A 113529-nucleotide genomic window follows, 5' to 3' on the forward strand; every position below is an offset into this window, starting at 1 on the left:
TGGCGGTGGCGGTGGCGGCGGTGGATATGGCGGTGGCGGCGGCGGTGGCGGTGGAGATCGTGGTTCCGGAGCTCGTGGTTGGGAAGATCGCAGCTATGGCGGAGCTTCTCCTGAAACAAGTTCCTATGACGAGGGTCGCACTCGTCGTCGTAGGGGAGGCGCTGCACCTGAGGGTGAAGGTGGTGACAGCTACAGCGGATATGGCGGAGCGGAGGGCTGAGTTAAGTCCCTATAGCCCGGCATCTTCAAGTTGCTGGGCTGCTTTTTGCAGCACTCTTAGATCGGCATCGGCTTTTTGAGCCTTGATTCCAAGGTCTCGCCTCCAGGATTTGGCACCCGGTACCCCTTCAACGAGTTGTAAAAGATGTCGGCAAAGATCCCATAGTCGGCCACCTCGGCTTAGGTGGGTTTCGGCATGAGGGAGTAATCCTCCTATGACTTGAGATGCATTGATTGAGCGTGGTTGTTCTCCATAGACCAGCTCATCCATGCTCTGCCAGCGGAGCGGATGGGCATAAGCTGCTCGCCCCACCATTGCCCCATCACAGGTTTGCAGCGCTGTTAGGCAGTCGGCTGGGTGTTCTAGTCCTCCATTGATTTCAATGGTCAGCTGCGGGCGTTGTTGCTTGAGATGGGTGACCCGTTGATGTTGAAGTGGTGGAATCGTGCGGTTTTGCTTGGGGTCAAGCCCTTCTAGCCAGGCTTTTCGTGCATGCACCGTAAAGCGTGTGGCTCCTGCGATGGACACTCGGTCGACAAAGGTCATGAGTAGAGCGTCGCTATCGAAATCATCAATTCCTAGACGGTGTTTCACGGTGACTGGAAGAGGGCTCGCCATCGCCATCGCTTCAACACAACGTGCGACTTGATCAGGTTTAGCCATGAGGCACGCACCGAAGTTGCCTGCTTTTGCTCTTGAGCTGGGACATCCCACGTTGAGGTTGATTTCGTCGTAACCCCAGGCATCGGCCAGGCGCGCAGCTTCTGCAAGCATTTTTGGATCATCGCCCCCTACTTGTAGAGACAGGGGATGCTCGATGATGTCGAAATCGAGCAGATGATCAAGACGGTTGCTGTGATGCAGAGCTTGGGCCACCAACATTTCCGTGTAAAGCAAAGCCCTGCGACTGATTTGCCGCATTAGTACCCTGAAGTGTCGATCGGTGCAGTCGAGCATTGGAGCCACGCTGAACCGATAAGCACCATCAACCAGTGGTGTGAAAGGAGCAATCATTGATTCATGCTGCCTTCATAGCTGTGTTGCGCTTTCCTAGAAACAAGGTCATTGATTTTGGCTGCGCTTATGCCCATTACTGCTTTGCTATTGAGTCGTCGTTCTCTGCTGATAGCCACTATTGCAGGAGCCTTTGGTGTTTATAGGAGACCTGCAGCAGCCGTTGCTGCTACGAGGGCTGAGGATCATGCTTGGTCGCTTAGCAATGAGCAGTGGGCACAACGTCTTTCTCCTGAGGCTTATCGGGTGCTTCGAGAGGAGGGAACCGAGCGCGCTTTTACGAGTTCTCTCGACAAGGAGAAGCGTGTGGGCATCTATCACTGTGCAGGTTGCGATCTGCAGTTGTTTTCTTCTGCGGCGAAATACGATAGTGGTACTGGCTGGCCAAGTTTCTGGGAGCCCCTTGCTGGGGCTATTCAAACGAAAGTAGATTTCAAATTGATTATTCCTCGCAGCGAATATCACTGCCGGCGCTGTGGCGGTCATCAGGGACATGTCTTCAATGATGGTCCCAGGCCAACCGGCAAGCGCTATTGCAATAACGGAGTTGCCCTTACTTTCCGACCCGCCAGTTGATTTGATCGTTGTTGGTGGTGGTGCCTCAGGTTTTTTTGGGGCAATCACCGCGGCTGAGGAGGGTTTGGCTTTTGTTCATGTGTTGGAGGCCACCTCTGAGCCATTGACGAAGGTGAAGATCAGTGGTGGCGGCCGTTGCAACGTGACCCATGCCTGCTGGGAGCCAGGTGATTTGGTGACCCATTACCCCCGAGGTGGCCGCCCATTGCGGGGCCTCTTTAGCCGTTTTGCTACCGGTGATGCGGTGGCTTGGTTTGCCGATCGGGGCCTGGAGCTTGTGGCAGAGCCGGATGGGCGAATGTTCCCTGTGGCTAATTGCTCCTCTGCAGTGGTGGCGTGTCTGAAGCAGGCAGCAGTGGTGGCTGGAGTCAGCTTGCGCAGTCAGAAGCTTGTAAAAAGTTTGGAGCGTCGGGGTGCTGCAGGGTTTTTAGTTCAATGTCGGGATGGGTCTTGTTTTCAGGCTCAAAGGGTTTTATTGGCTACGGGTGGGCATCCCAGTGGTCGTCGCTTGGCGGCAGCGATGGGCCATCAGCTTGTGCCGTCTGTTCCTTCTCTGTTCAGTCTTGCTCTGGAGGCACCTGCGTTAATCGCCTGTTCTGGTTTGGCTCTCGATGGCGTTCATCTCAGCCTTAAGGCTGGAGGTCAAAACTTTCAGCAGACCGGCAGGGTGTTGATTACTCATTGGGGATTAAGTGGGCCCGCCATTCTGCGGCTTACTGCTTTTGCTGCAAGGGTTTTGCAAGGCGATCACTATCGGGGAAAACTTTTTGTCAATTGGCTTGGCATGAGTAGTCACGATCTGGTGAAGCAGTCACTGCGTGACCTGCGTCATCACCAAGGTCGACGCACTATGGGATCAGCTCGTCCTGTGCCCAACTTGCCCCGTCGTCTTTGGTTGTCCTTGTTGACTCAAGTGGGTGCTAATCCGGATTTGCGGTGGGCGGATTGTCCTGCCCGTTTGGAACGTCTTTTGTTTGAAGCTTTGGTTGCCAGCTGTTATTCAATCGGTGGCAAGGGGCCATTTGGAGAAGAGTTCGTTACGGCTGGGGGAGTGAAGTTGGGCGAGGTGAATCTCGCGACGATGGAGAGTCGGGTTTGTCCAGGTCTTTATTTTGCTGGGGAACTTCTCGATGTGGATGGGCTGACGGGGGGGTTCAACTTTCAGCATTGTTGGACCAGTGGTTGGCTTGCTGGTCAGGCCATTGCAAAGGGTTTGCAGCTCTCTACTGGATCTGATCAAACACGGTGAACATTGGGAGATACATCGCCAGCAGGATGGAGCCCACGATGCCACCCACTACAACGATCATCGCGGGTTCAAGCATTGAGGTAAGAGCCTTCACCGAGGTAGAGACCTCATCCTCGTAAAAATCAGCCACCTTGCTGAGCATTTGATCCATCTCTCCGGTTTCCTCGCCAATGGCCAGCATGCTTAAGGCCATGTCTGGAAGTACTTTTTGGCGAATCAAGGCAGCACTAAGGAGCACCCCTTCCTGCACAAGGGTGCGTGATTCAAGAATGGCGTCGGAAATGATTGCATTGCCAGCGGTTTCGCTGGCAATTTCTAGTGACATCAGGATTGGTACGCCTGCTCTGATTAATGAGCTGAAGATTCTGCAGAATTGAGCGGTGGCAGTTTTGATGATCAGATTGCCGAATAGGGGGATTCTCAGCTTCAGTCGATCGATCTGACGGCGTCCTTGGTGAGTGGAGTAGTAGCGGTTGAAAATCCAAGCGCACACCAGTAGGACACCTGTTAATAGCAGGGAAAAGGAGGAACGCAATAATTTGCTTAGGTCGACCATGAACTGGGTGAACATGGGCAGCTCGGCGCCTAAATCTTCAAAGATTTCTGCAAAGGTCGGGATCAAGAAGATTGTCATGCCTAGGAATACGAGGATGGCTATCACCAGCACGGTGACTGGGTAACCCAGGGCCCCTTTGATTTGGTTCTTGAGTCGGGCATTGTCTTCTAATAGCTTGGCGAGTCGCTTGAGTGATTCATCCAAAACACCACCAGCCTCTCCGGCTTCCACCATCGCGACACTGAGTTGGTCGAATACCTTTGGCCACTTGCTCATAGCAATGCCCATGGCACTGCCTTCATTTACATCAAGACTCACCTTCATCAGTGCACGTTTGAACATAGGCAAGCGCTGCTGACTAGCCATTAGGTCGAGACTGCGCACGATTGGAACGCCTGCATCCACCAGAGTTGCCAATTTGCTTGCGAAAACTGCTTTGTCTTTTACACCTGGGGACTTTTCAAAAGCGGCACTTAGATTGATGAAAAATAGTCCAAGGTTTGATGAGCTTGTGTTCTTTTGGCGGTCAATTTTTTTGCTACTTTCTTGTCCTTTATTGTTGAGAGCTGCTTTCAGGTCAGTTGCTCGTATTCCACGACGACGTAGTAACTTTTTTGCTGTTGTTAGGTCGGCCGCTTTGATGGTCATTGTGCGTGTTTGACCACTTGCGGATTCGTAGGTGGCGACGAAGGACGTCATCGCTTAGGCCTTTCTCTTAGCCATCGTTGAGGAGTTGCTCCAGTTCGCTGGGTTTACTGGCTTTGGCGATGGCTTCAGAGCGGCTAATTTCACCCTGTTTAGTCAGATTCGCAAGGGCTTTTTCTAGTGTTTGCATCCCTAGTTCTCCTCCGGTTTGAATTTGGGAGTAGAGCTGTGCGGTTTTGCCTTCTCTGATCAGGTTTGCTGTGGCTGGGGTGTTGATCAAGATTTCTTGAGCCATGACCCGCCCAAAGTGTTCTGGTTGTGGATTTTGGCGCCGGCAGAGGGTTTGCGAAAAAATGGCTAGCAGGCTTCCTGAGAGTTGAACTCTGATTTGGGTTTGCTGGTTTGGGGGGAAAACATCGACCATGCGATCGACCGTTTGTGCCGCCGAGTTGGTGTGCAGGGTGCCGAATACGAGGTGACCTGTTTCGGCGGCGCTGATGGCCAGTTGAATGGTTTCCAGGTCGCGCATTTCGCCCACGAGGATCACATCTGGATCCTCGCGTAGTGCCGCACGCAGGGCATTGCCAAAACTGCGTGTGTCTTCATTGAGCTGTCGCTGGTGCACAAGACTGAGATCGCTTTTGTATACGAATTCGATTGGATCTTCGATCGTGAGGATGTGTTCGCTTCTGGTGTGATTGATGTGGTCCAGTAGGGACGCAAGCGTTGTTGTTTTGCCTGATCCGGTTGGTCCTGTTACTAGCACTAATCCCCTTGGTCGTTTGCTGGTTTCTATGACTACAGGTGGCAGGTTGAGAATTTCAATACTCGGGATAGTGCTGCCCAGAGCACGTAGACAGGCGGCGTAACTTCCCTTCTGTCGATAGACATTCACACGAAAGCGCGCCACACCCTTTAGCCCATAGGCACAGTCAAGCTCCCAGATTTGTTCAAGAGTCTTTCTCTGACTGTTGTTGAGCATTGAGAAAATCAGCTTGTTGCATGTTTCTTCGGATAGGGGGGTATTGGTCATTGGCCTTAATTCGCCGCTGAATCGTCCATACGGGGGCTGGCCGGTAGCAATGTGCAGATCACTGCCGCCACCTTGAACCAGCTGTTCCATCAGGTCCTCGATCATTAGATCCATGACGGGTCCTTCATTGGCGAGCGGTTAGACAGTAGGGACATTCCAGCCAGCCGTCTTGGAGGCCTGCCCCGCAGACGTTGCAGGTGAGAGTGCTAAGGGCTCTGGCGCGGCGCTCTGACTCCAATCCGGAATCGGTGAGGATCATTCGGCCCACTTCCTCAAGGGTGGTGTGGCCTTCTCGCACAAGGTCAAGGCTGTAGCCCAACAGAGTTTTCATGCCAGCCTCGAGCGCCAGACGTCTTACCAAATCAGTAGTGGCACCTTTGGCGACGGCTGTAGCGAGCTCTTCGTTCATGCGCAGTACTTCATAGACACCCACTCGGCCCTTGTAGCCGCTGCCTTGACAGTTGGGGCATGGCTGTTTTTCTTGACCGTGATGGTGGGCCTTGAAAAAGGTCACGCCAGTTTCTGTATGGGCCATCAATCCGAATCGCCCCAGTTCTTTTTCAGTTGGGTGATAGGACTTACGACAAGAACGGCACACTCTTCGTAGAAGTCGTTGAGAGACGATGCCAATCAATGAGGCGCTCACCATGAATGGTTCCACGCCCATCTCGTTGAGGCGGGCGATCGCACTTGATGCGTCATTGCAATGCAGCGTGGTTAGCACCAGATGACCAGTCAGTGCAGCTTCGATGGCGGTTTTTGCGGTTTCTAGGTCACGGGTTTCACCGACCAGCAAAACGTCTGGGTCTTGACGCATGAAGGCTCTCAGTGCAGTACTGAAATCGAAGCCTTTTTCCCTGTTCACTTGACATTGGGTAATCCCAGGCAGGGTGTATTCGATGGGATCTTCTACGGTGGAAATGTTGATACCAGGCTCGTTGCGTTCTGCCAGTAGGGAGTAAAGGGTTGTTGACTTGCCTGATCCTGTTGGACCTGTCACAAGGATCATGCCGAAGGGCTTAGAGCCCAGGTTGCGTACGAGAGAGAGAGCACTGGGGTTGCTGATCAGTTTGTCTAGCCCTAGTTGTGGAGCACTGCTGTCGAGGAGTCGCAGACAGATTTTTTCTCCGTAACGGCTTGGCAGGCTATTAACCCTGAAATCGACCATACGATTGCGATATGTGCGACGAATGCGACCGTCCTGAGCCATGCGCCGTTCTGCGATGTCTAGGTCGGCCATGATCTTGAAGCGTGAGGTAACAGCAGGGATCAACCGGCTCGGGAGGGGTTCGATATAGCGCTGCAGTACACCGTCTTGACGGAAACGGATCTGTAGTCCGTCTTGTTGCGGCTCAACGTGTACGTCGCTGGCTTCTGTTTGCAGTGCCTCTAGCAGTATGCGGTCCACCAGGTTGATGACTGGTGAGCTGTCAGAGTCCATTAAGCTGGACTCCAAATCCTCTATGGAACTAGCAAGTCTGGCTTGTTCTTCAGGATCTTCTTCGAGCACTCCTTCTGCACTAAATCCTGCCAGCAGGGAGGTTGGTGTTTGTGCAATGGGCTTTGTTGCTTTTGACTTGGATGCAGATTCAACGTGTTGCTCAGATCTCCTTGGTTTAAGCAGCTGGCTGATGTCGGATGCCAGCGCGAGACGGAATTCTGTGCTGAAGCCTTGGGACTGCAGCACTGAGATCAGTTGATTTTTGGTTTGCTCATTGCATTGGTCCGAGATGGCTACAACCAAATGTTGGTTGTGCATGTTGATTGGCAGGGCCTGGAATTGTTGCCACGTTGATATGTCAAGAGTGGTTTGGTTGGCCATTAGCTCCACTGCGTCGACAAGCTCTTCGTGGCTAAGCACGCTGACTTGTAGGAGCAGTTCCAGTTCCAGTCGTTGCTGGATGCTGTTGGTGGCTTTGGGGATTGGTCGGCCCTGGGTCACGAAGAAGAAATGAAATTGGAGGTGCGGGCTTCCGCCGCTTGTGGGAGGTGTGCTACTCCCATCAACATGTCTAGACGTGAATTTGCAAACGGTCAGCATGAGTGGCGACGCCCCTACCCCAGCTCACGATCCTGCTGCTGAGGATTTAGAGGCTTCCGTGCCTCTGGAATCAGTGGCATCGATGAATTCCGACGAGGGTCAGTCTTCAGGTCAATCTGCTCCATTAGCGGATAATGAGGCTCGTTTACAGCAGTTGGAGCAGGAGCACAGCAGCCTGCGGGAAGAGCACGAAACTCTTCGTAGTCAGTACATGCGGATTGCTGCAGATTTCGATAATTTCCGCAAACGTCAGAGTCGCGATCAGGACGATCTCCGATTACAGCTCATTTGTACTACTTTGAGTGAAATTCTGCCGGTGGTGGACAATTTTGAGCGAGCTCGTCAGCAATTAGAGCCTCAGGGAGAGGAGGCCCAAGCTCTTCATCGCAGTTATCAGGGCCTTTATAAACAGCTTGTTGAGGTGCTCAAGCAATTGGGCGTTGCTTCAATGCGGGTTGTTGGACAGGCGTTTGATCCCACGCTTCATGAGGCGGTTTCCAGAGAGCCCAGTGAGGAGCATCCAGAAGATGTAGTCACAGAGGAACTTCAGCGTGGATATCACCTCAATGGCAGGGTGCTTCGTCATGCTCTTGTGAAGGTGTCTATGGGACCAGGCCCGCAGAGTGGCGCTTCTGCTTCTTCAGCTCAATTAAATGCTGACTCCACTGCAACTTTTCAAGGTGAGGCAGACCCTGCTCAACCAGGGGTCTGATTGCATGCTGTTGCCCTTTAGGGTGAAGGAGTGTTGACGAGCTGATGGCTGATTATTACGACCTGCTAGGGGTCAGCAAAGATGCTGATGGCGATACCCTCAAGCGTGCTTATCGCCGGCTGGCACGTCAATATCACCCAGATATTAATAAGGATCCTGGTGCAGAGGATCGTTTCAAGGAGATCGGTCGTGCCTATGAGGTGCTTAGCGATCCTCAGACTCGTGGCCGTTATGACCAATTTGGCGAGGCCGGGCTTGGGGGTGCAGGGGGCATGCCCGATGTGGGAGATATGGGTGGCTTTGCCGATCTCTTTGAGACCTTTTTTAGTGGTTTTGGTGGGGCTGGTGGATCTGGTGCTGGTCGTTCACGACGACGGGGACCGCAGCAAGGAGATGATCTTCGCTACGACTTGAAGATTGACTTTGAGCAAGCTGTTTTCGGCCAGGAACGAGAAATCAAAATTCCCCATCTTGAAACTTGCGACACCTGTAGTGGTAGTGGGGCCAAGGTTGGAAGTGGACCGACTACCTGTACAACTTGTGGAGGTGTTGGTCAGGTTCGGCGAGCTACCAGAACACCTTTCGGTAGCTTCACTCAGGTGGCGGAATGTCCCAGTTGTGAAGGCAATGGACAGGTAATTTCAGATCCTTGTGGTGCATGTGCTGGACAGGGTGTACGTCAGATTCGCAAGAAATTGCGCATCAATATCCCCGCTGGGGTTGATACCGGAACTCGTCTGAGAGTTGCCGGTGAGGGAAATGCTGGTTTGCGGGGTGGACCTTCTGGAGACCTTTACGTATTTTTGACGGTGAAATCCCATCCCCAATTGCGACGTGATGGGATTACGGTGCTTTCAGAAGTCAACGTGAGTTATCTCCAAGCAATCCTTGGAGACATCATTGAGGTTGATACGGTTGATGGCAACACCAGTCTTGAGATTCCTGCTGGAACTCAGCCCAATGCCGTACTCACCCTTGAGAATAAGGGTATTCCTAAGCTAGGCAACCCAGTAGCAAGAGGTAATCAGCGCATTTCGATCAATGTGAAGTTGCCCATTCGTCTCTCTGATGAGGAGCGGGGCTTGCTTGAAGATCTGGCTGGTCATCATTCCGCTAAAGGTAGGCAGCACCACCACCACAACAGTGGTTTGTTTGCTCGTTTATTTGGTCAGAAAGGATGACCGCCCAGCTTGTTCCTGATCAGCAGATTGATTTGCGCGGTACTCCCTGCCCGATCAATTTTATTCGTTGTCGCTTGGCTCTTGAGGGTCTTAAGGCCAACGAACGTCTTCAGGTGGATCTTGATCGTGGGGAACCTGAGGCGATGGTGGTTCCAGGGTTAGTAGAGGCAGGGCATTGCGTCGAGATTATTGCTCAGGAAATCACTTGGTTGAGGTTGATGGTGACCTGTGGTGGCGGCTGACGCGCCGCGGCTTGCAGGGATGGTCGTGGCCTTACAAGCCAATTTTCTCGAGGTAGAACTCGAAACTTTTCATCCGTCTTCATTGGTGAGATGGACACGATCAACTGATGCTGAACCCTTGCGCTTGCTTTGTACTCGTCGAACGCGTCTTGACCATCGCGGGGCTGCAGTGCATGTGGGGGATCGAGTTTGGGTGGAAGCAATCGATTGGCAGGAGCTTCGAGCTGTGGTTGGTGATGTGGAACCTAGGCAGAGTTGGATCAACCGCCCGCCAGTCGCCAACGTTACGGCTGTTTTTGTTGCCTTGGCAGTCAAGCAGCCTTGCTTTGACGCTGACCAAGCGAGTCGTTTTCTACTGTCCGCTGAGCAGACTGATGTTGATGTTCATCTCATCCTCACCAAACGCGACCTGATCACTTCGGATCAGCTAGAGCAGCAGCTAGTGCGGCTGAGGAGCTGGGGGTATCGGCCTATGGCGGTCTCTGTGCAGACCGGAGAGGGGTTGGGTGCCCTAAAAAACAAACTCAGCAGTACACGACTTGCTGTCTTTTGTGGTCCTTCAGGTGTGGGGAAGACCAGTTTGCTCAATCAGCTCTTACCCGAGCTATCCCTGCGCGTAGGTGCTGTTTCTGGACGGTTGCAACGTGGCAGGCATACCACTCGTCATGTTGAACTCTTTCGACTGTGCGAAGGATCTCTTGTTGCAGATACACCAGGGTTTAATCGACCTGAACTTCCTGCTGATCCGCGCAAGCTTGCGGTGTTGTTTCCTGAATTTGATGGACAGATGGAAGATTATCCCTGCAGATTTAGGGATTGTTTCCATCGCGATGAGCCCGGTTGTGGGGTCGACAAAAGCTGGGAACGATATCCAATCTATAAGCGTTTTTTGGAGGAGATGGAGTGCCTCAGTCGCTCATCCCGGGGAGGTTCAGGTTCAGGCCTCCTGTGAGTTCTTCCATTTGCTCTTTCATGGTTGTGGTGGAGTGCTCGTAGGCGGATTGAAGAGCGGCCAAGATCGCGGTTTCGCTTGCATCTTGTCCTTCGGCAAGCAGTGAGGGTTCAAGACGCACACGCAGTGGTTGCTGGTTGCCAGATAGCCAGATACTTGCTCTGCCGTCTGGGCTGCTGCCCTCAATTTCCATGGCATCTAGCTCTTCCTGCAGTTTTTGGGCGTTTTGTTGGATTTGTTGGGCCTTGCGGAAGGCTTCGGTGAGTTGGCCGAAATTGGGAAGTCCGAACCCTGCCATTGCGTTGCTGGAGGAATGGGCAGATTAAGCGGTCGCTTCGAAACCAAGTCGTTTCACTTCAGGATGAAGCATCACTCCATGGGCCGTCTGCACCCGTTGCTGGATGAGGGTGATCATTTGATTGATGTCGGCAGCAGTGGCTCCACCAATATTGACGATGAAGTTGGCGTGAATGGGGGAGACTTCAGCTCCACCAATGCGGTGACCTTTTAGACCCAGCGCTTCGATTAGACGACCAGCTTTGAGTGGTTCTGGGTTGCGAAAGACACTTCCGCAACTAGGCAATTGATAAGGCTGGGTCGTCGTGCGATGAGTGAGGTTTTTATGTGTGATTTGATTGAGCTCCTTGTGATCATGGCCGGGGTCTAGGCGGAATCTGGCTGAGAGCACGACGAGTGTTTTTTCCTGCAAGAGACTTTGTCGGTAGGCGTAGTCAAGCTCTTGGCGGCTCAGTTCAAAAGGGCCCTCGCCATTGAGGTCGATGACTTGCACAGATTCCAGCCAGTCGGCTGTGCAGCCGCCCTGGGCTCCAGCATTCATGACTGCTGCACCACCAACTGTTCCAGGAATCCCAACGGCCCATTCCAGGCCATGCAGGCCAGCCTTTGCGGCGCGTTTGGAAAGGTTGGGGATTGGTTCACCGGCCAAGGCTTCGACAATGCCAGTCTTTGGATCTAGGTCGCTTCCTTGGAGCTTGCGCATGCAAAGGCTCAGGCCTGGCAAGCCAGCGTCGTTGATCAGTAGGTTTGATCCTGCTCCGATGACTCGACAGGGCATCTTCTGTTCATAGGCCCAAGCAATCAGTGTCTGTAGTTCCTCCACGCTGCTGGGTGATGCAAACCATTCCGCAGGTCCTCCGACGCGCCAGCTCGTGAAGTTGGCAAGAGAAACCAGTGGTTGGGGCTTGATCCCCTTCACTAGGGTCAGGCTGCCAGGGAGGGTGGGCATCTCTTTGCGTTGTCAAGACGTGTCAGTTGTCTCCATAGATTGTTGATATTGCCTGCACCCATGGCGAGGACCAGGTCACCTTTGAGGCTGTGTTTTTGCACCAATAGGGTTAGTTGATCAAGGTTTTCAGCTACGGCGACTGGCAGGCTGGGGTGTTGGCTTCTGATCGCTTTAGCCAGGTTCTCACTAGTGGCTCCCTGAATAGGGTTCTCTCCGGCGCTGTAAACGGGTGCTAGCAGCACAGCATCAGCTTCACCGAGTGCCCTTGCGAAGTCGTAGAGAAATTCGCTTGTACGGCTGAATCGATGAGGCTGGAATACGGCAAAAATGCGTTTGGGTGGGTTTGGTAGTTGGCTGCGACCGCTATTTACAATCAGTCGGGCCATTGCGAGTGTGGCGCTGACTTCGCTTGGATGGTGGGCGTAATCATCAACGATTTGGCGACCCTCCCAGGTGCCTCGGAAGTCGAAACGGCGTCCAGGAGGCTGCAGGTCAGCAAGACCTTGTTGAACGTCCTCAAAAGACAGGCCTTCGAGTCTGCAGGCCGCTATGGCCGCCATAGCGTTGCTGAGGTTGTGAAGTCCGGGCATCGGCAGTGTGATTTGCCCCATCCGTTGGCCCTGCTCGTAGATGTCCGCAATCGTTTGATCGCCATTGAGGCAAATTGGTAAAGCTGCAAAATCAACACCAGCTGAGGTTTTGACCGACCACCAAGCTGTGGCATCGAAATGCTCCTTGAGAATTGGGCAGTCGAAGTTGGCGAGTAGTCGTCGGCAACCTCGGCCGAATCGCTTCATGGTGTTGATCAGTTCATCAAGATTGGCGTAGTGGTCGGTGTGATCTAACTCCAAGTTGGTGATCACGCCGAGCGTTGCCTGAAACTTGACGAGAGAGCCATCAGATTCATCAGCTTCTGCTACTAGCAGTCGTCCTTTGCCCGCATGGCCGTTGCTGTCGTAGTAAGGCACGACACCACCAATCACAGCTGTTGGGTCTTGATCGGTTGTGGCCAGCAGTGTGGTGAGCAGGGTGCTGGTTGTGGTTTTGCCATGGCTCCCGGCTACTGCGATGGAGGGTTGTGCCTGAATCAAGGCAGCAAGGAGGTCTGAGCGATGCAAGATTTTCAATTGAGACAGCTTGGCTGCCTTGAGCTCAGGATTGCTCTTGGGAATGGCTGTGCTGATCACCACCAAAGGAAGGAGATCGACGTTGCAACAAATGGCATCGATGTTTGCTGCGCTCTGATCGCGGAAGACCCTTACTCCTTGAGCTCGCAGGCGCTCAACGGTAGTGTTTTCCCGTGTATCTGAGCCGGACACGATATGACCTCGATTCACCAGGATTAGAGCTAGGGCAGACATGCCGATGCCGCCAACACCTATGAAGTGGATGGGTTGCTGGCGGTTGAGCGTGCTGGTCAATGGCCAAAACCATAGGCTCAAAAGATAAGTCAGTCTTGGGCTGAAAGCCCGTGATTCTTATGTTTTGGAGAGGTCCAGCCGGGGTTGACCTTGTGCCAGGTATGGGCCGCCTCCTCATCCGGAACAGCGGAAAGGGCAACCTATTTCTGTATGATCGGCGGCCACTTCCCTTGCGGTTTCCCCGTTTTTGTTATGACTCTGCGCGTTGCGATCAATGGATTCGGCCGAATCGGTCGCAACTTCATGCGTTGTTGGCTAAGCCGTGGTGAGAATACTGGGATTGAAGTGGTTGGCGTCAATGTCACTTCCGACCCTAAGACCAATGCTCATTTGCTTAAGTACGATTCAATTCTTGGACAGATCAAGGATGCTGAGATCGGTTATACCGATGACACTTTTGTTATCAATGGCAAAACAATTAAGTGTTTTTCAGATCGCAACCCCTTGAATCTTCCTTGGAAGGAGTGGGGTATCGATCTTGTGATCGAGTCCACCGGGGTTTTCAATACTGATGTCGGGGCTAGTAAACACATCGAGGCTGGTGCGAAGAAAGTGATCCTCACAGCTCCAGGTAAAGGAGATGGTGTTGGCACATATGTCGTGGGCGTGAATGCTGATCAGTACCGTCACGGTGATTTCAATGTTCTCAGTAATGCCAGCTGCACAACCAATTGCCTGGCACCAATTGTGAAGGTGCTTGATCAGACCTTTGGGATCAATAAGGGCCTGATGACCACTATTCACAGCTACACCGGTGATCAGCGGATCCTCGATAACAGCCATCGTGATCTTCGTCGTGCTCGTGCGGCAGCCATGAATATTGTTCCGACCTCAACTGGCGCTGCCAAGGCAGTGGCTTTGGTTTATCCACAGATGAAGGGCAAGCTCACGGGTATTGCCATGCGTGTTCCAACCCCAAACGTTTCAGCGGTAGATCTGGTGTTTGAGTCCGGTCGTTCCACGACTGCTGAAGAAGTGAATGCTGCACTTAAGTCGGCTTCTCAGGGTGGCATGAAGGGAATCATTAAATATGGTGATCTTCCTTTGGTTTCTAGTGACTACGCCGGTACGAATGAATCCACCATCGTTGATAAGGATCTCACGATGACTATTGGCGACAATTTGGTAAAAGTGGTTGCTTGGTATGACAACGAGTGGGGTTATAGCCAGAGGGTTGTCGATCTCGCTGAGATTGTGGCCAAGAATTGGAAGTGATCTTTCAGGGGATTACTTTTTTCTGAGCTTCTAGCTTCTTTTTGAGTTACAAACCCCTCCTATTAGCGAGGGGTTTGTTGTCTTTCTTTATTGGAAATGTTTGAAGCTTGAGAAGTTGCTCACTTCTCCTTTGCCATGCGCCCATTCCACTCGAGGTGGGCCTTTTTCCATGACCCCAATGACTTGGCTTGATGGAAGAACCTGCAGCCAAGCGGTGGCCCATTTGGGTGGCAGGCTGAGAATAAGTTCAAAGTCTTCTCCGCCGTTTAGGCACCAGCTATCCCAGTGTTGGCCTAGTGGCCAGTCAGGGTCTTTGGGTAGGTCTGTTGGATCAAGAATCGCCCGGCAACCGCTGCTTCTGCAAAGGCCTTGAACCGCTGCCAGAAGTCCGTCACTACTGTCGGTGCCCCCAGCTCGCCATGGAAGCTCCTCAGGCTTACAGGTTTGAAGAGCGTGGAGCGCCTTCAGACATGGTTGAGGGTGTTGATGAGCTTCTATCGCTTTTTGTTTGAGTTTGTCTGGCAGCAGGGTTGCTTCTATTAGTGGATCTGAGCGTAGTAGGGCCAGGCCAAGGCGGCTGAGGCCATGGGGACCACTGACGACAAGAGAATCTCCAGGTTGGGCTTGGGAGCGGTGCAACCGCACTGGCCCGAGAGTGCCCAGGGCGGTGATTGCGAGTAGTCGTTGATCCCCTCGGGAACAGTCGCCGCCTAGCAAGGTCCCCCCAAACTGTTTTAATGCGGCTTCTATGCCTAAATAAACCCCCTCTACCCAGTTCCAGGGGGTATCTGGAGGGACTACAAGTCCCACCGTGATACCCAGAATTTGATCAACGCCACTGGCTGCTAGGTCAGAAAGGTTGGCGGTTACGCAACGCCAACCCACATCTTTTGGAGTCGTGGTGTCTTCGCTGAAGTGAATGCCTTCCACCATGACGTCGGTGTTAATGAGGAGTTCTCCTTCATTGGTGTGGACTTGCGCTGTGTCGTCGTCAAGTTGGCCAGCAGGAGCAAAGCGGGCTAGGCGATGCAGTAGTTCGTTTTCACCAAGTTGGCCCAGGGTTTCGCCCATACACAAGTCCTCAGGCGTGGGGCTTCAGCCGATCGGCTCCATCGACAACTTTGATGGATAAGATTTGATCACCAACTTCGAGTTTTTTAAGTAAATCGCTACCTTCAACGACATAGCCAAAGGCTGCATTGCGGCCATCCACCAAGTTGAGACCCGCTGGAGTTAATTCTGCATCATAGAGAAATAGAAAGAACTGGGAGGAACCGTCGTCTATAGCCTGGTCGGAATGAGCCCATCCGAGTGTGCCAAGGGCGGCGAATGGGAGGACTGGTGTGGCTTTGTAAAGACCGATATCTTCAAAGGTTTGGTTGTAAAAAGGAGTTGCTTCTTCTGGAATACGGATTTCCAGAGGCACTTGCCGTTCTTTCTTGGTTGTTGGGTCGATGTATCCGCTTTCAGGTCCTGTGGGGTCACCGCTTTGTAGTACGTAATTGTCTTCAGCGCGTGTGAATGGCAATCCGTCATAAAAGCCTTTGAGAGCTAGGTCTACGAAGGCGCCTGCTGTTAGTGGGGCGTTGTAGCCATCAATGACAGCATTGATGTTCCCTTTTGTGGTTTTGATTGACACAGTTGCTCGTCCAAGAAGCCGCGGTAGTGAGTTGAATTCCTCAGGGATGGTGTAAGGAAAATCATTCACCAATAGCGCTTCTAGATCACCGATCTGCTTGAGACTCTTGCGACGTAGGTCTATGAAGCCATCTATGTTTTGGTTACTTGCTTCATCCCCTAGGGCCTGGACCGTTTCTCCTAAGGATTCCAAAAGGGCCTCACCCTCTTCTCGAGATGCTTCTGGGATGGCTTCGAGGATGCTCTTTTTGCGGGTGATTACTAGGTACTGGCTAGAAGCAGCAGCTTCGTTTAGGGCGACCCAGCGATTGCCCTTTGAAGATCCAACGACTTTGCTAGTGGCCTCAAGGGTGTCTTGCATTTTGCGGAGATCTTTTTGTTCGATTGGTAGGGCATTTCGCAGGATTGCGGCACCATCCGTCACTGCACTTCCAGTTGGCAGAGCAGCCAGAACAGGATCACCCCAATTCAGTAAAAGCACTGCGAGCACTGTGATTAGGCTGGTCAGTAGAGGTGTATTTGGCATGTGGAACTCTTCTTGTGCTTGGACTTTGGCACAGCCGTATGATCCCTCTGATCCGTTCAGCGGGAATGATTTCAAGTAACGACTTCCGCACTGGCACCTCGATTGAATTAGACGGTTCTGTTTGGCGTGTAGTCGAGTTTTTGCATGTGAAGCCGGGTAAGGGCTCAGCATTTGTGCGTACCAAGTTGAAGGCGGTGCAGAGCGGCAGCGTGGTGGAAAAAACCTTTAGGGCTGGGGAGATGCTTCCCCAGGCCTTGCTTGAGAAGTCGACCCTTCAACACACTTATATGGAGTCCGGAGACTATGTCTTTATGGACATGTCTAGTTATGAGGAAACCAGGCTTACAGCGCAGCAGATCGGTGACAGTCGTAAATACCTCAAGGAAGGGATGGAGGTGAATGTGGTCTCATGGAACGGAAATCCTCTTGAGGTGGAGCTCCCCAATTCTGTGGTGCTTGAAATCACTGAAACTGATCCTGGTGTCAAGGGTGATACCGCTACCGGTGGTACTAAGCCTGCCATCCTTGAGACTGGTGCTCAGGTAATGGTTCCTTTGTTTCTTTCTGTGGGCGAGAAAATTAAAGTCGACACACGTAACGACAGCTACCTAGGTCGCGAGAACTAATGGCCATGCAGCTCGATCATGATCAACTGCACCAGTTGCTGGCAGCCTTGGCGGAAAGCGACATTCAGGAATTTCGCCTTGAGGGCGATGATTTTCGTCTTGAGGTCAGGCGGAACATCCCTGCAGCAGCAGTGGTTGCCCCGGTGATGCCGTTGTCTTCTACTGTTGAGATGCCTTCACCGGCTCCAGAACCTAGAGTTGAGATGGTCGGACCTGGTACTCCGCCTCCAGCGGTACCAGGTTCCAGAACTGATTTCCTGGAGGTAACTGCACCGATGGTCGGCACGTTTTATCGGGCTCCTGGCCCTGGGGAATCTTCGTTTGTAGAAGTCGGCAGTCGCATAGGTGTCGGTCAGATCGTGTGTATTTTGGAGGCCATGAAGTTGATGAATGAGTTGGAATCTGAAGTCAGTGGCGAGGTGGTTGAAATCCTTGTAGATAACGGCACACCAGTGGAGTTCGGTCAGGTTTTGATGCGTGTTAAGCCTGGCTGATCAGCGTGATTCCGTCAGTTCCCAGGCTGCTTTGAGGGCGGCCAACATGCTGTCGGGTCTGGCACATCCCTTTCCGGCAATGTCAAAGGCGGTGCCGTGATCAGGTGAGGTGCGTAGAAATGGAAGCCCAAGGGTGGTGTTTACGGCAGAGTCGAAAGCCAGCAGCTTCATTGGAATTAGACCCTGATCGTGGTACAAGGCCAGGATGCCGTCTGGGGTGTTGGCGCATGGGATGCCATGCCAAGCCTTTGCAGCTGAAAGCCAACATGTGTCGGGAGGTAAAGGACCGTCCAGTTGAATCTCAGGATGCTCGGTTTTCCATTTGTTCAGCATTGGGATCAACCATTTCAGCTCTTCATGGCCCAGTTGGCCTTGCTCACCGGCGTGGGGATTGAGGCCAGCGACTGCAATGGATGGATCGGTTTTGAATCTTTGGCAGAAGGTCTTGAGTACGTTGAGCTTCGCTCTAACCAACTCAGGGGTCAGCACTTTTGGGACTGCTGCTAGCGGGATATGGGTTGTTGCTAGCAGAGTGTTGAGTCGCCATCCGTTTTGAGGTGAGATCGCGGTGAAGAGCATGGAGGCTTGATCAGCTCCCACCAGTTCTTTAAGTCGTTCGGTTTGACCGGGATAGTGATGGCCTGCTGCATGCCAGGCATGCTTGGCAATGGGAGCGGTAACAAGGGCGCGGGCTTGACCCTTCAAGAGGAGTTCTGTTGCCTTTGTCAACCATCGAAAGCTTGCGGCTCCACTCTGTGCTGTGGGGTATCCAGGCTGAAGTGTGCTCTTCAGGGGTAGATCTTGGATATCGAGGTTCTTTGGATTGGCTAGGGGAGCGATTCCTTGAGCTTGTAATTGGGCATAGGTGAGTTCCAGGCTTTTTCGACAGCCAACAAGCTGTGGATGCAGCTTTGATGGCAAGCTTGATGAAGCGAGGGCCTTTAGGGTTACCTCCATCCCGATGCCAGCGGGATCGCCCATGGCGATAACGATAAGTTGATTAGCGTCAAAGCCTTCAGAAGGCATAGCCATGATGCGCTGGTTGCTGCTTGGTTTGCTGTTGTTTGGTCTTGGCACCGGTTTGCGAAATGGCTGGTTGGTGGTGCATTGGAGTCAGTTTTTGCGCGATACCGGGTTGACATTTATCGATCCAGAGAAGCCCTTGAATTGGAACGAGTTCATTCTTGGTGGTCCTGATCGGGAACGTTCAACAACTAAGGAAAATTCGTCTGTGAGACCTGGAAACCTTCTGCCAGATAACAGTCTCTAAGGCCGGAGTGATAGTTGGGATGCATCAGGGAATAGCCAAGGTCGCGGCATAGGAGCTGATTGCTTACCCTGCGATTCTCTTGCCAGAAGGAGAGTGCCATAGGATTCATTTGTGCAGCGGCAACTGCAAATGGCTCAATTTCGGGCAGGGACTGTCCCAGTAGTTGGGCTGCGAATCCGAGGACGTCTGTATACGCTGTTGGCATGTCATCGGTGACGTTGATCACGATGGGTCGCTGTCCATCAGCAGCGCATTGGATGAGGTGCAGGATGGCTCCTGCGATGTCATCGACATGAATTCTTGAAAACACCTGGTTGGGCTTGTGGATCATTCTGCTTTGACCTGTGTTGACGCTTTGAAGCACTGAGCGGCCTGGTCCGTAGATGCCTGGCAGCCGCAGAATCTGTAGGGGTAATCCCGAAGCTTGCCAGGCATCTTCACAGGCCAATCTTCTTTTGCTGCGTGCTTGCTGAGGCTGAGGATGATCGATTTCTGTGACCCATCGTCCTTGGCGATCTCCGTAAACCCCTGTGGTGGAGAGATAGCCAACCCATTGCAATGGCAATGTTTTGAGCTGGTCGCCCAAGCATGTCAGTACTGGATCTTTCCCATCGGCTGCTGGCGGTATGCAGCTGAGTAAATGGGTGACTCCTTCTAGAACTTTCCTGGCTGGCAACAGCTTGGTGGCACTATCAAATGCTATGTCTGCGCCTGGGCTGTTGATGTCTCGGCGGCTGCAGATGGCAGTGCTGCCAAGTGCTCTCGCCAGAGCCACTACATGCTGGCCACTGAATCCTCCACCGAGAACCAGCAGTTTTGAGCCGGCAGGGAGGGGCGGACTCTGCTTGACAAGTTCTGTAAGCATGAGTACAAATGTATTATATTTCAGGTTTGGTCATGGCTGGCTCCTATTTACGCGCTTCCGCGACTTCAGTGTCCATGCTGCCGCGTCGGGCATGTCCAGGGATCGTTCAAGGTCAGCAGAGAGGTTGGGCTTTTCATTTTGTCTTGCCTGCGGCTTTGTTGACAGGTGCGATGCTTCTCGCTGCGGAGCAACCTGAGCAGCAGGCTTCGATTTGTCAAAGACATCACCCTGTGGTGGCCTGTCAGGTCTGGTGAGATTGGTTTAGGCCACCTGGAACATCCAGTCTTCATCTTGGCTGATAACAGGAGCTTCTCTATGGTTGGGTTCGGCCCATTGCAGCAACCTTAAAGCCAGTCGGAGATCGCCATCCATCCAGGCGCGGATGGCCATTGCGCGTCGCGGATCATAGAAACGTTGGCGCCTATACCAATCGAAGGCATGGGCATCCGATTTGTGACCATTACAGGAGAGACATGCCGGAACGCAGTTTTTAGTAATACTTAAGCCACCGCGACTGCGAGGCAAAATATGGTCAATTGATTCAGAAGTTTTGCCGCAATAGATACAACTTTGAGCAGTATAGTTGTGAAGGGATTTTCTCCATCTTCGGACACGTAATTTGGGGCAGAGATCTTCGAGGAAAACCGCGTCCCTATTGTGCATCCGAGTTCCTCGGTTTTGTGCAGTCTGCCGCGAATGCTCTTTGAGTCAATGTGTCTAAATATCTACTTTGGCTTGCTTTGCGCTGCTTTTTACAGTGGTTGCTTTCGCTCTTGCTAGTGAGGCAATGGGGCGTAAATTAGGTGTTCATTGATCAGTGAAGCTCACGCCTAAATCGTCTTCCAGCTGTTATTTGGGTCTGACTGCGGCTGGTTTGGTCAAGGTGGTGTTCCCTTTCGATGCCGTGACTCAGGCTCAGCTTCGCAAAGTGAAGCCGCGTGGAATTTGGCGTGGTACTCGCCAGGGCTGGGAATTTCCTTTGGTGGCGGCTCAACATTTGCAGAGGCAGTTTGGCTCACGTTTTTTGGTGCATGACGACTTGGCTCAGTGGCTGAGTTGGTTCGAACAGCCTTTGCCACCGATGCCGCCTCATCGGGATCTAGTGGGCTATGCAGATCTTGAGGTTGTTTTGTCAGATGGTCGTAAACCTCTTCCTCATCAGCGCTCTGCAGTCCGTTGGTTATTGGCGCGGCGCGGTGCAGTCTTGGCTGATGAAATGGGTCTTGGTAAGACTCTTACCTCTCTTTTGGCGGCTCGCGCCATGGTGAGATGTGCTGATGTACGGGTCATGGTGGTGGCGCCGGTGGGTCTTCATGACCACTGGCGCATGGAAGCTGCAAGTCTTGATTTGCCTGTGTGCATTCATAGCTGGGCTCGTCTGCCTAGGGAATTGCCGGCGGCGGGAACGCTTCTGTTGGTGGACGAAGCGCATTTCGGCCAGTCCATCAAGTCAAGACGAACTCAGGCTCTTTTAAGGCTTGCGCGGCATCCGCGTTTAAGGGCTATCTGGTTGCTCACCGGGACGCCGATGAAAAATGGTCGTCCTGACCAGCTTTATCCACTGCTGGCTGCCATTGATCATCCTTTGGCTCGTGATCAACGTAAGTTTGAAGAGCGTTTTTGTCAGGGTCATTGGCGAGATCAAGGCGGTCAGCGACGCTGGCATTCACGTGGTGCGAGTGATCTTGATGCTCTAGGGAAGCTCACAGGGCCATTGGTGCTGCATCGACGCAAGCAGACGTTGCTTGGCTTGCCCCCAAAACGTCGTCAAGAGCATCGGGTTGTCCTTGCAGAGCCAGAGTCGCGTGGTTTTGACCATCGTCTAGCTCTTGTTACAGACGACTATCGCCATCGTGTTCAGCAGGGTTTGGTGCGTTCAGATGCGGAATCGCTAGCGGTGCTTACGGCTTTGCGCCAGATCGCAGCGGAGTTCAAGTTGCCAGCAGTGGAGACTGTTGTGGCAGCACTTCTTGCCGAGGGGCAAGCCGTTGTCCTTTTCAGCAGTTTTGTTGGCCCTTTGTTGCTTTTGCAGCAACGCTTAGGGGGTGAGTTGTTAACTGGTCGTCAGCGTCCAGGGCAGCGGCAGGAAGCTGTGAATCGTTTTCAATCAGGGATGAGTTCCCTTTTGTTGGCAACCTATGCAGTAGGCGGGCTTGGTTACACCTTGCATCGCGCCAGGCATGTGGTTTTGCTTGAACGTCACTGGACACCTGGTGATGTGGATCAGGCTGAGGATCGTTGCCATCGATTGGGGATGGATGGTGGACTAACGAGTCACTGGTTCCAACTGGGTTTTGCAGATCAGTTGGTGGATGCTCTGATAGCAAGTAAGGCCGAGCGGATTGAGGTATTGCTTGGTTCTCGTCGTGTTGGACTCAAGCGTCAGCCTTTGCCAGTCATGTTGAGATGTTGCATGCAGGAGTCTTTACGCACGGTTAGTTCGTGACGCACCATCGGATCAGCTGATGCTCCTTGTTGATTCAGAAGCTGTAAGCCTTTGGAGACATCTTGACAAGCCAAATTGGTTTGGCCAAGCAAGGTGTAGATCAGGGAACGGTCGTTGAGTGGTTCAGGGTCGTTTTGATGTTGGCTCACTACGCTATTGCAGCGCAGTAGGGCTTGGTCGAGTCCTTTGAGGTCAAGATTTTCCAAGCAAGCTTGGGACGAGATATTCGAGTCAGCAGATGGATTGGTTGGCGCTGAGCGACTGTTGCAGCTAAGACCGGAAAGCAGCAACCCGCTCAAAAATAGTTTGGCAAGGAAGCGAGAGAATTTAATAGCTGTATTGCTGCTCATGATCTGTGCTTGAAGGAGTGGTGTTGTTGGTATTGCCAGAGCTATAGGAGTCGATGACAGTCTCATCACCACTTTCTTGATCAGCTACTGACAAAGAGTTTTTGCTATTTCCGAAGAGATCGCCAAGGTATTGACCGCAGTTTGGGTAACTGCTGGGTTCGTTGACCACTGCTTCAGTAATTAATACGGCAGCATGATTTGGTGAGGTCTTGAAAAGGCTATTGCCCTGGCGTTTGATCAGGGCATAAGAGGCAGTCCAGCTCACCTCATGGTTATTGCCATTGCTACGCATGAAGCAGTAGATCTGTGCTCCTTTGCTTGCGGCATCAGTTGTTGCTGACTGGGCAGCTGTGGCAGAAAGACTGATTCCCACAAGGCCTAGCAGTGTGAGTGAAAGGGCAACTCGATTTCGATTTCGATTCATCGCTTGCAAGTCAACACAGTATTGATCAACTTATCGATTCAAACAGTCCTGTCCAGGTTTAATCAGGAATCAATGAGTCCTAATGGGGCCAATAGCTTCACCAGAAGGGGTAGTACTAAAAGTACGGTGATTAATCTCACAGCATGCAGGGTGGCGACTGCAGCACCGACGCCGAATTCCGCACCCACAAGACTCATGCCACTGATGCCTCCTGGGGCAGCGCCGAGGAGTGAAACCACAGGGTCAATGCCTAGTAATCGACTGCTCCAAAGACCTATCACGATCCCAGTAAGTACAAGGGTCAGAGTGATCAGTAGGGCTGGCCGCCAGAGGCTTTGCAGCTCCACTAGGGAGCTTTTGGTTAGGCCAGTACCGATCACCGTGCCGATGCCGATTTCAATGGCGGTGCGTGTTCCTGTGGGCCATTCAGCAACATCAAGGCGACCGCTCATGCTCACGAGCCCTGCACCTAAAAGAGCACCTGCAAGGGGTGCAGCTGGAATGCCAGTGCGCAATGTCAGCAGACCCAATGCTGTTCCTGCCATTAGATAAATCAGTAACGTTGGCAGAGCAGGCATGGGATCGATTGGAAACAGTACAGATACTTTGAGCGCAAATGATTCTCCTCACCATCTGCCTAATGACTTGAGGCTTGATTCCTCATGTGTTGTCATCGGGACAAAGTATTTGTTTGTGGCTATGTCCTCGTCAGTTTCTTTTCGAATTACTCGTACTGCAGAAGACCTGGTTCAGACCATCACTGCTTTATCGCAGAGGCTCGTTAAGTTGGAGCAGCGTCAGGAGGCTTTGGAGTTTCAGTTGAGACAGCAGAGCGAATCTCAGAGGATTCCCGCAGAGGAAATGGAGATGCTCGATGGGGTTGAGCAGCTCTTAAAAGAGTGCCAGGAACTTCTTGATAGTTCTGATCAAGCTGAGGATCAAGCCCGAGAAGATCCTCAGCCTTGGTCAGGGGAACCAGACACTCTTGCGGCATGAGGGTGGCGTCGGGGCACAATAAAAAGAAAGGCATCCATGGCTTTAACCATTTCTGCCTCTGGCAAAGCTGGTGTTACCAGCTCAGTATTTTCACCGTTAGCGAGACCTTCTATCAGACTTCAGGCCTTCCATGAGGGTGGTCATCAGCTCGAGAAGCTTGAATTTGCATTGGCTGTTGCTGAAACACGTGGTGACCAGACTCGTGCGTCAGACTTAAGAGCTCAGATCGAAACTATGGGAGGCAACATTGAGGAGCCAGGAACCTGATTTAGCCCCCTTATATTTCCTATACATATCAATTGGCTGATTAAGGCAACAACATTTGCTGTTTTGATGTTCGATATTGCTTGTACTAGACAATTCGCGTTAGACTTGCAATCAAGGGGTTCAGCTGAGCAGTCTTGACGTCTACTTTTTTGAGAACAACAGCGGGCACGAATTCCGCTTCTATTCAACGCGAGGTTTACTTGAAGGCCGCGAGTGGTTTTTTTGACCGAGCTTCTGCTCAGGCTGAAGCGGGAGATTTTCAGGCTGCTGGGAGTTTGATTCTTAAGGCATTAGATCAGGAGCGTCGTGCTGGAGTGGTTGGCCCACAAGTTCTTCAATTAATCAAGCCTAGATCCTGAATTGGTATTGGATAATGTTTTGAATCCTATTTTCAATTAGGTAGGCTTTTTGGTTTGTTAAATATGAATGAGTAATCTATCAACTATGATTAATCCTTTGATAAGCAAGCGGGTGACCGGATTCGAACCGGCGACGTTCAGCTTGGGAAGCTGACATTCTACCACTGAATTACACCCGCATTTTATCAGTCTAGATCAGCTTCAGTTCGTTTTTTCTGGCGAGCACTGTTATCTCAGAATTGCTGCTGCCGCAGCCAGGCCATCTCCCATGTTCCCTTTATGCAAGCCAAGAGATTGCAAGGTGGATTCGATGGCAGCTATGGCAGTGAGGATATCTCGATCACATACGAATCCAAGATGGCCGATACGGAAGACCTTTCCTTTGAGATGATCCTGTCCACCTGCTAGCAGGATGTCGAATTTCTCTTTGACAGTTTTGCGCAGTTGCTCTGCATCAACTCCCTCAGGTGCGACTGCGGTGATTGCTGGGCTGCCGTGTCCTTCAGCTGCAAACAGGGGCAGGTAGATGGCCTTCATGCCGGCCTGAGCGGCTGCGCGATGGCGGGCATGACGGTCAAAGATGGCTTCTAGTCCTTCTGACTGCATCATTCCCAGCGCAGATTCCAGTGCGAAGTAGAGATTCACAGCAGGGGTGAATGGATTGCTGTCTTGAGCGGCAGTTTTTCGGTAAGGCCCCAGATCGAGATAAAACTTCGGTAGATCCGATTGTTGATGCGCTTGCCAGGCTCGTTCACTCATGGCCACGAAGCTGAGACCTGGAGGCATCATGTATCCCTTTTGGGAACCGGAGGCAACCACATCTAGACCCCAAGAATCCATCGGGACATTGCAGGCTCCAAGGCTTGTCACGCAATCAGCGATGGTTAGTGCTTTGCCGTGAGTGCGGACATATTTGCTGATGGTTTCCAGGTCGTTAATTACCCCGGTTGAGGTTTCCGAGTGGGTGAGAATTACGGCTTTGATTGTTTTGCCATTGTCTGCTTCCAGTGCTCTTTGGAAGGCTTTTGGGTCTAACGGTTGTCCCCAGTCTGCTTTTATAACTTCTACGTCTAGGCCGTAGGCCTTGGCCAACTTGACCCAGCGCTGTCCAAACTTGCCGTTGTCGCCGCAGAGGACCTTGTCGCCGTAGCTGAGGGTATTGATGATTCCTGCTTCCATCGCAGCGGTGCCGCTGCCAGTGATGACTAGAACATCTGATTTGGTCTGATGCAGCCAGCGCAGCTGCTCGGTGGTATGTCTAACGACGGCTTGAAACTCTCCACTGCGATGGCCGATGGGGTGGCGACCCATGGCTTTGAGTACTGTTTCGGGAACCGGTGTAGGACCCGGGATCATCAGGGTGAGTTTGTCCTGCACGGCCTAAGGCTTAGTAATGAACCAACCTAGAAAATACCTAAGCAAGGGTCTTTGATCGATCACGCCGATGCTGATTCAAGGGGGTTGACGCTCCCGGTTTGGGTCGCGGCTGCGGCCCGAGCTGCTACCGAAGCTTTGCTTGGAAGGCCTTTCAGTGCTTCTCAGTTGCTTGAATTGCCTGATCGCGACGAACCTTTTGCTGTGTCAGTCACCTCTGCAGCGGTTTTGGCTGGAGGTGAACAGGCTTTGGCAATCAGCCATTGCGATCCAGGTCCAGGTCTTGATCTCACAAGAGGTTTGGAGATTTGGGTGTTTGTTCAGTGGCAGGAGTTGGTTGTTGGTGTTGATGATGAGTTGAATGTTCATTCAGAGGCCTGGCTGAATCTCGTGGCAGGCAAGGGTGTTGGCACGCTGGGGTCCGGTGGAGAGGCGTGTGTGTCTCGATTTGCACGCGAGCTTTTGAGTCGTAATTTGTACCCCCTGGTGCCTTCGGGTCGAGGGCTGCAGTTGGAAGTTGTGTTGCCTAGGGGTAGAGATTTGGCAGCACGTACCAGCAATGCAGCTTTTGGGGTTGTGGATGGTTTGGCCTTGATTGGTACCCAGGCGGATGTGCAGGTCAGCGCCTCTCCTGATCAGTTGCAGCAGACCATTGAGCAACTACGTCGGCAATGTGCCGCTTCAGATTTTTGTGGAGCAATGACTTTGGTGATTGGTGAGAATGGTCTTGATCTAGCTCGACAGTTGGGGTTGGCTGCTCAGCCGCTCCTCAAGATTGGCAATTGGTTGGGGCCTGTCATCGTGGCCGCGGCAGAGGCTGGGGTGGAGCAATTGTTGTTGTTGGGATATCACGGCAAGTTGGTGAAGTTGGCAGGGGGGATTTTTCATACTCATCACCATCTGGCAGATGGTCGTCTGGAGGTGCTTGCGGCCATGGCTGTGCGTGAAGGATTGCCGTTGGATCTGATCAGGCAACTTGGCCAGGCTGATTCCATGGAGGCAGCATTGAAGATGCTGGAAGATCAAGATCCAGAGCTGGTACGCAAGCTTTGGTATCGGCTGGCGGCAACAGTGGAGCATCGCAGTGCTGCCTACCTTGCCCGTTATGGATCATGGTCGATAGCTATTGGGGCAGCTCTTTTCGATCGTCAGCGACGGTTGCGCTGGGCTGGTCCACAAGGGTCTCAACAGTTGGCTGTCTTGGGAGTGACCCCTGAGGATTCACCGATAAGCCTTTCTCTACCCTGAACGTTCTGTTGGTTGACTCCAGAGGAGCTTTTTCGCTGATATGTCCAATTCCCAGTCTGAAGGTCAGCGCCAGCCGGCAATCGTCATTCTCGATTTTGGCTCTCAGTATTCAGAGCTGATTGCCCGTCGGGTGCGAGAAACAGAGGTCTACTCATTGGTGATGAGCTATAGCACCTCAGCGGATGAGCTTCGCCAGCTTGCCCCGAAGGGCATCATTTTGAGTGGCGGACCTAGCTCTGTGTATACCGAGAGAGCGCCGCTTTGTGATCCGAACATTTGGGATTTGGGTATTCCTGTGCTTGGTGTCTGTTACGGCATGCAGCTCATGGTGCAGCAGCTGGGTGGTCGGGTGGAGCCTGCTATTGGAAAGGCTGAATACGGTAAGGCTCCCTTGCAGGTCGAGGACCCTAGGGACCTTCTCACCAATGTTGAAAGTGGCTCCACGATGTGGATGAGCCATGGGGATGTGGTGCGGGATTTGCCTGAGGGGTTTGTGCGGCTTGCTCATACAGCCAATACTCCTGATGCGGCGGTTGCCGATCACAATCGTCAGTTTTATGGCGTTCAGTTTCACCCTGAGGTGGTGCATTCAAGCCATGGAATTGCGCTGATTAGAAATTTCGTTTACCACATTTGTGGTTGTGAGCCGAATTGGACGACCACTGCATTTATTGAAGAAGCGATTGCTCAGGTGCAGGCTCAGGTGGGTCAGAAAAGGGTCTTGCTTGCTTTGTCCGGAGGAGTTGATTCCTCAACCTTGGCTTTTCTATTAAAAAAGGCCATTGGAGATCAGCTCACGTGCATGTTTATTGATCAGGGTTTTATGCGTAAAGGTGAGCCTGAGTTTTTGATGGACTTCTTTGATCGTAAGTTTAATATTAATGTTGAATATATCAATGCAAGACAACGGTTTATTTCTAAGTTGAATGGCATTGTTGATCCGGAAGAGAAACGTAAAATTATTGGTACCGAATTCATTCGAGTGTTTGAAGAAGAGAGTGCTCGACTTGGTCCATTCGATTACCTTGCCCAGGGTACTCTGTATCCAGATGTGATTGAGAGTGCTGGAACTAACGTTGATCGAAAGACCGGTGAACGGGTGGCGGTGAAGATCAAGAGTCACCACAATGTGGGCGGTCTTCCTAAAGATCTGCAGTTCAAATTAGTGGAGCCGCTTAGACGATTGTTTAAGGATGAAGTGCGCAAGGTAGGCCGTGCTTTGGGGCTGCCTGAGGAGATTGTTCGCCGTCATCCTTTCCCTGGTCCAGGTCTGGCGATTCGTATCCTTGGTGAAGTGACCGACGAGAAGTTGAATTGTTTGCGTGATGCCGATTTGATTGTTCGCGAAGAAATTCGTGATGCAGGTCTCTATCACGACATATGGCAGGCATTTGCTGTGTTACTGCCCGTTCGCTCTGTCGGGGTGATGGGGGATCAGCGCACTTACGCTTGGCCGATTGTTTTGCGATGTGTCTCCAGTGAGGATGGCATGACAGCGGATTGGTCACGCATGCCAGATGAACTTTTGGAGCGCATCTCCAATCGAATTGTCAATGAAGTTAGAGGTGTAAATAGGGTTGTGCTTGATATCACCAGCAAGCCTCCTGGAACGATTGAGTGGGAATAGCTCAGGCATTAAACTTCTTTTCTTTACTCTAAATTGTGGCTTCACGTTTTATTGGTAGCGACGCAAAATTATATATTTTGGTGTCAGTTTTAAGAGCCCTGCGATTTTATTTGGATTGAGAATATTATGAGGCTTGATTTTGCGTAAGCCCACACTTTTCTTGTCAATTGTCGTTCCAATCAGTTTACTTCAAGCGGCCAATGATCAACTTTGGCTTTGACTTTCGCTTATTTGGTAACCATTGACGATGTGTTGATGGAGAAGACGACCTCTCGACGATCTTTATCGCGTCGAACCTTGTTCATCAACGCTCTCTGCTCTGACTTGGCTTCATGAGCTCAAATCATCTTAGAGAATCCTCTGCATTACTCAATATTTTTGATTCACACCCTTGAAGTGAAAGTCGATTCTGTTGAGGTGATGAGGGACTGGTGAAGCTCAGAATGACTCGATAGCCTGGGCCACTGGCCTAGAGACTTTTGACCGTCGCCCAACAGCAGGACATACAGCTAGACCGCCGTTTGCAACAGGACAGCATTCAGTTTGCGGGTAAGACCGTTTATATCAACCCTTTCCTGTACTGGAGACGGTTTGACAGCAACACCGATCGTTGGTTAAGGGAGCCCGGTCAGTTGGGTGAAGACCAGATCAGCCTCAATCGTGGTCGCTTTTACCCTGAGCTTGATTGGGCCTTGTTGGATGAGAGCCAAAGGGATATCAAGGATGCTGCTGTTGAGATGTTCCTCAAAAGTTTGGAGCTGATCGGCACTTTTCACCCTGAACTTACAGCTGGGCAGTTGCTTGAGGTCGAGCGCAAGATGGCGGTCACAAAGAAGCAGTCTTTTGAGCGCTGGGTCGAGAAGTCGTTTCGCAGGCGTTTCAAACAAGAGTCTCGTGAGCGTAAGCGCTTTGCTCGTGAGCGTTTTTGGCGGTCTTGGAGGGAATGGTTCAGTTTGGAGACAACGCATCATGCTGTGGGACCAATGGTGGCGATATTGGTTTTGGCAGGTTTTGGGGGCTGGTCGATGGGAATGTCTCAAACGTCTTGCCCAACACTTTTGATCCCTTCCGAGCAAACTGTTGTTAGGTAGACCTTTGAGGCTTGCATGGCCGACGATTCGTTCGACAGCCTTCGCCTTTCCCTGATGCAGGATGCTCTTCCTGTGGGTTTGGCGATGGTTGATCGGGTCCGTCGTGGTGGGGCGAGAAAAATGGTGGAAGCTTTTACGGGCTCAAGTGATCCTCTCCAGGAGCTTCGTGTTGAAGGAGAAGCTGCTGCTCGATCCGTACGTGATCGATTAGATCAGGTCAGCCCAGGTCTGGGGAATCCTGTGATGGCAGTGAATGTGGCTGTTGATGATGTCGTTGTTAATTCCCCAGACCCTCAGGATCAGCAGATTTTGCTGGAGGTGCTCGCCAGGATTGAGGGACGGCTTGATGCTCTTCAGCTTCACCTGCAGAAAGATGTTGGCGAAAAATCGCCAACATCAGTCGTGGAACAAAGCTGACGTTGATGAGTGGATCGCGGCCTTTGGGACGTGCCAGTCAGCGGCACAGTGGTTTAGGCCAGCAGCCCAAGGTCTTGCTTGCTCTGGTGCTTTTGTTTTGTGGCGCCATGGTGGCGCGGTTGACCTGGTTACAGCTGTTGGAAGGGGCTCGATACCGAGAGTTGGCAGATGAAAATCGGATTCGCTTGGTACCCCGCTCACCGATTCGTGGTCGGCTGCTCGATCGTCAAGGCCGTGTACTTGCCTCAAGCAAGCTCAGCTACAACCTTTATTTGCAGCCTCGATTGGTTAGTGATGTTGATTGGCCTGGGCTGCGTGACAGTCTTTCTCAGTTGCTCAATCTTCCTAAGCAGGATTTCGATCAACGCAGGCGACAGGGGGTTGGCACGGATGGCTATCGCATCACTTTGGCAACTGATTTGAAACCTGAGCAGGTGCTGCGTTTTCGAGAGCAGGCTCGCCGTTTTGAAGCGGCTCAGGTCGATGTGGATGTATTACGTCACTACCCGCACGGCACTTTGGCCGCCCATGTCTTGGGTTATACCCAGCCAATTACTGAAAAGGAGTTTAAGACTCTCGCTGATCAGGGTTATGAGATTAGAGATCGCATTGGCCGAATTGGAGTGGAGGCGGCCTATGAGCCTCATTTACGAGGGAAGTGGGGTGGACAGATGCTTGAGGTCAACGCTATGGGAGAGGTGCAGCGCAGTCTTGGTGACAAGCCTTCACAGGCGGGTAAAGATCTCCTCCTCACACTTGATCTTGATTTGCAGTTGGCTGCTGAAAAGGCTCTTGAAGATAAGCCTGGCGGTGCAGTTGTAGCACTCGATCCTCGTAACGGTGCTATTCGCGCCATGGCTAGTCGCCCTGCTTTTGACCCCAACTTTTTCTCAAAACTCTTCACGACGCAGAAGGAGTACGACAAGCTTTTTGCTTCGTCGAGCAAGCCATTGCTCAGTCGGGCCATGAATGCCTATGACCCTGGGAGTACTTGGAAACCTGTTACAAGTATGGCGGGCATGGAGAGCGGCAAGTTTCTGCCTGATGTGCGTTTGAAGACGGCGGCTTGCATCACTTATGGGGGGCATTGCTTCCCTGACCACAACGGTGCCGGATTTGGCACGATTGGTTATGAGGATGCGCTGCGCTTTTCAAGCAATACCTTCTTTTATCAGGTGGGAGTGGGTGTGGGTTCTAAGGCGCTTTATGAGGCCGCCATCAAGCTTGGTTTCGATGCCCGCACTGGTATTGAGATTGGTTATGAGGAGAGCAAGGGTTTGGTGGGCCATCAGGCCTGGGCGGCTAAAGGTCGGGGTTGGGCTGAACCTGGAACGACTCCTTGGATTCCCGAGGACATGGCCAGCGCCTCGATTGGTCAATCTGTAGTTCAGATCACTCCTTTGCAACTTGCTCGCGCTTATGCCGTATTCGCCAATGGGGGTTTTTTGGTCACCCCTCATCTGGCAGATGGTGCGATCGACTGGACTTCATCACTGCGACGCATCAAGGTCGATATCAAGCCATCCACATTGGCGACGATTCGGCGTGGTTTGCGCAAGGTTGTGCAGGATGGAACTGGTTCAGGTATCAATTTGCCAAACTTTCCACAAGTGGCTGGCAAGACGGGCACTGCCGAGGACAGTACCGGTGGCTCTGATCACGCATGGTTTGCATGTTTTGCGCCATATCAGTCAGCAGAAATCGTCGTTGTTGCTTTTGCCCAGAACACTCCTGGTGGAGGTTCGGTTCATGCGTTGCCAATGGCACGGCAGGTGCTTCAGGCTTGGAATCGCACACGCTCCAGTTGAACGCACTGAATCGTCAGAGCACACTGATGTTTGGTCTCAGGCAGCCAGGTTGAGGGGTTGGCCGAGGATTGTTCTGTAGTAGTTCCGCAGTTGTTGCGTGGCACTGGCCCATCCCCAGCGTTCGGCTTCTTGACGGGCTGCTTTGCGTAGACCTTGACGCTCTAGATCGTTGCCGAGCAGTTGTCGGGTTGCATTGATCAGGCTGGTGGACCCTCCATCCACTCCATCCGGCTCGTAGAGACAGCCGTTGACGCCGTCGGTAATGATGTCTGGAATTCCGCCACGATTGGCTCCCACTACAGGACAACCTGCTGCCATTGCTTCCAGTAAAACCAGCCCAAGGGTTTCGGTACTGGAGGGGAATAGAAAGGCATCCCCGCTTGCATATGCACTGGCTAGTTCCTCCCCTTCGAGATAGCCCACAAATGTTGTAGCAGTGCCTTCAAATGCTTTTTCCAGTTGCTGGCGGTGAGGTCCATCGCCTACTAGGGCCAATCGTGCCTCGGGTATGCGATCGAGAACAGGTTTGATGCGTTCGATTTGCTTTTCGGCGGAGAGTCGCCCTACGTAGAGCAGCAGGGCACCTTGATCGTCGTTTGTGTTCAAAAGGCGTAAGCGCATGGTTTCGTTGCGCAGTTCCGGTCGAAAGAGTTCGGTATCCACGCCGCGTTGCCACAGGGCGGTGTTTTGGATCCCTTTCTCGCTCAATTCAGCCACCATTGCTGTTGAGGTGCAGAGATTGAGTACTGCTTGATTGTGGGCTGCCTTGAGAAGTTCCCAGAGCAAGGGCTCCAGCATGCCCATGCCGTAATGCTCTAGGTATTTCGGGAGGTGGGTGTGGTAGCTAGCTATGAGAGGGATTCCGCTGGTTTTGGCTAGCCAAATTCCCCCAAGGCCTAGTACAGCTGGATTGACAACGTGTACGAGATCAGGCTCGAAGGTTTCTAGGGCTTCGGCAACGGCTGGTCTGGGCAGGGCAAGCTTCAGTTCCGGATAGAGCGGCAGTGGCATGGCTGGCACGCCTATCAATTCGGCTCCCATGTATTCGCTAGGACAGCCTTCCGGGCAGAACACCATCACCTCATCACCGGCTTTAACCAGGTGCTCCACCGTTTTGGTGAGTCGTGTCACGATTCCATCCACTTTTGGGAGGAAGGTCTCTGTGAAAAAGGCGATCTTCACTGGTTCACCGGGTGGGGTGGGCAGGCTGTTTAGGAGGGGTGCTTGATGGCCTCAGCCTGGGTCGAAGTCCAGGCCGATACACATGGGATACGACTGCGGTCGCAGCGGTCTGCCCAGCGTTTTGCCACATCGACTACTTCAGCAAGTAGGCCATCGTCGAGGGTGGTTGGTTTGAGTCCAAGTTCGATGAAGCAGCGGTTATCCACGATCAGATCATTCTCCACGGCTTCGTTGCGTGGGTTTGGAAGATGGTTTAGTTCGGCGCCGGTTAGGGCAGCTACCTTCTTGGCAAGTTCACCTACTTGGTGGCTCTCGGTCATTTGGTTGAAAATCTTGACCCGTTCGCCTTTGGCCGGTGGGTTTTCAAGAGCCAGTTGCACGCACTTCACAGAATCGCAGATGTGGATGAACGCACGGGTTTGACCTCCTGTTCCATGGACAGTGAGCGGATAACCGATTGCTGCCTGCATCAGGAAGCGGTTGAGAACTGTGCCGTAGTCACCGTCGTAATCAAAGCGGTTGGTTAGGCGTGGATCCCTAGCAGTTGCTTCAGTGTTGGTACCCCAAACGATGCCTTGGTGCAGGTCGGTGATCCTGATTTGGTCATTTTTGTTGTAGTAGAGGAAAAGCAGTTGATCGAGCGTCTTGGTCATGTGATAGACGCTTCCAGGGCTGGCTGGGTGAAGAATTTCTTCTTCGAAACGGCTGCCATCGGGCTGGGGCACTTCCACTTTGAGGTATCCCTCGGGAATGGTGGCTCCGCGGTGCGAGCCATAGCCGTACACCCCCATCGTTCCCAGGTGCACGATGTGGATGTCGAGGCCGCTTTCAACGATGGCGGCGAGCAGATTGTGAGTGCCGTTGACGTTGTTATCGACGGTATAGCGCTTGGTGGAGCTGCTCTTCATCGAGTAGGGAGCAGCACGCTGCTCGGCAAAGTGAACCACCGCATCGGGTCGTTCAGTTTTGAGCATTGTCACCAATCGGTCGTACTGATGGGCGATGTCTAGGTGCTCAAAACGAATTGGCTTGCCTCCGATTTCCTGCCAGGCCCTGAGGCGGTCACCAATGCTGGTGATTGGTGTCAGTGACTCGACTTCAAGGTCGATATCGATCTTGCGGCGGCTGAGATTGTCGACGATCAACACGTCGTGACCCCCATCCGCGAGGTTCACTGCACAGGGCCAGCCGCAGAAGCCGTCGCCGCCGAGAACGAAAACTTTCAACTCAAACTCCTGCAGGAACGAGCAATTCGCTCAGTCAGGGCAAGCTACTACAGGGTTTTTCAGCTGATGGCAATCCTGACGATGATTAGGCATGTCACAAGCAGGGCTCCACCGATGAGCAGCAGGCGAGTGTTGGCGTTGCTGCTGCCTTTTTCCTCTACCACTTCCATGCGGGGTTCTCTTGCAAAGGCGTTGAGTCGACCACCCTCTTCTTCGGTGACTTGCATGTCTCACTTACAACTCGGCGGACCTTATGGACAGGATTGCTTGCAGGAGCTGTTCCGTTACGTTCCTTCATAATTGTTTAGTCTTGGGTTCCGCAATAATCCCTGTTGTCGGTGAGCTTGGCGAGGCTGCGGCGCGTTCTGGTAGGCGACCTGATCTGTAAGCCTGCCTGCCTGCCTGAATCGCCCAACGCATTGCTTCGGCCATGGTGATTGGATCTCCGGCTAAGGCAATTGCGCTGTTAATCAGCACTGCGTCGGCACCCATTTCCAGGGCCTGTGCAGCTTCACTGGGGACACCGATGCCAGCATCCACAACGACTGGCACTCGGGAGTTTTCAATGATTAGGGAGATGTTCGCGGCATTCCTCAGGCCTTGACCTGATCCAATCGGTGAGCCCAGTGGCATGACCGTCGCACAGCCCACCTCTTCAAGGCGCTTAGCCAAGAGGGGATCGGCATTGATGTATGGCAAGACCTCGAAGCCTTCTTTCACCAATTGTTCAGCGGCCTCAAGGGTGCCGAAAGGGTCAGGTAGGAGGTGGCGGCTGTCGGGGATGACTTCGAGCTTGACGAAGTTGTTGTCCTCCTGGCCTGCCAGTTTGGCGAGTTCGCGGCCGAGTCGGGCTACACGAATGGCTTCCTCTGCAGTTGCACAGCCAGCGGTATTGGGCAGCATCCATATTTTTGACCAGTCGATGGCTTTCATCAGGCCGGCGTGGCCTGATGCCATTGCCTGTACACGGCGGACTGCCACTGTCACCATTTCGCATCCTGAAGAGCGCAGACTCTGTTGCATCACCTTTAGGCTTGGGTACTTCCCTGTGCCTGCAAACAGTCGGCTGTGGAAGTTGCGTTTGCCGATTGTGAGCAGGTCAGGTGAGGAGGGCGTCAGAACCATTGGCGCTGTTGAGGTTGTTGGAACGTCATCGCGGAGTGTCCCGGCGGAGCCGATTGGCTTTAGCTTGTGCCCATCATCATGTTTTTCCATGCCCATCCTGCTCGCTATGGATCTCTCGATTGACAGTGAGGTTCCCTTCGAGCTCACTATGCCCTTGGATTCCTCTCAATTGGCTGTGCCGCTGGTCGTGGAGGGTTCTGTTCAAAGATTTGATCCGGTAGCGCGCGCCGCTGATCTTGCTGAGACAATGCCTCGCCAGTGGTGTGGCACTTACAAGTCTTTTGGAGATGGCTCCAATGTTGATGTGAACTTGAATCTGGCCAAGCTCACACCGATTGGTCAGATCATTGATCTGCGCGGAGAGATGCGTCTTGGCAGCGTTACAACTCCTGTGCAGGGCAACTTGAATGCCAAGTCAGATCAGCTGGAGTTGCTCCCCCTTTCAGATCAGTTGATTCCTGGAGTGGAGCCAGGTGGTTTTTTTCTTGGCCTTCAGGAGTTCATAATGGTGGGTTGGCAGGCACCTCGTTTTACCAATCCGGGCGGCATGCTCGACTTGAACAGTTCCTGTTCAGTACAGGCATCAGAACCTTTATCAGAACCCTTGCCCATCCGCGGGCTCTGGTGAGTTTGTTGGTTGTGTTTTTCCCAGTCGTTTTAGGTTTTTGCGTGCTGTCTTGTTCTTGGGATCCAGGCTCAGCACCTTTTGATACAGCTCGTAGGCCTCAGCATCTTGCTCAAGGCGCTCTTTGGCAAAGGCAAGGTTGTTTAGTGCAACGGGGTAGTCAGCCTTGGCTTTTAGGGCTGACTGGTAGTGACTAACTGCTGATGAATAATCTGTTTGAGCCGCGAGTGCAAACCCAAGGGCATTTTCGATCAGAGCTTTGGCTTCATCTGGTTCACCAGTCAGTTGCTTCAAGGCCTTGCGAAGGGATGCTATGGCCTGGGGATAGAGCCGTTTACGCAGCTGTACAGATGCCAGTTCATAGAGTTTGGAGGCCTCTTTTGAAGAGCCCGCTCCACTTTTTTCAAGTCGGATCAGTGCCCGTTCGTTGCGTTGCGTATTGAACACTTGACTGCCCACGATGACAGCCACGATTGCGAGCAAACCGATTAGGCCAATTAGGTAGGTTTGCGTTTCTGGCAGGAAGGCGCTCATGGTTTAGGGGCAGTTCTTAGTGCTGAGTTGGCATTTGCAGTCAAATCGAGGCAGTAGTCGCATTGACTTTGAACTTTTAACATCTGCTTTTCTCGTTGAAAAACCATTTTTCCAATGGCACAAAGAGTTTGCTCTGGAGGTTCATCGATATTGAGTTCAGGCACTTGCGGGAAATTTGCGCTTCGTTAGAGATCAGCACTGAGGGGTTAGAGGCTTCCAACCATCTTTTCAAAGTAGCTTCCACCATTTGATGGTTTGATATCTTCTCAGACGAGAACGAGTCTTTGGTGGGCTAGCAGATCAGGTATAGGACGTTCTGCGTGAATCAGCACGTCAGATTCATTGTTCTAGAGCATGAGAGAGACGTAGCGGAGGGTCTTAGTCCTGCTTGTTTGTCTTGGACCCATCGATGCAAATCCCTTGGCTTCAGAACATCAGCTGACTTCACGTTCTTGTTGCAGTACCCATGACCGGCATTCATGGTTGTTCTCTGCTTTTTTGGGATCAAGTGCTGCTGAACAGAACTGCTGAGCAGCGTGATGAAAGGCTTAGTGGCTGCATGTCTGAAGTGCGGTTAGGCCATTCAGATTTTGCCTGAGCTTGTTGGTTGAAGCTCTCCGTTGTTGAAATCAGTCAATGTTTCGGTTCATCGGCTGCGAAAGCAAGGCGGAGAAAGCCGATCAGCGAAGACCGCATTCTCTTTAGTACAGGCGTTCTGGCCTCAGTGGCTTGGAGTCGTCAGCGCAAAGGCAACCCTTGGAGTAAGGCTTAGGGCTGGCTCAGCTATCAAGAGCCGAAACTTATTTTGATGTCTTGATGATTTTTTTAGGTTTGTTGGATTGGATGCTCCTCAAAAGCAATAGACGGTAGAGAAAAACAAGCCCTATCAAGAGTTCAAGATGCTCTGGTCATCGAACAGAGATGAAAGTTTTTTGTCTAGGCATCAAGAAAGATCTTCAGATTGGAGTTTCTGTTGACTATGTGTGTTGATAAGTCAGAAAGTGAATCAGCTCTTGGCTGAGGTAACCACGCTAGTGAAACTTTTTGGATCCATCACGGCCAGTTGGGCCAACATTTTCCGATTGATGCGTACGTCGGCTTTTTTTAGGCCACCAATCAGGCGGCTGTAGCTGACTCCGTTGATCCGAGCGGCTGCATTAATGCGAGCAATCCAGAGACGACGGAAATCACGTTTGCGCCGCCGCCGATCGCGATAGGCATTGCAAAGAGCCTTCATGACCCGCTGATTGGCTGTGCGGAAGAGGCTTCCATTGCTGCCTTGAAAGCCGCGGGCTAGTCGTAGGATTTTGTTGCGGCGTTTGCGGGCAACGTTGCCTCTTTTGACGCGGGCCATGGTTTAAGAAATCAAGAAGGGAATGAAAATCAGCTCAGCTTGTATAAGACCTGTTAGTTGAGCTTGTGATCTTTAGGCGTAAGGGAGCATCAGGCGCACATTCTCCGCATCACGTTCATCTACAACGGCTTTGGTGGCGAGATGGCGCTTTAATTTTGGGCTTTTGTGGTCTAACAAGTGATTGCGGAATGCACGACGGCGCATGAATTTGCCAGTGACGGTTGCCTTGAACCGCTTGGCAGCAGCTTTGCGGGTCTTGAGTTTAGGCATCTCTGACGGTCTGCGCACAAGCGACAACCTTACGATCAAGACCTGCCAGAAGCCAAATTCCGCATGATGGGTGTTTGCCTAGGGGGCAGCATTGGCCAAGACTTTTCATTGTTCGCTGATTCGCTCAAAGCAAGTCATTAGTGGCGCCCTGGTCTTGCTTGGTGTGTGCACGGTGGGCTGTGACGCCCAAGAGGTGATTCCACCAGTTGGTTCTGTTGGTATGTCTACTCATCAGGCGGTACAAGCTCCGCCGGTTCCTATTTCAGGTAGGTCTTTGTTGTGGGTGGCTTTGCAGCCTTATTTGGGCCAGGGCACGACGTCTAGTAGCTCAGCTCCATCATTACGTTTGGTCAGTGCTGGGCATCAGCCCTTATTGCTTAAAGATGCTCGCGGTGATGTGCAGCGGGCTCCAGTCATCACAATCACCTGGCGGTTGGTAGCTCTCGAAGAGCCCCTGCAGTTGTCACGTCAGGTGGCTGGTCCATTCGCCAGCTTCGAGTCGGCGGAGCAGGTTGCATCGCAGTGGCGAGAGCTGGGTGTTGCGGCCGTGGTGGCTCATCCAAGCGAATGGGAAGTGTGGGCGCCGCAAGGGGTAAAACCTCTCCCAGGAGTGGACATTCGTCTTTGGCAGGGCATCGTCTCTACAGCTGTGCAGCCTGTAATTCAGGGGGACAGTGGTGATCGCAGCTTGGTGGGTCCGGTTCAGATTGATGCTCCGGATGGCCTCAGTTGGAAGGGTGGGGTGTATTTGGGGCCGTTTCAACTGCAGGTTGATGCCTATGGAAGTTGGACTTTGGTGGAACATGTTCCTCTGGAGAGGTATCTGGAAGGAGTGGTGCCCCATGAGATTGGAGCGGGCGCTCCATCCGCAGCATTAGCTGCTCAGACGGTGTTGGCTAGGACCTGGGCGCTTGCCAATAGCCATCGGTTTGCCCTTGATGGATACCATCTGTGCAGTGATACTCAGTGCCAGGTTTACAGCGATCCAAGGCAGGCCAGTTTTGGAGTACGCCAGGCGATTGTGAGCACTGCTGGCAAGGTGTTGAGCTGGAAGGAGCAACCTATCAATGCTGTGTATCACGCCAGCAATGGTGGTGTGATGGCCGCTGGTTCTGAAGCTTGGGCCATGGAGTCTGTTCCATACCTAAGGGCTCAGTTGGATGGATCCGTTGGATGGGTAGATCGGTTCCTTTTGCCACTCACAGAGAGAGTTGTCGTGAAGTCATTGCTGGATGATGCCGATGGTGCTTATGGCAAGGGTCATCCCCGTTTTCGTTGGACCCGTACTTTGACTGCTGCACAGTTGCAACAAGCTTTGCGTTTGGTGGCGCCCAGCTTGTCAATGCCCCAGCGATTGACTGTTCTTGAACGGGGTCCAAGTGGTCGGGTCTTGTCTTTGGAGATAGGTGATGAAGGCAATCAGCCCCCTGTGGTGCTTCGATTAGACGGTATTCGGCGTCATTTGCGTCAGTTACCAAGCACTCTCTTCGTGGTTGAGGAAGTTGGTGTCGGAGTTTGGCAGCTTTCTGGCGGTGGTTTTGGCCATGGGGCTGGGCTTTCACAAGCCGGAGCAGTTGATCTGGCCCGTCGGGGCTGGACAACTGAACAGATTCTTAGTCATTACTACCCAGGAACGACCTATGGACCTTTGCCTGAGATGAAGGATGCCCCTTAGAGTCCCTGGACTTCGGGTCTATGCATGGCCGCCGCCGCTGTCATTGGGGATCATCGACGCGGCAAGACAGCCCTGTTTTTGATTGCTTGCGGTTGGGCTGGTGCCGCACCCCACCTTTGGATGGAAGCAGGTAGAAGTCTTTTGCCTGCAATTACGCTGGCTTTTGTCTTGGGAGGGTATGGCCTGCGCACGGTTTTGCGCGATCGGCAGCACTCGTCTGCCAATGCCAATGACATAGGACTTGAGCCCTCTGCTGATTATGTCTGGCCCAGCGTTGATGTTTTGGTTGCTGCCAGGGATGAGGAAGCTGTGGTTGATCGGTTGGCGGAACGTCTTGCCGGTCTGAACTATCCCAAGGGCAAGCTGACTACTTGGATTATTGATGATGGTAGTCAGGACCGAACGCCAGCTCTACTGGATGAGTTGCAGCAGCAGTTTCCTGCTCTAAACGTGATTCATCGTCCTTGTGGAGCAGGTGGCGGAAAGTCGGGAGCGCTTAATGCAGCACTCCAGCAGCTTCAGGGGGAATGGCTCTTGATTCTTGATGCTGATGCCCAGTTGCAGGATGACCTGCTCAAGCGTCTGGTGTTATTTGCCCAACAGGGTGGGTGGTCTGCTGTGCAGTTGCGTAAGGCGGTGATCAACTCTCAACACAATCTGCTCACCAGGGTTCAGGCGATGGAGATGGCTATGGATGCCTTGATTCAACAAGGACGCTTAGCAGGGCGAGGCGTGGTAGAGCTGCGTGGAAATGGCCAGTTGATTCAACGCTCCACGCTGGAGGCTTGTGGGGGATTCAATGAAAATACGGTCACAGATGATCTTGATCTGAGTTTCCGTTTGCTTACGGCTGGAGCTTTGGTCGGTATTGTCTGGAACCCTCCAGTGCAGGAGGAGGCTGTTGAGAGCTTGTCAGCTCTTTGGAGACAACGGCAACGTTGGGCCGAGGGTGGATTGCAGCGATTTTTTGACTACTGGCCAGTCTTGATGTCCAGCAAGTTAACTCTGGCTCAGCGTCGTGATTTGGCTTGTTTTTTCCTCCTTCAATACGCCCTTCCAGTGGTGTCTTGCGCTGATCTGTTCACCACACTGTTCACACGCACTATCCCAACCTATTGGCCCCTTTCGATCGTGGCCTTCAGCATTTCAGGTATGGCTTACTGGCGCGGTTGTAGGAGCATCAGTGATGGGCCTGCTTTGCCATCGCCAACCCCGTGGAATCTTGTGGTGGCGATTACTTATTTGTCTCACTGGTTTGTGGTAATCCCTTGGGTCACAGTACGGATGGCACTGTTCCCGAAGAGTTTGGTGTGGGCCAAGACCAGTCATCATGGCCAACAGCCTGTTCAGGCTTGAATGTTTAAAGGTCCACGTCCAGCACTTTGCCGTTGAAGAAGTCAGCTAGGCGCTTTGCTTTGCTGTCGATGGGTTCTAAAGAGGAAGTGGGCTGACTCGTAGGAGGATCCTCCTCTAGAGGCTTTTGCGCGTCTGTGATGGCGGCGCTGGTTGCAGGATCTGGGGGATAAGCGCCTGCAGATCTGGATTGAGCTTGTTGTGGTGGTGATGGTTCTGCAGTGGCAGAGGATGTGTTTGTTGTTGGTGCCGCAGCTGTTTTTTGTGGGATGGGAGTTTGTGTGGCACTTCCGCTTTGGCTTTCGAGAACAAGCTGTCTGGAATTTCCCAGGGCTTTTGCTATTGCTTGTTCCAGGAGGGTTGAACGGCTTTGCACCATTCCCATCCAGTTGCCGGCGACTTGAACCACGGCGCGATGGTCATCAAGGCGCACTAGCTGGGCTTGCTGAGAGAGCAACATGCGTGTGGAAGGTAACTCCAAACTGCCAAGTATTTGTTGCCATAACTCCTGCAGATTGCTGTTAGGGGTGCTCTGGGCTGGAGCTGGGGGTGGATCGGGTTCTGCGTTTGGGGTGATTGCTGAGACTGGATCGTGGGTCGTCGTTGATCCAGAAGGGGGTTGTTGGACTTGTGTTGTCGGGGTCAATGCGTTGGCAGTGATCGCCTGCGCAGCTGGTGTTGTTGGTTGAGCTGTTTTTGCTATTGGCACTGCGGCTACAGCTTCACCGGAAGGCGGTTCGGCAAGTAGACCCAGGAGCAGGACTTCAAGCCAGAGACGGGGTTGAACGCTGTGACGCAGCTGACTTTCGCTTCCTTTGAGTTGGACCTGCCATTGCAAAAGCTGATGACGACCTATTTGGTTGGCTAGGGGCGGCAATTGCTTGCGGAATTGCGGAGAAACACTTGTGAGTTCAGGGCGATCGGGTGCGGCAGTCATGAGTACCAAATCTCGCAACACCGCTGCCAGCCCTTGCAGAAGTGCACCTGGATCACGGCCTCGATTCAGCAGGTTTCGGCAGGTTTCCAATAAGCTAAGTGGATCGGCATGGGCCAAGGCTGCTGCTAGTTTCAGCAGCTCTTGCTCAGGCACGGCTCCCATCAATTCCCATACAGCTTCTGCTTTGATGGGCCCTGGAAGCAGGCTGAGCTGATCAAGCAGGCTTTCCGCATCTCGAAGCCCTCCCTGGGCTCGCTGGGCTACCACATGCAGGGCTTCTGGCTCAATCGGAATGGTTTCGCGAGTGGCGATCATCTCCAGGTGTTTTTCCAGGGCTTCCAGTGGAATCCGCCTGAAATCAAAACGCTGACAACGGCTGAGGATGGTCGGCAGCACTCGCTGTGGATCAGTTGTTGCTAGTACGAACACCACCCGTGGAGGTGGTTCTTCAAGGGTCTTCAGTAGGGCATTGAATGCGGCGGTTGAGAGCATGTGGCATTCGTCCACCACATACACCTTCCAGCGGGCTTGTACCGGGGCAAAGCGGGAGCGTTCGATCAGTTCGCGAATGTTGTCTACGCCGGTGTTGGAGGCGGCGTCGATTTCGATCACGTCTAGTGCTGTGCCGGCGGCAATGCTTTTGCAGAGCTCACAGTTTCCGCATGGCTCGGGTGTTGGCTGGTCGCAGTTCAAGCAGTTGAGTGATCGGGCCAGGATGCGAGCACTGGAGGTTTTACCAGTGCCTCGTGGACCGCTGAATAGATAGGCCGGTGCGATCCGGCTGGTGCGCAAGGCATGACTGAGGGTCGCGGCGATCGCGTCCTGTCCCACTAGGGCATCGAAGCGCTGTGGTCGATATTTGTGATGCAGCGGCTGGTAGGCCTGGCTCATGCGCTGCTGGCGGGATGCTGAGGTTACTCAGGCTTGGCTTTTGGTTCGTCGAGCAATGCAGTGATGCGGGCTTCTAGATCTTCTATTGCTGCTAGTTCATCGGCAAGGGTCTGACCTTTTAACAGCAAAGAACGGCTGCGGGAGTTGTGGTGATCGATCAAGTTGTTGTCTGGTTCGCCATGAAGCCATCCCTCTGCTTGCTCCAGTGTTGCTTCAAGTTTGTTGAGTAAGTTCACGCGCAGCCTTTTCAGTTGAGCTACTGCTTGCCTTGCACGTTCCCGTGAGGTTTCATCCACCAAGCCTCGCCGAAGGAGTAGTGATAACCCTGTTAGTAGGGCAGCAGGGATGATTTGACCTAGTGCCAGCGCTCCTAGGCTGCTGGTTTGCATCCAGTCTTCGACCTGGGTGCTTCGATGTCGCCCGGTTTTGCACCAGTTGGCAAAGTGCTCACAATTATTGAAAAGTAGGTTGTAGCGCTGCTCTCCAATGCGACTCATGGCTCGTCTCAGGGTCACTCCTGAGGGAGAGGCCTGGGTGTGATTCACCACGTTCACAGTTGCACCGCGAGAAAAGTCTTCAAGGGAGCTGCGCAGGATTGACCGACCTTCTAGATAGTGGGCCACGCTGCCATCTCCAAGATCAATTCCGTGATGCAAAAAAAGTCCGTGTTGGCGGGGCACCCTTAGGTGGTCAGCCGTCGCCACTGGATCAGGCTGATTCCTTATGCGATCGCTCGTCGTTGGCTGGTAGAGGCAGCACTTTGCCGCCGGTATGTTCATCAACCATCGTGCGGGTCACGGTGAATTTTTTTACGCTCTTCTTGGAGGGAAGGTCGTACATCAAATCCAGCATTAACTCTTCGATGATGCCTCGTAGTGCTCGGGCCCCGGTCTTGCGTCGATGTGCTTCCTGGGCGATAGCTTCTACGGCGTCTGATTCAAATTCAAGCTGGACGTTGTCCATGCTCAGCAGGGTGCTGAATTGCTTGACCAGTGCATCACGAGGCTCCGTGAGAATCGATTCGAGTGCTTGTGAATCAAGTGGTTCAAGCACTGCATTCACGGGAATGCGGCCAATGAATTCAGGGATCAAGCCATAACGCACGAGGTCGTCGGCTTCAAGGTGGTGAAGCACCTGTGAGGCCTGTAGATCACGATTGGCCCGGCTGCGCCCTCGACCATCGCTGGGCATAAAACCGATTGCATTACGGCCTAGTCGGCGTTGCACCACATCTTCGAGGCCAATGAAGGCACCACCGCAGATGAAGAGGATCTGGCTGGTGTCGATTTGGATGCAGTCTTGATAAGGGTGTTTACGCCCTCCTTGCGGCGGCACGTTGGCAACTGTGCCTTCGAGCATCTTTAGCAGGGCTTGCTGTACTCCTTCACCGGATACGTCGCGGGTAATGGAGGAGTTTTCACTTTTTCGGGCGATCTTATCGATTTCATCGATGTAAATGATGCCGCGCTGGGCATGCTCCACGTCCATGTCGGCCTTTTGCAATAGCCGCAGCAGAATGTTTTCGACATCCTCGCCCACGTAGCCGGCTTCGGTCAGTGTGGTTGCATCAGCAACAGCGAAGGGCACGTCCAGGAGTTCGGCCAGGGTCTGGGCTAATAGGGTTTTGCCACAGCCTGTTGGACCGATGAGCAGGATGTTTGACTTGTGGAGCCTGGTTGCAGAGAGATCGGTTTCGCCTTGGCCGTCACCTTGCCAAGCCAGGCGTTTGTAGTGGTTATAGACGGCGACTGAAAGTACTTTTTTGGCAGCTTCTTGCCCCACCACTTGCTTATCTAGGAAGCTTTTGATCTCCTGAGGTTTGGGTATGGTGGCGAGTGTGGGTGCTGGCTTTCCACTTTTATGGGAAGCAGTTGCAGACTTGCGATTGGACTCGCTGCTGTGACGTGGGTTGCCTTGGCTATCGAGAAGCTCTTCATCCAGGATCTCGGTACAGAGATCGATGCATTCGTCGCAGATGTAGACACCTGGCCCGGCAATCAATTTGCGTACTTGGTCCTGAGACTTGCCGCAGAAAGAGCACTTTAGATGGGCGTCGAATTTGGCCATCGGGTTGTGATCACTTCAAACGGGCAGACAGGATCTGACGAATGTTGGCCAGCCTGAACGCTCAGGATCGTGTCAGATCAGGGTTGCGTCACCCTTCCGTAACGATTCCTCCGCCTGTGAGGCTATCCACAACCCGATCGATCAGTCCGTATTCAACCGCTTTTGATGGGGAAAGGAAGTGGTCGCGATCAGTGTCTTCAGCGATTTTGTTGAGGGGTTGGCCAGTGTGCTCGGCTAGAAGGCCGTTGAGGGTTTCTTTTAAGAAGAGAATCTCCTTGGCCTGGATTTCGATGTCTACTGCCTGGCCCTGAGCACCACCCAGTGGCTGATGAATCATGATCCGTGCATTGGGTAGTGCCAGTCGCTTGCCTTTGGTACCTCCGCAGAGAAGGAAAGCCCCCATGCTGGCAGCAAGGCCATAACAGATGGTCACGACGTCTGGAGCGACCTGTTGCATGGTGTCATAGATAGCCAAACCAGCGGTCACTGAACCACCTGGGGAGTTGATATAGATCTGGATGTCTTTTTCGGGATCTTCGGCTTCAAGGAAGAGCATTTGAGCGACGAGGGCATCTGCCACTTGATCGTCGACACCAGTGCCAAGAAAGATGATTCGCTCACGTAGCAAGCGCGAGTAAATGTCGAATGCGCGTTCGCCTCGGCCAGACTGTTCCACCACTGTGGGCAGGATCCCTGGTGATGAGACAGGACGAATGCCTTGCCAGTGATTGTGGATGGGGTGGTAGCAGCAGGAATCGATCACTCGCTTGGGCTTTAGGGGAGCACTTCTATCAATCTATTGGTGCCATTCAGGACTTGGTTTTGTCCGAGGCAGGTTTTTCAGTCTTGGCTTTGTTGGTCTTGGTTTTTGTGGATTTAGTTTTGCTGCCTTTGGATTTTGCAGCGGGCTTACTGATTTTTGCCTCGCTTTCAAGCACCTTTTCGGTCATGGTGCTGTTGTCTTCGAGCCAGTCCAGCAATTTGTCTTTGAGCAAGTCGTCGCTAACGGCTTGACGCAACCTTGCCGGGTCAATATCGCGTTCGCCAGAAAGATCGCGGCTTACTTCCTTGACCTTGGCGTTGATTTCACTTTCTTCTATTTTGAGATCTTCGCTTTCAGCTAGTGCAGTGAGGGCAAGACTGCGACGTAGGCGCTCTTCGGCCTCTGGGCGTGATGATTCCATCAAGGAACGCACAAGCTCTGGGGTGAACATGGATTTCACGTCCATCCCCTGTTGGGCGAATTGACTGGCAGTTTGTTCAACAAGGTTGCGTATCTCTTGCTGCACAAGGGTGTTTGGTAGATCTACTTCCAGCTGCTCAGTTAATGCTTCCAGCAGTGCGTCGTGCCGATTGCTGCGATCACGACGCTTTGCATCTTCCTTAAGACGTTGTTCTAGATCGTTGCGAAGTTCCTCCAGAGTTGCTTTGTCACTGGATTGCTGGGCGAAGGCATCGTCAAGATCAGGTAACTCGCGGGTTTTGAGCTCTTTGAGGTTGATCACAAAGCTGGCTTTACGGCCGCGAGCATCCTCTTTCGAGTAATCGTCTGGGAAGTGGCAATCAACAGTTTTCTCATCGCCCAAGCTCATACCGATAATCCCTTCCACGAAGCCGGGGATCATCTGTCCATCTTCAAGATCGACATCCATGGACTCACTACTTCCGCCTTCGATTGCGCTGCCGTCGTCGTCGTAGGTGCCGCTGAAACTAACCACAGCGATATCGCCGATTGCTGCTGGGCGACTTTCGACGGGTACAAGGGTTGCTAGTTGTTTGCGGGATTGTTCGATCAGTTCATCGACCTTGCTGGGATCGAAAGTCACCACTTCTGCTTCGGCTTGGAGCCCTTTGGTGGCCTTAAGTTTTGGGGTTGGGGTGACGTCTGTCTCAAGGGTGAGGCTCAGTGCCTCGCCGGGTTGAAAGCTTTCCAGAAGAGCGTCAAAACCGCCACTGAGTTCGGGTTCGCAAAGTGGCTCGATTGATTCTTGTTCGAGGACTTCACGCCAGACAGCATCGACGAGCGATTCTAAGGCTGTTGCACGGATCCTTACCAGGCCGATCTGTTGCAGCAGAACGGCACGCGGCACCTTCCCCTTGCGGAAGCCTGGAAGATTGATGGTGCGGCTTAAGCGGGTTACAGCGGCCTCATAGTTGGCCTGGCAGCGCTCTGCTGGTACCGCTACTTCTACAGCAAGCCGGCTATTGGGTTTCTGCGTGGTTTTGACCTGTAGTGCTGTGGCACTCATGGACGGACTACTGCGAGCAGATGACCACCCTAAGAAAGCGCCAGTTCATCTCTCAACACGTATTGTGGTCTCAACGTCTTGCCTGATTGAGGCTGTAGGGCTTTATCCCAGTTGGGTTCAATTTTTTATTGAGATCGAACCCCTGAACTCAGTCAATAACCTGATCTCACCGCTTGCTTCCCATATCGTTTCTTCCCGATCGTCCCCTCACAGTTGCTGTGCTTGGCGCCAGTGGTGCAGTGGGTCAGGAGCTACTGCAGCTGCTGCAGGAACGCTCGTTTCCCATTAGTGAGTTGCGCTTATTGGCATCTGCGCGTTCTGCGGGCCATGTTCAACCTTGGAATGGCTCCAGCCTCGTCGTTCAGGAGGTGAGCGAAGCTGCTTTTGAGGGGGTTGATTTGGTGCTGGCCTCAGCTGGTGGATCCGTATCGCGTCAGTGGCGGCAGGTGATCAACTCAGCCGGTGCGCTGATGATTGACAACTCCAGTGCCTTCAGGATGGATACCGATGTGCCACTCGTGGTGCCTGAGGTTAATCCTGAGGCGGTTGCAGAGCATCAGGGGGTGATTGCAAATCCGAATTGCACCACGATTTTGTTAACTCTGGTGCTGGCACCTTTGGCCGCAAGACGTGCTTTGCGTCGCGTTGTTGTCAGCACTTATCAGTCGGCGAGTGGTGCAGGTGCACGCGCTATGGAGGAGCTCAAGCAGCTCAGTCAGGTTGTTTTAGCGGGCGACACGCCTTGTAGTGAAGTGCTTCCTCATTCCCTTGCCTTCAACTTGTTCCTGCACAACTCTCCATTGATGGCCAATAGCTATTGCGAGGAGGAAATGAAGATGGTCAATGAAACGCGCAAAATTATGGGCCTTCCTGATTTGCGCTTTACCGCAACTTGTGTTCGGGTGCCTGTACTTAGAGCCCATTCGGAGGCTGTGAATATTGAGTTTGAGGAGCCTTTTCCAGTGGAAGAAGCTCGCCAATTGTTGAAGGCGGCAGCGGGGCTCGAGTTAATCGAAGATTTTGAGCAGAATCGCTTTCCCATGCCTACCGATGTCACTGATCGCGATCCGGTTGCGGTGGGTCGCATTCGGCAGGACATCAGTGATCCCAATGCTCTCGAGCTTTGGCTATGCGGGGATCAGATCCGTAAAGGTGCCGCTCTGAATGCGATCCAAATTGCAGAATTGTTGTTGTCGTCATCATGAGCTCTGCTGCTGAGTTGTCTCCCACTCCTTTTGGCCGTTTGCTGACGGCGATGGTCACACCTTTTGACGTTGATGGATGCGTTGATCTGGCTTTGGCTGGTCGTCTTGCTCGCTATCTCGTGGATGAGGGATCTGATGGGCTGGTTGTCTGCGGCACGACTGGGGAATCGCCAACTCTTAGCTGGCAGGAGCAGCATCAATTGCTTGGGGTGGTCCGTCAGGCAGTGGGGCCAGGCGTGAAGGTTCTTGCCGGTACTGGTAGCAATAGCACCGCTGAGGCGATAGAGGCCACTACTCAGGCAGCTGCGATGGGTGCTGATGGGGCATTGGTGGTTGTTCCTTATTACAACAAGCCTCCGCAGGAAGGTCTTGAAGCCCATTTCAGGGCTATTGCCCAGGCTGCCCCTGAGTTGCCGCTGATGCTCTACAACATTCCAGGGCGGACTGGCTGTTCGCTTGCTCCAGCAACAGTTGCAAGGTTGATGGAATGTCCGAATGTGGTGAGTTTCAAAGCCGCCAGTGGCACCACTGATGAGGTGACGCAGTTGAGGTTGCAGTGTGGTTCAAAACTGGCTGTTTACAGCGGCGACGATGGCTTGCTTTTGCCCATGTTGTCGGTGGGGGCTGTCGGGGTAGTGAGTGTCGCAAGTCACCTTGTAGGTCGTCGGCTGAAGGCGATGATTGAGGCCTATCTCAATGGTCAGGGTGCTCTTGCCCTCAGTTATCACGAGCAGTTGCAACCTTTGTTCAAGGCTCTATTTGTCACCACCAATCCGATTCCTGTGAAAGCAGCCCTCGAGCTCAGCGGTTGGCCCGTCGGATCCCCCCGCCTCCCTTTGCCTCCTCTTGATCCCGTTATGCGAGATGCTCTTTCAAATACCTTGACTGCCTTGTGTCAGACCTGACGCCACGGCTGTTTCTCAGATTGATTGCTTGACGCCTTAGCTTTTCGCCATGAGCGCTTGCTTCATTTCAGTCCCCAAATAGTTTTCGTACGCTTTTGTTATGACGTCTAGTTCCTCCAGTTCCACAGCCACCTCTTCTAGAGCCGGTAAAGCTAAAGAGCCCTGCTTACGTGTGATTCCCCTTGGTGGGCTTCATGAGATTGGCAAGAACACCTGCGTGTTCGAGTACGGCGACGACATCATGTTGGTGGATGCTGGCCTGGCATTTCCCAGTGATGGCATGCATGGCGTCAATGTGGTGATGCCAGATACCAGTTATCTACGCGAGAACCAACAGCGCATCCGCGGCATGATCGTGACCCATGGTCATGAAGATCATATTGGTGGGATTCCTCATCACCTCAAGCACTTCAATATTCCAGTGATCTATGGCCCGCGTCTGGCCATGTCAATGCTCCAGGGAAAGATGGAAGAGGCTGGTGTTACAGATCGCACCACGATCCAGACCGTGAGTCCACGGGATGTTGTCAAGGTTGGACAACACTTTTCGGTGGAATTCATCCGCAATACCCACTCGATGGCAGATAGCTTTTCGCTTGCCATCACGACTCCTGTCGGCTCGGTGATCTTCACCGGAGACTTCAAGTTTGACCATACTCCTGTTGATGGCGAAAATTTTGATATGGCTCGCCTTGCACATCACGGCGAGCAAGGTGTTTTGTGTTTGTTCAGTGATTCAACCAATGCTGAGGTGCCTGGTTTCTGCCCACCTGAACGTTCGGTATTTCCTGCTTTAGATCGTCATATTGCTCAAGCTGAAGGTCGAGTGATTATTACGACTTTTGCGAGCTCCATTCACCGCGTCTCAATGATTTTGGAGCTGGCCTTAAAGAATGGCCGCAAAGTTGGTTTGCTTGGGCGATCGATGCTCAATGTGATCGCTAAGGCGCGTGAACTCGGCTATATGCGTGCTCCAGATGATCTTTTCGTACCGATCAAACAGATTCGTGACATGCCTGATCGCGAGACTCTGTTGTTGATGACAGGAAGTCAGGGCGAGCCGTTGGCTGCTTTAAGTCGCATCTCACGCGGTGAGCATCAACATGTGCAGGTCAAGAACTCTGACACGATTATCTTTTCGGCGAGTCCGATTCCGGGTAACACGATCTCAGTTGTGAATACCATCGACCGCTTGATGATGCTGGGAGCCAAGGTGGTCTATGGCAAGGGAGAGGGTATCCATGTGTCTGGGCATGGCTTCCAGGAGGATCACAAGTTGATGTTGGCTTTAACAAAGCCAAAGTTTTTTGTGCCTGTCCATGGTGAGCATCGCATGCTTATTTGCCACAGCAAGACTGCTCAGTCGATGGGCGTAGCCAGCGACAACATTTTGATTCTTGATAATGGTGATGTGGTTCAACTTTCACCTGATTCGATTAGTAAAGGAGACTCAGTAAAGGCAGGAATTGAACTTCTCGATGCTTCTCGCAATGGCATTGTTGATGCTCGTGTTTTGAAAGAGCGCCAGCAACTTGCTGAAGATGGTGTTGTCACTGTGCTGGCTGCAATCAGTACCGATGGAGTGATGGTTGCACCGCCAAGAGTGAACTTACGAGGTGTCGTGACAGCTGCTGATCCCCGCAAGATGTCGCTCTGGACTGAACGGGAAATAAGCTGGGTGTTGGAAAACCGCTGGAAGCAGTTTTCTCGTCAAACGGATGGCAAAGCTCCTGAAGTGGATTGGATGGGTTTGCAGCGAGAAGTGGAAGTGGGCTTGGGTCGTCGTATGCGTCGTGAGTTGCAAGTTGAGCCATTGCTTCTGTGCCTAGTTCAGCCGGCACCAGGAGGAACACCTGCTTATAAGGGAATGGCTGATGCTGAACCTGAGGATCGATCGGTGACCCGCATTCGTGGTGATCGTGATCTGGCTAGTAACGGACGCCGAACTCCAGCTGCGGCTCCTGTAAAGGTTGCGGCAGCTGTGTCAGCATCGTCGACTACGACGACGGTTTCTGATACAGCCAATGTGAAGACTCAAGCTGAACCTGAGTCGGCAGAGGAGCCTTCCGGTCGCACACGCCGCCGTCGCTCAGCGGCGGCTTAAGACCATCCAGAAGTTTTCGAGGCGAGCTTTCAGCGTTGTTGATGTTCGCTTCTTTGACTTCGATGGACTGGTCTCATGCTTTGTAAGGCTAGGGGCAGGGGGCATGATCACGCGCAACAATGAATCATTTAGGAGGTCATTGGTTGATGCTTGTGAGATGGCCTCTGGGGGGACTCTTGCTTCCTTGACAGTGTCTTGATTTGGTTTTGTGATTGGGTTTGGGGCTGATTTTGCTTTTGGCCTGATTTCTATTTCGGTTTCTGTATTGAGATCTGATTTTATTTCTAGGGCTTTCGTTGTTGTCGACGGCGCTTTTTTCGCATGAACATTTTGTTGAAGATCAGCCTGTTGTGAATGGTTCTTCTGCTTAGATATCTGTTCAGGCTTCATCTTATCTGTCATCAGTGTTGAGTCTAGTTTGGCTGTAGATTTAGAATGATCTGCTTTTGTGGCTGCAGTTTGTGCGGCTGGAAATAGAAAGGGATCACGAATCAGATCATCCAAGGGCTTTGAAAGGTTATTGCTCAATTTCCTTATCTCTTGTGGAGTTGCCTGCTGATCAGATTGAGGTTGTTTGGCTTCTCTCACCTCGCCCATCTTTGGCGTGTCTGCAGACAGGAAGGGATCGCGAATCAGGCCTGGCAGAGGTTCCGTCACCTCAGCTCTTGGAGCCAGCTGCTTTTGTTCTGAGGGTTGTTTAAGCGCAGTTCTTTGAGGAGGCTCTTCTTGCTTGGCAGGCTCCCGTTGCAATTCGCCTTGGCATCGTTCCAGGCCTTGTTCGGCGAGTTCCTTCAAAGTCTCTTGTGGTTGGCTATCTAGAACAAGGCTGTAATGGTGTTTGGCTTGCTGGATATCGTTCATTCCGTAGAGCTGAATGTGGCCCATCAGTAGAGCCACAAAGGCCTGCCAGGCCAGCATTGCTTCCTGTTCAGGCCATCTACGCTGCAGCTCTAGTTGGCGAAGCAGGCTTTCGCAGATTGATTGAGCTGCCTCGAAATTTCCTGTTCCATAGGCCTTCTCGGCAGCGAGGTATTGCTGTTGGAAGTCGCCGTCCACAGGAGTCAGTCGTGATGTTCTAGTTGTACCGATTTTTTCTGCCATTGGACTGTCCAGCCCTGCGCGAGCTGTAGAGATCCAGGTGGTTTTCCGGGGCCAATGCTGTGGCTGATCTGTTCAAGTTGGACTGCTGGCAGGCTTGGTGCTCCTGATTGCTTCAGCCAACAGGCCAAAAGAGTTGTTCTTGCTGTGATCGGTAGTTGGGCTAGGTCCTGTCGGCAGAGGCCGTTTTGAGTGCTCAGACTGTTTAAGGCCAGGATGGCGATGGCTTGCTGGTCAGTGTGGTGATGGTTGAGCCTTTCGGCGAGAGCGGCCATGCGCAGGCTGCAGCCCGGATGGAGAGATTCCAGTACTGGTAGCACTTCTTGGCGGACTCGGTTGCGGCTGAAGTCTGGATTGGAATTGGCAGGATCAAGCCAGATAGGTAAGGACAGATCGCTGCAGATCTGGGCGGTGTCCTCACGCGAGAATCCCAACAAAGGGCGTATGAGCTGCACGTTTTTGTGAGGATTGTCTTTGCTGATGGGCCTGCATTGGCGCATGCTGCTCAGTCCCGCGAGGTCCGTACCACGGGCAAGGTTGAGCAGCAAGGTTTCAGCTCGATCCGAACTGGTGTGGCCTGTGAGCACATACCGGCATGGATGGTTTGGGTTGTTGGATGACAAACGTTCTGTGTGAAGCGTCAGTTGTTCATATCGCCAATGTCGCGCTGTGGCTTCGTTGTTGGTTTGTCCAGGTTTGGCTTGATCAGACCAGAAGCTCAAGTTGTGTGCTTCACACCAATCCTTGAGTTCAGTTGCGATCGTTGCTGATTTGTTGTGCCATCCATGATCGCCATGCCAAACCTCTAAAGACCAGCCATGTTTTCGTTGGAGATCGATCAATAGGCCGAGCAGGGCCATCGAATCTTGACCACCGGAGACAGAGATCAAGAGTGAGACTTCTGCTGGCAGTAGATCTGGATTCGCTAGCAGTTTGTGATGGAGACGCGCGTGCCAGGGGCTCCAGGGCAGCTGCGCTGAGCTGGATGAGGCCATGGCGCAGTGGTCATTCAGCTGAGGCCAGTCTGCCGTGCAGGAGCCCGGCAAATGGGAGTATGGATCTACAGATAGTTGATTAAATGACACGCCTCGCTCAGTTGCCAACAGCCTTGCGTCAGCGTCTCGAGCAGCGCTCGGCCCTCAAGGTGATCGCTGGTTTGATGAATTTCGAGGCCCTCTCGGTGGCGCAGGTGGCGCGGGCTGCTGGCCACGGTGGCGCTGATCTGATTGATGTGGCTTGTGATCCTGAGCTGGTGCAACTGGCGATCCGGGAATCCGCTGGAGTTCCGGTTTGTGTGTCAGCGGTGGAGCCTGAGCTGTTCCCCGCCGCTGTTGCAGCTGGTGCTGCCATGGTGGAAATCGGAAATTTCGATGCTTTTTATCCTCAGGGCCGGATCTTTGGTGCCGCCGAAGTATTTGAACTGACTCGTTTAACCAGGGCGTTGTTGCCTGAGGTGGTGTTGAGCGTGACCGTGCCCCATATGTTGCAGATGGATCAGCAGGAGCAACTGGCAGTGGATCTAGTGGCTGCCGGTGCCGATCTGATTCAGACGGAGGGCGGCACTAGCGCTAAGCCATTTAGTGCTGGAAGCCTTGGCTTGATTGAGAAAGCTGCTCCCACTTTGGCCGCTGTTCACAGCATTTCTACAGCACTCAAGGCTGCTGATTTGGCAGTGCCTGTGCTTGGTGCTTCTGGTTTATCGGCAGTGACGGTGCCCATGGCAATTGCTGCTGGTGCCGCTGGTGTAGGTGTTGGATCGGCGGTGAACCGTCTCAATGATGAGCTGGCGATGATTGCTGTTGTGCGGGGCTTGCGTGAAGCTCTCAGCACGCCCAAATCGACAGTGATTCACTAACGTGAATCACTGTCTAGTCAGCTGCTTTGCGTAGGTTGTTTTAAATGCTGGGATCGCTCGGCTGGTTGCTGCAATGGCCCATTCGGGCCCTTATTTTGTTGTTGGTTGCTGCGTTGCCCCTTGGCATTGAGATGGCCAATTTCAGCACAGCTTTTTGGTCGGCCGTGATGATTGGCCTCTTGGGCACGTTGTTGATCGTGCCTCTCAAGTTGCTGTTGGGTCCATTCTGGGCACTCACGTCCTTGGGGGGGCTGATCTGGCCAGTGTCGTTTTTGTTCAACTGGTTGATCACGATCCTTTTATTTGCTCTGGCAGCTTGGCTGATTAATGGTTTTCATCTCAAGAACGGTTTGCTTAGTGCCATCTGCGGCGCTGTCTTTTACAGCATTGTGAGCACGATCGTGTTGCGATCTCTCGGCATCGCTGATGTTGAGTTCACTAGAGCTGCTTTGCTTTCAGCCTGAGAGTTCCAGGCATTGCTTAGTAGCTCATCAGGCTTGGAGGAAGTCTGGAATAGCTCGTTCATGGCATCTCCTCATAAGCTAAGCGGCTGCCCGTTACGGCCCTAATGCCGAAGTATCACCTCAAGGCGCCCTATAGCCCGAAGGGGGATCAGCCCACTGCGATTGCTCGCTTGGTTGAGGGGGTCAATCAGGGCCAGCGTTATCAGACGCTTTTAGGAGCGACAGGTACGGGTAAGACATTCACGATTGCCAATTTGATTGCTCAGACTGGCCGTCCGGCTCTTGTCTTGGCTCATAACAAGACGCTTGCTGCCCAACTTTGCAATGAGTTCAGGGAGTTCTTTCCTGATAATTCTGTTGAATATTTTATTTCTTACTATGATTACTATCAGCCCGAGGCTTACGTGCCTGTTAGTGATACCTACATAGCTAAAACAGCTTCGATCAATGAAGAAATTGATATGCTACGTCATTCAGCGACGCGTTCGTTATTTGAGCGTAATGATGTCATTGTAGTGGCCTCAATCAGCTGCATTTATGGTCTAGGTATTCCTAGCGAATATCTAAAGGCTGCTGTCAAGTTTAAAGTTGGTGAAACACTCAATCTCCGCAGTGCATTGCGGGAGTTGGTTGATAACCAATATAGCCGAAATGACTTTGATATTACGCGTGGTCGTTTTCGCGTTAGAGGGGATGTTTTGGAGATTGGCCCTGCTTATGAAGATCGGCTAGTGCGAATTGAGCTTTTTGGTGATGAGGTAGAGGCAATCCGTTATCTGGATCCAACAACAGGTGAGATTTTGCAAAGCTTGGAAGCTATTAATATTTATCCAGCCAAGCATTTTGTGACTCCTAAAGAGCGATTGAATGTTGCAGTTCAAGCGATTCGTGATGAGCTGCGTGGGCGTTTGCAGGTGCTCAATGAACAAGGCAAGCTTTTGGAAGCGCAGCGTTTGGAGCAACGCACTGCCTACGACTTGGAGATGTTGCGGGAGGTTGGTTATTGCAATGGTGTTGAAAACTATGCTCGCCATCTGGCTGGCCGTCTCGCGGGAACGCCTCCTGAATGCTTGATTGATTACTTCCCTGATAATTGGTTATTGGTGGTTGATGAAAGTCATGTGACATGTTCTCAGCTGAAGGCGATGTACAACGGCGATCAGGCTCGTAAGAAAGTTTTGATTGAGCATGGTTTTCGATTGCCTAGTGCTGCTGATAATCGTCCTCTCAAGAGTGAGGAGTTCTGGATGAAGGCGAGGCAAACCGTATTTGTTAGTGCGACGCCAGGTGATTGGGAACTCCAGCAGAGTGATGGCCAGTTGGCTGAACAGGTGATTCGGCCCACAGGGGTTCTTGATCCTTTGGTGGAAGTGCGACCAACGCATGGTCAGGTCGACGACTTGTTGGCGGAAATCCGTATCAGAGTAAAGAAGCAGGAGAGAGTTTTAATCACCACCCTGACCAAACGTATGGCGGAAGATCTTACCGATTATCTGGCGGAGAATGATGTGCGCGTTCGTTATCTACACTCGGAAATCCACTCAATCGAACGGATTGAGATTATTCAAGATTTGCGATTAGGCGAATATGATGTTCTTGTGGGTGTCAATCTTCTCCGAGAAGGTTTGGATCTTCCGGAGGTGTCGTTAGTGGTCATTCTTGACGCTGATAAGGAAGGTTTCTTGCGAGCAGAGCGGTCGCTGATTCAGACCATTGGTCGTGCGGCTAGGCATGTGGATGGGATGGCACTTCTTTATGCAGACAACTTGACAGATTCGATGGCAAGAGCGATTAGTGAAACTGAGCGAAGACGCGAGATTCAAAAGGCTTACAACGAGCTGAATGGCATCGTGCCAACGCCAGCGGGTAAGAGAGCGAGCAATTCGATCCTCTCGTTTCTCGAGTTATCAAGGCGCTTGCAGACGGATGGTAAAGATGCTGACTTGGTTCAGATTGCTGGGCGGGCTGTTGATTCGCTCGATTCAGATCACGATTTTGGCTTAGCCCTGGATGCTCTACCTGAGTTGATTGATCAGCTTGAAACGAAGATGAAGGCAGCTGCTAAGCAACTCGATTTTGAGGAAGCAGCCCAGCTGCGTGATCGCATCAAGAAACTCAGACAGAAGTTGATTCGCAATACTTGATCATGTGCGATTGTTCATGCGATCCCCTTATGTAGAAAGTACCTTTTGTTTGCATTCCATCTGATAGTTGTAGTTGTCGGAAGTTTGATCCTTGTTCATTAGCCTGAATGGCGCGGTTTTTTTAACCAAGACAACGACTTGAGGAGTCTTTAGCGAGTTTTTCTGTAGCCGAAATAAGCTCGAAACAACTTTGAGCTGGGCGGCCTATTGAGCTCGTGGACGAGTTCATTGAGGCAGGGCCGCGAATTGGTGTAAGGGTGCTTAGCGGTGCACCTGATGAGCTCGCAAGAATGCCAGCCATAGGGCTTTAAATGGCTCATTGGGCACTTATTAGATTGCGGTGAAGGCCGATGTCTCTAGAGGTGCTCTGTCTCTTGATTAGTAATGAGTTCATCCATTTGCTTCAGCATCTGTATGGTGATCTAAAGGGTGTTGAGCCATTGGGATGGCTCGTCTCTGCTGAGGCTGTTAGCCGTTTTGGTTCATTGCAGGAAGCTGAGGCCTATACCATTCAGAACAAGACTGGAAGGATGTCGCACGTTTATTTGAAGCTGAATTAATCCATTAAAACCGGATGTCTTTCTGCTGAATGATTGCCTAGCTGACCTTCTCAGCCATTACAAGTTGCTTTGTACTGGATAACCAGCCTCTTCACCCAGCCCAAAGCCTTTATGCACTGATTGCAGCGCCTTGACCCCATCGGGTTCAGCCACCACGCAACTTGTGCGGATTTCACTGGTGGCGATCATGGCGATATTGATCTTTGCATCTGCGAGAGCTCGGAACATCCGCCCTGCTGTACCTGCGGTGGCGGGCATGCCTGCACCCACTGCGCTCACCCTGGCGATTGCAGGACCGTCTTCCAGATTGGCTCCTGGCCATTGCGCAAGTAGGGGGGCAAGAGTCTTATTGGCTTGCTCTCGCTCATCGCGCTTGAGGGTGAAGCTGATATCCCGGCTTCCATCCTCATGTTGTCGCTCCGATTGCACGATCGCATCGAGGCTGATTCCTGCCTCTGCCATCGCTGAACAAAGAGCTGCTGCTGTCCCAGGCCGATTCGGCACCCCTCGCACACTTAGCTGGGCCTGACCTTGATCGAGTGCTACGCCTCGAACTTCTGGTTCACCTTTGCCGTTGACCAAAGGATTGATGCGTACTTGGCTGTCGCTGAGTTCAAAGGCTGTGCTGACTGCCCGCAGGGCTTTGCTTCCCAGCGTTGCATCGATTACGCAGCTGACTTTCACCTCACTGGTGGCGATCAGCCGTAGGTTGATTCCTGCCCGTGAGATCGTGTCGAAAAGGCTTGCGGCGATACCGGGGCGTCCCATGATTCCTGCTCCGCTGATGCTTAGTTTGCTCATTCCGGCTTCAGCTGAGAGTTGGCCACCGACGGTTTTAAGCAGCCCTTCGCAAAGTGAGTGGGCTTTAGCTAAGTCGGCTTCGGCCACTGTGAAGGCAATGTCATTGCTGTTGCCTTCATGGGTTGATTGGATGATTAGGTCCACATTCACGCCATCGCTAGAGAGGTTCTCAAAAAGTGTGGCTGCCACACCCGGTTGATCGGGCATGTGAGAGAGGGCGATCACCGCTTGACCTTCGGCAAGTTCAACGCCATCCACAGGCCGACCAAGCTCTAGACCTTCTCGACCGAGGGGGCGCTTTGATTTGCTGGTGAGCTTGGTTCCGGCTTCGTTGCTCCAGCTAGAACGCACGACCAGGGAGACTCCAAAGTTGCGGGCGATCTCGACCGCACGGGGGTGCAATACGGAGGCGCCCAGACTGGCCAGCTCAAGCATCTCGTCGCAACTCACTTCTTGCATCAGTTGGGCATCGCTTACCTGACGTGGATCACTTGTGAGTACTCCTGGTACATCGGTGTAGATCTCGCAGGCATCTGCTCCTAGGGCGGCTGCTATGGCAACTGCAGATGTATCTGAACCACCGCGGCCGAGGGTGGTGATCTCTGCGGTGCCAACGCTGCTTAGGCTTGTGCCCTGGAAGCCTGCCACGACTACCACCTTGCCAGTGCTCAACAAGGATTGCAGTCGCTCAGTGCGGACGTCTAGGATCCGAGCGCGGCCATAGGCAGACTCTGTCACGATGCCCACTTGGGCTCCAGTCATCGAAATGGCTGGTATACCCAGTTCATGCAGTGCCATTGAAAGCAAGGAGATCGAAACCTGTTCTCCTGTGGCTAGCAGCATGTCCATTTCCCGTTGAGGGGGATTGCTGCTGATCACTTTCGCTAGGGCTGTGAGTTCATCAGTGGTTTGGCCCATAGCGGATACCACAATCACCAGGTCGTGGCCGAGATCTTTGCTGGTCGCAATCCGCTCAGCGACGGCTTGGATGCGCTCGACGTTTCCGACGGATGACCCGCCGAATTTTTGCACCAGCAATGCCATCCATGCCTTTGACACACGTTCTGATTATTTCAGCGTGTCGTCACTGGATTAGGGAGTGCTGAGTAACCCGTCGCGGAAGGCATCAGTAGGGATTGCACCTCGCTTGAGGGCGGCTTCTACTTCAAGCAAGCGACTGAGCAGGGTGAGGAATCGCTGCGGTGGCCGCCCCTGTAGTTGTTTGCGCATTACGTAGATCCGCTTGGGATTGCCAATGCCTGCTGCTTTGGCAATCACGTTCACATCTCGTTCCCCTTGCTGCTCCAGCAAACTCACCCAAAGCCAACCTCTGATTTGGCCTGTCAAGGTGGCCACGATGCGAAGTGCTGGCTCACCGGCCTCCAGTAGTGCATCCAGACGGGCGATCGCTTCTCCGGCATGGCCTGCCAAGAGGGAATCGCCAACCTGTAGTGCATTGGTGGCCATTCCCTCAATCAGCGCGGCTACGTTTTCGGCTTTAATCAAAGTTGGTGATTGATGAGCAGTTGCGCGTTCTTGGCGAATGTCGGCATGGAGAGCCAGTTTTTGCAACTCTGCGTTGAGTCGCGTACTGTCATTGCCGATGGCTTCCACCAGCGCTGTAGTGGCTTCAGGCTCCAGCTGCAGACCTAAGTCGCGGGCGGTGCGTTCCACCAGCTCCTGCTGACCGGCACCATCCCAGATCGCCGGCAGGAGAAAGCTTTTTTCGCTGGCTTGCTTCAACTTCACAAGCTTTTGTAAGGCCTTCGTTGTTCGCAGCCGGCCGTCTGGTTTGTTGGGGTTGCATAGCACCAGGTGGCTGGTTTCTGGAATCAGATCCAGTACGTCTTCGAAACGATTGGCCAGTTCGCTCGGGCAAGCGTTGCAGAACGGACTGCGCTGTAAAAGCACCAGTCGTCCGCCACTTCCGAAGGGTGGTGTGCGTGCTTCTGTCAAGGCTTGGCTGGCTTGCCCAGCATCAGCTCCATCGAGGCGGCTGAGGTTGATGCTGCTCCATGCTTGATCGACAACATCGCCGATCAGAGTCTCGATGGCGTGGTCTCGGGCGGCGGCATCATCGCCCCAGAAGAGATGGATCGGCATTGCAGCGGCAGACCGAAGATCGTTATCTGATGATGCTTGATGTCTATCGGGCTTAAGGCAGAAACGTGAAGTCGCTTGATCATCCGATCTTCACGGAAAGCATTCGCCGCATTCGGGAGCAGTTGGGTGTAACGGGTTTGGATCCCTTGCAGCAGCAGGTGTTGGAGCGTTTGATTCACAGCAGTGGGGATTTTGGCCTAACTCCTTTGCTGCGCTTTACTCCAGAGGCTTGTGAGCTTGGGCTGGCTGCTTTGCAGGCCGGAGCGCCAATTATCACCGATACGGCCATGGCGGCTGTAGCAGTGCGTCCGATGGCGTTGCGAACGTTGAAGCCATCTGTAAGAAGTGTGCTCGAGTGGGCGCCGGATGATGCACCAAACGGTTCCACGCGAACAGCCGAAGGCTTGCGATGCGCATGGCAAGAATTGGCGGCTAAAGATGTGGATCAACAAGCGCCGATTGTGCTGATTGGTAGTGCACCAACGGCTTTGGAAGCTTTGTTGGATCTGGTGTCTACAGGTGCACCCCCTCCTAGCCTGATTATCGGCATGCCTGTTGGGTTTGTAGGTGTATCTGACAGCAAGCGGCGGTTAGCTGTTAGCGGACTGGCTCATATTCGCTTAATGGGTAGTCGGGGTGGGGCTGGTCTGGTTGCCGCGACGGTCAATGCTCTTTTACGTCGTGCTTGGTTGTATCAATGAGATTGAAGTCCTAAAAAAAGCCCTGGACATATGCCCAGGGCGATGAAAGTAGAAACGCTTAGAAAGCGTTGTGAATCAAGCTAGAAAATCCGTATTGCTGTAGAGACTGGCTAATTCATGATCGACTGAGAGGGCATGCGAGCGACGAACTGCAGATTCAGCATTGATTGTGCCTGCACCGTAGGTGTCGTCACGCCCTGGATCTCCTAGATCCATGGCACTTGTTGTCAGGATTTCTCTAACATCACCCCCACTCAGGTCTGTATTTTCGCTCCAAACAAGAGCAGCAACTCCAGCGGCATTGGGGTTTGCACAAGAGGTTCCGCCGTAGGTTCCAATTACACCATTGGCATCAATTGCCTTACTATCTGTTGGTGCTACTAATGTGAGGTTGTCGCCTGCATTGGAATAACCAGCAAGTTGAGTACCTGTCACATTAGTAAGTGAACCCCCAGTAATTGCATCGATTTCTTCTGTGCCTGTGAACTGCAGAGCACCGATACTTGCAACATTGGCATGGGATGTTTGGAATGGTGCCAACCCACCTGCTCCAGCCACGGAGGTTTTGTCGCCATCATTACCTGCAGAAGCAGCAAAGAATGCATAACTTTCAGTTTCATCTAGGCTTGCTGTCATTTCGGCAGTGGTGAAGTCACTACCCCCGAAACCCGCGCCGTTTTGGAAGACTAAACGTTCGCCACAATTGCGCTTATCTTTTGCATCTTCTATGGAATCTAGTACACCGTCAGCCCAAACATTGTAGGCAACAAGTTGACTTCCGGGAGCAATGCCTGCCAGGTTTTGATTGTCATGCTTAGCTGCCATCACACTCATCGCTCGATGACCATGAGAGTTGCTTGATTTTGCACTTTCGTTTTGAACATGTGAGATTTCATTATGAGCATCAGTGACACTGCCTGCAACATCATTAAGACCAGTATCTAGAGATACAAGCTTGACATCTTCAGAACCTTTGTTGAATCTCCAAGCACCGGAAACATCCATAGCATTTAGATTCCATTGTTCTTTTGTACTGTCGCTCATTCCTTCTCTAATGCGGTAGCTATCGTCTTCGGTGGTGATCTTCTCAAAACCTTGCAGATAAATCTCATCCCCATTGGTGAGGCTCAAGATGTCGAAAGCTGTGCCTTGATAAATGGCCTGTTCGCCGATCGTTGTGTAATCAGTAAGACTACTGAAGCTTTCGCCATTGAAGCTCTTGATGTCTGCACTATCAATACCATTGAGTATTAGTTCGTCGGTTCCACCACGCGCCTTGTAAATTCTAGCTGAATCATATTCAGAACCTACCCACCCCAAGGTATCCATATCATAATAATTAAAAGTATTGGCTTCAATATCACCATCAAATGTACTCCAATCAAGCGCATCAATCATTGTTAGTGTTTCATCAAAGTCTTCTATATTTTCCCTCATGCTACCGAACACAGCATCAATATCTACATCAAAGTCCCAGCTACTGCGTCTATCTAGGAAGCTTTCAGAGGCTTCTATTTTTCCGTTAAGATCGACAAGAAAACGATCTTCTGAGAGATCTAGGGTATATGCGCCTAGATCTATATTCTCTCCCGTAGTCGTGTGAATTGCATTGACTTGAGCTTCAACACTGCCAATCTTCATTGTTGACATTGGGCCCCAACTCCAGCCAAAAATATCTGAGAAATCCAACCTGTTATCATTTAAGAAATCACCATCATAATTGATTCTGATTGCACCATCTTCAAACACTTCTTTTTTCGTGCCGTCGTGTGATGCATCATAAATTCGGGTATAACCATAATCAAATAGACTTTCTACACTCAAGTCCCATGGCTTGATACTTATACTTAAATCGACATCGTATGGTCGTGGGATATGTTTGAAAGATTGTCGATTAAAGCCTTTGCTAAATGGGTTGCGTGAACCACCTTCTTCGCCAGCTTCATGTTCACCGCTTGTAAGATCTTCTGGAAACTCCTGTTGAGCTTTTCTTGCCATCCAGTTTTGTTTATCCATGGAAAACCTGTTTTCTTCCCTTTCGAATTGGCCTTGATGATTGAAATCATCGCGTGATTCATTGCGATCATTTTGATTGCCCCTGAACGAGGAATTTCCACGGTTGCTAGAATCAGGATCTGATGCATCGTGATTGTGCTGATTGGCCATGGAATAGAAGCCTCTATGATTGAATGAACCAAACGGCTGTCTTAGGCGTAGGCCAAATGTGTTTTGGGCCGGCTGATTCCCTAGAATCGGATCTTCTAGGCTCGTGGCATTATGAACATTGAATGTTTCTTGCCTGTCAAAAGATAGATTGCCCTCGCGATTAGAATTTTCTGTTTTGTTGTTTGCATTTGATGCTTCCCTCGCTTCGAGCTCAAAGGGCTGTTCTCGTTCAAGCCTCTCGCTACTATTATAGTAATAGTGGCTTGAATGCCCTTCGCTAATTTGATTGTTCTGATTTTCTTTTGGCTTTGCCAAATTCAGTGATTCACTGATGAAGTCTCTGCTCTTTGATTGCTTGTTAGTTGTACCGATAGTTCTGAAGAGTCGTTTCATGATTGTAGAAAAGGCCATGCCTTTTAAATGACTCAATCAATTTTCATCAATGTTATGAATTTAGATGTGATCTAGAACTTTTTGAGTCGAGCACTTGCTCACATTCAATCGTGACGTAGCTCACATCTTTATTTTGCAAAACGATTGATTGGAAATGATATGGATTGTGAATTTTATTTTTCTAGATTAATCTTGATACTGATGCTATGAATAGCTTGGTTTTCATCTTTCTATTGTAATGCTGCACTTTTAGAGGGACACCGAGTGGATGAATGAGGTCTGGCTTGATCAGTCCTTGATCAGAGAGATAACGCTCTAGACGTTCCTGATCATTTAGCCCATGCTGTTCGCAGAAATTCGCAATCGGCTGATCAGGTTTTTCGGCGGGTAACTGAACAGCTTCGCAGTCTTGATCAATGACCATCCTCTGCACGAGTGACCTCAACAGGTTTTACTTCGAAGCAGAACCACAATGTCTTTGGGGAGCATTTTGAGGCTCTCCCGAACGCTCTCTTTGAGGTCGTCCACGATGTTTTTTGGCGCGAATTGAGGCTAGTGGGTCGGTGTTAGGCGAAAGGTTCTCAGCCTTGCCTCTTGATGGTTTTCGAGCTTGGCAGGGCTTGCAGAGAGGAGTCATCGTCTTGGAGCTCAGCCAACACCTGCCTTGCTCGTTGCACCACGTCATCCGGTACACCAGCTAGACGGGCGGCTTCAATGCCGTAACTGCGATTTGCACCGCCTGCAGCCACCTGATGTAGGAACACCAGGTCGTCGCCTGTTTCCTCCACCAAAACTTGAGAATTGGCGACATTGGTCAGCTCTTGGCTCAGCCCATTGAGTTCGTGATAGTGGGTCGCGAACACAGTGCGGCTTCTAAGATCTGTTGCCAGGTGTTCGCTCACCGCCCAGGCAATGGAAAGGCCATCAAAGGTGGCAGTGCCACGTCCAATCTCATCGAGAAGCACTAAGGAACGATCGCTGGCGTGATGGAGAATATTGGCCGTTTCTGCCATTTCCACCATGAAGGTGGACTGTCCTGCCGCTAGGTCATCGACGGCGCCGACGCGGGTGAAGATGCGGTCTGCGATGCCAACACGGGCCTGCTTTGCAGGCACCCAACTACCCACCTGGGCTAGCAACTGTATGAGGCCGATTTGACGCAGGTAGCAGCTTTTGCCACTGGCATTTGGGCCGGTGAGTACGACGAGGTCGATGGCCTTGCCAAGTTCTACATCGTTAGGGATGAAGGACTTCTCTACCAGTAGTTGTTCCACCACTGGGTGTCTGCAGGTTTTGAGCTGTAGTTCTCTGCTGTTATCGATCTCTGGGCAGCAATAGTCTCCAGTGGCGGCTACTTCTGCTAGCCCGACTAGCGCATCGAGTCCTGCCACGGCCCGGGCTGCTTTACGGATTGCAGTTGCCTGTTGGCCCACTTGCTCGCGCAATTGGCAGAACAGTTCGTATTCCCGTTGGCAGGCCCTTGCTCTGAGCTGGAAGATCTGCCCCTCCCGGGTTTTGAGATCTGGTGTGATGAAGCGTTCTTCGTTGGCCAGGGTCTGCCGGCGGATCCAGTGGTCCGGCACCATGGAAGCCTTGGCTTTGCTTACGGCTAGGAAGTAGCCGAAGGTACGGTGGTATTGAAGGCGCAGATTAGGGTTGCCACTGAGTTTGCGTTCTTGGACTTCCTGACCTGCAAGCCAGGTGTCCTGGTCATCCAATTGATTGCGCAGGCCATCCAGCAGCGGATCGACGTTGTCGTGCATGAGGCCTCCCTCGCTGAGGCTGAGCGGTGGGTTATTGATCAATTGCTCGCGGATACTCGCCGCCAGCTTTGGCAGGCTCTTATCCAGAGTCAGCAAGTTGTCGAGCCAGTGTGGGGCAGAGCTCAATGCATTGTGTAATTGCTCTGCTAGCCGTGGTAATCGTTCAATGCCATCGGCAATAGCCACTAGCTCACGGGCACCAGCATGACCGGCGCCGGCCCTGCCGGCCAGCCGTTCTAGATCTCCCATCGGTCGCAGCAAGCGTCGAAGTGACTGCCGCAGGGAGCGAGTCTCCACGAGATGGTTCACCACCGATTGACGGGCGCGGATGGCTTTGCTGTCTAGAAGGGGGGCTTCGATCCAGCGGCGCAGGCAGCGGGCTCCCATTGCGGTGAGGGTACGGTCTACGGCCCACAGCAGTGACCCTTGAAACTGGCCGTCCCGCTGGGTGCTAGTGAGTTCTAGGTTGCGTCGGGTTTGGGCGTCGAGCACTAAGGCATCGTCGGCGAACACTGTGAGCGGATGTTCCAGTGGCATCGGGGCGATGCCTTCATCGACGTTTTCAGCGAGAGGTTGGGTGTCTCTTAGATAAGTCAGCAGTCCCCCGGCGGCCCTTAGTGCTAAAGGCACCTCTTGCAGCCCTAGACCATCAAGGGTGCTAAGCCGGTAATGATTGAGCAGCGTTCGCTCGGCCTCTGGCTGGCTGAAGGGGGTATTGGCCATCCTGGTCAGGAATAGCTGCTCCGGACACCAGGCAGGTCTGCTGCTTTCTCCGATCTGTTGAGCCATGATCAGTTCCGAAGCCTCTAGCTGAGCCAGGTGTTGGTGCAGCTCAGCGCTCCCCTGCCGTTGAGTGACCAGAAACTCACCTGTGCTGACATCGGCGTTGGCTAGACCCCAGCAAAATGGTTGGTTGCCTTGTGCTGGCTCAACCACAACTGCTGCTAGCCAATTGTTGCGGCGAGCTGTCAGCATGCCTTCTGCAAGAACCGTTCCTGGGGTGAGCACCCTGGTGATGTCACGTTTGAGCAGTGCGCCTTTGCTTGGAGTTGTTTCCAGTTGGTCACAAATGGCCACGCTTAGCCCATGGCGGATCAAGTCGGCGCAATAGCGCTCTGCAGCGTGGTGGGGGACGCCTGCCATCGGCACACGACCGATCCGTTTACCACCTTCCTTGCCAGTGAGAGTCAGCTCCAGCAGTCTTGAGAGCTGAATGGCATCTTCAAAAAAGCATTCAAAAAAATCGCCAAGTCTGTAGAGCAAGATCCTTTCGGGATGTTTGGCCTTGAGTTCCACGTAGTGACGCAGCATTGGCGTGAGCTGCTCAGGGTTGACGAGGCTGTGGTGTGCCCAGGCGGGTAGGTCGTTGTCGTTATCGGCTGTTTCGAGTTGCTCTTGGCTTTCAGAATCAAGTGGGATGCTTGGAACGGATGTTGGCTTATGTCGATTGCGGGGCCTTTTTAGGGATTCCTCGACGAGTTCTTGATCAGAGAGATCGTTACTCAGAGCCCGTGTCATGGTTTCTGCGCAGCTTTCAGCGTTTGACTGCGGTCCCAGATCACCAAACAGACTGCCTTGCAACAACTCTGCGTTGGCAGTCATTGGATCATCCTGCCAGCAAAGAGATGGCATCGTAAGTCTGGTGTGTTGGGCAGGATGTGAAGCCTCGCGACACCCATGCCGGCCTTTTCATGAGAAGCCTCGGCCTCGTGGGAGAATTTTCGAAGATCAGAGCATTGGCTCCGCCGCCTCAACTCCATGCAGATCATTTCCGACATCGCTGTGAACGCCCTTTTGTTCGCATCATTGCTTTTGGTTGTTGGGATTCCGGTGCTTTATGCAACCCAAAAAAATCCTGGCGATCGCCGCAACCCTGAAATCAAAAAGATCGAAATCATTGGCGGGGTTTGGTTCCATCTTGTTTTGCTCAACGGAGCAATCAGCTTTTTGGTGGTTTGAACCAATCACTCAATTGCTTTGATGAGAGCATGTGGGCAGTTTCTGCCACTGAATGATGGCTACATTTGAAGGATGCTTTACGGATGCCAAGGGCATGCGTATAGCAGTTGTTGTGGCGAGATTCAATGATTTGGTGACCAGCAAGTTGCTAAGCGGTTGCCTTGATTGCTTGGCACGTCATGGGGTTGATACATCTGCAACCAGTTCTCAACTTGATGTGGCCTGGGTGCCCGGTTCGTTTGAATTGCCCCTTGTGGCTCAGAATCTTGCGCGTAGTGGTCGCTATCAGGTGGTGATTACCCTTGGAGCTGTGATTCGAGGCGATACACCCCATTTTGATGTGGTTGTGTCTGAAGCCAGTAAGGGAATTGCTTCAGTGTCCAGAGAGACAGGCGTCCCGGTGATTTTTGGTGTGCTCACCACCGACACCATGCAACAAGCGCTTGAGCGGGCTGGTATCAAGAGCAATTTGGGCTGGAGTTTTGGGCTGCAGGCCCTAGAGATGGGCTCGCTGATGTCTTCCCTTGCATTATTGGCCTGACCGTTAATGAAAGTGCTGCTTACCGGCGCTTCAGGCCAGCTTGGTCAGGCTCTCCGCTCTAGGCAACCTGCTTTCGTTCTTGGCCAACCTTTTGAGTTGATCGCGACCAGTCGTCATGGTTCTGATGGTGTGTTGGCGCTGGACTTGTCTGATGCCGAAGCGTGCAAGGAGGCTGTACGTCACCATCGGCCCGATTGGGTGATTAATGCTGGTGCTTACACCGCAGTTGATCTCGCCGAGTCTGAGCCTGCTTTGGCTGAGATGGTGAATGCTGGGGCGCCGTTGGCGTTTGCCAAGGCCCTTAAAGACAGTGGAGGTCGAATGCTGCAGCTGAGTACGGATTTTGTGTTTTCTGGCAATCAAGGCCATCCTTATCGCCCTGAACAGCAGCTCAATCCACTCGGTGTTTATGGAGCGAGTAAGGCGGCTGGAGAGATGGCCGTGCAGAAGCTCCTTGGCTGTGAAGGCCGTGCGGTGGTTTTACGCACGAGCTGGCTCTATGGCCCTTTAGGAAATAATTTTTTGCTCACCATGTTGCGGTTGCATCATCAACGGGCGTTGGCTGCTGAACCGTTGTGTGTAGTGGCCGACCAAGTGGGATGCCCAACTGCCACGCTGGGTTTGGCAGATGCCTGCTGGACTTTGATCAATAGTGGAGTCAAATCAGCGGGAAAGCCAGACCATCAGCCTCTTTTGGCATCAATGCCAACGCTGTTGCACTGGAGCGATGCGGGAGTTGCCAGTTGGTATGACTTTGCTGTGGCAATAGGTGATCTTGGGCAGCAGAGCGGTCTGCTTAAACGTGCAGCTGAAGTGCAGCCGATTTCTACCGCTAAATACCCCACTCCTGCTAAACGCCCGTCTTATTCCCTATTGGATTGTTCTCTCTCTCATAAGTTGCTGGATTTGGAGCCAAAGCATTGGCGCTTGGCATTGCAGCAGGTGATGCTGGTGATTAGAGCTGACCAGAAGTCTTGATGTACTGGTTTTGATTTGGCGGTTGTGTTTGTTTGGGATCTGGTGATCCTGTTTGAGATAACTAACTCTGTCCTTAAGGCTGTATGGGTTTGCTTTGGGTTTGTGTGATTGACCTTTGGCACCTTTGTGATGGATGATCATTCCGTCTAATGAGACGTTTGCCTTAACGGCATCTGCGGATGTAGCTCAGTGGTAGAGCATCTCCTTGCCAAGGAGAGGGTCGAGAGTTCGAATCTCTTCATCCGCTTGCTAGGTTGAAAAATTAGTTGTTCTTGTGTTTCAACAGGAGTAGCTGTTGATTCGTGGAGTTTTCAAAGCCGAGTTGCTCGTAGAAGCCTTGGCTTTTGGTAGTCATCAGATAGACGCGTTCGACACCGCGTATACCAGGAGCTGCCAGCAGGGCGTCGATCACTTGCCGCCCGAAGCCATGCCCCTGTAGGTCGCCAGCTACGACGATGTCCCATAGAACGGCACGGCATATGCCGTCACTTGTTGCACGTCCGAAGCCCACTAGGCGTTTGCCGCGCCAGAGGCTAATGATCACGTTGCTGCCTGCGAGAATCTTGCGCAGGCTTGCCGTGCTGCGGCCTTGGGCCCAGAAGGCATGCTTATTGAGCAAACGTTGCAGCTTGAGTAACCCCCGAGTGGGTTTGAGCCCTGGACCTAAGCCAAGCCAGCGCAGGCCTGGGGCCCCAGGAGCGTGTTGGATTAGGCGGATGCCAGCCATAGCCAGTTTTTGATGGCAGTATTTTCTCAGGCTGCCCGCTGCAGCTACTGAGAAGCCTCTCCACGTTTGAACTTCAAGCGCGGCCTGCTCAGGCATGGCCTGTTCATGCGCATCAGCAATGAAAGGGAAACGTTCTGCTGTTTTTTGCTTTCAAATGGGCTTGCTTAGTAGCTTTGCCCAGTTCTTGGCAAGTGTGATCAGTGTTCCAGGCTGTTGCACTTGAGCCTGATTAACGATGACTGGCTGGTTTGCTTGTACCAAGGGCTATTTATTTCGCATGCATACATGGCAGCATTTAGCCAGCCTAAGGTGGTTATGGATCGCAAAGGAATAATCCTTGCTGGCGGCAATGGCACGCGTCTGCATCCGATCACCCAAGCAGTAAGCAAGCAACTGCTGCCTGTTTACGACAAACCGATGGTGTTCTATCCGCTTACCACGCTGATGTTGGCGGGTATCAGGGAGGTATTGATCATCACCACTCCAAACGATCAGGTGGCTTTTCAGCGCTTGCTTGGAGATGGCAGTGCTTGGGGGATGGAGATTCGCTATGCAGTGCAGTCCAGTCCTGATGGTTTGGCTCAGGCGTTTGTGATTGGTGCTGATTTTTTAGCTGAAGCACCAGCAGCATTAGTGCTCGGAGATAACTTGTTTCACGGTCATGATTTGGTCCCCCAACTTTTGGCTAGCAATGCTTCTGGGGCTGGTGCCACGGTGTTTGCTTATCCGGTGCGTGACCCCGAGCGTTATGGCGTTGTCGAGTTTGCTGCTGATGGGCAGGTGTTGAGCATTGAGGAGAAGCCTGTAAAGCCTAGGAGTCGTTATGCCGTAACCGGTCTTTATTTCTATGACTCGACGGTGGTCGAGCGTGCTCGGCGCGTGGAACCATCGCTGCGTGGAGAACTTGAGATTACGGATCTCAATCGTCAGTATTTGAGCGAAGGATTACTGCGCGTGGAATTAATGGGTCGTGGCATGGCTTGGTTGGATACGGGCACCTGTGATTCGTTGCATGAGGCTGCTGCATATATCCGCACCTTGGAGCATCGACAAGGTCTCAAAGTGGGCTGCCCTGAAGAGGTGGCTTGGCGATTGGGCTGGATCACGGCTGAGCAGCTGGCCGATTTGGCTGCTCCCCTATGCAAGAGCGGTTATGGCGACTATCTCCTGCAAGTCCTTGAGAATCCTCAAGCAGAATCCACTCATGCAAGCTGAAGTCCTGACCTCCTCGGCAGGGATCCATCTAAACGGACCTCTGTTGTTGTCTCCTCAGGTGCATGGCGATGAGCGGGGATTTTTCTTTGAGAGTTGGAATCAGCGTCGTTGGCAGGACGTTTTGGCCAGTTATGGGCAGGAAGCGCCTGATTTTGTCCAAGACAATCACTCGCGTTCGTCTTGTGGCGTGCTGCGCGGACTTCACTATCAATTGCCGCCGCATCCCCAGGGCAAGCTGGTGCGTTGCGTGGCAGGTGAGATCTTTGATGTTGCAGTTGATCTGCGGCGTAGTTCAGCAACGTATGGTCAGTGGGCAGGAGCACATTTGAATGCTGATCAGCATCAGCAGCTTTGGATACCGGTTGGCTTTGCTCATGGCTTTCTGACCCTCAGTAGTCATGCTGAGGTCCTGTACAAAGCCACGGATTTTTGGAGTCGCGATTGTGAACGGGCGATCCGCTGGGATGATCCACGCCTAGGAATTGCCTGGCCTGTTGTGCACGTTGATGGTAATCAGATTCCAGCATCTCTTTCTCAGAAGGATGCTGTTGCTCTTTTGCTTGACCAGTTGCCTGCGGCTCAAACCTTCAAATGAAGGGTATGCAAGCCCCTTAACATCAGCTGAGAGACGGCTGAAACTTTCAGATGAAGGGTATACAAACACCTTGTTTTGACTAGTCTGAATGAGACACTTGAGCATGACGTAGCAAGTTATTATGTGCTTCTTATGTGAACTTAATCGGCAAATAGAACTAAAAACAGGTAGCTATAACTATTCCAGTACTGCAATGAGGTCAATTGCGGCCAATGAGCTGATTGCAGAAGATTTGGCGACTTTTACGCGGAGTCAGCTCAATCGGGATGGCTTCATTGACATCTATTTGCATACTCCTGGTGGTTCGGCTGCGGTGGGGGGTGGGGAGTTCGGCAGTCAAACAATTTCCAGCCTTCCGATCAGCGTTGCAGACCAGCAGTTTTTTCAGAACATTGTGCTGTTTCTCGATCAGCGCTTGGACGTGGACTTTCGCTTCTCCGTTAGTCAAGCCACTAGCGATATTCAATTGTATTATGATAGTGAGATTGAGCTTGGTGGTGACACTCTGGGTCTCGCGACGACGAATACTCAGGCGGGTCGTGATTGGTGGGAGCTATTTATCAATGCACCGTCTTTTGGCGATGATCTGAATTATTTGCGTTATTCCCTTATTCATGAATTGGGCCATGCTCTTGGGCTTGAGCATCCTTTTGATAACTCTGATGGTGATGTCGTTGATGGGATGACGGATCCATGGACCAGTGCCTATCCAGAAGATACGGTGATGGCTTATCGCAGCCCACTGGCGGGGAGTTGGCCGAATGCCTATTCAGTTAATGATTTAGAGGCTTTGGTATCAATTTGGGGTGCTGAGATGCAGCGATTTGGTGATGGAAATGATCAGATCACTGGAGAGAATTATTCAGAGGCTTTCAATGGTCGCTTAGGCAACGATCGCATTCGCGGAATGTCTGGTAACGACAAGATTCGTGGTGGCAGTGGCAATGATTGGATGAATGGCAACAAAGGATCTGATTGGATGAATGGCAATTTGGGCAATGACACGGTCTTTGGCGGCCGCGGTGATGACACGCTTCGGGGGGGTAAAGGTGATGATTGGCTTGATGGAAGCCAGGGTAATGATCGTATTTTTGGGGATCTCGGAGCCGATGTGATCAAGATTTCAACTGGCCACGATCGGGTTGTTGACTTCAGTACAGAGGAAGGGGATCGTCTGCTGCTTGCACATGGAAATAGCGTTGGTGTGAAACAGGAGGGGAATGATCTGATTGTTCAGACTTCCTTAGGAAGTCTGAACTTGGAAGGCTTGGATGCTTCATCATTTGATCTTGGATTACATCTGAGTTTTGGTTGAGTTGCGGCACGGCGCTTATTCTTTATTCCGGCGAGCTGCTTCGGATGACAGTCGTTATTCCTGCATCGATTCAGCGAGTTCTAGTAACTGGCGGAGCTGGCTTTATTGGCGGAGCTGTCGTTAGAAGGTTGTTACGCGAATCCCGGACTCGTGTTTTCAACCTTGACAAGCTTAGCTATGCCAGTGATCTCAGCAGTATTGAACACCAACTAACCGCCCTTCGTGAGGCAGCTTGTTTGGCATCTGATGAGTCACGTCATCAGCTATTGCAAGTCGATCTTTTAGATGCAGAGGCCACGAAGATGGCCGTTCAGAAGTCAGACCCTGACCTTGTGTTGCACCTTGCTGCTGAAAGTCATGTTGACCGATCCATTGATGGGCCGGCAGCGTTCTTAGAAAGCAATGTCACTGGTACATTTCATCTACTACAAGCTGTGCTTGCTCATTGGCAAGTGTTGCCGTTAGAGCGGCAGCGCTCCTTTCGCTTGCTGCACATCAGTACAGACGAGGTGTTTGGCTCGCTGGGTCCCGAGGGGCGCTTTGAGGAAACCACTCCCTATGACCCTCGCTCTCCATACGCGGCTAGCAAGGCGGCGAGTGATCACTTGGTACGGGCTTGGCATCACACCTATGGCTTGCCTGTTGTGCTGACGAATTGCACAAACAACTATGGACCTTGGCAGTTTCCTGAGAAGCTCATCCCAGTGGTGATTCTCAAGGCACTAGCTGGTGAACAGATTCCCCTTTATGGCGATGGCGCCAATGTGCGCGACTGGTTGTACGTAGAGGATCATGTTGATGCTTTGTTGTTAGCGGCTACTGAAGGCCAATCTGGCCGTACTTATTGCATCGGTGGCCATGGAGAATGTTCTAACCGACAAGTGGTGGAGGCGATCTGCACCCATCTGGATAGATTGCATCCCCAAAAGGCGCCTCATGCGTGTTTGATTACTCGCGTAAAAGACCGCCCAGGTCATGATCGCCGATATGCGATTAATCCTGATCGCATCAGTGCTGAGCTTGGTTGGCAGCCTAACCATCGTTTTGATCAGGGACTTGCCGCCACAGTGCAGTGGTATCTCGATCATCGTGATTGGTGTCTTCGAGTGCGGGAGCGCTCCGGCTATGACGGCGAGCGCATTGGCCTGATGTCTGTGGGGGGCGGTTAATCTCCGCAAGAGCTATCTCTGTGGATTTGACACCATCCCCTCTGTTGTTGGTGCTTGGAGCGCACCGCAGCGGTAATTCCATGCTCAGTGGGGTCATGCAACGGCTTGGAGTGTTGCTTCCGGGTGAGCAGATTGCAGGAGATCAGAACAACCCAGAGGGTTATTTCGAGTGGCGCGAGGTTGTTGATCTTCAGGAACGACTGCTGATTGACTTGGAGCGTTGGTGGCCTTCTTCTAAGGGCACTCTTCCATTGCCTGATGCTTGGTTTGATCACTCGGCCACGGTTGAATACAAACTGCGTTTGCGTAGCCTGCTCAAAAAGGAAAGTCTTCGTCAGAAAGGGATATGGGCATTTACAGACCCTCGATGTTGTCGCCTATTGCCTATTTGGCAGAAGCTCACTGCTGAATTAAATATTCCTCTGAAATTGGTCTTGGTAGTTCGTGATCCGGCGGAGGTAGTGAGATCTCTGATTCGTCGCGAAGGTCCGATTACTGGCATGAATGAAGGCAGGGCTCAACGCATTTGGTGGCAAAACAATCTTGATGTTTTGAATGTTTGTGATGATCCACAGCGGCTGACGCTAGTGGAGTTTTCAGGGTGGTTTGAGCAGCCAGAGAATCAGATCCGTCAGTTGTTGTTGGATTTGCCTGAGCTGCAGCCCAAACAAGCTCAGCTCGACGATGCTCTGGCGTTCATTAAGCCGGAACATCGGCATGGATTGGACCAAGACGTCGTACTCGAATTAGCCCCTGCAGTGTTGCGTTTGCACCGCAGGCTTCAGCGGAGACCATTGCCGCGTCGCTGGCCATCAGCAAGTGCTGCAGGTTCTTTGCCATTGGATAAGGAGCCATGGCCATTGCAGGAGGAGCTCGTAGCTGATCCTGGAGGGTGGCCCACTTTGTTGAAAAAATGGAGACCCTACCCTGCACCACGCGCACCAGGAAGTTTGGCTTTGCCTCCAGGGGAGGTGGTGCTGAGTAGTTGCGGTTCCTCCTGGTTGGATTGGTCTAGTCATCTTTGGTTGCAACGTTTGCCGCTGAATGGTCTTGCTGAGCGTCAGTTGTCTTCAGCAACTAGCGGCCCTAATCAGCTGCGCTTGCAGTCTTTGCGGGATACAGGTGAACCAGAGCTGCGAATCACTTTGAACCAAGAACTCCCCTCAGTGGATCGAGCCGTTCATTGGCTCAATCATCTGAGGGTGCAGCAGTGGATTTGGGATCCAGACCCTGCCCGTGTTCTATTACTTCGTGCTCTTGGCTTCCCAGCTTGGTGGCTTGATCCACTCACTCCTGTAAATGGTTGGTTGCAGCAAGATTCGGCGGCATCTCCTCGCTGTTGGGGCGAGCATCTCGGCTTAGCACCACCTCCAAAAGATCATTTGATTGTGCTTGGTGCAGCGGGGTCAACCTGGGATCAGGCGCTTGCTGCAGAGGAGGAGAGAGGAAGACAGGTTGAAGACCTCCAGATTGCATATCTCCCTGGCTGGCAAGACTTGCGTTGTCCTGAGCCGGGCTGTGCTGTTGCTGCAGCTGGTTGGCTGGCAAAGGCTTGTCGTGAGTCAGCACGACTGTTCTTTGTGCAGTCAAGGGATCAGCTAATAGATGCGGACCTTTCGGCATTAGAGCGGCCAGCTGCAACGCCACTGATAGTGGAGCAACCATTACTGCCAGAAGACATCAGGGCAATGCATCGGGGTGAAACGCTTATGGCGCTTGCGGAAGACCGCTCGCCGCCGCTTTGCGATGAACTGTTCGTTTGGAGCATTGATACCCCTCCTCGTGTGGCAGTGGTAGTGAGTTCTTTTAACTATGAGAAGAGGATTACAACTGCTCTCAAGAGCGTGCGAGATCAGTCATTGTCAGGATTGGAGCTGATCGTGGTGGATGACGCATCACAGGACGACAGCGCTGGTGTGATCAAGTCTTGGATGGAGACTCAAGTGCTTGAGGGCGATCACCCGTTTGTGCGCTTGTTGCTGTTGCGGCATCACCAGAACGCTGGATTGGCAGTGGCACGCAACACGGCTTTCGAGGCGGCAACCTCTGCTTGGTGTTTTGTGCTTGATGCTGACAATCGCCTTTTGCCAGAAGCAGTGCAGGCTTGCTTGGCGGTTGCCGAGAGTGGCAGTGAATGCCCTCACTTAGCGGTTGTTCATCCTTTGGTGGGTATGGAGATTGAAGGAGACCGATCGGATGAGCAGCGTTCGTTACTTGGTGGTCCTTCCTGGCAAGAATCGGGCTTTGTCGAAGGCAACATCATTGATGCGATGGCTTTGGTGAGGCGCAGTGCCTGGCGAGCAGTCGGCGGATACACCCACCTTGTAGGAGGGTGGGAGGACTATGACTTTTGGTGCAAGTTGATTACGGCTGGTTGGCATGGGCTGCAATGTCCGCGCTTGTTGGCCTTGTATCGCAGTCATCGACAGGCGATGACCTTTGTAGAGACTGGCCGAAGCCAAAGGGTGCTTTCTCGCCGTCTTGCTTTGCGCCATCCCTGGCTGAAATTGCCACTGGCACCTTGAAGAGGCCTTGTTTGCAGCTTCTACGCGAGTGGCCACCTGGTTTTGGTGGTATCGAGCGTGTTGCTCATGAATTAGCTAGTAATTGGCAGCGACCGGTTTATAGCCTTGATGCTCAGCCTCAGCTAAGGAACTTGCCAGATTCTTTGCCAGTGGCTTACCTGCGGCAGCGGCTGCCGCGGCTTCAACTGGGGCGTTTGCTCTTGCCTCGACCCAGCCTTCAGTTGCGACAGCTGTTGTTTTCATCTGAGCCTCTGCATGGCCATTTGCCCTCTCCAGGTGTTTTGTTCATCTTGGTGTTGGCTCGGCTGCTGCAGCCCAAGCGATGGGTGAGTGTTCACTGGCATGCGTTTTTGGAGTGTTCTCCTGGTTGGAGTGGCATCCTTTTTGGCTTGTACCAGTGGCTGGCTTTACGGCTAATTCCATGGTTCAGCGTTGTGGTGACCACTTCACCAGCTCTCGCAGCTGAGTTGCTGCGATGTGGTTGTCATTCCGCTCGGTTGAAGGTTCTTCCTTGTTGCTTGGATGCCGAATTAGAGCGGTCGGCTTTGGCGTTGCCACTGCGGATGCATGAGGCTGAAGCTCCCTTGCGGGTGCTCTTCATTGGCAGGCTTGATAGTTACAAGCGCTTGGATTTGCTGTTGCAGGCTTTGGCTGCAGTTGAGGGAGAGTGGTGTCTTCAGGTGGTGGGAGATGGGCCGCGGCGAGTTGCTTTTGAGAAGCTCAGCCAGCAACTTTTTCATGGCGATCACAGGGTTCAGTTTCTGGGCTGTGTAGATGAACAGATCAAGCTTTGTTGTTTGGAATGGGCTGACGTGTTGGTGCTTCCGTCGGATCGCAGTAATGAGGCCTTCGGAATCGTGCAGTTGGAAGCGATGGCGGCTGGTATTCCTTCCTTGGCATTTCAGCGGCAGCGTTCTGGCATGGGCTGGGTCGGTCAACTTGCAGGGATGACATGGTCACAGCAGCCCAAGGATTTGGCATTTGTGCTGCAACGTTTGTTGAGTGATAAAGACTTGCTGATGCAATTAGATAAGCAGTCTCGAGCGCGATACAACGCTTTATTTTCGCGTGCGATCTGGACGCACCAGTTTCAGGACATAGGTCCTGAGCAGAGTTAAGGAGGATCATGAGTTCTCAAGACCTGCTGGTCAATCTGCTGCCTTATCAACCAGCATCTACAGGCTTGAGCCGTTATGTGGAGCGGCTCTTGTCAGCCTGGCAAGACGCAACTGGTGAGAAGCTCCCCACGCAGCTGCGTTTGCGGAACGAAGGCAAGGCTGAGTTGGCAAGTGATGCTGTTTTGCCATCAAGTCAGTCAAGCGGCTTCATGCGTTGTTTGCAGGCCAATGCATTGGTTCAGCATGCCGTGCCCGTTCGCCGTCTTGTGCGCAAGGCTGATCCTGCGGTGATCTATTCCCCTTATACCGATCGATTGCTAACGGTGCGTGACCGGCCACAGGTCATCACTTGTCATGACCTCATACCTTTGTTTTTACCTAGTAGTAGGCGAGCAAATTGGCGCAGTCGTTTTTGGCTGTCTCGACATTTGCAGGGTGCAACTCGCGTGATTGCGATCAGTGAATATGTTGCAGATCTATTGGTGGCTGATGGCTTGCCAGCTAGTCGTGTTGTGGTGATTCACAACGGTGTTGAGACTGTTGAAGATCCTATTCAGTCTCCTTTCAGTGGCGATTGCTTGTTGTTGGCCCGTCATGCGCGCAACAAAAACATTGCTCTCGCCTTGCAGGGGTTTGCTGAATTCTTGCAGCAACAAAATACTTGGCCGGGGTCTTTGGTGATCGTGGGCAGCGCTGGACGTGAGACAAATCGGCTACAGATGCTCATGCGACAGCTTCAATTGCAGGAGCGTGTGCTTTGGTTCAAGCATTTGTCGGCGAAAGACCTCGAACATCAGCTGCGCAAAAGTTTCTGCTTGTTGTCAACAAGTTTGATGGAGGGGTTCGATTATCCATTGCTTGAGGCCCAGGCTTGCGGTGTACCCACTTTGGCCAGTCGCATCCCTGTGCATGAGGAACTGCATAGCCAGGCGTCTTTGCTTTTTGACATCGATGATCAAGGAGCTAGTCTTGCAGTAGGGCTAAACCGGCTTGCCAACGAACCGGATCTTTGGCAACAGCTATCCCAAGCGGGTCTAAGCAACGCTCGACAGCTCACTTTGGACAAGCAATGCCGCACTATTTGGCAACTGATCAGGAGTCTGATTTGAAGCGAGTTGTTCTCGAACTCGAGAATGTGCGTCTCGATATTCCAGTGTTCACAACTGAGACTCGCAGCCTGAAGGCTTCACTGATTCGCTCTGTCACTGGTGGTCGTTTAAATCGCAGCGGGAGTGGCGCTGTGATCACGGCCCTCGATGATGTGACATGTACTGTGCGTGAGGGAGAGCGGGTGGGCCTGATCGGTCACAACGGTGCTGGTAAGAGCTCTTTTCTCCGTTTGATTTCTGGTATTTATCAGCACAGCGTCGGCCGCTTCCGGGCACATGTTCCGGTTTTCCCCATGATTCATAAGGGCTTTATTACTAGTCCAGAGCTGAGTGGAATTCAGGCAATCAAGGCGCACTATTTACTGGTGAAAGGCAACCTGCGTGGTTTTCAAGACTACAGCGAAGACGTGGTGACCTTCTCGGGCCTAGGTGATTTCATTCATTTGCCTGTGAAGACCTACAGTCAAGGTATGGCAGCGCGATTGTTGTTTGCAGTTCTCACCTTTGGCAGCCACGATTGCTTGGCGATGGATGAGGGATTTGGTGCTGGTGATAGTAGTTTTTATCAAAAGGCACAAGAGCGGTTGCACACTTTCCTAGACACCACCGGCACGTTGTTTTTGGCCTCTCATTCTGATGAGTTATTGCGTCGCTTCTGCCAGCGAGGGTTGCTGTTTGATGAGGGAAAAATCGTTTTTGATGGTTCATTAGAAGAGGCCTTGAGTGTTTATCACCGTGGTCATCAGCCGGGCAGGAGTGCAGGATGAATCAATCCAACTCGATCCGTGCAACCATTCGCGAAGCCTGGCGGATGCGACGTGTCTGGTGGTTTACCGGCACAGCTCGAACGCGTGCGCGCTTTGCTCGAACCTTCTTGGGCAGTTTTTGGCTCGGATTGTCCAATTTGTTGTCGATTGCTGCTCTTGCGACGGTCTACGGAGCCGTATTCAAAGTGCAGGACTTCAACACCTATGTGGTGTATTTGGGCTTGGGGTTAGTCGTATGGAACACCATTGGATCAGCGATTGGAACTGCTCCCAATCTGTTCGAGCATAACCAGAGTCATATATTGAATACGAATTTGCACCCGATCTTTTACACGCTTGAGGAATGGTCTTTTCAGGTACAAACCTTTGCACAGTCGTTTGTATTGGTACTATTAGCTCTTAGTTATTATCAACACAACTTGTTCCTGAATTTATTACTTCATGGATGGTTGCCGATAGCTAATCTGTTTTTGTTTATCTATTGGTTTCCTATGCTGGTGTGCCTGCTTGGGGCACGCTTTCGTGACTTCTATCAGGTAGTTCCTATCGTTTTGCAGTTGGTGTTTTTGTTGTCTCCCATTTTGTATAAGAAAGCCAACTTGGGAGCTTATGCCTGGACGGCCAATTTGAATCCTATTTATAGAATTTTGAGCCCAGTCCGTCACACTCTGATGTCAGCCGATGTGCAGTGGCAGGTTGGGATATTTTTGTTAGGTATGAATGTTTTGGGGATCTGGATTGCTATTCTTTTGCTTAATAGGGAGCGCAGGAATTTACCATTTCTGATTTAAATCAATCATTGAATGATTGTTGATGGTTAGTTGAGTACTGCTTCAAGCTTGTCTGTTAGATCTTTGTAGAAAATTGATTTGTAATGCTGATAGCGACTTATCCTCCGTCGCCGTTCTTTAGTGGCAAGCTTGGGGTCTTTAAAGGCTTCTCCTAAACCTGCAATCGCATTCATCGCTTCTGCCCAGTCGCTGCTCTGCAAGGTGGATATCGTCAGCACATGTTGATCAAAATCGTGCATAGAACGAATCTCGTTATGTGAGTCGCAGTCGCTGGCGATGCTTGGCATTCCTAGGCATGCAGCATCGAGTACGGGAATGCCGAAACCTTCCACAAGCGAAGGGCTGAGCAGGGCAAGAGAGTTGAGATAGAGATCGAGCTTGGTGCTTTCATCCACATAACCAGTCAGCATGATGCCGGGTTCGTGGCGCACAATCTCCTGAATGGACTTGCTGTATTCGTCAACTTTGAGTTTGCCAGTGACGCACAGGATTATCCCATGGCTGCTCAGATTAGATTGGGCATAGGCCTGAGCAAGCAGTAAAAGATTTTTGCGTGCTTCCACGGAGGAGTTGAAAAGCACGTATTGGAAAGCTCCTGTGGATCTTGGCCGTTTCTTTCCTTTCGGGGAAGCACGGAGCAGGTAGCTGGTTGGTTCGTAATCCCCGATCCGATGAGGATCGGCAAGGATCCAGTCAGGAAAGTTCAGTGAGGGAGGCTGCACGATGACTTGCTCTTGCTCTTCAATAGGCCTAGAGCCGGATTTACGTTGTTCCTCTTTTGTGAGTGCGCGGATGTGATGATGAAACTTGCTGGCAGTTGAGTTGGAGACAAATAGGCGCCTGGCCGGCAGGCAAGCTTGGAGCCTGCGGCTGAACATCAGGGAGTTTTCATTGTGCGAGACGTATTCCAACGGGATTAGATCGTGCACTGTTTGTACGAACACAGGTAGATGGTGGGGGAGGATATTGAGCGGACAGCTGGTGAGAAGCAGGTCAAAATCTTGTAGATCAATCTGAACAGGCTTATCTTGTTTAAGTAGAGCAGCAGTTTGGCTTGCTAAGAACACACCAGGAGCGGAAACAATGCCTTCTAGGTGTTGTAGGTAGCTGAGCCGTTCGATGCGCTTGTAGGGATTATCTATTAGGCCTAATAGTGGGAAATGGTGCAAGTCTTTTCTTTCATAACGCTTCGGTAATTGGATAAACTCAATCAGTAGATGCAGCCGATGACTCCACTTCAAGATGGTTCGGATGAAGCCGAAGCGCTCTGCAAGAAAATTTCTATCTTTAACTTGTTTCCCTGTGGCAAGAGCCTCCAATATGCGTGCGTTTTGAATCATGCGCCGGGTGGAGCGGGGGAGCCTGCGCATGCCACGGCTGGCCAGGGTGGCAGAGAATTCAGTTAGCAGCCAAACCTCCGCGCCTGCTTCATGTAGACAGCGAATAAGCGCCTTGGTATAAACAGCAATGCCGCGATGCTCGCCTTGCTCAAGGTCGTAGCCCGTGACAAGAACACGTAGGCCATTGAATCTATTTTCTGGCATCGCTTGGCTCATTGTTTCTCTAGCTTGGATAATTGCTGGTGCAATCTGAGTACTTCCTGCTCAAGACGCAGGCGATGCAGTTGAAGGGTGTGAACCTGATCGCGCCAGCTGATTAAGTCATCATTTGGACGTGGTAGAGATCCCCGTAGCACATGTGCCTCACGGGTTGTGCTGCAAAGTTCTTTGCGTAGTTCTGTTGTGGATGCTTGTTCGAGGAACTCACGCCGCCGTTGACGCAACTGATCGATATCTGCTTGGCAGCTGTCTTGTCTTTGAAGACTGTTACGTGTTGAGGAGGGGTTGTGAATCCCGCTGCATTGTGGGCACACCATTACATCCAAGCCACGTTGACGGCGTAGCTCGAAGCAGAACTGGGTATCTTCTCCGTGCACAAGGCATCCTTCATCAAAGCGAATAGCAAGGAAATCAGAATGTCGCACCAGCATGAAGGCACCGATCACGGCCGGGCTGAGTACGGGGTGGTCGCGAAGTTCGTGACTGTGGGCTGGAACCAGATTCTCAAACAGGTTGTAGGCCGAGTGGTCGTTGGTGAACCCCACGCCGTCATGGCTGATCATGCCGTCACTGCTCCGTAGACGTGCACCAATTAGGCCTGCATTGGGCGTGCTGATAAGACAGTTGATGGCGGCATCAATGGATCCTGGATCGAGAACTACATCGTCATTGATGATTAATAGCAAATCACCTTTCGCTTGCTCTGCCAGCTTGTTGTTGTTGGAGGAGAAATGATAAGCATCGCGGCTGGCGATGCGGAGGGGATAACAGGAAAGGTTCTCGATTGCGTTTTCTTCGTTCTTGCTGCCATTCCAGGAGCATAGAACTTCTACGTCAGCCTCAGCTAGACGGGTCGCCTCACTCAGGCTGCGCAGTAGGCGATTGAGAAGAGTCGCTGTGCGACTTACCACAAGAATTGAAAGTCGCATCAGCCTGGGTGCTAATCGCCGGAGCCTATCAGTTGTTGTGAGCGCTTACTTATTCAGGCCTCGTTTGTCAGCGAGGATTAACAGCCTTAATGCCTTGTAAGCGCATCTCTTGAGCAGCTCGGCATGTCGGTTTAGGAATGCGCTAGTGCTACTTCTTAAGACTTGATGTGATGGCTTTTTTGATTTTTTCTGGGTAGCTCTTGAGATTTTCCCATGCCTTGGGTGGGAGAAGCGTCAGTAATTCTTGATTTAGATCTCTAATGATCATGTTGTTCAGTCGAAGCTGCATCACTGTCTTGTTAATGCTTAAATATTGATTGCAGCCACCAATCAGCTGCTTCCCAAATGCTCGCAATGAGTAAGGAATAAAATTAAAAATCTGATCACTGAATTGAAATCTGACTCAAGCTTTTGTAGATGATGGTGTTTTGGCTTCCAGTCGCTAAATGTTCATGCTCAAAGTTGCAGTTAGGTAAGGAAATGTTGGCGGTATTCTCATTTTTATTGATCAATTTGATTCATGCAGAGCGATAGCATCGTGCTTGGTCGGAGTGTCGTCTTTGTCGATCGGAATCCAGGCTGAGGCTCAAGCCCTTGAATAGCTTTTTTATGCTCCTTTCGTCTGTTTTGTGCAGCTGCAGCCAAGCAAAGCGATCGGCGATGATCATGGTTGAACTGTGCGATCGGCAGGCATCAGAAGATGAGGTGCAGTAAACCCAATTTTCTGGGCTTGGGGGTTCAAAAAGGCGGAACCACTAGCCTGTATCGGCTGCTGAATCATCATCCTGATGTGTTTTTGCCGCAGTGGAAGGAGCTGCATTACTTCAGCTTGCATCATGGGTTAGGTGAGGCCTGGTATTCCGATTTTTTTGCTAAGGCAAAGGAAGAGCAGTGCGCTGGGGAAATTACGCCTTACTACATCTTTCATCCGTTAGCGCCTGGTCGGATCAAGGCACTAGTGCCGCATGTGAAATTGATTGTTTTGTTGCGCGATCCGGTAGAGCGAGCTTTGTCTCAGCTCTTTCACAGCATGAGGTTGGGGTTGGAGCCACTCGATCGCGATGAGGCGCTGGCGGCAGAAGCTGAACGGCTTGTTGATGCCGAGCCGGTGGTGATTGCAGGAGGACGCCATAGCAGTCATCAGGAGCACAGCTATCTGGCCCGTAGTCGCTATGAGCGCCAGCTCGCGCGCTACGAATCCCTTTTCCCTAGGGAGCAACTCTTGTTGCTGCGCAGCGAAGACTTGTTTCTGCAGCCGGAGAGGGTCTGGGTGCAGGTCCAGGACTTCTTGGAGATTCAATTGCTGCCGCTGCCGCCGCTGCCGCGGGCGAATGCGGGCGGTGGCGAATCGGATGCTGTGCCCGTTTCTTTACGCACATCGCTTCGGCAGCAGTTGAGCTGTACTTATGAAGTGATGGAGCGTCGTTATGGATTGTCTTGGTAGTGCTTCAGATGGCCAAGATTGAGCGAAGTGCGTGCCATGCCTTCGTCTGTTGCACGATCTCCCAATCTCCTGATGCGGTGTCCTGTTGCGGCACATTGATGAGCTCCTTGAGGCATTCGACTGAAAGTGGCGGTAGGCGCTTGCCAAGTTGGGCAGCGAGTGCTGCTAAACCGATCGGAGTGCTCCCCTGGCTGCGTCGCTGCACGATCTGGATCACTTGCGCGGCATATAGAGCGGCTGGTAGGGCATCCGCATTTGGACGCTGGTCAACTTTAGTTAGCAGTTTTCTGCTCATACGCGGCCATGTTCTGAGTTGGTCGGCTTCCCGAAGCACCCGTTGCAGGAGTTCCGGCACAATGGTTTTTGTGTTGTAGGGCACGCTGGAGTGCGGCCAGCCGCTGTGCAGCCAGAAGTGATCGAGTGCGTCTTGTTTGCGGCGGCAGTGGGTTGCCCAGCTCAAGGGGGATCGCTGCAGCAGATGGTCATTGCGCAATTGATGCTTGATCGCAGAGAGGACGTAATCGTCCAGAGGCCGCACCACCTGGAGGATCTGCAGGCGGTCTGCACTCAGTGCCAATCGCTGGAGCAGTTCTTGAGCTACGTCTGGACGGCGAAAGGCCAGCTCACTGAACACCTCGGAACTGAGGAGACAGCAATGAGCCCGGCTTCTTTGCCATTCCGCTTGAAGTTCTGGCAGCAATTGATCCAGATCTGGCGGTGACCCTGGCGGAAGCGCTGGGTGGTCCGGTAATAGTGCCGCGGGGAAGAGTAAATGCTGCTGTTGGTGTAGCCCTGTCTCGGGCACCAGGATTCCCCGTCTTAGCAAGGGTTTTTGCAGCATCTGTAGCTGCTGCTGCACGGCTGTGGTTCCCGTTTTGTGCCGCCCAATGTGTAGAAGTAGTAGCCGTTCATTGCTCATGTCGTGACGTCCTTAGAGCGGTTGCAGCGGCGTTGCAGTTCTCCTCTAAGGCGTTTCAGCGCTCGCTGTTGATCGCCATCCAGCTTGGGTTGCTCAATCAGGTTGTGCCATTCCTGCGGGTCCACCGTCAGGTTGTAGAACTCCTCGTCACCCGTGTGATATTTCGTGTATCGCCAGGGGCCCCAACGCAGGGAGTGGTTGCCCTCCTGCCAGCTTGTGAGAGAGGCTTCTTCAAGCCTTTGCTGTCTGCTTTGGTGGCACAAAAGAGGTCGTAATGAATGGCCATCATGGGCGCCGGTAGGCTGCTTCAGACCTTCGAGGTCAAACAGGGTGGGGAAGAGATCGAGCAAGCTCACGGGTTGATCCACCACCTTGGGCGTAGAGATCTTGTTCTGATTGGCTGGTGGTACCAGGATGAAAGGCACACGGGTGGCCTCTTCCCAGAGCGTGAACTTGCGCCAGTGCTGTTTTTCACCTAGGTGAAAGCCGTTGTCACTCCAGAGCACCACCGTGGTGTTGGCCGCCGATGGTGATTCAGCCAAGGCTTGGAGAACGCGCCCAACCTGGCGGTCTGTGAAGCTCACCGAGGCCAGATAAGCCTGAACGGCCTGTTTCCATTGGCCATGCCCGGTGATCGTGGCGTGGTCTGCTGGATTTAGTGCCCATTGCTGGGCGATGGCGGGAACGTCGTCGAGATCGTTTTCTAAGACTCTTGGTAGTTGGATCTGATCGAGGGGATAGGCATCGAGGTCCGCTTGCGGCACGTACCAAGGCAGGTGGGGCCGGTATAGCCCCAGTGCCATAAAGAAAGGCTTTTCGGGAGGCTGTTGCAGCCAGCGGATCACTGTCTCTGCATTGAGAACGTCGGGTTGTTCCCCCTTCCGTTCATCCGGAAGTGCACCCCAGTCGAGCTGTGGACTCAACCGCCGTCCGCTGCCCCATTCCTCTTGGATGCCATGCAAGGGGCGGGGCCCCGGCAGCGGTTCCGCTGGCATCGGCTCACGCACATCCCAAAGGAAGGCCCGATCTTCACGATTGAGCCAATCCGCTCGCGCGCTGTTCTCTTGTGCCGCGCGACGGTAGTTGTAAAGGCCGTGTAGCACCTTGCCTGCGCAGAGGGTGGTGTAGCCCTGCTGCTTGATGGCCTCGAGGTAGGTGATCGGTCGCTGCTCTTGTTCCCAGAGGGGTTCGTTTTGGTACACCCCGCTTTGCAGTGGGCTGCGGGCGCTGAACACCGCCTGCCGGCTGGCGTTGCAGTAGGGAGCAGGGCAATAGGCACGACGGAACAGAACCCCCCGTTGGGCGAGCGCATCGATGGCGGGTGTCTCTGCCCTTGGGCCCCCGTACCCCTCCTCCAGGCAACCGATCCAGCTATTGAGATCGTCAACCACCAGCATCAGGATGTTCCCGTTAGCTGCCTTGGGGCCACGCCCAGTCCAAGGCTTGAAGGCTGCTGCCACGGTGCCTAAGCCAAGCAGTGAGACCAGCGATCGCAGCATGGCCCGCCTTCGCACGGAACGTTCTCCCAGTGTCTCTCATAGTTTGTGGCATGGGCTGCGACATGGGTGAGGGCATGGGGCCCGTGGGAGGATGAACCCAATGATGGTTGATGCCGAATGGGGCGGGCGCGGCTGGTACCGGAGCTCTGCCGATGGCCCGGTGATTTAGCTGCCAATCGCCTGCATCCATCACGTGGTCCGTTTGTGCATCGGCAGCAGGCTCGTTTGCTCCGCCGTTATCGCGCTGTGCGGGCGCTGCAGGCGGCCGGTTGGTCCTGCCCACCGCTGCCACTCATGTCATCTTTAAGGGGCCTCACGGGTTTAGTTCCCCTCGATCAAACGACCCAAGCTGCGGCGCGGGGATTGCTGCAACAGCTCAATCGTGAGGCTCTTAGCAGGCTTGAGCAAAGCCTTAACGCGCAGTCGTCTCACCGCAGTGTTGTGTTGCCTGTGATCGTGAGTTGCCGCCACCGCCTCGATCGCGCTCGCCTGGCTCAAGAGGCTTTTGCCAAAGAGATGCAGCCGGGGCTGCTGCGGCCTTTAATTGTGGTGGGTCAGGAACGGCAAGCCGATTGGTCGATGCGATTCGATGCTGAGCGTCATCTGCTCACGATCAGTGTTGATGACGCTTATGAAGGTCTGCCAGCCAAGGTGATCACGTTGGTGGCGCTCCTGGCGCTGCTGCCAGAGCCCCCCCAATTGCTCAAGCTTGACGACGACGCCAGACCCGGTGATCTCCAGCAGCTGGTGCAGTTGGCCGCAACCCTTGACCAGCCGACTCCAATCGCTGCCGGCTACCCGATCGTGACACCGACGCCATTACATCTCGATCGTGCTTGGCATCTCGGCAAGAGCCGTCGGGCCAATCACCGCTTGTTTTGTTCGCTTGGTGCGCGCGAGTGGCTGTCAGGAGGTGCTGGTTATCTCCTCAATGCACCAGCCACTCGCCTTATTCAGGGCTTCTGGTTGCACACCTGGGACTTCGTCAGCTCCATGCTTTACGAAGACGTCTGCTTGTCGATGTTGCTTCAGGCGGGTGATGCCCATTTTCACTGGTTGCAGCATCCAGCTGATCTCGGCTTGTTTAGTGAGCGCCAACAGGAAGTGGATGAAGGTCAGTGGTCCATTCCAGATGGCTTTTTGGGGTCTTCACGATGATCATTCGCCACGATCTGAAGCTGGTTTTCCTGCATGTGCCCAAGTGCGCGGGCAAGGAAATTCGTGATGTGCTGCTGACTGGTGCCGCTGAGGGGGCGGGGGAGAGTTTGTTTAATTACAGCCATTCCACCCGGCTGCGCCGCTACGTGGATCTGGCCCATCTACCTCTCGATGATCTGACTCATTGGCCTGAGTTTCAGTGGCTTGAGCGCTACACGGTGATCGCCGCCATTCGTCACCCGTTGGCCCGCCTGCGCTCGGCTGCGAATGAATTCCACCGGCAGCGCAACAAAACAGAAGAGGCTGTGGTGAATGGCTCTGGTTTGCCTGAGCGCTGGTGCCGCGACTACATGGCAGGGTTGCCTTGGCGCCATGCCCGCCGGGATCCCCGCTACATCCATTCATTACCAATCACCACCTTCACGCATTTAGGTGATCAGCCCATGGTCGATTATCTGCTGCGCTGTCCGTCATTGCGGGATGACCTGCTTGCGCTGGCTGATCGGTTGGAGTGGCCTGACGTGTTGAAACAGGCAATTGGCGAGCAGTTGCGTAATGCCTCAGAAGCTGAGCCTCCTGCTTGTAGCGATCCGCAGGAATGGTTGTTGGCGCAACGCTTGTATCACCGCGATTTCCAGACGTTTGGGTTCGCTTCAGGAGACACTCCGCTGCTCGGACGTCGCGCCCGCCTGATGCGTCGTCTCAGCTTGGCAGATCGATTTTGGGCGGCGAAAGCGCTTGAACAACTCGACCCTGCGCCCTGCGAGAGTCATTCCCGCGAACTCACCGCCTGGACTCGTGAACTGCGTTGGCACTGGGGCCCCACGGCCACTCAAGTCGACCCTGACCAGCCTTGGCCTGCCACTCGATCCTGTTGATGACCGCTCCTAGCCCAAACCACACGATTTGGCTGCGACCCCATGCCGCAGCATTTGTGTATCTCCCGAAGGTGGCTTGCACCTCCTGGAAATTGCATCTGGCTGCAGCTCTTGGGATCCAATCGAGCGAGCCTCTGAGCTACAAAAATCTGCATAACCCAGAGGTGTTGCCGTTGCCTTACGTGGCTTGTTTGAGTGCAGAGGAGCAGGAATCCTTGGCTGCGCAGCAGCAGAGCTCAAGCTTTCTCTACTTCACAGTGATGCGCGATCCACGCGAGCGTGCAGTGAGTGCCTATCGAGACAAGATCCTGCTGCATGCGAACCCGCACTCGTTTTTCAGTCTCCAGGTGCTGCCTTCGATTCAGGCCCATTCCGGACTCCGCTCCGATGAGAAGCCATCCTTTGAGCAATTTCTGCGCTGGATCCAGGAATCGGAGGATCCTGCCACCCAAAATGATCATTGGTTGCCGACCACACGCTTGCTCGGTTTGGCGCCTGGTGAGGGGATCCCTGAGAACTGGCGGTTTTGGACGATGGATGCGATGAGCGATGCCGTTGCGAGCATGAATCAGCTGTTGGGTTTTGAGCGTGCCTTCCCAGAGCGAGAAGCGCTGGGACCCCGTCCGGATCGCCGCAGCAAGGCGGCTATGCCTGATCTGATCAGCGCTGCTGAGGCTGAGCTGTTGCTGCAAAGCCTGTATGGCGATGATTTGGCGGTTTACGCTGCGATTCGGCGTCAGCAAAAGTAATGATCGGATCAGCCTCTAAGACTCAGAGAGTTACCAGCTGATCAATCCTTGTTTCATCAGCCAAACAATGGTGGTGTTGATCGAATCGTGCCGGCTTTTGTCAAAGCTTTGCAGTAGTTCGCTCACCTTTAGTCCATGGGGTTGAACTTTCTCCAGAATGCTGATGATTTGCATGGCTTCGCTGTTAGTCCCGCGCATACCTGGATAGAGACGATTGAGTTTCACTTGCAGTGACTGCTGCAACTCTGCGGACCCTGATCGCTGGATGATCAGATCGTCATGAAGGCTGGAAGTAGCAAAGTGCTCAAAATCACTAAATGGATCGCCCCTGCCAGCATGCGCTTGCATAGTTATTGCTTGATCAAGCTTGATTGCTGTGGTTCGCTGTTGCTCAAGATCTTCGAAAAGTTGTTGGTATTGCTTGCAAATCACGGGCCAATCAAATAACGAAGTGGCATGTTTTTGGCTCGCAGCTCCCATCGTTTGGCGTAGCTCTTTTGAATTGGCTAACCGACCAATGGCTTGCGCTGCAAGGTCCACGTGAATGGCAGTGTGCTGGGCGACAGCGCCGGCATAGGTTTGATAGCTCTCCAGCTCCATGTTGTGTAAATGGCCGAGCAGATTGCCTGGTGCGCCTGCAGGGCTGATCAGTGTGGGGATTAAGAAGCCATCCACCTCGTGGCGAATGGTGGAGCGGTAGCCATCCCAGTCGCTCGCAACGATCGGCAGGCCTGCGGCCATCGCCTCTATTGGGGTGAGGCCAAAGGTTTCTTGAATGTTGTCGACAAGCGATAGGAATAAATCAGCGGCAGCCCAGGCGGCGGCTAAGACATGAGGTTTTGATCCGTCCAAGATGCTTACTTTGGTGTTGTCAGCTAAGTGAGCAATCGCATCTTGAAAGTAGTTTGAATCACTATTTTTGTCTGGAAACCAACCACAGAACACCAAGTGAATCGGATGCTTGCTGGTGGTATTGGCTCGCTCTACAGCCTCAATCATTGCTTGGGGAAAGGCCTTTTCGTAAAACGACAGACGGCCCACCCAGAGGGCGAGAACGTCATCGTTTTGAAGGCCCAATTCAGACCTGAGCTGTTGCCGCGAGGCTTGATTGGAGGCCATCGTTTGGATTGCCTGTGTATCCACACCAAGAGGAATGAGAGGTAATTGGGGGCGCGTAAATTGGCTTGCCGCAAAGCGTTCCTTGAGCCAAGATTCTTGGTCATTAAAAAAAGATTGAACCACTGATTTCACGGCCGGAGACGTGCAGATCAATGCATCCCAAGCTTGTATCGGCGCTGCTAAACATGAAACGATCTGCTCACGAATCATTGGCGGCCCCAGGGTGTGAATGAGGCCAACTAAGTTGTAAGCATGGTTGCCAACTTGGCTGCGTCTTAGCCAAGCCAATTCACTTAAGTTGGCGGCACCACGCAGAATGATTCCACTGGTTTTTGGCAGTGACGTGTCCCAAACAGGCGCAGAGGAAAAAATCGCCTCTTTGCTTTGATGGCGGCAGAATTGGGGCGCTAAGTCTTCGGCTGAGGCTGAAGTTTGATGTAGAACATTGATGCGTTCAAACGGGATATTTTCTGTGAGGGCAGAAAACAAGCCAGAATTGGCTACATCCTTGCCATAGGGGGAATGGAAGGGCTTGCCGAGATGGCCTGAAGGGTGAAAGATTGTGATGTCCATAATCGTTGTGAATGCAAGCTGATCTTGAAAGGCTCAAGGTGCGTGTGGTGATCCCTCACTATTGCTCCGATCAAGGTGGTACTCAGCATTACGGGTCGACACGCTCTGGCAATCGCGACAAACGCATCGTGGCTTTGGGGCGCACTCTTGGAGCGTTGCGTGCTTTGACGCTTCAGGCAGGTGCCAACGATTATATTTTCAATCACACCCCTATCCCTGGTCCGGCTCCACTTGCTCAGCTCATGCAGTCTGCTAGTCAGGCGCGCCCGATTGATCTTGAGGTTCTTGTATGCGTGACCGGAGATGCCTGGTTGGAGCGAGCCTTGCGTGCTTTTGCCCGCACGTTTCGGGGTGTACGTTTAGAGCTCACCAATCCGATCGAACTCGGGTTGGTCGCGCGTGATCTGTTGCTCAAGACCGATCCGGTTCCAGATCTCTCCTTATACATGGAAGATGACCTGGTGATTCATGATCCCTACTTCTTTGAGAAGCAGTTTTGGTTCATCAAGCGTGCCAATGATCAGGCTGTGCTGATGCCCCATCGTTATGAACTTGATTTTGATGATGAGGGGGTGTCAAGGCGCTTGTTTGTGGATGGCTTTATCGAAGAGCCAGCCTCTGCGTTGTTTCCCTGGCAGCCGCTAGAGAATGCAGCCCAGGGGATGTTTCGCAACGAACAAGTGAGTTTTGATTTGGCGAAGAATCCACACTCGGGTTGTTTTGTCTTGAGTGCTGCTCAGATATATCAGCTTAGGAATCAAGGGGTGCCAGCTCAGCAATGGGTGGGTCCCTTGGAAACGGCGGCAACGTTTACTCCTGCCCATTGTTTCCCTGTGTATAAGCCATCGTTATCGTGCCGAGATTTTCTTACGGTTGAACATGCCCATCATTCTTTCAGTGGCTATTTTGAATCGTCATTCGTTCCTCCTGCTCAAGTAGGATAAGACTCTAAGACTCGATTTTTCTAAGGAAAGATTTGAATATATTATTCGTTCATGGCAATTATCCCGCACAGTTTGTCCACCTTGCTAAGGCCCTTGCTGCAGATGGCCACCGGGTGGTGTTTTTAACGGGGAGGAAAGATCCAGAGGTGTGGCCGTTGACCGGGGTGGAGGTACGTCGCTTTGAATTGCACCGGGAGGTGTCTTCTGAGATTCATCCTTATTTAATTCCGATGGAGCAGGCTGTACTTCAAGGCCAAGCAGTGCTGCGAGTGCTTGATGTGCTGGCTCAAGAGGGCTTTCAACCTCGGCTTACCTTTGCTCATGGTGGGAATGGCTTGTCGTTATTTATACGCCACTTGTTTCCGGAAACACGCTTGATTGCATATATGGAGTGGTGGTTTCGTGATGAAACCTCGCACTGGTGCTTTCCAAGTTACGAATTTGATCAGCGCTTACGTACCACGATGCGCAACAGCATCATTCTTCAAGAGTTAGAACAATGTGATGTAGCTGTTACTCCAACATCCTGGCAACAGCAACAGTTTCCTAAGCACTACAAAGATAAAATAAAGGTCATTTTTGACGGTGTTGATACTTCTTTTTTCTGCCCCACCCCTGTTAAGGGAGAGTTGATTCTAAATGGCTTGAAGTGTGTACAGCCCTTGCATATCGGTGAGAACTCTTTATTGCTAACTTATGCCACCCGTGGTATGGAAACACTGCGTGGCTTTCCGGAATTCATGCGGATGTTGCCGCCCTTGCTTGAGGCACTTCCCAACTTGGAGGTGGTGATTGCTGGAGATGATCGTTGCGTCTATAGCCAAGCCCCGGATCGTGCAGATGGCTCCTGGAAGCAGGCGTTGTTGGAGGAGCTTGGTAATCGCCTTGATTTGGGCCGTGTTCATTTCACGGGGTCATTAATGTATGGCGAGTATCAGCAGATGCTGAACCGTTCTGATTTGCATGTGTATTTTACACGTTCCTATGTCACTAGCTGGGGGTTGTTTCAGGCAGCGGCTTGTGGGGCGTCGTTGATGGTAAATAGGGATCCAGCAACTAATTATGTGCTGAAGGGAGATCAAGCCTATTGGGTTGATTTGGACGACCCACAGCACTTAGTTGATTGCGCTACCAAGGTATTAAAATCTGCGCCGGAGAGGCGCAAAAATATAAAACAAAGTTATTTAAAGTCTGAGTGGGCTTTGGGAAATTGTATTGCGAGTTGGGTGGAATTAATCAATGCTCAGCTCAAGGTATAAATTCAGCAGCCAATTCTCTAATCCGACTTTCTTCATGCCTAAGTTCCCCAAGGGCCCAGAGGTCGAAGTGCTCGGAGCGCTTCTTCACAAATGAAGAAAATCCAGCTGCCGTTAATGTTGATTGCAGGACTTTTTTAGTGAATCCACATCGATGAGCCATATAAAGATTACCTTTCTGCATTGCAGCTCGATGGCCATACAAAATGTCAATAGGTGCGATAGGGCCAGAAGTGCTTACGTATGCAGGATCCGTAAGTTTATCTTCGGCGATCAGCTTACATACTTCCTGAAGGTCCGGACAGTTTATCAAAATAAATCCATCAATTTTAAGGACTCGTTTAAACTCGCCTAGTGCAATTGAGACGTCATGTGGGTAAAGATGTTCAATATTGTGAGAAGAAAATATTGCATCAACAGATTGATTTTCGACAGCAGAGAGGTCTGTCATTGTGCCTACGAGATTGGGCCTTACACTTTCATCAATGTCTAAGCGAATTTCTTGCCAATCTTTATCTGCAAATGGTGTACGGTCCTGATGCTTAGGACCACAACCCACATGCAGGAATACAGGTTTGTGATTCACAACCATCTTTATCTTTTCTTTCTGCAGTAGAATAGCATCTAACGTACCTGGATGAAGTATTGAATATCTTGTTTGTTCATCAGAGCTTCCCGGGTCAATATTTACATCTTGTGAATGCACTTGCTAAGCAAAGTGAGCATAAAATAGTTGCTTTAACTATTAACCCACCCTCTGATTGTCTACCTCCTGGGCTGCAGCTAGTACGTTATTCCCTCGGCCGTGGTAATTCGGCTGACGTCCATCCCTTAGCTATGGAGACTGAATCAAAAGTGATTCGTGGAGAAGCTTGTGCTCGTGCAGCTCATAGCCTTAAGGAACAAGGGTTCATGCCGGATCTTATATGTGCTCATCCAGGATGGGGTGAATCATTGTTTTTGAGTGATATTTGGCCCCAAGTTCCAATTTTGAGCTACCAGGAGTTTTACTATAAAGCGGAGGGAAGTGATTCTGACTTTGATCCGGAGTTTCAGAGTGATGCTCCATGGGAAATTCGAGCTAAAGTTCGAATGAAGAATGCATATTTGCAGCTAGCTCTAGAATCCAGCACTTGGAATGTGACTCCCACTGCGTTTCAGCGCAGCTCCTTTCCTGTTCAATGGCAGCAAAAAATTAGTACTATTCATGATGGCATTCGCACTGACCTAGCTTATCCAAATAAGAATGTTGCACCAATTCAGCTTTCGGAAGGCCGTCAAATCAACCCTACTGATCAGTTAATTACGTTTGTCAATAGGACTTTGGAGCCCTATCGAGGTTGTCATACCTTTATCCGTGCTATTCCGCGTATTCAGCAGCTTTGTCCACATGCCAAGATTTTGATCGTAGGTCAAACGTCAGGTGTAAGTTATGGAAAGGTTTGCCCAGGAGGAGAGTGGAAAGATCAGTTTTTAGCGGAGATTGATGGGCAGTACGATCCAGATCTGGTCTTATTTAGTGGAAGCATGGTTTACGAAAAGTTTTTGAGAGTCCTGCAATTGTCTAAAGTCCATGTTTATTTGACTTACCCATTTGTCCTTAGCTGGAGTCTGCTTGAGGCGATGAGTAGTGGTTGTGCTGTTGTGGCTTCTGATACTTTGCCTGTTAGAGAGGTGATTCAACATGGGGTAAATGGTCTTTTGGTCGATTTCTTCTCTCCAAATGATGTTGCTGACTATGTTTCTGATTTGATTCATGATCGTGCGCTGGCTGTTCAGCTTGGGCTAGCTGCACGTCATTTGGTTCTCGATCGATATAGCCTTGAGAAATGTCTGCCTCGGCATCTCTCTTTGTTGCAATTGGTTGGTACTGGCAGCTTATTTTGAATGGCGACTGAATTTGCTGGGTTTCACGGAGTCTAGACAAGCTAAATGAAGCCATGAAAAACTTTTGATTTTGGCTTTAAATAATTAGTCGATTAAGAGATTTATGAGGTATGGTCTGCTTAGGCGTTCATTATTTTATGTCTCTAATATTTCTTTTTGCAGTATCTTTACATTTTACAGGGGCTATTCCTTCTATCAGAGGAGCAGCTATACTCTCTACCTTGCGAATAAAGCTTGATATTTTCTTGCAAGCTTTTTGGCTTTAGTTTTGCTCTCCCTGGGCTTTTCTTCCTCTGCATTTGTATTTTTTGGGTTATGCTAAATGGTCACATCTAGGCTTTGGCCTTGACGAGTAAGTGTGTTGATAGCCGAGCTATCGTCATTGATTATTAATGGGTTTTAGTATTCTTCCCTTTAGGTGGTGGAAAGTGGCCTCCTGAGTGAATATACTTTTCTCTGATGAGATGAGTTTTAGCCCATTTAGTGTCTAGTTACTTTTGCAAATGTAGCCATCGCCTCTTTTTGATCTATCGTTTATTGATTAGTTCCTTGTTTGATTTCTTGGCTGAATGTTGTCGATGTAATTATACTTTCGCCCTTGCTATTAATGGCTACTGGCTTTTCGTTGGCAGCCTTAGACGTTTTGCATTGGCATTAGTGACTTGCTGCTTTCTAGTGTTTTAGCAATAAATAATTTCTAATATGTAATTATTTATTGGATGAGTCTTAATTTATTTATTTGGAGCTGTATTTTCTCAGGTCGCTTTGGTGTGAAATTGGTAATATTTACGGATGTCTTGCTTGGCTCTATAGATTTATACGTCTTATTCACTTGCTTGGCGTCTTCTTGTGATTGACAATGTGTTGTATTTATTTCTGTTGGTTCAAGTTTTCGCTATTGCTAATAAATTTGCTTGTCAATAGCCTCTCTTCTGTAGTGATTTTCTTATTGCTTGGTGATGAATCCTCAGAGTCTCAATGCTTTCCTTTCCGTCATTGATGGGGCTGTGTAAATGTGATTCCAAATAAAAAAGCCCCCGCTTAGCGGGGGCCAATCGAGACTTGAAGAACTCGATCTAGTGGGAGTAAAAATTAAGCAGCTGTGAATTGAGTGAACTGAGCGGCAGCAAAGTTATCGAGTTCATTGGAGGCCATTGTTACCATCAAACTCTCTGCCGTATTACCTGCGTTGATGTAAGTGACAGAGTAAAGACTGCATGCTGCGTTTGCATCAACATCAGTAGATGTAACGAAGTAAACAATATCGCCTGCAATTTCCCCAATAAGGCCCTCAGCATAGGTTTCAAGCGCAGCTTCATCCGCGATATTAATCCCGCAAATTACGAGACCTGTATTAGCGCCAAGATTGGCAGTGGCTGCAAGTCTCTCGAAGTTCACTCCAGTACCTCTCAGGGCGGCTTGATTAGCAAGTCCCCCTGCTTCACCGAAGTCAAAAGTGAAGTTGTCGCCTTGAGTGATGTTGAAGTCGGCAATGCCGTCTGCGCCGTTAAGTGCGAGAGTCGTTTGGTTTATGAAGCGGTCAGCACCGGTACCTCCATTAAGGACGTCATTACCGGCTGCACCCTGGATGGTGTCATTTACGTCACCACCTGTATAGGTGTTGACGAGACCGTTTCCAGTCATTGTGACGCCGACAGTTGAATTGTCAGCACTCACAATGCTGAGTAGACCGCCATTCGTAATGATTGTGTTGGTTCCAGCAGTTGCGAGAACAGTGGAAGCTTGTACACCAACAACATTGATGGTGTTGACACTTGTCTCATCGACTGTCACGGCATCGCTATCCACACCAATGTTGTTGATGGTGTTAGTTCCTGCGCCAGCATTAATTGCGGAATCACCTGTACCAGCTGTGATGGTGTCATTTCCTGCACCACCGGAAAGTGATTCAACTCCGGCTCCACCCACCAAGTTAAGACCGACGGCTGCTGATGAAATGCGCGAAGCATCTAAGAAATCAACCACCTGCGCCAGGCCCAACGTAAGGGTGCTAGTGCCATCAATCGTTTGAGCAGCTGTAGTGCCCAAGCTGATCGTGTCACCGTTTCTGACTGAGTCATCAACGATGCGAAGAGTTGCGTCGACGTTAGCTGTGCCAGTTGCAAGAATCGCGTTTCCAGATGTTGAAAGAACAAATGTTGCAGTGGAAGCAGCAGTGGCGAAGGTCACACTATCCGTGCCCGCACTTCCGTAAATCGTGTGTTCTTCAGCACCGGTGATGGCAATTGTGTCATCACCGTCATCACCATTGATAGCGAGTGCAGTTGCTGCGTCGCCAGCTGCGTTGACAACGTTAGTGATGGTGATGGTGTCGGCACCAGTTCCACCGTTAATTGAGACACCAGTAGTGGCAGACGCTGCTGAGCAATCACCAGTGATAGTGATTTGATCATTACCAGTGTTGCCATTAATGGCAGAACTAACAAGAACAGTTCCACCAGCGCCGTTAAGCGCAATGGTCATGGTGTCGTTGCCAGCATCACCTCGTATGGTTGAAGATGTTGGTGCAAGTGTAGCGTTGTTGGTGATTGAATCATTGCCATTTCCACCGTAAACGGTTGAACTTGCAATTGCCAAACCAGCAGCAGCACCTGTGATTGTGATCGTGTCTGCACCAACTCCACCAAGCATTGATGAGGCATTCATTGCGGCTGAATAGGCAATTGAATCATTACCTTGATCAGCGTTAACGATTGAGGCCTGTGTAAGACCAACAACAGTTAATGTGTCTGCACCATTACCGCCGTAGACAGAAGAGGCAGCTACGTTTGCTGTAGTAGTAACTACGTCATTTCCACTATTGGCATTAATAAAGGCAGTAGTACCTCCTGCAAATGTGATGCTGTCATTGCCCTCTCCGGAGAGAACAGAACTACGAGTAACTGCGGCGGTTGTAACAACATCATTACCCTGATTACCGTTCACGAAAGAATCGGTAACGGCTGCTGTGGTAATGGAGTCATTACCTTCGTCACCTCTTACTCTCGAATTATTTATTGCTGCAACAGTGATCGTGTCTGCACCGTTGCCTCCGTAGACCGTAGATTGAGTAGAAGCACCAGTAACGGTAATGGCATCGTTCTCTGCATTGCCATTTATAAAAGCACCTTGCGCTAAAACTGCTGCTGCGATGGTGTCATTACCATCATTGCCTTTTATTGTTGAGGTGCCAATGGTTCCAACAGTTAAGGAATCGAAACCTGCACCGCCATAAATTGTAGAACCAGCGATAGCACCGGTGATTGTTACGACATCATTGTTTTGATTGCCGTTGATGAAACCAGAATCAACTGTTTCAGCGATGGTTATTGTGTCGTTGCCTTGATTGCCTCTAATGGAAGAGGAATTTAGGTCAGCGCTAAGTGAAATGGAATCGTCTCCAGTACCGCCGTAGATAGTGGAGGTTTCTTCAGCGGTGGTGAAAGCAAGGACGTCGTCACCTGAGTTGCCGTTAACAAAACTTCCGCCAATGCTGCCTGAGAAGGAAATTGCATCAGCGCCATCACCGCCTTTTGTGGTGTAGGCGTCAACGTCACGAGAAACAGTGATGTTGTCAGCAGCGCCTAAGCCTGTGATTAAGACGTTGGACGAGTAATTGCCTTCAAAAGCAGCAGTAACATTGATGGTGTCAACTGCTGAGGTTCCCAGAAGCGTGATGGCGTCTGTGGATTCGGTACCGGTTTGTGTTGTGAATGCCAAGGAACTCAGGGTAATGCGAGAGCTTTCATATATAAGTCTACCTAGGACATACAATTTAGTCAAACTTCTGTGTCGCTTTCCTAGCCGTCTTCCTATTTTGGCCTCAATTGGCCTGATTTACATTCTAACGGCTGGTTGCGGATTTTTGTATAAACCATGGCTGAATTTTCTAGAGCTGCTTCAGTGAATCTGTCTTGTTCTTGAAGCTTCCTAGTAAAAGTTGAAGGTAAGTGACACTTCTTAGCTTGATGTTAGCAGTTAGACTCATTCCAGCCTGAAGTCTCAAGCTTTTGCCGTTTTTTAGATCAAGCTGCTGGCTATTCAGCTTTATGTCCGCAGGGAATCTGTAGTCAGCTTGGCCTTTGCTCTGATCGGGTGGGATGGCATCAGAGCCAATGTGCTTCACCCGGCCTTCCAGTACTCCAAAATCTGTGGCTGGAAAGGAATCGATACTCAAATCCACGTTTTGACCAATGCTCACAAAGCCAATGTCGCTACTGGGGATGTCAACCTTGGCGTGCAGTGCATCAAAAGGAACTAATTGCAATACTGGTTCGTTGTCATTGGCCACGAATCCAGGTGCACTTGGTTTGAGATCAAACACCATTCCATCCACGGGGGAGCGAATTTCCTGATAGCGCAATCTCACATTTTGTTCTGTCAGTGAACTGCCTAAATCTCCTAATTCCGTTTTCAATTGCACTATCTGTTGACTTAACTGTGCACGTTGGCGTTCGCGGTCATCAACCCTTTTAGCAAGTTCCCCTTGTTGTTGTTGGAACTTATCGCGTTGCTGAAGAACTTGCAATTCAGATCCTGCTCCTTCTTGCGCTAATGCTTGATAGCGATTGAGAATATCTTTTTGTAGTTTGAGATTCTCTCTTAAGACTTTTTGCTCCGTGCTGTTGAGGTCTAAATAACGACGCAGCTCCTCTTGCTTTAGCGAGAGTTGTTGACGTTTGAAGCCGATGTTGCCGGTGATGCTTTCTTGCCTATCCGAGCTGGCTTCGGTGTCGAGACGAAGCAAAATTTGGCCTTTCTTAACCCGCTCGCCTTCTTTCACCAAAATTTGATCCACCACGCCACCGATTGGGACCTTCACCTTTTTCACAGCCCCGATCGGCTCAAGTTTTCCAGGGGCTACCACAATTTCTTCTGTTTTGGCGAGCGCTAACCAGCAGATGCCAAAAGCTGCTGTTGCCAGCATCGTGTTGATCGATGCACGCAACCAAATTGGTGATTGTTCAATCACCTCAAGTTGATGAGTTTTGCTATCAATATTTGTCAATCGATCTTGCGCTTGCCGAATTAGATTGCTGGGACCAGTTTTTACAATTTTGTTCATGTTAGCCTCCCTCTTGTTGTTGATATAGGGCGTAATAACGACCACGAATAGCCATCAGTTCCTCGTGGCTTCCTGATTCCACAATCGCGCCTTGATGCAACATTAAAATTCGATCGGCACGGCGAATCGTGCTTAAGCGATGGGTGATAAAGAAGGTTGTGGATCCATACAATAGATTGCGAAGGTTATCGCAGACTTTCCGCTCTGTTTCATAATCGAGCGAGCTCGTTGCTTCATCAAGAACCAGTAATTTTGGATTGCTTAAGAGGGTTCGGGCGAGGGCAATCCTTTGGCGCTGGCCGCCACTTAAGGAGGCACCCCGTTCGCCCACATTGCTGCTGTAGCCAGCGGGAAGTTCCATCACAAAATCATGGGCACAAGCTAATCTCGCTGCGTTTACCACCATTTCGCTGCTGGCATCTGGGTCGGTGAGGGCAATGTTTTCAGTCACAGTTCCAGCAAACAACAGCGGTTCTTGAGGCACGATTCCAATTTGGCGACGAAGGGAATAGAGCTCCACTTTGTCGATGTCATAGCCATCGATCAAGATTCGACCCTCTCGTGGTTGATAGAGTCTTGGCAGCAACTTCATCAAGGTGCTCTTACCGCTGCCACTCTGACCCACGATTCCCACAAAGGTGCCTGAAGGGATGTGCACATCAATGTGTTGGAGCACATCTGGCTGTCCAGATCCTCCGAATCTGTAGCTGAGATTGTCGAAGGTGACATCACCCTTCACCGGTGGCAACGGGATCTTTCCTTGATCGCTGGTGTTGCTTTCTTGGGGAGTGTCTACCACATCGGCGAGCCGCTCAAAGCTTACGCGCAACTCCTGAATGTTTTGCCAGATGCTGGAAAGTCGAAGCAGAGGCTGAGTCACATAGCCGCTAATAATCCGGAAGGCAATCAGCTGGCCCAGTGTGAGGTCACCACTCAGCACCATCGATGCTCCCACCCAGAGAACGGCCAGTTGTGAAATTTTTTGTAGCATTTGCCCCATTTGGGTCAAGGCCGTGCCCGTTACGGTTTTCTCAAAGGTGCGGTTGATGTAGCCGTTATATAAGTCTTGCCATTTCCAGCGGCTTACCATCTCCACGTTTTGTGCTTTCACCGTTTGGATGCCAGTGAGCACTTCCACAAGGTGGCTTTGTGTTTTGGCGTTTTCATTTGCAGCTTGGCGGAATTGTTGGCGAAACAAGGGTGCTCCAATCACCGTGAGAAGCACCTGAATCGGCACAACGATCAGCGCCACGATCGTGAGAACCCAGCTGTAAAGGGCCATCACCAGGATGTAAATCACGGAGAAGGCCGCGTCAATCACGGTTGTGAGTGCTTGGCCAGTGAGAAATTGACGTATTTTTTCCAACTCAGCCACCCTGGTGCCAAGCTCACCCACCGGCCTCTTGTCGAAGTAATTCAGCGGCAGGCGCAGCAGATGATCAATCACCTCAGCGCCCAAACGCATGTCGATGCGATTGGTGGTTTGCGTGAACAAGAAGGTGCGCAGTGCTCCAAGCACGCCCTCAAAAATGGTGACTCCCACAAGCGCGATTCCAAGCACCTGCAAGGTGTCGAGGCTGCGCTGGTTGATCACCTTATCGATAATCACCTGAATCAACAGCGGATTGGCCAAAGTGAATAGCTGCACCACAAACGAGGCCAGAAGCACTTGAAGCAGTACTGCGCGGTAGCGGCGTAACGCGGGAAAAAACCAACTCGGCCCAAAGCGTTGATCGGGTGTGGTGCTGGTGCGCTCCACCATGACCACACCCAGGCCATCTGGATAAAGCTCCTCGAGCTCGGCCGTGCTCACCTGAAGCCAACCTTCGGCTGGAGATGCCAGCGTGAGTCCTTGTTCATTGCTGACAACCGCCAGAGCAAAGCCATTGCCCCACTGGAGCAACATTGGTGTTTTCAGGCGATTGCCTACCGAGGGACTGATCTTGGCGCCAACGGCATGCAAGCCGAGCATGGCCGCCACCTGACCGAGCAATTGCAGATTCGGCGTTTGGCCTCGGCGCAAGGCATCGCGCACTACCCGTTCCACAGCATCCCTGCGAAAAGGCAGCTTGAGCAAGCGGCTCAACATCTGGAAGCAAGCCAACGTCTCCTCAAGCAACCCGTCCGCTCGGATCACTTCTAAATCGCGGAGTGGATCCTGCTGACCGAAGGCTTCTGCACTGGCCAAGGGGCTTGGTGGTGCCGTAGCCAAGGCGTTGGCTTCATCGACCACCTCGGCCTTGCTCAGTGCAGGTTGTTCGCCTTCCAGCAGAAGGTTGAGTGGTTCAGCCGGGAGGCTGATCAGGCGCCTGGCCAGGGGTGGCCTCAGCTCTGGCAATGCATCGTCTGCTGTCGTGAGTTCGCTGCCGAGCGGCTCAGAGCAGTTGGCGCTGCCCAGAAAAACGCGGCGGCCCTCTCGCAAGGCCTGCCCTAGAGCTTCCTGAGAATCATCTAAAAGTGTGGCCTGATCGAGCAAGTCGTTCAGCTGGCCCTGTAAAGGCGGAAGGGCACTCTGGCTTCCTTCGCGAAGCAAGTGCAGCAGCCGGTGCAGTTCCGCGTCCCAAAACTGGGTGTTGCACCAGGTTCTGAAGTTGTCGTCTTCTCGGTAGAGGGCCAACACCTGCTTGTCGCTTAGCGCTGCCGCCTCCACCTGGGTGCTGGCAATGATCGATTCGCAGGGATCTACCGACATCAACGACGCAATTCCAGCGACATCGCCAGCTTTGAGCTTGAACAGCGTTTGCAAACGTGCATGTTTGTTCGCCAGCACGCGGGCTTCGCCGCTCACGATCAGAAACACCTGGCTGGGCAGTTGCGTATCGCTGCACATCGGTTGCCCTGGCTCGAACTGCAGGCGTGCACTCGGCTGGTTCAGCAGAGATTGCAATGCATTCGGCAATGCAGCACTGGCAGATGAGGCGTTCATGACGGCAAATTAATTGAGAGAGCCTGAAATTGCTGATTGACTTCCTCTTGAAACCACTGTTGGAACAGCTCGGTGCACATCTGTTGGCATGTTGCTTCATCGAAGCTCACCGGTGTGTAGCGATCCACTCGAACCACCACCCACCAGTCTTCGATTTTGAAGGGTTCTAGCAACGTGCCTGGAGCATTGGTGCGTAGGGCCTCAGACAGGAGCGGATGGGCTTGGCGCAGCGGCACCGGCCCGACCGAACCACCTTTTGTGTTCTCTGATCCCTCGCTGTAATCGCTAGCGAGCTCAGCAAACGTTGCTTCGCCCTCGGCGATGCGCAAATAGAGCTCTCGGGCCAGATGTCCATTCTTCAGCCGCAACAGGCTGTACATCACCTGATCGAGTTGTTCCTTGCGCTCCAGAAAGCGTTGTTCGGCCTTGTGGGCGAAGTGCGTTGCGCTGTAGCTGGCGATGCGGATCGGGAGATTGACCTGCCAACGAAGATCGGCCATGTTCAGCACCTCTTGAGCGAGGTGATCCTTAAGAGCCTGCTCGTTGCTCAGTTGATGCTGCTTGCAGTATCCCTCGATCGCTCGTTGCTCTTGCTCTTGAGCCACCGAAAGATCGGAAAGAGTGTCAACAAGGATTTGTTTGCTCAGCAGCAGTTTCAGAAGTTGGTGTCGAGCGAGAAGTTGCAGCACCTTGGCTGGAAGTTCACTAATCAATGGTGAGGTCGGCATTTGTTTGCAATCGCCCGGCTAAAGCACTTGGTCCTAGAGAGCTTTGACCTTAGGTCTATGGCAATGGTCCAGGATTAGTAGGCTGCCCAGAATTCTTTTCGGCCGTTCTCATGCTCAAGCTACTGCTGGGTGACCCCAATGCCCGCAAGCTGAAGCGTTACCAGCCGATCGTCACTGACATCAATATCCTCGAAGAGGACATCGCCTTGCTCAGCGATGACCAGCTTCGCTCTAAAACGGCCGATTTTCGCCAGCAGTTTGGCAATGTCGCCAGTTTTCCTAAGCAGCGAGTTTTACTTGATGAGCTGCTCCCAGAAGCCTTTGCTGTTGTGCGTGAGGCTGCTAAACGGGTGCTCGGCATGCGTCATTTCGATGTGCAGCTGATCGGTGGCATGGTGCTGCATGAGGGTCAGATCGGTGAGATGAAGACCGGTGAAGGTAAGACTCTTGTTGCCACCCTGCCTAGCTACCTCAATGCCCTTACCGGCCGTGGGGTGCATGTCGTGACTGTGAATGATTACCTGGCACGGCGTGACGCGGAATGGATGGGCCAGGTGCATCGTTTTCTCGGTCTCAGTGTTGGTTTGATTCAGCAAGACATGAGCCCTTCTGAGCGGCGGCGTAATTACGCCTGCGATATCACCTATGCCACCAATTCAGAGTTGGGTTTTGACTACCTGCGTGACAACATGGCCACCGATCTGAGTGAGGTGGTTCAGCGGGAGTTTCAGTACTGCGTTATCGATGAGGTGGATTCGATCCTGATCGATGAGGCGCGTACTCCCTTGATCATTTCCGGACAGGTGGAGCGTCCCCAGGAGAAGTATCAGCAGGCTGCAGATGTGGCCGCTGCTCTCGAGCGGGCTGCCGAACAGGGGAAGGATGGCATTGATCCAGAGGGTGACTACGAGGTTGATGAGAAGCAACGCAGTTGCACTCTCACGGATGAAGGCTTTGCCAAAGCTGAGCAAAACCTCCAAGTGAAGGATCTGTTTGACCCCGCTGATCCCTGGGCCCATTACATCACCAATGCATTGAAGGCCAAGGAGTTGTTTGTTCGTGATGTGAATTACATCGTTCGCGATGGTGAAGCTGTGATTGTCGATGAGTTCACAGGTCGTGTGATGCCAGGCCGGCGCTGGAGCGACGGACAGCATCAGGCGATTGAAGCCAAGGAACAGCTAGCGATTCAGCCTGAAACTCAGACTCTGGCTTCGATTACTTATCAAAATTTCTTTCTGCTCTATCCCCGCTTGGCTGGCATGACCGGCACCGCTAAGACTGAAGAGGTGGAATTTGAGAAGACCTACAAGCTTGAGACTGCAGTGATCCCTACCAACCAGCCTCGGGCTCGTGCGGATTGGGTCGATCAGGTTTATAAGACTGAATCAGCCAAGTGGCGGGCCGTGGCCAACGAAACGGCCGAAATTCATAAGCAGGGAAGGCCTGTTCTGGTTGGCACAACCAGTGTTGAGAAAAGCGAACTGTTGAGCTCCCTGCTTTCAGAACAAGAGATTCCCCACAATCTTTTGAATGCCAAGCCGGAGAATGTGGAACGTGAGGCGGAGATCGTGGCTCAGGCTGGCCGTGCAGGGGCTGTGACGATTGCCACAAACATGGCTGGCCGTGGGACAGACATCATACTTGGCGGAAATAGCGATTACATGGCACGCCTCAAGTTGCGTGAGGTTTTGCTGCCAAGGCTGGTGAGGCCTGAGGAGGGTCATCGTCCACCAGTGCCATTGCAGAGGGCTACCGAGACAGGTGGTGGTTTCGCTGCCAAGGCCGTTGCTTCGAATGGATCTCACGGCCATGTCTTAAGCGAGGCCCGTGCAATCGGGAGTCTCTATCCTTGCGCGCTTACTGATGACACTGATCAGTTCCTGGCGGAGTTAGCTCGGGAGCTTGTGAAGGTTTGGGGAGATAGGGCACAGAGTGTGATCGAATTGGAGGATCGCATCTCCACTGCTGCTGAAAAAGCACCTACCGATGATGCGCAGATTGCTGCCTTAAGAGAGTCGATCGCAAGAGTAAAGACTGAATACGACGTGGTAGTGACCCAGGAGGAGGTTCGAGTGAGGGAAGCAGGTGGTCTTCATGTGATTGGTACAGAACGTCATGAATCTCGCAGGGTTGATAATCAGCTGCGTGGTCGGGCTGGCCGCCAGGGTGATTTAGGTAGTACCCGTTTTTTCCTTTCTTTGGAAGACAATCTTTTGCGCATCTTCGGAGGCGAACGGGTGGCTGCGCTGATGAATGCTTTCCGAGTGGAGGAGGACATGCCCATTGAGTCGGGCATGCTGACCCGTTCTTTAGAGGGGGCTCAGAAAAAGGTAGAAACCTATTACTACGACATTCGTAAGCAGGTTTTTGAGTACGACGAGGTGATGAATAATCAACGCCGTGCCGTTTATGCCGAACGTCGCCGGGTACTTGAGGGTCGCGGACTCAAGAAGCAGGTGATTGGTTATGGAGAGCGAACAATGGACGACATTGTTGAGGCTTATGTGAACCCTGACTTGCCCCCTGAAGAATGGGATTTAGGGCAATTGGTTGGCAAGGTCCAGGAATTTGTCTATCTGCTTGAGGATCTAAAGCCTGAGCAGTTACAGGGGCTAAGTATGGAGGAACTTAAGTCTTTTCTTCAGGAGCAACTGCGCAATGCTTATGATATTAAAGAAGGTCAGATTGAGCAGCAGCGTCCAGGGCTGATGCGTGAGGCAGAGCGCTTCTTCATCCTTCAGCAGATCGATACACTTTGGCGGGAACATCTGCAGGCGATGGATGCTCTGCGTGAATCTGTAGGTTTGCGAGGATATGGGCAAAAAGATCCGCTCATTGAATATAAGAATGAGGGCTACGATATGTTTCTCGAGATGATGGCAAATATGCGGCGTAATGTGATTTATTCGATGTTCATGTTCCAACCTGCTCCTGCTCCTGCGCAAGAGGCTTCGACTGTTTGATTTTATTGAATAGCTTGTCTAACTATCAGCTTCTGGGATTGTCTCCTAGGAACTCAAGGATTTCTCTGTCTTTGAGGTTTTGAGCTTGTCCGGTTTGAAGATTTTGAGGAACACGATCAGTACTTAGTTCTTGTAGGAAAGAATGCAAAGCTGTGACCTGATTCTCTAGTTGGTCGATACGCTCCATCAGATTGCGTATGACATCGGCCTCTGCATCTGGTAGTGCTGAGTGGGCTAATGGATTGATGCGGACTCCGCTTTGATGCACCACTCGCCCTGGGATGCCCACAACCGTGCTGTCGGCTTCAACGTCCCGCACAACGACTGATCCGGCACCGATTCTCGTATTGGCCCCCACGTGAATTGCACCAAGAACTTTGGCGCCCGCTCCAACGACAACGTTTTCTGCCAGGGTTGGATGGCGTTTGCCATGCTCTTTTCCTGTACCTCCGAGCGTTACGCCTTGATAGAGCAGGCAGCGGTTGCCGATTTCCGTTGTTTCGCCGATCACAACACCCATGCCGTGATCGATGAATACTCCGTGACCGATCTGGGCGCCTGGGTGGATCTCTATGCCGGTCAGGGCACGTGTGATCTGGCTGAGTAGTCGTGGCAGCAAAGGTAATCCGGAGCGCCAAAGTCGGTGACTGATTCGATGCAGTGTCAAGGCCTGAAAGCCCGGATAGCAAAGCAGGATCTCAAGCAGGTCCCGGGCTGCTGGATCTCGCTCTTTGATGATTGCTAGGTCGGTCTTTATGGCTGTGAGCATTTGCCCAGATTAGTGAGCTTAATTAGGCGGTGAGCAGGCCGATTTCCTTGCGCAGTTGTTCGATCGTGTTGGTGCTGAGATAGCTGTCGGCGCAGTGAAGTTGGGGCATGCGTATCAATTGGGAACGGTTTTGGCGCAGGCTTTGCTCGACGAGGGGCAGGCTGGGGCGATCGCAGAGCACGTGGCTGGCTGCTCGTAGCAGGGCTAGTAGGCGGCTGCCTACATCCGGTGTTGCTGTCATGAGCAGGAGTTCATTGCCGCGCATGCTGTGCAGGATCACTTCGGCAGCTCGTAGGATCCCTGGGCTGATGCTTACCAGTCCCACGCAGCTGCCGGGTCGCAACTCCTTAAGCATGGCGAGCTCTTGGCGGAAGTCATTGAGATCTACTGCGACTGCCCGAACTCCGTGGCGTTTAGCTAGCTCTTCCAGCGGTTGCAGGAAATAGCGACTGGTCACCACGGTGCCGTTGCTTGAGCTTTCAAGAATGTTTTCCAGCTCTTCCATCGGTACCACCTCAACTGGAACATCAAGGTGGGGTTCCAGCTCTTCTGCAATCAGCATGGAGGCGCCAATATCCTCCCTCGGAGTGCTTACCAACACTCTCGCCCCGCAGCGAAGTCGCCAGTCAATTTCGCGGGTTAGCAGCTCTCTCGTCTGCTGCAGAGTACAACCAGCATTGAGCAGACCATCGACGCACTTGCGCACTTCCTGGTCAAGGTCAGGGGTGCCTCGATTGCGAATATGGGGAGGGGTTTTGATTTCGCGCGGCTTTTGCTGGTCGCGCACGTAGATACCTGAACCAGCCATGGCTTCGACGACCCCATCTGTTTCAAGCTGCCGATAGACCTTGCTGATCGTGTTGCGATGAAGGCCAGTTTGCATGGCTAACTGGCGAGTGCTGGGCAGTCTGTGGCCAGGTGGGTAATGACGTGCGGCGATTGCGAAACAAATCTGGTTGTAAAGCTGGGTCGAAGCCGGAATGTCGCTTTCCTGCTGAATATGGAATCGCACGCCGGTAGGCCAGGTTGCAATGCGGCCACCTTAAAGAGCAGGAGGCCCTCATGACAATCGCGCGTGTGTCCTCTGATGCTGTGACAGTTCACTTTGGCCTTGGCATGGCTGAGCTTGATAGTGGTTTTTATTGAGCTCCTTGAGAATTCGCAAAAAGGGCACGCCTTGTTGGTGCTCCCAGTTCGAAGGTTTTGCCTAACTGCATGCTGAGTCGCAAGATCTCTCTGGTCCGGACGACTCTCTACCTAGCGAGATGTGTAGGCGGACTATCCAGGTTTCTGCTGGAAAACGCGGGTTTTTGAACAAGCGGTGTTGCCAAAGAGAATTCAGAGGGGTCGACCCCTCTGAATTGATCGACCCGAACACAGTTAATTGCTCAGGATGCTGTTAAGGGATAGCAGGTGGTTGATGCCACTGAAGTAAGGGATTTATTGATCTTTGTTGAGCTGTGTTTTGGCAGCAGCAGTTGCTCGAGGTGGGGCTGTGATGGTGCGAACCGCACGCGTAGGGATTTGGTTTTCTTTATCTGCTTTTATTAGCGGTGTTTTGCGCGGTGTAAGGAACATGATCATGTTCCGACCTTCTCGCTTAGGAGCTTGCTGAATTTCGGCCTGTTCTTCCAGGTCTTTTGCCATGCGTCGTAGCAGCGTTTCAGCAAGGGCAGTGTGCTGAATTTCTCGACCGCGGAAGATAACGGTGCACTTGACTTTGTCACCAGACTTCAGAAATCGCACGGCTTGGCCGATGCGCACGTTGTAGTCGTGCTGATCAATTTTGTAGCGCATTTTGACTTCTTTGACTTCGGTCTGATGCGATTTCTTCTTGGCTTCTTTGGCTTTCTTTTCCTGCTCAAACTTGAATTTGCCGTAATCCATGATTCGGCAAACGGGTGGATCCGCTTTCTCGCTGACAAGGACCAGATCAAGTTCCCTATCTTTTGCTACATCAAGGGCTTCTTCCCTGTTGATCACCCCGAGCTGAGTTCCGTCGGCGTCAACGACCCGCAACTTGGGATAATTGATGCGGTCATTAATGTTGGGGAGCTCCCTGACGGGTGCGCGACGGTCAAAACGAGGACGTGGTGGCATTCAGTGAGATAAGGGAATAGAGCAGACGACAAGGAGACCAGAAGGTTTTATGTCTGCACCATTCACCTTAGACCGGCTTGAATCAGTGATAGTGCTTCGCTCAGCGGTTCCTCACCTTTGAGCCAATGGGCGTGATGCTGTCTGCGGAACCATGTGCGCTGACGCTTGGCGAACTGCTGGGTACGACGTGTGGTCAGGGCGATGGCCTGGTCACGGTTGAGTAGGCCTTGAATCACCTTTAGTGCTTCCCCATAGCCGATTGTTTGCAGCAAGGGCAGATCGCTGTCGTAGCAATGAATCAAGTGTTCGGTTTCTTCGATGAGACCATTGGCATAGAGCTGTGTTGTGCGTTGGCCGATGCGTTCGCGCAGGTTGTGTGGGTCGAGGCCTAGTTCCAGCACGCGCCAAGGGGGTGGGCTGGAGCCTTGTTGAGAGGTGATCGGTTTGCCAGTGGCATAAACCACTTCCAGAGCCCGTTGGGTGCGCATGGCATCAGCAGGGGCAATTCGGCTGGCAGCGGTGGGATCGGCGGCTTGGAGTAGGTGGTGGCAGGTGCTTTGTCCTAGCTCGCCTAACTGCTTGCGGAGCTCTGGTTGTGGTGGCACTGCCGGTGGGCGCAGCCCACAAGTGAGAGCTTTGAGATAAAGACCACTGCCGCCAACCAGAAATGGCATGTTTTGGTCCCTTAGGTTTTGCTCAAGGATCAGTTGCGCGGCTGCCTGGAATTCCTGCAGGGTGATCGGTTGATCTGGGTGACGAAGATCAATCAGGTGATGTTGCACGCGGCGCTGCTGTTCTTTGGTTGGCTTGGCGGTGCCAATGTCCATGCCGATGTAGAGCTGGCGCGAATCCACATTGAGCACGCTCAGCTTCAGCTGTTCTGCAAGCTGTAAGGCCAGGCATGTTTTACCGCTTGCTGTGGGCCCTAGCAGGGCAATCAGAAGCGGCTTAGAGGCCGGCATGAGCAGCTGTGATGAGTGTCATGTCAGCAACGTTTAGGTCGTCCCTTTTGAGCAATGACGCTTTAGCGACTTTTGCAAGCGCCAGTGGTAAAATGAGCTTGCCAGGTCGAGGTTTCTCGCCGATGAGGCCTCCTAGAACAACCCTTCCTGGCTGCGGATTTATTGAATGAGCGAAGACTCCAAGGTCCAGGCTGCCTATGGCGCCGAACAAATTCAGGTGCTGGAAGGGCTGGAGCCCGTCAGGAAGCGTCCGGGGATGTACATCGGCTCCACTGGGCCAAGGGGATTGCATCACCTTGTCTTTGAGGTTGTCGACAACTCTGTTGATGAGGCGTTGGCCGGGCACTGTGATGAGATTCTCGTGGTGCTTGGGCCAGATGGTTCCGCATCAATAGCTGACAACGGCCGTGGCATTCCCACCGACGTTCATTCCCGGACAGGCAAGAGTGCCTTGGAAACGGTTCTCACCGTGCTTCATGCTGGCGGTAAGTTCGGCAGTGGCGGTTACAAGGTCTCTGGCGGCTTGCACGGAGTCGGTGTATCTGTCGTCAATGCCCTGAGTGAATGGGTGGAAGTGACGGTTCGCCGTCAAGGACAGGTGCACCGTCAGCGGTTTGAACGTGGGGCCGCGATAGGTAGTCTTCGCTCCGAAGCCCAGCCTGCTTCAGAGAAGGGGCGCACTGGCACGAGCGTTTGTTTTAAGCCGGACGAAGAGATATTTACTGTTGGCATTGTTTTCGATTACGCCACCCTGTCTGCACGTTTGCGTGAACTGGCTTATCTAAATGGTGGTGTGCGGATTGTTTTCCGCGATGAGCGTCAGGCTGTTTTAGATGCTGAAGGGGCTCCTCATGAGGAGGTCTATTTTTATGAGGGAGGTATCAAGGAATATGTCACCTATATGAATGCAGAAAAGGATGCTCTTCATCCCGAAATTATTTATGTGAATTCTGAAAAGGATAATGTGCAGGTTGAAGCAGCACTGCAATGGTGTGTTGATGCTTATTCAGATAGTATTCTCGGATTTGCTAATAATATTCGCACTGTAGATGGGGGTACTCATATTGAAGGGCTGAAGACAGTCCTTACGCGCACTCTCAATACATTTGCCCGTAAGCGTGGCAAACGCAAGGAGGCCGATTCCAATCTGGCCGGAGAAAATATTCGTGAAGGACTTACGGCTGTTCTTTCCGTGAAGGTGCCTGATCCGGAATTCGAAGGACAGACAAAAACCAAGTTGGGCAATACCGAAGTCCGCGGCATTGTCGACAGCTTGGTTGGTGAAGCATTGAGTCAGTATTTGGAATTTAATCCTGCGGTGATTGATCTCATTCTTGAGAAGGCCATCCAGGCATTTAATGCAGCTGAAGCTGCACGTCGTGCTCGAGAGTTAGTGCGCCGCAAAAGCGTACTTGAGAGTTCTACCTTGCCAGGTAAACTGGCTGATTGCAGTACAAGGGACCCCTCCGAATCAGAGATTTACATCGTGGAGGGCGACTCTGCTGGTGGATCTGCAAAGCAGGGTCGAGATCGTCGTTTCCAAGCAATTCTGCCCTTGCGCGGTAAGATTCTAAATATTGAGAAAACAGATGATGCTAAAATATATAAAAATACGGAGATTCAGGCGCTGATTACTGCGCTTGGACTGGGTATCAAAGGAGAAGAATTTGATGCAAAAAATCTCAGATATCACCGTGTGGTGATCATGACTGATGCTGATGTTGACGGTGCTCATATTCGTACGCTGATACTTACATTTTTCTACCGCTACCAGAAAGAATTAGTGGAAGGTGGTTATATCTATATTGCTTGCCCTCCTCTTTATAAGGTTGAGCGAGGTAAGAACCATACCTATTGCTACAACGAGGCTGATTTACAGACGACACTCGCAGGGTTCCCTGAGAAGGCCAACTACACCATTCAGCGCTTTAAGGGTCTCGGTGAAATGATGCCAAAGCAGTTGTGGGAGACCACCATGGACCCTTCTACTCGGATGATGAAGCGGGTGGAGGTTCAGGATGCATTAGAGGCTGATCGTATCTTCACAATTTTGATGGGTGACAAGGTTGCTCCTCGCCGGGAGTTCATTGAAACCCACAGCGCTGAGCTCGATATGGCAGCGTTAGATATCTGATGGGTGTTGTGCTCCGTTGGGGGTGGGTCCTAGGGGTGGCTTTGCTAGCTCCTGCAGCCTTGCCGGCTGGTGGGGGCGAGCGTCGTCAGCCAGAAATTCGTCGTTCTGATAGCTCAGGACCTTTGTTTGCTGGTACAAGCTGTGAATTGCGAGTTAGCCCTCTGGCTGTGGCTCCCAGCTTGCGAAGACTGGCCGTTGGCACCCCCTTGAATGTGCTCCGTCGCTGGCATGGCGAAGATGGTAAGGACTGGCTGCAAGTACAGATCGCCTCGGGTAG

General features: G+C 52.1%; 104 protein-coding genes, 2 tRNA genes and 1 pseudogene (1 of these 107 only partly in view). 56 read left to right on the forward strand and 51 right to left on the reverse strand.

Annotated features, from left to right (window positions below; translation table 11 throughout):
- A pseudogene (locus EV12_RS14130) lies at positions 1 to 220 on the forward strand (RNA recognition motif domain-containing protein); the annotation flags it as partial.
- Positions 221 to 229: 9 nt separating this feature from the next.
- On the opposite strand, the gene dusA reads toward EV12_RS14130, so the two are convergent.
- Positions 230 to 1234 (reverse strand): tRNA dihydrouridine(20/20a) synthase DusA, encoded by a 1005-nt coding sequence (gene dusA, locus EV12_RS05515; RefSeq protein ID WP_036913079.1) that lies wholly within the window; start codon positions 1232 to 1234, stop codon positions 230 to 232.
- Positions 1235 to 1303: 69 nt separating this feature from the next.
- Between dusA and msrB the strand changes: the two genes are divergently transcribed.
- Both msrB and EV12_RS05525 read left to right on the forward strand, forming a co-directional pair.
- Positions 1304 to 1810 (forward strand): peptide-methionine (R)-S-oxide reductase MsrB, encoded by a 507-nt coding sequence (msrB, locus tag EV12_RS05520; protein ID WP_036913082.1) that lies wholly within the window; start codon positions 1304 to 1306, stop codon positions 1808 to 1810.
- The gene (locus EV12_RS05525) at positions 1737 to 3059 is read left to right on the forward strand and encodes an NAD(P)/FAD-dependent oxidoreductase (RefSeq protein WP_036913084.1); all 1323 of its coding nucleotides are present in this window, start codon (positions 1737 to 1739) and stop codon (positions 3057 to 3059) included. The genes msrB and EV12_RS05525 overlap by 74 nt, the downstream gene beginning before the upstream one ends.
- On the opposite strand, the gene EV12_RS05530 is transcribed toward EV12_RS05525, so the two are convergent.
- The 3 genes from EV12_RS05530 to EV12_RS05540 are packed head-to-tail and all read right to left on the reverse strand — an operon-like array spanning position 3034 to position 7334.
- A complete protein-coding gene (locus tag EV12_RS05530; protein ID WP_036913087.1) occupies positions 3034 to 4314 on the reverse strand; it encodes a type II secretion system F family protein in 1281 nt (426 codons plus the stop codon). The genes EV12_RS05525 and EV12_RS05530 overlap by 26 nt on opposite strands.
- Before the next feature lie 16 nt (positions 4315 to 4330).
- Complete coding sequence (locus tag EV12_RS05535) at positions 4331 to 5407, reverse strand: type IV pilus twitching motility protein PilT (RefSeq protein ID WP_036913090.1); 1077 nt, start codon at positions 5405 to 5407, stop codon at positions 4331 to 4333.
- A 10-nt stretch (positions 5408 to 5417) separates the two neighbouring features.
- Positions 5418 to 7334: a GspE/PulE family protein gene (locus EV12_RS05540; RefSeq protein WP_036913091.1), complete on the reverse strand. Its 1917-nt coding sequence runs from the start codon at positions 7332 to 7334 to the stop codon at positions 5418 to 5420.
- Here EV12_RS05540 and grpE point away from each other — a divergent pair.
- Genes grpE through rsgA form a run of 4 tightly spaced genes read left to right on the forward strand, consistent with a single transcriptional unit; the run spans position 7333 to position 10421 of the window.
- Positions 7333 to 8046 carry a nucleotide exchange factor GrpE gene (gene grpE, locus EV12_RS05545; RefSeq protein WP_036913095.1) on the forward strand — a complete coding sequence of 238 codons (714 nt, stop codon included), beginning with the start codon at positions 7333 to 7335 and terminating at the stop codon, positions 8044 to 8046. The two genes, EV12_RS05540 and grpE, sit on opposite strands and share 2 nt — an antisense overlap.
- Before the next feature lie 44 nt (positions 8047 to 8090).
- Positions 8091 to 9227, forward strand: coding sequence for a molecular chaperone DnaJ (gene dnaJ, locus EV12_RS05550; protein ID WP_036913098.1), 1137 nt, complete (start codon positions 8091 to 8093; stop codon positions 9225 to 9227).
- Positions 9224 to 9469 carry a sulfurtransferase TusA family protein gene (locus EV12_RS05555; RefSeq protein WP_036913100.1) on the forward strand — a complete coding sequence of 82 codons (246 nt, stop codon included), beginning with the start codon at positions 9224 to 9226 and terminating at the stop codon, positions 9467 to 9469. Before dnaJ ends, EV12_RS05555 begins: the two co-directional genes overlap by 4 nt.
- Positions 9456 to 10421: a ribosome small subunit-dependent GTPase A gene (gene rsgA / locus EV12_RS05560; protein ID WP_036913102.1), complete on the forward strand. Its 966-nt coding sequence runs from the start codon at positions 9456 to 9458 to the stop codon at positions 10419 to 10421. Before EV12_RS05555 ends, rsgA begins: the two co-directional genes overlap by 14 nt.
- Here rsgA and EV12_RS05565 read toward each other — a convergent pair.
- The 3 genes from EV12_RS05565 to murC are packed head-to-tail and all read right to left on the reverse strand — an operon-like array spanning position 10378 to position 13109.
- Positions 10378 to 10719: a YbaB/EbfC family nucleoid-associated protein gene (locus EV12_RS05565; protein ID WP_011824714.1), complete on the reverse strand. Its 342-nt coding sequence runs from the start codon at positions 10717 to 10719 to the stop codon at positions 10378 to 10380. The two genes, rsgA and EV12_RS05565, sit on opposite strands and share 44 nt — an antisense overlap.
- A gap of 24 nt (positions 10720 to 10743) precedes the next feature.
- Positions 10744 to 11667, reverse strand: coding sequence for a UDP-N-acetylmuramate dehydrogenase (gene murB / locus EV12_RS05570; protein ID WP_036913105.1), 924 nt, complete (start codon positions 11665 to 11667; stop codon positions 10744 to 10746).
- Positions 11643 to 13109, reverse strand: a complete 1467-nt coding sequence (gene murC / locus EV12_RS05575; protein WP_036913107.1) for a UDP-N-acetylmuramate--L-alanine ligase — start codon at positions 13107 to 13109, stop codon at positions 11643 to 11645. Before murC ends, murB begins: the two co-directional genes overlap by 25 nt.
- Before the next feature lie 171 nt (positions 13110 to 13280).
- Between murC and gap the strand changes: the two genes are divergently transcribed.
- On the forward strand, positions 13281 to 14303 hold the full coding sequence (gap, locus tag EV12_RS05580; protein WP_036913110.1) for a type I glyceraldehyde-3-phosphate dehydrogenase: 1023 nt from the start codon (positions 13281 to 13283) through the stop codon (positions 14301 to 14303).
- An 87-nt stretch (positions 14304 to 14390) separates the two neighbouring features.
- Here the strand turns inward: gap and thiL are convergent, their stop codons facing one another.
- Both thiL and EV12_RS05590 read right to left on the reverse strand, forming a co-directional pair.
- Positions 14391 to 15374, reverse strand: coding sequence for a thiamine-phosphate kinase (gene thiL, locus EV12_RS05585; RefSeq protein WP_036913112.1), 984 nt, complete (start codon positions 15372 to 15374; stop codon positions 14391 to 14393).
- Between the two features lie 10 nt (positions 15375 to 15384).
- Positions 15385 to 16467 (reverse strand): peptidylprolyl isomerase, encoded by a 1083-nt coding sequence (locus EV12_RS05590; protein ID WP_036913115.1) that lies wholly within the window; start codon positions 16465 to 16467, stop codon positions 15385 to 15387.
- A gap of 65 nt (positions 16468 to 16532) precedes the next feature.
- Here EV12_RS05590 and efp point away from each other — a divergent pair, with 65 nt between their 5' ends.
- Together efp and accB are read left to right on the forward strand one after the other, a co-directional pair.
- Complete coding sequence (efp, locus tag EV12_RS05595; RefSeq protein WP_011824720.1) at positions 16533 to 17093, forward strand: elongation factor P; 561 nt, start codon at positions 16533 to 16535, stop codon at positions 17091 to 17093.
- Positions 17093 to 17587, forward strand: a complete 495-nt coding sequence (accB, locus tag EV12_RS05600) for an acetyl-CoA carboxylase biotin carboxyl carrier protein (protein ID WP_081939920.1) — start codon at positions 17093 to 17095, stop codon at positions 17585 to 17587. The genes efp and accB overlap by 1 nt, the downstream gene beginning before the upstream one ends.
- Here the strand turns inward: accB and pdxA are convergent, their stop codons facing one another.
- Entirely contained in the window at positions 17588 to 18619 is a 1032-nt protein-coding gene (gene pdxA / locus EV12_RS05605) for a 4-hydroxythreonine-4-phosphate dehydrogenase PdxA (RefSeq protein ID WP_036913118.1), read from the reverse strand.
- Here pdxA and EV12_RS05610 point away from each other — a divergent pair.
- A complete protein-coding gene (locus EV12_RS05610) occupies positions 18618 to 18857 on the forward strand; it encodes a hypothetical protein (RefSeq protein WP_036913120.1) in 240 nt (79 codons plus the stop codon). The two genes, pdxA and EV12_RS05610, sit on opposite strands and share 2 nt — an antisense overlap.
- Here the strand turns inward: EV12_RS05610 and EV12_RS05615 are convergent.
- A complete protein-coding gene (locus EV12_RS05615; protein ID WP_036913122.1) occupies positions 18802 to 19722 on the reverse strand; it encodes an SDR family oxidoreductase in 921 nt (306 codons plus the stop codon). The genes EV12_RS05610 and EV12_RS05615 overlap by 56 nt on opposite strands.
- 32 nt (positions 19723 to 19754) lie before the next feature.
- Between EV12_RS05615 and EV12_RS05620 the strand changes: the two genes are divergently transcribed.
- Positions 19755 to 19976: a serine protease inhibitor gene (locus EV12_RS05620; RefSeq protein ID WP_241466578.1), complete on the forward strand. Its 222-nt coding sequence runs from the start codon at positions 19755 to 19757 to the stop codon at positions 19974 to 19976.
- A 7-nt stretch (positions 19977 to 19983) separates the two neighbouring features.
- Here the strand turns inward: EV12_RS05620 and EV12_RS05625 are convergent, their stop codons facing one another.
- The gene (locus EV12_RS05625; protein WP_036913128.1) at positions 19984 to 20385 is read right to left on the reverse strand and encodes an HNH endonuclease; all 402 of its coding nucleotides are present in this window, start codon (positions 20383 to 20385) and stop codon (positions 19984 to 19986) included.
- A 154-nt stretch (positions 20386 to 20539) separates the two neighbouring features.
- Here EV12_RS05625 and EV12_RS05630 point away from each other — a divergent pair, with 154 nt between their 5' ends.
- Positions 20540 to 22168, forward strand: coding sequence for an SNF2-related protein (locus tag EV12_RS05630; protein WP_081939921.1), 1629 nt, complete (start codon positions 20540 to 20542; stop codon positions 22166 to 22168).
- Here the strand turns inward: EV12_RS05630 and EV12_RS05635 are convergent.
- The 3 genes from EV12_RS05635 to EV12_RS05645 all read right to left on the reverse strand — a co-directional run bounded on the left by EV12_RS05635 (position 22105) and on the right by EV12_RS05645 (position 23520).
- Complete coding sequence (locus tag EV12_RS05635) at positions 22105 to 22518, reverse strand: hypothetical protein (RefSeq protein ID WP_036931221.1); 414 nt, start codon at positions 22516 to 22518, stop codon at positions 22105 to 22107. The two genes, EV12_RS05630 and EV12_RS05635, sit on opposite strands and share 64 nt — an antisense overlap.
- Positions 22496 to 22942, reverse strand: a complete 447-nt coding sequence (locus EV12_RS05640) for a DUF6554 family protein (RefSeq protein WP_036913130.1) — start codon at positions 22940 to 22942, stop codon at positions 22496 to 22498. The genes EV12_RS05635 and EV12_RS05640 overlap by 23 nt, the downstream gene beginning before the upstream one ends.
- A 62-nt stretch (positions 22943 to 23004) precedes the next feature.
- The gene (locus EV12_RS05645) at positions 23005 to 23520 is read right to left on the reverse strand and encodes an AbrB family transcriptional regulator (RefSeq protein WP_036913133.1); all 516 of its coding nucleotides are present in this window, start codon (positions 23518 to 23520) and stop codon (positions 23005 to 23007) included.
- Between the two features lie 121 nt (positions 23521 to 23641).
- On the opposite strand from EV12_RS05645, the gene EV12_RS05650 reads away from it, so the two are divergent.
- The 3 genes from EV12_RS05650 (at position 23642) to EV12_RS05660 (ending at position 24564) form a co-directional block, all read left to right on the forward strand.
- Complete coding sequence (locus tag EV12_RS05650) at positions 23642 to 23938, forward strand: chemotaxis protein (protein WP_036913314.1); 297 nt, start codon at positions 23642 to 23644, stop codon at positions 23936 to 23938.
- Positions 23939 to 23974: 36 nt separating this feature from the next.
- Complete coding sequence (locus EV12_RS05655) at positions 23975 to 24205, forward strand: hypothetical protein (RefSeq protein WP_036913136.1); 231 nt, start codon at positions 23975 to 23977, stop codon at positions 24203 to 24205.
- A gap of 134 nt (positions 24206 to 24339) precedes the next feature.
- Positions 24340 to 24564, forward strand: coding sequence for a hypothetical protein (locus EV12_RS05660; protein ID WP_011129421.1), 225 nt, complete (start codon positions 24340 to 24342; stop codon positions 24562 to 24564).
- Between the two features lie 107 nt (positions 24565 to 24671).
- Here EV12_RS05660 and EV12_RS05665 read toward each other — a convergent pair.
- Positions 24672 to 24743, reverse strand: a tRNA-Gly gene (locus EV12_RS05665).
- A gap of 49 nt (positions 24744 to 24792) precedes the next feature.
- Positions 24793 to 25941: a pyridoxal-phosphate-dependent aminotransferase family protein gene (locus tag EV12_RS05670; protein ID WP_036913142.1), complete on the reverse strand. Its 1149-nt coding sequence runs from the start codon at positions 25939 to 25941 to the stop codon at positions 24793 to 24795.
- An 84-nt stretch (positions 25942 to 26025) separates the two neighbouring features.
- Between EV12_RS05670 and cbiD the strand changes: the two genes are divergently transcribed.
- The 5 genes from cbiD to mrdA all read left to right on the forward strand — a co-directional run bounded on the left by cbiD (position 26026) and on the right by mrdA (position 32129).
- Positions 26026 to 27186, forward strand: a complete 1161-nt coding sequence (gene cbiD, locus EV12_RS05675) for a cobalt-precorrin-5B (C(1))-methyltransferase CbiD (protein WP_036913317.1) — start codon at positions 26026 to 26028, stop codon at positions 27184 to 27186.
- Positions 27187 to 27226: 40 nt separating this feature from the next.
- On the forward strand, positions 27227 to 28813 hold the full coding sequence (gene guaA / locus EV12_RS05680) for a glutamine-hydrolyzing GMP synthase (protein WP_036913145.1): 1587 nt from the start codon (positions 27227 to 27229) through the stop codon (positions 28811 to 28813).
- Between the two features lie 479 nt (positions 28814 to 29292).
- Positions 29293 to 29904, forward strand: coding sequence for a hypothetical protein (locus EV12_RS05685; protein WP_036913147.1), 612 nt, complete (start codon positions 29293 to 29295; stop codon positions 29902 to 29904).
- Between the two features lie 15 nt (positions 29905 to 29919).
- Positions 29920 to 30321, forward strand: coding sequence for a hypothetical protein (locus tag EV12_RS05690; RefSeq protein ID WP_036913149.1), 402 nt, complete (start codon positions 29920 to 29922; stop codon positions 30319 to 30321).
- A 5-nt stretch (positions 30322 to 30326) separates the two neighbouring features.
- Complete coding sequence (gene mrdA / locus EV12_RS05695; RefSeq protein ID WP_036913152.1) at positions 30327 to 32129, forward strand: penicillin-binding protein 2; 1803 nt, start codon at positions 30327 to 30329, stop codon at positions 32127 to 32129.
- Positions 32130 to 32165: 36 nt separating this feature from the next.
- Here the strand turns inward: mrdA and EV12_RS05700 are convergent, their stop codons facing one another.
- From EV12_RS05700 to EV12_RS05715, 4 genes are all read right to left on the reverse strand, one after another.
- Entirely contained in the window at positions 32166 to 33311 is a 1146-nt protein-coding gene (locus EV12_RS05700; protein WP_036913154.1) for a glycosyltransferase family 4 protein, read from the reverse strand.
- 29 nt (positions 33312 to 33340) lie between these two features.
- On the reverse strand, positions 33341 to 34537 hold the full coding sequence (locus EV12_RS05705; RefSeq protein ID WP_036913158.1) for an NAD-dependent epimerase/dehydratase family protein: 1197 nt from the start codon (positions 34535 to 34537) through the stop codon (positions 33341 to 33343).
- A gap of 59 nt (positions 34538 to 34596) precedes the next feature.
- Positions 34597 to 34764, reverse strand: a complete 168-nt coding sequence (psb34, locus tag EV12_RS05710) for a photosystem II assembly protein Psb34 (protein ID WP_036913161.1) — start codon at positions 34762 to 34764, stop codon at positions 34597 to 34599.
- Between the two features lie 67 nt (positions 34765 to 34831).
- A complete protein-coding gene (locus EV12_RS05715; protein ID WP_036913320.1) occupies positions 34832 to 35662 on the reverse strand; it encodes a thiazole synthase in 831 nt (276 codons plus the stop codon).
- Positions 35663 to 35750: 88 nt separating this feature from the next.
- On the opposite strand from EV12_RS05715, the gene EV12_RS05720 reads away from it, so the two are divergent.
- Positions 35751 to 36290, forward strand: a complete 540-nt coding sequence (locus EV12_RS05720; RefSeq protein WP_036913163.1) for a hypothetical protein — start codon at positions 35751 to 35753, stop codon at positions 36288 to 36290.
- On the opposite strand, the gene EV12_RS05725 is transcribed toward EV12_RS05720, so the two are convergent.
- Complete coding sequence (locus tag EV12_RS05725) at positions 36258 to 36821, reverse strand: tetratricopeptide repeat protein (RefSeq protein WP_036913165.1); 564 nt, start codon at positions 36819 to 36821, stop codon at positions 36258 to 36260. The two genes, EV12_RS05720 and EV12_RS05725, sit on opposite strands and share 33 nt — an antisense overlap.
- A 607-nt stretch (positions 36822 to 37428) precedes the next feature.
- On the opposite strand from EV12_RS05725, the gene EV12_RS14135 reads away from it, so the two are divergent.
- Positions 37429 to 37593 (forward strand): hypothetical protein, encoded by a 165-nt coding sequence (locus EV12_RS14135; RefSeq protein ID WP_193742164.1) that lies wholly within the window; start codon positions 37429 to 37431, stop codon positions 37591 to 37593.
- 234 nt (positions 37594 to 37827) lie between these two features.
- On the opposite strand, the gene rplT is transcribed toward EV12_RS14135, so the two are convergent.
- Complete coding sequence (rplT, locus tag EV12_RS05730) at positions 37828 to 38175, reverse strand: 50S ribosomal protein L20 (protein WP_011129434.1); 348 nt, start codon at positions 38173 to 38175, stop codon at positions 37828 to 37830.
- Positions 38176 to 38247: 72 nt separating this feature from the next.
- Complete coding sequence (gene rpmI, locus EV12_RS05735) at positions 38248 to 38445, reverse strand: 50S ribosomal protein L35 (protein WP_011129435.1); 198 nt, start codon at positions 38443 to 38445, stop codon at positions 38248 to 38250.
- Between the two features lie 91 nt (positions 38446 to 38536).
- On the opposite strand from rpmI, the gene EV12_RS05740 reads away from it, so the two are divergent.
- The gene (locus EV12_RS05740) at positions 38537 to 40120 is read left to right on the forward strand and encodes a SpoIID/LytB domain-containing protein (RefSeq protein ID WP_081939922.1); all 1584 of its coding nucleotides are present in this window, start codon (positions 38537 to 38539) and stop codon (positions 40118 to 40120) included.
- Positions 40121 to 40144: 24 nt separating this feature from the next.
- Entirely contained in the window at positions 40145 to 41476 is a 1332-nt protein-coding gene (locus EV12_RS05745; RefSeq protein ID WP_036913169.1) for a glycosyltransferase, read from the forward strand.
- Positions 41477 to 41480: 4 nt separating this feature from the next.
- Here the strand turns inward: EV12_RS05745 and EV12_RS05750 are convergent, their stop codons facing one another.
- From EV12_RS05750 to tig, 5 genes are all read right to left on the reverse strand, one after another.
- Entirely contained in the window at positions 41481 to 43301 is a 1821-nt protein-coding gene (locus EV12_RS05750) for a DNA polymerase III subunit gamma/tau (protein ID WP_036913172.1), read from the reverse strand.
- A 23-nt stretch (positions 43302 to 43324) separates the two neighbouring features.
- Positions 43325 to 44005: a lecithin retinol acyltransferase family protein gene (locus EV12_RS05755; RefSeq protein WP_036913175.1), complete on the reverse strand. Its 681-nt coding sequence runs from the start codon at positions 44003 to 44005 to the stop codon at positions 43325 to 43327.
- 4 nt (positions 44006 to 44009) lie between these two features.
- Positions 44010 to 45368 (reverse strand): ATP-dependent protease ATP-binding subunit ClpX, encoded by a 1359-nt coding sequence (gene clpX, locus EV12_RS05760; protein ID WP_036913178.1) that lies wholly within the window; start codon positions 45366 to 45368, stop codon positions 44010 to 44012.
- Positions 45369 to 45456: 88 nt separating this feature from the next.
- Positions 45457 to 46131 (reverse strand): ATP-dependent Clp endopeptidase proteolytic subunit ClpP, encoded by a 675-nt coding sequence (gene clpP, locus EV12_RS05765; RefSeq protein WP_036913182.1) that lies wholly within the window; start codon positions 46129 to 46131, stop codon positions 45457 to 45459.
- Positions 46132 to 46177: 46 nt separating this feature from the next.
- Positions 46178 to 47617: a trigger factor gene (tig, locus tag EV12_RS05770; protein ID WP_036913185.1), complete on the reverse strand. Its 1440-nt coding sequence runs from the start codon at positions 47615 to 47617 to the stop codon at positions 46178 to 46180.
- Positions 47618 to 47790: 173 nt separating this feature from the next.
- Here tig and EV12_RS05775 point away from each other — a divergent pair, with 173 nt between their 5' ends.
- From EV12_RS05775 to EV12_RS05785, 3 genes are all read left to right on the forward strand, one after another.
- The gene (locus EV12_RS05775; RefSeq protein ID WP_036913187.1) at positions 47791 to 48822 is read left to right on the forward strand and encodes an aspartate-semialdehyde dehydrogenase; all 1032 of its coding nucleotides are present in this window, start codon (positions 47791 to 47793) and stop codon (positions 48820 to 48822) included.
- Positions 48819 to 49727: a 4-hydroxy-tetrahydrodipicolinate synthase gene (gene dapA, locus EV12_RS05780; protein ID WP_036913190.1), complete on the forward strand. Its 909-nt coding sequence runs from the start codon at positions 48819 to 48821 to the stop codon at positions 49725 to 49727. Before EV12_RS05775 ends, dapA begins: the two co-directional genes overlap by 4 nt.
- Before the next feature lie 100 nt (positions 49728 to 49827).
- Entirely contained in the window at positions 49828 to 51831 is a 2004-nt protein-coding gene (locus EV12_RS05785; protein ID WP_036913192.1) for a ribonuclease J, read from the forward strand.
- Here the strand turns inward: EV12_RS05785 and EV12_RS05790 are convergent.
- Positions 51817 to 52932 carry a hypothetical protein gene (locus tag EV12_RS05790; protein ID WP_036913195.1) on the reverse strand — a complete coding sequence of 372 codons (1116 nt, stop codon included), beginning with the start codon at positions 52930 to 52932 and terminating at the stop codon, positions 51817 to 51819. The two genes, EV12_RS05785 and EV12_RS05790, sit on opposite strands and share 15 nt — an antisense overlap.
- Complete coding sequence (tilS, locus tag EV12_RS05795) at positions 52893 to 53924, reverse strand: tRNA lysidine(34) synthetase TilS (RefSeq protein ID WP_036913198.1); 1032 nt, start codon at positions 53922 to 53924, stop codon at positions 52893 to 52895. Before tilS ends, EV12_RS05790 begins: the two co-directional genes overlap by 40 nt.
- A gap of 83 nt (positions 53925 to 54007) precedes the next feature.
- On the opposite strand from tilS, the gene EV12_RS05800 reads away from it, so the two are divergent.
- The 4 genes from EV12_RS05800 (at position 54008) to EV12_RS05815 (ending at position 57952) form a co-directional block, all read left to right on the forward strand.
- The gene (locus tag EV12_RS05800; RefSeq protein ID WP_036913200.1) at positions 54008 to 54784 is read left to right on the forward strand and encodes a DUF561 domain-containing protein; all 777 of its coding nucleotides are present in this window, start codon (positions 54008 to 54010) and stop codon (positions 54782 to 54784) included.
- A gap of 44 nt (positions 54785 to 54828) precedes the next feature.
- Entirely contained in the window at positions 54829 to 55248 is a 420-nt protein-coding gene (locus EV12_RS05805) for a phage holin family protein (protein ID WP_193742165.1), read from the forward strand.
- Positions 55249 to 55352: 104 nt separating this feature from the next.
- The gene (gene uvrB / locus EV12_RS05810; protein ID WP_036913203.1) at positions 55353 to 57392 is read left to right on the forward strand and encodes an excinuclease ABC subunit UvrB; all 2040 of its coding nucleotides are present in this window, start codon (positions 55353 to 55355) and stop codon (positions 57390 to 57392) included.
- 350 nt (positions 57393 to 57742) lie between these two features.
- Positions 57743 to 57952, forward strand: a complete 210-nt coding sequence (locus tag EV12_RS05815; RefSeq protein WP_036913206.1) for a hypothetical protein — start codon at positions 57743 to 57745, stop codon at positions 57950 to 57952.
- Positions 57953 to 58009: 57 nt separating this feature from the next.
- On the opposite strand, the gene EV12_RS05820 is transcribed toward EV12_RS05815, so the two are convergent.
- Both EV12_RS05820 and holA read right to left on the reverse strand, forming a co-directional pair.
- Positions 58010 to 59797, reverse strand: coding sequence for an aspartate kinase (locus EV12_RS05820; RefSeq protein WP_036913208.1), 1788 nt, complete (start codon positions 59795 to 59797; stop codon positions 58010 to 58012).
- Between the two features lie 48 nt (positions 59798 to 59845).
- Complete coding sequence (gene holA, locus EV12_RS05825) at positions 59846 to 60856, reverse strand: DNA polymerase III subunit delta (protein ID WP_036913211.1); 1011 nt, start codon at positions 60854 to 60856, stop codon at positions 59846 to 59848.
- Positions 60857 to 60921: 65 nt separating this feature from the next.
- Here holA and EV12_RS05830 point away from each other — a divergent pair, with 65 nt between their 5' ends.
- Positions 60922 to 61557: a precorrin-8X methylmutase gene (locus EV12_RS05830; RefSeq protein ID WP_036913214.1), complete on the forward strand. Its 636-nt coding sequence runs from the start codon at positions 60922 to 60924 to the stop codon at positions 61555 to 61557.
- A gap of 75 nt (positions 61558 to 61632) precedes the next feature.
- Here EV12_RS05830 and EV12_RS05835 read toward each other — a convergent pair whose 3' ends face one another.
- The 3 genes from EV12_RS05835 to mutS form a co-directional block, all read right to left on the reverse strand.
- A complete protein-coding gene (locus EV12_RS05835) occupies positions 61633 to 64134 on the reverse strand; it encodes a S8 family peptidase (protein ID WP_036913217.1) in 2502 nt (833 codons plus the stop codon).
- Positions 64135 to 64297: 163 nt separating this feature from the next.
- Complete coding sequence (locus tag EV12_RS05840; RefSeq protein WP_241477275.1) at positions 64298 to 64561, reverse strand: hypothetical protein; 264 nt, start codon at positions 64559 to 64561, stop codon at positions 64298 to 64300.
- Positions 64562 to 64697: 136 nt separating this feature from the next.
- Positions 64698 to 67481, reverse strand: a complete 2784-nt coding sequence (mutS, locus tag EV12_RS05845) for a DNA mismatch repair protein MutS (protein WP_036913328.1) — start codon at positions 67479 to 67481, stop codon at positions 64698 to 64700.
- Positions 67482 to 67637: 156 nt separating this feature from the next.
- Between mutS and psbZ the strand changes: the two genes are divergently transcribed.
- The 4 genes from psbZ (at position 67638) to EV12_RS05865 (ending at position 69604) form a co-directional block, all read left to right on the forward strand.
- On the forward strand, positions 67638 to 67838 hold the full coding sequence (psbZ, locus tag EV12_RS05850; protein ID WP_011129459.1) for a photosystem II reaction center protein PsbZ: 201 nt from the start codon (positions 67638 to 67640) through the stop codon (positions 67836 to 67838).
- 55 nt (positions 67839 to 67893) lie between these two features.
- Positions 67894 to 68379, forward strand: a complete 486-nt coding sequence (gene ribH / locus EV12_RS05855; protein ID WP_036913219.1) for a 6,7-dimethyl-8-ribityllumazine synthase — start codon at positions 67894 to 67896, stop codon at positions 68377 to 68379.
- A 6-nt stretch (positions 68380 to 68385) separates the two neighbouring features.
- Positions 68386 to 69357, forward strand: coding sequence for a dTDP-4-dehydrorhamnose reductase (gene rfbD, locus EV12_RS05860; RefSeq protein ID WP_036913223.1), 972 nt, complete (start codon positions 68386 to 68388; stop codon positions 69355 to 69357).
- A gap of 175 nt (positions 69358 to 69532) precedes the next feature.
- Positions 69533 to 69604 (forward strand) — tRNA-Gly (locus tag EV12_RS05865).
- Positions 69605 to 69619: 15 nt separating this feature from the next.
- Here the strand turns inward: EV12_RS05865 and EV12_RS05870 are convergent.
- Positions 69620 to 70084 (reverse strand): GNAT family N-acetyltransferase, encoded by a 465-nt coding sequence (locus EV12_RS05870; RefSeq protein WP_036913330.1) that lies wholly within the window; start codon positions 70082 to 70084, stop codon positions 69620 to 69622.
- A 285-nt stretch (positions 70085 to 70369) separates the two neighbouring features.
- On the opposite strand from EV12_RS05870, the gene rfbA reads away from it, so the two are divergent.
- The 9 genes from rfbA (at position 70370) to EV12_RS05915 (ending at position 80688) form a co-directional block, all read left to right on the forward strand.
- The gene (gene rfbA, locus EV12_RS05875; RefSeq protein ID WP_241477276.1) at positions 70370 to 71299 is read left to right on the forward strand and encodes a glucose-1-phosphate thymidylyltransferase RfbA; all 930 of its coding nucleotides are present in this window, start codon (positions 70370 to 70372) and stop codon (positions 71297 to 71299) included.
- On the forward strand, positions 71289 to 71894 hold the full coding sequence (rfbC, locus tag EV12_RS05880) for a dTDP-4-dehydrorhamnose 3,5-epimerase (protein ID WP_036913226.1): 606 nt from the start codon (positions 71289 to 71291) through the stop codon (positions 71892 to 71894). Before rfbA ends, rfbC begins: the two co-directional genes overlap by 11 nt.
- Before the next feature lie 193 nt (positions 71895 to 72087).
- Entirely contained in the window at positions 72088 to 73209 is a 1122-nt protein-coding gene (locus EV12_RS12900; RefSeq protein WP_052039561.1) for a hypothetical protein, read from the forward strand.
- A 44-nt stretch (positions 73210 to 73253) separates the two neighbouring features.
- The gene (gene rfbB, locus EV12_RS05890; RefSeq protein ID WP_036913229.1) at positions 73254 to 74378 is read left to right on the forward strand and encodes a dTDP-glucose 4,6-dehydratase; all 1125 of its coding nucleotides are present in this window, start codon (positions 73254 to 73256) and stop codon (positions 74376 to 74378) included.
- Positions 74379 to 74404: 26 nt separating this feature from the next.
- The gene (locus EV12_RS14620) at positions 74405 to 76903 is read left to right on the forward strand and encodes a glycosyltransferase (RefSeq protein ID WP_152562376.1); all 2499 of its coding nucleotides are present in this window, start codon (positions 74405 to 74407) and stop codon (positions 76901 to 76903) included.
- A gap of 11 nt (positions 76904 to 76914) precedes the next feature.
- Positions 76915 to 78021 (forward strand): glycosyltransferase family 4 protein, encoded by a 1107-nt coding sequence (locus EV12_RS05900; protein ID WP_241466580.1) that lies wholly within the window; start codon positions 76915 to 76917, stop codon positions 78019 to 78021.
- A gap of 8 nt (positions 78022 to 78029) precedes the next feature.
- Positions 78030 to 79130 (forward strand): glycosyltransferase family 4 protein, encoded by a 1101-nt coding sequence (locus EV12_RS05905; protein ID WP_036913235.1) that lies wholly within the window; start codon positions 78030 to 78032, stop codon positions 79128 to 79130.
- Positions 79127 to 79897: an ABC transporter ATP-binding protein gene (locus EV12_RS05910; protein ID WP_241466995.1), complete on the forward strand. Its 771-nt coding sequence runs from the start codon at positions 79127 to 79129 to the stop codon at positions 79895 to 79897. The genes EV12_RS05905 and EV12_RS05910 overlap by 4 nt, the downstream gene beginning before the upstream one ends.
- Positions 79894 to 80688, forward strand: coding sequence for an ABC transporter permease (locus EV12_RS05915; RefSeq protein WP_036913238.1), 795 nt, complete (start codon positions 79894 to 79896; stop codon positions 80686 to 80688). The genes EV12_RS05910 and EV12_RS05915 overlap by 4 nt, the downstream gene beginning before the upstream one ends.
- Before the next feature lie 26 nt (positions 80689 to 80714).
- Here EV12_RS05915 and EV12_RS05920 read toward each other — a convergent pair whose 3' ends face one another.
- Both EV12_RS05920 and EV12_RS05925 read right to left on the reverse strand, forming a co-directional pair.
- Positions 80715 to 82244 (reverse strand): glycosyltransferase, encoded by a 1530-nt coding sequence (locus EV12_RS05920; protein ID WP_052039564.1) that lies wholly within the window; start codon positions 82242 to 82244, stop codon positions 80715 to 80717.
- Positions 82241 to 83176 carry a glycosyltransferase gene (locus EV12_RS05925; protein WP_036913241.1) on the reverse strand — a complete coding sequence of 312 codons (936 nt, stop codon included), beginning with the start codon at positions 83174 to 83176 and terminating at the stop codon, positions 82241 to 82243. Before EV12_RS05925 ends, EV12_RS05920 begins: the two co-directional genes overlap by 4 nt.
- A gap of 730 nt (positions 83177 to 83906) precedes the next feature.
- On the opposite strand from EV12_RS05925, the gene EV12_RS05935 reads away from it, so the two are divergent.
- The gene (locus EV12_RS05935; RefSeq protein WP_193742166.1) at positions 83907 to 84620 is read left to right on the forward strand and encodes a sulfotransferase family protein; all 714 of its coding nucleotides are present in this window, start codon (positions 83907 to 83909) and stop codon (positions 84618 to 84620) included.
- Positions 84621 to 84624: 4 nt separating this feature from the next.
- Here EV12_RS05935 and EV12_RS05940 read toward each other — a convergent pair whose 3' ends face one another.
- On the reverse strand, positions 84625 to 85539 hold the full coding sequence (locus tag EV12_RS05940; protein ID WP_036913246.1) for a hypothetical protein: 915 nt from the start codon (positions 85537 to 85539) through the stop codon (positions 84625 to 84627).
- Complete coding sequence (locus tag EV12_RS05945; protein ID WP_052039566.1) at positions 85536 to 87038, reverse strand: sulfatase; 1503 nt, start codon at positions 87036 to 87038, stop codon at positions 85536 to 85538. Before EV12_RS05945 ends, EV12_RS05940 begins: the two co-directional genes overlap by 4 nt.
- 117 nt (positions 87039 to 87155) lie before the next feature.
- On the opposite strand from EV12_RS05945, the gene EV12_RS05950 reads away from it, so the two are divergent.
- From EV12_RS05950 to EV12_RS05960, 3 genes are read left to right on the forward strand one after another with little or no spacing between them, the layout of a single operon-like run.
- On the forward strand, positions 87156 to 88196 hold the full coding sequence (locus EV12_RS05950; RefSeq protein WP_036913248.1) for a hypothetical protein: 1041 nt from the start codon (positions 87156 to 87158) through the stop codon (positions 88194 to 88196).
- Entirely contained in the window at positions 88193 to 89074 is an 882-nt protein-coding gene (locus EV12_RS05955) for a sulfotransferase family 2 domain-containing protein (protein WP_036913251.1), read from the forward strand. Before EV12_RS05950 ends, EV12_RS05955 begins: the two co-directional genes overlap by 4 nt.
- Positions 89074 to 89823, forward strand: coding sequence for a sulfotransferase family 2 domain-containing protein (locus tag EV12_RS05960; protein ID WP_036913254.1), 750 nt, complete (start codon positions 89074 to 89076; stop codon positions 89821 to 89823). Before EV12_RS05955 ends, EV12_RS05960 begins: the two co-directional genes overlap by 1 nt.
- A 30-nt stretch (positions 89824 to 89853) precedes the next feature.
- Here the strand turns inward: EV12_RS05960 and EV12_RS05965 are convergent, their stop codons facing one another.
- Positions 89854 to 91515, reverse strand: a complete 1662-nt coding sequence (locus EV12_RS05965) for a glycosyltransferase family 4 protein (RefSeq protein ID WP_036913257.1) — start codon at positions 91513 to 91515, stop codon at positions 89854 to 89856.
- Positions 91516 to 91526: 11 nt separating this feature from the next.
- Here EV12_RS05965 and EV12_RS05970 point away from each other — a divergent pair, with 11 nt between their 5' ends.
- Together EV12_RS05970 and EV12_RS05975 are read left to right on the forward strand one after the other, a co-directional pair.
- On the forward strand, positions 91527 to 92459 hold the full coding sequence (locus tag EV12_RS05970; protein WP_036913259.1) for a hypothetical protein: 933 nt from the start codon (positions 91527 to 91529) through the stop codon (positions 92457 to 92459).
- 32 nt (positions 92460 to 92491) lie between these two features.
- Complete coding sequence (locus EV12_RS05975) at positions 92492 to 93718, forward strand: glycosyltransferase (RefSeq protein WP_052043465.1); 1227 nt, start codon at positions 92492 to 92494, stop codon at positions 93716 to 93718.
- Here EV12_RS05975 and EV12_RS05980 read toward each other — a convergent pair.
- Positions 93708 to 94421 carry a class I SAM-dependent methyltransferase gene (locus EV12_RS05980; protein WP_241466582.1) on the reverse strand — a complete coding sequence of 238 codons (714 nt, stop codon included), beginning with the start codon at positions 94419 to 94421 and terminating at the stop codon, positions 93708 to 93710. The two genes, EV12_RS05975 and EV12_RS05980, sit on opposite strands and share 11 nt — an antisense overlap.
- Here EV12_RS05980 and EV12_RS05985 point away from each other — a divergent pair.
- A complete protein-coding gene (locus EV12_RS05985) occupies positions 94412 to 95602 on the forward strand; it encodes a glycosyltransferase (RefSeq protein ID WP_241466583.1) in 1191 nt (396 codons plus the stop codon). The two genes, EV12_RS05980 and EV12_RS05985, sit on opposite strands and share 10 nt — an antisense overlap.
- 1092 nt (positions 95603 to 96694) lie before the next feature.
- On the opposite strand, the gene EV12_RS05990 is transcribed toward EV12_RS05985, so the two are convergent.
- From EV12_RS05990 to EV12_RS06005, 4 genes are all read right to left on the reverse strand, one after another.
- Positions 96695 to 99322, reverse strand: coding sequence for a beta strand repeat-containing protein (locus EV12_RS05990; protein WP_036913268.1), 2628 nt, complete (start codon positions 99320 to 99322; stop codon positions 96695 to 96697).
- Positions 99323 to 99491: 169 nt separating this feature from the next.
- Positions 99492 to 100610 (reverse strand): HlyD family secretion protein, encoded by a 1119-nt coding sequence (locus tag EV12_RS05995; RefSeq protein WP_241466584.1) that lies wholly within the window; start codon positions 100608 to 100610, stop codon positions 99492 to 99494.
- A 58-nt stretch (positions 100611 to 100668) separates the two neighbouring features.
- Positions 100669 to 103593, reverse strand: a complete 2925-nt coding sequence (locus EV12_RS06000; protein ID WP_036913272.1) for a peptidase domain-containing ABC transporter — start codon at positions 103591 to 103593, stop codon at positions 100669 to 100671.
- Complete coding sequence (locus EV12_RS06005) at positions 103590 to 104321, reverse strand: peptidylprolyl isomerase (protein ID WP_036913275.1); 732 nt, start codon at positions 104319 to 104321, stop codon at positions 103590 to 103592. The genes EV12_RS06000 and EV12_RS06005 overlap by 4 nt, the downstream gene beginning before the upstream one ends.
- 110 nt (positions 104322 to 104431) lie before the next feature.
- Between EV12_RS06005 and secA the strand changes: the two genes are divergently transcribed.
- Positions 104432 to 107287 carry a preprotein translocase subunit SecA gene (gene secA / locus EV12_RS06010; protein ID WP_036913278.1) on the forward strand — a complete coding sequence of 952 codons (2856 nt, stop codon included), beginning with the start codon at positions 104432 to 104434 and terminating at the stop codon, positions 107285 to 107287.
- Between the two features lie 25 nt (positions 107288 to 107312).
- Here the strand turns inward: secA and cysE are convergent, their stop codons facing one another.
- The 4 genes from cysE to miaA form a co-directional block, all read right to left on the reverse strand.
- Complete coding sequence (cysE, locus tag EV12_RS06015; protein WP_036913280.1) at positions 107313 to 108056, reverse strand: serine O-acetyltransferase; 744 nt, start codon at positions 108054 to 108056, stop codon at positions 107313 to 107315.
- Between the two features lie 22 nt (positions 108057 to 108078).
- Positions 108079 to 109068, reverse strand: coding sequence for a GntR family transcriptional regulator (locus tag EV12_RS06020; protein WP_036913283.1), 990 nt, complete (start codon positions 109066 to 109068; stop codon positions 108079 to 108081).
- A 428-nt stretch (positions 109069 to 109496) separates the two neighbouring features.
- A complete protein-coding gene (gene infC, locus EV12_RS06025) occupies positions 109497 to 110156 on the reverse strand; it encodes a translation initiation factor IF-3 (protein ID WP_036913285.1) in 660 nt (219 codons plus the stop codon).
- Positions 110157 to 110218: 62 nt separating this feature from the next.
- Positions 110219 to 111118: a tRNA (adenosine(37)-N6)-dimethylallyltransferase MiaA gene (gene miaA / locus EV12_RS06030; protein ID WP_036913288.1), complete on the reverse strand. Its 900-nt coding sequence runs from the start codon at positions 111116 to 111118 to the stop codon at positions 110219 to 110221.
- Between the two features lie 166 nt (positions 111119 to 111284).
- Here miaA and gyrB point away from each other — a divergent pair, with 166 nt between their 5' ends.
- Entirely contained in the window at positions 111285 to 113252 is a 1968-nt protein-coding gene (gyrB, locus tag EV12_RS06035) for a DNA topoisomerase (ATP-hydrolyzing) subunit B (protein ID WP_036913291.1), read from the forward strand.
- Positions 113252 to 113529: the 5' portion of a hypothetical protein gene (locus EV12_RS06040; protein ID WP_011129501.1), read on the forward strand. Its footprint extends 49 nt past the window's final position; only the first 278 of its 327 coding nucleotides appear in the window; the start codon lies at positions 113252 to 113254; its stop codon lies beyond the right edge, outside the window. Before gyrB ends, EV12_RS06040 begins: the two co-directional genes overlap by 1 nt.

This window comes from Prochlorococcus sp. MIT 0701, from assembly GCF_000760295.1.
Taxonomy (GTDB): Bacteria; Cyanobacteriota; Cyanobacteriia; order PCC-6307; family Cyanobiaceae; genus Prochlorococcus.

What these genes read in the sequence shown, in the direction of transcription:
- EV12_RS05645 (WP_036913133.1), bottom strand. Translation starts at nt 23,520, where the DNA reads ATGCCTGCTCTGCCAACGTTACTGATTTATCTAATGGCAGGAACAGCA.
- miaA (WP_036913288.1), bottom strand. Translation starts at nt 111,118, where the DNA reads ATGCCGGCCTCTAAGCCGCTTCTGATTGCCCTGCTAGGGCCCACAGCA.
- dnaJ (WP_036913098.1), top strand. Translation starts at nt 8,091, where the DNA reads ATGGCTGATTATTACGACCTGCTAGGGGTCAGCAAAGATGCTGATGGC.
- EV12_RS05940 (WP_036913246.1), bottom strand. Translation starts at nt 85,539, where the DNA reads ATGAGCAATGAACGGCTACTACTTCTACACATTGGGCGGCACAAAACG.
- thiL (WP_036913112.1), bottom strand. Translation starts at nt 15,374, where the DNA reads ATGGGCGAAACCCTGGGCCAACTTGGTGAAAACGAACTACTGCATCGC.
- EV12_RS05525 (WP_036913084.1), top strand. Translation starts at nt 1,737, where the DNA reads ATGATGGTCCCAGGCCAACCGGCAAGCGCTATTGCAATAACGGAGTTG.
- psb34 (WP_036913161.1), bottom strand. Translation starts at nt 34,764, where the DNA reads ATGCAAGTCACCGAAGAAGAGGGTGGTCGACTCAACGCCTTTGCAAGA.
- EV12_RS05650 (WP_036913314.1), top strand. Translation starts at nt 23,642, where the DNA reads ATGTCCTCGTCAGTTTCTTTTCGAATTACTCGTACTGCAGAAGACCTG.
- rfbA (WP_241477276.1), top strand. Translation starts at nt 70,370, where the DNA reads ATGGCAGCATTTAGCCAGCCTAAGGTGGTTATGGATCGCAAAGGAATA.
- EV12_RS05870 (WP_036913330.1), bottom strand. Translation starts at nt 70,084, where the DNA reads ATGGCTGGCATCCGCCTAATCCAACACGCTCCTGGGGCCCCAGGCCTG.
- gap (WP_036913110.1), top strand. Translation starts at nt 13,281, where the DNA reads ATGACTCTGCGCGTTGCGATCAATGGATTCGGCCGAATCGGTCGCAAC.
- infC (WP_036913285.1), bottom strand. Translation starts at nt 110,156, where the DNA reads ATGCCACCACGTCCTCGTTTTGACCGTCGCGCACCCGTCAGGGAGCTC.
- EV12_RS05610 (WP_036913120.1), top strand. Translation starts at nt 18,618, where the DNA reads ATGATGCGCTGGTTGCTGCTTGGTTTGCTGTTGTTTGGTCTTGGCACC.
- EV12_RS05725 (WP_036913165.1), bottom strand. Translation starts at nt 36,821, where the DNA reads ATGAGCGCCTTCCTGCCAGAAACGCAAACCTACCTAATTGGCCTAATC.
- cysE (WP_036913280.1), bottom strand. Translation starts at nt 108,056, where the DNA reads ATGCTCACAGCCATAAAGACCGACCTAGCAATCATCAAAGAGCGAGAT.
- murB (WP_036913105.1), bottom strand. Translation starts at nt 11,667, where the DNA reads ATGCCCACCCTCCCTGGCAGCCTGACCCTAGTGAAGGGGATCAAGCCC.
- EV12_RS05960 (WP_036913254.1), top strand. Translation starts at nt 89,074, where the DNA reads ATGACCGCTCCTAGCCCAAACCACACGATTTGGCTGCGACCCCATGCC.
- EV12_RS05590 (WP_036913115.1), bottom strand. Translation starts at nt 16,467, where the DNA reads ATGCCAAATACACCTCTACTGACCAGCCTAATCACAGTGCTCGCAGTG.
- EV12_RS05805 (WP_193742165.1), top strand. Translation starts at nt 54,829, where the DNA reads ATGCTGGGATCGCTCGGCTGGTTGCTGCAATGGCCCATTCGGGCCCTT.
- rfbD (WP_036913223.1), top strand. Translation starts at nt 68,386, where the DNA reads ATGAAAGTGCTGCTTACCGGCGCTTCAGGCCAGCTTGGTCAGGCTCTC.
- psbZ (WP_011129459.1), top strand. Translation starts at nt 67,638, where the DNA reads ATGCAGATCATTTCCGACATCGCTGTGAACGCCCTTTTGTTCGCATCA.
- pdxA (WP_036913118.1), bottom strand. Translation starts at nt 18,619, where the DNA reads ATGGCTATGCCTTCTGAAGGCTTTGACGCTAATCAACTTATCGTTATC.
- EV12_RS05555 (WP_036913100.1), top strand. Translation starts at nt 9,224, where the DNA reads ATGACCGCCCAGCTTGTTCCTGATCAGCAGATTGATTTGCGCGGTACT.
- EV12_RS05820 (WP_036913208.1), bottom strand. Translation starts at nt 59,797, where the DNA reads ATGGCATTGCTGGTGCAAAAATTCGGCGGGTCATCCGTCGGAAACGTC.
- gyrB (WP_036913291.1), top strand. Translation starts at nt 111,285, where the DNA reads ATGAGCGAAGACTCCAAGGTCCAGGCTGCCTATGGCGCCGAACAAATT.
- EV12_RS05745 (WP_036913169.1), top strand. Translation starts at nt 40,145, where the DNA reads ATGGCCGCCGCCGCTGTCATTGGGGATCATCGACGCGGCAAGACAGCC.
- uvrB (WP_036913203.1), top strand. Translation starts at nt 55,353, where the DNA reads ATGCCGAAGTATCACCTCAAGGCGCCCTATAGCCCGAAGGGGGATCAG.
- EV12_RS05640 (WP_036913130.1), bottom strand. Translation starts at nt 22,942, where the DNA reads ATGAATCGAAATCGAAATCGAGTTGCCCTTTCACTCACACTGCTAGGC.
- EV12_RS05965 (WP_036913257.1), bottom strand. Translation starts at nt 91,515, where the DNA reads ATGGACATCACAATCTTTCACCCTTCAGGCCATCTCGGCAAGCCCTTC.
- EV12_RS05915 (WP_036913238.1), top strand. Translation starts at nt 79,894, where the DNA reads ATGAATCAATCCAACTCGATCCGTGCAACCATTCGCGAAGCCTGGCGG.
- accB (WP_081939920.1), top strand. Translation starts at nt 17,093, where the DNA reads ATGGCCATGCAGCTCGATCATGATCAACTGCACCAGTTGCTGGCAGCC.
- rplT (WP_011129434.1), bottom strand. Translation starts at nt 38,175, where the DNA reads ATGGCCCGCGTCAAAAGAGGCAACGTTGCCCGCAAACGCCGCAACAAA.
- grpE (WP_036913095.1), top strand. Translation starts at nt 7,333, where the DNA reads ATGAGTGGCGACGCCCCTACCCCAGCTCACGATCCTGCTGCTGAGGAT.
- EV12_RS05535 (WP_036913090.1), bottom strand. Translation starts at nt 5,407, where the DNA reads ATGGATCTAATGATCGAGGACCTGATGGAACAGCTGGTTCAAGGTGGC.
- EV12_RS05790 (WP_036913195.1), bottom strand. Translation starts at nt 52,932, where the DNA reads ATGGCAGAAAAAATCGGTACAACTAGAACATCACGACTGACTCCTGTG.
- EV12_RS05950 (WP_036913248.1), top strand. Translation starts at nt 87,156, where the DNA reads ATGGGGCGGGCGCGGCTGGTACCGGAGCTCTGCCGATGGCCCGGTGAT.
- EV12_RS05905 (WP_036913235.1), top strand. Translation starts at nt 78,030, where the DNA reads ATGAGTTCTCAAGACCTGCTGGTCAATCTGCTGCCTTATCAACCAGCA.
- EV12_RS05615 (WP_036913122.1), bottom strand. Translation starts at nt 19,722, where the DNA reads ATGCTTACAGAACTTGTCAAGCAGAGTCCGCCCCTCCCTGCCGGCTCA.
- EV12_RS05945 (WP_052039566.1), bottom strand. Translation starts at nt 87,038, where the DNA reads ATGCTGCGATCGCTGGTCTCACTGCTTGGCTTAGGCACCGTGGCAGCA.
- rpmI (WP_011129435.1), bottom strand. Translation starts at nt 38,445, where the DNA reads ATGCCTAAACTCAAGACCCGCAAAGCTGCTGCCAAGCGGTTCAAGGCA.
- EV12_RS05715 (WP_036913320.1), bottom strand. Translation starts at nt 35,662, where the DNA reads ATGGTTCTGACGCCCTCCTCACCTGACCTGCTCACAATCGGCAAACGC.
- EV12_RS06000 (WP_036913272.1), bottom strand. Translation starts at nt 103,593, where the DNA reads ATGAACGCCTCATCTGCCAGTGCTGCATTGCCGAATGCATTGCAATCT.
- EV12_RS05920 (WP_052039564.1), bottom strand. Translation starts at nt 82,244, where the DNA reads ATGAGCCAAGCGATGCCAGAAAATAGATTCAATGGCCTACGTGTTCTT.
- tig (WP_036913185.1), bottom strand. Translation starts at nt 47,617, where the DNA reads ATGAGTGCCACAGCACTACAGGTCAAAACCACGCAGAAACCCAATAGC.
- EV12_RS05750 (WP_036913172.1), bottom strand. Translation starts at nt 43,301, where the DNA reads ATGAGCCAGGCCTACCAGCCGCTGCATCACAAATATCGACCACAGCGC.
- secA (WP_036913278.1), top strand. Translation starts at nt 104,432, where the DNA reads ATGCTCAAGCTACTGCTGGGTGACCCCAATGCCCGCAAGCTGAAGCGT.
- EV12_RS05620 (WP_241466578.1), top strand. Translation starts at nt 19,755, where the DNA reads ATGGCTGGCTCCTATTTACGCGCTTCCGCGACTTCAGTGTCCATGCTG.
- ribH (WP_036913219.1), top strand. Translation starts at nt 67,894, where the DNA reads ATGGCTACATTTGAAGGATGCTTTACGGATGCCAAGGGCATGCGTATA.
- EV12_RS05635 (WP_036931221.1), bottom strand. Translation starts at nt 22,518, where the DNA reads ATGAGCAGCAATACAGCTATTAAATTCTCTCGCTTCCTTGCCAAACTA.
- EV12_RS05720 (WP_036913163.1), top strand. Translation starts at nt 35,751, where the DNA reads ATGCCCATCCTGCTCGCTATGGATCTCTCGATTGACAGTGAGGTTCCC.
- holA (WP_036913211.1), bottom strand. Translation starts at nt 60,856, where the DNA reads ATGCCGATCCATCTCTTCTGGGGCGATGATGCCGCCGCCCGAGACCAC.
- dusA (WP_036913079.1), bottom strand. Translation starts at nt 1,234, where the DNA reads ATGATTGCTCCTTTCACACCACTGGTTGATGGTGCTTATCGGTTCAGC.
- EV12_RS05925 (WP_036913241.1), bottom strand. Translation starts at nt 83,176, where the DNA reads ATGCGACTTTCAATTCTTGTGGTAAGTCGCACAGCGACTCTTCTCAAT.
- tilS (WP_036913198.1), bottom strand. Translation starts at nt 53,924, where the DNA reads ATGGCCTCATCCAGCTCAGCGCAGCTGCCCTGGAGCCCCTGGCACGCG.
- EV12_RS05970 (WP_036913259.1), top strand. Translation starts at nt 91,527, where the DNA reads ATGCAAGCTGATCTTGAAAGGCTCAAGGTGCGTGTGGTGATCCCTCAC.
- clpX (WP_036913178.1), bottom strand. Translation starts at nt 45,368, where the DNA reads ATGGCCAAATTCGACGCCCATCTAAAGTGCTCTTTCTGCGGCAAGTCT.
- EV12_RS05655 (WP_036913136.1), top strand. Translation starts at nt 23,975, where the DNA reads ATGGCTTTAACCATTTCTGCCTCTGGCAAAGCTGGTGTTACCAGCTCA.
- mrdA (WP_036913152.1), top strand. Translation starts at nt 30,327, where the DNA reads ATGAGTGGATCGCGGCCTTTGGGACGTGCCAGTCAGCGGCACAGTGGT.
- EV12_RS05690 (WP_036913149.1), top strand. Translation starts at nt 29,920, where the DNA reads ATGGCCGACGATTCGTTCGACAGCCTTCGCCTTTCCCTGATGCAGGAT.
- EV12_RS05815 (WP_036913206.1), top strand. Translation starts at nt 57,743, where the DNA reads ATGTCTCTAGAGGTGCTCTGTCTCTTGATTAGTAATGAGTTCATCCAT.
- guaA (WP_036913145.1), top strand. Translation starts at nt 27,227, where the DNA reads ATGTCCAATTCCCAGTCTGAAGGTCAGCGCCAGCCGGCAATCGTCATT.
- msrB (WP_036913082.1), top strand. Translation starts at nt 1,304, where the DNA reads ATGCCCATTACTGCTTTGCTATTGAGTCGTCGTTCTCTGCTGATAGCC.
- EV12_RS06005 (WP_036913275.1), bottom strand. Translation starts at nt 104,321, where the DNA reads ATGCCGACCTCACCATTGATTAGTGAACTTCCAGCCAAGGTGCTGCAA.
- EV12_RS12900 (WP_052039561.1), top strand. Translation starts at nt 72,088, where the DNA reads ATGAGGTCAATTGCGGCCAATGAGCTGATTGCAGAAGATTTGGCGACT.
- rfbB (WP_036913229.1), top strand. Translation starts at nt 73,254, where the DNA reads ATGACAGTCGTTATTCCTGCATCGATTCAGCGAGTTCTAGTAACTGGC.
- EV12_RS05955 (WP_036913251.1), top strand. Translation starts at nt 88,193, where the DNA reads ATGATCATTCGCCACGATCTGAAGCTGGTTTTCCTGCATGTGCCCAAG.
- EV12_RS05540 (WP_036913091.1), bottom strand. Translation starts at nt 7,334, where the DNA reads ATGCTGACCGTTTGCAAATTCACGTCTAGACATGTTGATGGGAGTAGC.
- EV12_RS05800 (WP_036913200.1), top strand. Translation starts at nt 54,008, where the DNA reads ATGACACGCCTCGCTCAGTTGCCAACAGCCTTGCGTCAGCGTCTCGAG.
- EV12_RS05530 (WP_036913087.1), bottom strand. Translation starts at nt 4,314, where the DNA reads ATGACGTCCTTCGTCGCCACCTACGAATCCGCAAGTGGTCAAACACGC.
- efp (WP_011824720.1), top strand. Translation starts at nt 16,533, where the DNA reads ATGATTTCAAGTAACGACTTCCGCACTGGCACCTCGATTGAATTAGAC.
- EV12_RS05625 (WP_036913128.1), bottom strand. Translation starts at nt 20,385, where the DNA reads ATGCACAATAGGGACGCGGTTTTCCTCGAAGATCTCTGCCCCAAATTA.
- EV12_RS05835 (WP_036913217.1), bottom strand. Translation starts at nt 64,134, where the DNA reads ATGGCCTTTTCTACAATCATGAAACGACTCTTCAGAACTATCGGTACA.
- rfbC (WP_036913226.1), top strand. Translation starts at nt 71,289, where the DNA reads ATGCAAGCTGAAGTCCTGACCTCCTCGGCAGGGATCCATCTAAACGGA.
- dapA (WP_036913190.1), top strand. Translation starts at nt 48,819, where the DNA reads ATGAGCTCTGCTGCTGAGTTGTCTCCCACTCCTTTTGGCCGTTTGCTG.
- mutS (WP_036913328.1), bottom strand. Translation starts at nt 67,481, where the DNA reads ATGACTGCCAACGCAGAGTTGTTGCAAGGCAGTCTGTTTGGTGATCTG.
- EV12_RS05565 (WP_011824714.1), bottom strand. Translation starts at nt 10,719, where the DNA reads ATGGCAGGGTTCGGACTTCCCAATTTCGGCCAACTCACCGAAGCCTTC.
- EV12_RS05785 (WP_036913192.1), top strand. Translation starts at nt 49,828, where the DNA reads ATGACGTCTAGTTCCTCCAGTTCCACAGCCACCTCTTCTAGAGCCGGT.